Annotated in this window: 109 protein-coding genes and 2 tRNA genes (2 of these 111 cut by a window edge); 40 read left to right on the top strand and 71 right to left on the bottom strand. The window is 32.7% G+C overall.

Annotated elements, in window-relative coordinates; translation table 11 throughout:
- The 5 genes in view from Q0822_RS03600 to Q0822_RS03620 are tightly spaced (at most 59 nt apart) and all read left to right on the top strand, a layout consistent with a single transcriptional unit that may run on beyond the window.
- Positions 1–615, top strand: partial view of a TonB-dependent receptor gene (locus Q0822_RS03600; RefSeq protein ID WP_299120250.1) — the final stretch only. 2,289 nt of this gene lie to the left of the window's left edge; 615 of the gene's 2,904 nt are visible here — the last part of the coding sequence; its start codon lies off the left edge, out of view; the stop codon is at positions 613–615.
- Positions 616–620: 5 nt separating this feature from the next.
- Positions 621–2,222, top strand: a complete 1,602-nt coding sequence (locus tag Q0822_RS03605) for a RagB/SusD family nutrient uptake outer membrane protein (protein ID WP_299120252.1) — start codon at positions 621–623, stop codon at positions 2,220–2,222.
- 11 nt (positions 2,223–2,233) lie between these two features.
- Positions 2,234–3,370 carry a SusE domain-containing protein gene (locus Q0822_RS03610; RefSeq protein ID WP_299120255.1) on the top strand — a complete coding sequence of 379 codons (1,137 nt, stop codon included), beginning with the start codon at positions 2,234–2,236 and terminating at the stop codon, positions 3,368–3,370.
- An 11-nt stretch (positions 3,371–3,381) separates the two neighbouring features.
- Positions 3,382–5,178, top strand: a complete 1,797-nt coding sequence (locus Q0822_RS03615; RefSeq protein WP_299120258.1) for a SusE domain-containing protein — start codon at positions 3,382–3,384, stop codon at positions 5,176–5,178.
- 59 nt (positions 5,179–5,237) lie between these two features.
- Positions 5,238–8,120: an alpha-amylase family glycosyl hydrolase gene (locus Q0822_RS03620; protein ID WP_299120260.1), complete on the top strand. Its 2,883-nt coding sequence runs from the start codon at positions 5,238–5,240 to the stop codon at positions 8,118–8,120.
- Between the two features lie 53 nt (positions 8,121–8,173).
- Here Q0822_RS03620 and Q0822_RS03625 read toward each other — a convergent pair whose 3' ends face one another.
- From Q0822_RS03625 to Q0822_RS03650, 6 genes are read right to left on the bottom strand one after another with little or no spacing between them, the layout of a single operon-like run.
- The gene (locus Q0822_RS03625; protein ID WP_299120262.1) at positions 8,174–8,842 is read right to left on the bottom strand and encodes an acetyltransferase; all 669 of its coding nucleotides are present in this window, start codon (positions 8,840–8,842) and stop codon (positions 8,174–8,176) included.
- 60 nt (positions 8,843–8,902) lie between these two features.
- Positions 8,903–9,118 (bottom strand): phosphopantetheine-binding protein, encoded by a 216-nt coding sequence (locus Q0822_RS03630; protein WP_299120265.1) that lies wholly within the window; start codon positions 9,116–9,118, stop codon positions 8,903–8,905.
- A 4-nt stretch (positions 9,119–9,122) separates the two neighbouring features.
- Positions 9,123–10,190 (bottom strand): ketoacyl-ACP synthase III, encoded by a 1,068-nt coding sequence (locus Q0822_RS03635; protein WP_299120267.1) that lies wholly within the window; start codon positions 10,188–10,190, stop codon positions 9,123–9,125.
- The gene (locus Q0822_RS03640; RefSeq protein WP_299120269.1) at positions 10,187–10,420 is read right to left on the bottom strand and encodes a phosphopantetheine-binding protein; all 234 of its coding nucleotides are present in this window, start codon (positions 10,418–10,420) and stop codon (positions 10,187–10,189) included. Before Q0822_RS03640 ends, Q0822_RS03635 begins: the two co-directional genes overlap by 4 nt.
- Before the next feature lie 15 nt (positions 10,421–10,435).
- Positions 10,436–11,290, bottom strand: coding sequence for a methionyl-tRNA formyltransferase (locus Q0822_RS03645; protein ID WP_299120271.1), 855 nt, complete (start codon positions 11,288–11,290; stop codon positions 10,436–10,438).
- Entirely contained in the window at positions 11,287–12,801 is a 1,515-nt protein-coding gene (locus Q0822_RS03650) for an amino acid adenylation domain-containing protein (protein ID WP_299120273.1), read from the bottom strand. Before Q0822_RS03650 ends, Q0822_RS03645 begins: the two co-directional genes overlap by 4 nt.
- A gap of 310 nt (positions 12,802–13,111) precedes the next feature.
- On the opposite strand from Q0822_RS03650, the gene Q0822_RS03655 reads away from it, so the two are divergent.
- Positions 13,112–14,278 (top strand): glycosyl hydrolase 53 family protein, encoded by a 1,167-nt coding sequence (locus Q0822_RS03655; RefSeq protein WP_299120274.1) that lies wholly within the window; start codon positions 13,112–13,114, stop codon positions 14,276–14,278.
- Between the two features lie 86 nt (positions 14,279–14,364).
- Here the strand turns inward: Q0822_RS03655 and Q0822_RS03660 are convergent.
- Positions 14,365–14,446, bottom strand: a tRNA-Leu gene (locus Q0822_RS03660).
- A 103-nt stretch (positions 14,447–14,549) separates the two neighbouring features.
- Here Q0822_RS03660 and Q0822_RS03665 point away from each other — a divergent pair.
- From Q0822_RS03665 to Q0822_RS03685, 5 genes are all read left to right on the top strand, one after another.
- Positions 14,550–15,938, top strand: a complete 1,389-nt coding sequence (locus Q0822_RS03665; protein WP_299120276.1) for a dipeptidase — start codon at positions 14,550–14,552, stop codon at positions 15,936–15,938.
- A 114-nt stretch (positions 15,939–16,052) separates the two neighbouring features.
- Positions 16,053–16,418 (top strand): BlaI/MecI/CopY family transcriptional regulator, encoded by a 366-nt coding sequence (locus Q0822_RS03670; RefSeq protein ID WP_299120278.1) that lies wholly within the window; start codon positions 16,053–16,055, stop codon positions 16,416–16,418.
- Position 16,419: 1 nt separating this feature from the next.
- Positions 16,420–19,035, top strand: a complete 2,616-nt coding sequence (locus Q0822_RS03675; protein WP_299120281.1) for a M56 family metallopeptidase — start codon at positions 16,420–16,422, stop codon at positions 19,033–19,035.
- Between the two features lie 99 nt (positions 19,036–19,134).
- Positions 19,135–20,235 (top strand): DUF4407 domain-containing protein, encoded by a 1,101-nt coding sequence (locus tag Q0822_RS03680; RefSeq protein WP_299120284.1) that lies wholly within the window; start codon positions 19,135–19,137, stop codon positions 20,233–20,235.
- Between the two features lie 43 nt (positions 20,236–20,278).
- Positions 20,279–20,746: a nuclear transport factor 2 family protein gene (locus Q0822_RS03685; RefSeq protein ID WP_299120286.1), complete on the top strand. Its 468-nt coding sequence runs from the start codon at positions 20,279–20,281 to the stop codon at positions 20,744–20,746.
- Positions 20,747–20,937: 191 nt separating this feature from the next.
- On the opposite strand, the gene Q0822_RS03690 is transcribed toward Q0822_RS03685, so the two are convergent.
- The 6 genes from Q0822_RS03690 to Q0822_RS03715 form a co-directional block, all read right to left on the bottom strand.
- Positions 20,938–21,264 (bottom strand): STAS domain-containing protein, encoded by a 327-nt coding sequence (locus tag Q0822_RS03690; protein WP_299120288.1) that lies wholly within the window; start codon positions 21,262–21,264, stop codon positions 20,938–20,940.
- A 334-nt stretch (positions 21,265–21,598) separates the two neighbouring features.
- On the bottom strand, positions 21,599–21,751 hold the full coding sequence (locus Q0822_RS03695) for a DUF1272 domain-containing protein (protein ID WP_299120290.1): 153 nt from the start codon (positions 21,749–21,751) through the stop codon (positions 21,599–21,601).
- A gap of 185 nt (positions 21,752–21,936) precedes the next feature.
- Entirely contained in the window at positions 21,937–22,512 is a 576-nt protein-coding gene (locus tag Q0822_RS03700) for an alkylphosphonate utilization protein (protein ID WP_299120293.1), read from the bottom strand.
- Positions 22,513–22,571: 59 nt separating this feature from the next.
- Entirely contained in the window at positions 22,572–23,573 is a 1,002-nt protein-coding gene (locus Q0822_RS03705; RefSeq protein WP_299120294.1) for a type I phosphomannose isomerase catalytic subunit, read from the bottom strand.
- 17 nt (positions 23,574–23,590) lie between these two features.
- Positions 23,591–24,073, bottom strand: a complete 483-nt coding sequence (locus tag Q0822_RS03710) for a glycosyltransferase (protein ID WP_299120296.1) — start codon at positions 24,071–24,073, stop codon at positions 23,591–23,593.
- A 19-nt stretch (positions 24,074–24,092) separates the two neighbouring features.
- Positions 24,093–25,280, bottom strand: a complete 1,188-nt coding sequence (locus Q0822_RS03715; protein ID WP_299120297.1) for a response regulator — start codon at positions 25,278–25,280, stop codon at positions 24,093–24,095.
- A 183-nt stretch (positions 25,281–25,463) separates the two neighbouring features.
- Here Q0822_RS03715 and Q0822_RS03720 point away from each other — a divergent pair, with 183 nt between their 5' ends.
- The 3 genes from Q0822_RS03720 to Q0822_RS03730 are packed head-to-tail and all read left to right on the top strand — an operon-like array spanning position 25,464 to position 31,280.
- Complete coding sequence (locus Q0822_RS03720; RefSeq protein WP_299120299.1) at positions 25,464–28,553, top strand: hypothetical protein; 3,090 nt, start codon at positions 25,464–25,466, stop codon at positions 28,551–28,553.
- A complete protein-coding gene (locus tag Q0822_RS03725; RefSeq protein ID WP_299120301.1) occupies positions 28,553–29,770 on the top strand; it encodes a hypothetical protein in 1,218 nt (405 codons plus the stop codon). The genes Q0822_RS03720 and Q0822_RS03725 overlap by 1 nt, the downstream gene beginning before the upstream one ends.
- Positions 29,763–31,280: a cellulase family glycosylhydrolase gene (locus tag Q0822_RS03730; protein WP_299120303.1), complete on the top strand. Its 1,518-nt coding sequence runs from the start codon at positions 29,763–29,765 to the stop codon at positions 31,278–31,280. The genes Q0822_RS03725 and Q0822_RS03730 overlap by 8 nt, the downstream gene beginning before the upstream one ends.
- A 54-nt stretch (positions 31,281–31,334) precedes the next feature.
- Here the strand turns inward: Q0822_RS03730 and Q0822_RS03735 are convergent, their stop codons facing one another.
- The 3 genes from Q0822_RS03735 to Q0822_RS03745 all read right to left on the bottom strand — a co-directional run bounded on the left by Q0822_RS03735 (position 31,335) and on the right by Q0822_RS03745 (position 34,228).
- Positions 31,335–32,543, bottom strand: coding sequence for a glycosyltransferase (locus Q0822_RS03735; RefSeq protein ID WP_299120306.1), 1,209 nt, complete (start codon positions 32,541–32,543; stop codon positions 31,335–31,337).
- Between the two features lie 121 nt (positions 32,544–32,664).
- Complete coding sequence (locus tag Q0822_RS03740) at positions 32,665–33,915, bottom strand: oligosaccharide flippase family protein (protein ID WP_299120308.1); 1,251 nt, start codon at positions 33,913–33,915, stop codon at positions 32,665–32,667.
- Positions 33,916–33,946: 31 nt separating this feature from the next.
- Entirely contained in the window at positions 33,947–34,228 is a 282-nt protein-coding gene (locus Q0822_RS03745; RefSeq protein ID WP_299120311.1) for an STAS domain-containing protein, read from the bottom strand.
- Positions 34,229–34,382: 154 nt separating this feature from the next.
- Here Q0822_RS03745 and Q0822_RS03750 point away from each other — a divergent pair, with 154 nt between their 5' ends.
- Complete coding sequence (locus tag Q0822_RS03750) at positions 34,383–36,446, top strand: tetratricopeptide repeat protein (protein ID WP_299120314.1); 2,064 nt, start codon at positions 34,383–34,385, stop codon at positions 36,444–36,446.
- Positions 36,447–36,575: 129 nt separating this feature from the next.
- On the opposite strand, the gene Q0822_RS03755 is transcribed toward Q0822_RS03750, so the two are convergent.
- The 18 genes from Q0822_RS03755 to Q0822_RS03840 all read right to left on the bottom strand — a co-directional run bounded on the left by Q0822_RS03755 (position 36,576) and on the right by Q0822_RS03840 (position 52,314).
- The gene (locus Q0822_RS03755; protein ID WP_299120317.1) at positions 36,576–37,385 is read right to left on the bottom strand and encodes an SMI1/KNR4 family protein; all 810 of its coding nucleotides are present in this window, start codon (positions 37,383–37,385) and stop codon (positions 36,576–36,578) included.
- Between the two features lie 251 nt (positions 37,386–37,636).
- A complete protein-coding gene (locus Q0822_RS03760) occupies positions 37,637–40,237 on the bottom strand; it encodes a T9SS type A sorting domain-containing protein (protein WP_299120319.1) in 2,601 nt (866 codons plus the stop codon).
- A 326-nt stretch (positions 40,238–40,563) separates the two neighbouring features.
- Positions 40,564–41,274 carry a LytTR family DNA-binding domain-containing protein gene (locus Q0822_RS03765; RefSeq protein WP_299120323.1) on the bottom strand — a complete coding sequence of 237 codons (711 nt, stop codon included), beginning with the start codon at positions 41,272–41,274 and terminating at the stop codon, positions 40,564–40,566.
- A 9-nt stretch (positions 41,275–41,283) separates the two neighbouring features.
- On the bottom strand, positions 41,284–41,601 hold the full coding sequence (locus Q0822_RS03770) for an Hpt domain-containing protein (RefSeq protein WP_299120325.1): 318 nt from the start codon (positions 41,599–41,601) through the stop codon (positions 41,284–41,286).
- Entirely contained in the window at positions 41,588–42,754 is a 1,167-nt protein-coding gene (locus Q0822_RS03775; protein ID WP_299120328.1) for an ATP-binding protein, read from the bottom strand. Before Q0822_RS03775 ends, Q0822_RS03770 begins: the two co-directional genes overlap by 14 nt.
- Before the next feature lie 90 nt (positions 42,755–42,844).
- The gene (locus tag Q0822_RS03780) at positions 42,845–43,942 is read right to left on the bottom strand and encodes an FIST N-terminal domain-containing protein (RefSeq protein WP_299120330.1); all 1,098 of its coding nucleotides are present in this window, start codon (positions 43,940–43,942) and stop codon (positions 42,845–42,847) included.
- A 1-nt stretch (position 43,943) separates the two neighbouring features.
- Positions 43,944–45,899, bottom strand: a complete 1,956-nt coding sequence (locus tag Q0822_RS03785) for a PAS domain S-box protein (protein WP_299120333.1) — start codon at positions 45,897–45,899, stop codon at positions 43,944–43,946.
- Positions 45,899–46,438 (bottom strand): heme NO-binding domain-containing protein, encoded by a 540-nt coding sequence (locus tag Q0822_RS03790; protein ID WP_299120336.1) that lies wholly within the window; start codon positions 46,436–46,438, stop codon positions 45,899–45,901. Before Q0822_RS03790 ends, Q0822_RS03785 begins: the two co-directional genes overlap by 1 nt.
- The gene (locus Q0822_RS03795) at positions 46,438–46,848 is read right to left on the bottom strand and encodes a response regulator (protein ID WP_299120338.1); all 411 of its coding nucleotides are present in this window, start codon (positions 46,846–46,848) and stop codon (positions 46,438–46,440) included. The genes Q0822_RS03790 and Q0822_RS03795 overlap by 1 nt, the downstream gene beginning before the upstream one ends.
- Positions 46,849–46,980: 132 nt before the next feature.
- Positions 46,981–47,370: a hypothetical protein gene (locus Q0822_RS03800; protein ID WP_299120340.1), complete on the bottom strand. Its 390-nt coding sequence runs from the start codon at positions 47,368–47,370 to the stop codon at positions 46,981–46,983.
- A gap of 145 nt (positions 47,371–47,515) precedes the next feature.
- Positions 47,516–47,875, bottom strand: a complete 360-nt coding sequence (locus Q0822_RS03805; protein WP_299120341.1) for an MmcQ/YjbR family DNA-binding protein — start codon at positions 47,873–47,875, stop codon at positions 47,516–47,518.
- The gene (locus tag Q0822_RS03810) at positions 47,872–48,273 is read right to left on the bottom strand and encodes a GNAT family N-acetyltransferase (protein ID WP_299120343.1); all 402 of its coding nucleotides are present in this window, start codon (positions 48,271–48,273) and stop codon (positions 47,872–47,874) included. Before Q0822_RS03810 ends, Q0822_RS03805 begins: the two co-directional genes overlap by 4 nt.
- Positions 48,270–48,881, bottom strand: a complete 612-nt coding sequence (locus Q0822_RS03815; protein ID WP_299120345.1) for a DUF4230 domain-containing protein — start codon at positions 48,879–48,881, stop codon at positions 48,270–48,272. The genes Q0822_RS03810 and Q0822_RS03815 overlap by 4 nt, the downstream gene beginning before the upstream one ends.
- 1 nt (position 48,882) lies before the next feature.
- A complete protein-coding gene (locus tag Q0822_RS03820; RefSeq protein ID WP_299120347.1) occupies positions 48,883–49,233 on the bottom strand; it encodes a DUF4260 domain-containing protein in 351 nt (116 codons plus the stop codon).
- A 2-nt stretch (positions 49,234–49,235) separates the two neighbouring features.
- On the bottom strand, positions 49,236–49,985 hold the full coding sequence (locus Q0822_RS03825; protein ID WP_299120348.1) for a cyclase family protein: 750 nt from the start codon (positions 49,983–49,985) through the stop codon (positions 49,236–49,238).
- Positions 49,982–51,115, bottom strand: coding sequence for a radical SAM family heme chaperone HemW (hemW, locus tag Q0822_RS03830; protein ID WP_299120349.1), 1,134 nt, complete (start codon positions 51,113–51,115; stop codon positions 49,982–49,984). Before hemW ends, Q0822_RS03825 begins: the two co-directional genes overlap by 4 nt.
- Position 51,116: 1 nt before the next feature.
- Positions 51,117–51,671, bottom strand: coding sequence for a crossover junction endodeoxyribonuclease RuvC (gene ruvC, locus Q0822_RS03835; RefSeq protein ID WP_299120352.1), 555 nt, complete (start codon positions 51,669–51,671; stop codon positions 51,117–51,119).
- Positions 51,672–51,675: 4 nt separating this feature from the next.
- Positions 51,676–52,314 carry a cell envelope biogenesis protein OmpA gene (locus Q0822_RS03840; RefSeq protein WP_299120355.1) on the bottom strand — a complete coding sequence of 213 codons (639 nt, stop codon included), beginning with the start codon at positions 52,312–52,314 and terminating at the stop codon, positions 51,676–51,678.
- A gap of 27 nt (positions 52,315–52,341) precedes the next feature.
- On the opposite strand from Q0822_RS03840, the gene Q0822_RS03845 reads away from it, so the two are divergent.
- Genes Q0822_RS03845 through Q0822_RS03860 form a run of 4 tightly spaced genes read left to right on the top strand, consistent with a single transcriptional unit; the run spans position 52,342 to position 56,109 of the window.
- A complete protein-coding gene (locus tag Q0822_RS03845; protein ID WP_299120358.1) occupies positions 52,342–53,310 on the top strand; it encodes a lysylphosphatidylglycerol synthase domain-containing protein in 969 nt (322 codons plus the stop codon).
- Positions 53,310–54,458 carry a glycosyltransferase gene (locus Q0822_RS03850; protein WP_299120361.1) on the top strand — a complete coding sequence of 383 codons (1,149 nt, stop codon included), beginning with the start codon at positions 53,310–53,312 and terminating at the stop codon, positions 54,456–54,458. The genes Q0822_RS03845 and Q0822_RS03850 overlap by 1 nt, the downstream gene beginning before the upstream one ends.
- A gap of 52 nt (positions 54,459–54,510) precedes the next feature.
- Entirely contained in the window at positions 54,511–55,371 is an 861-nt protein-coding gene (locus tag Q0822_RS03855; protein ID WP_299120362.1) for a hypothetical protein, read from the top strand.
- Complete coding sequence (locus Q0822_RS03860; protein ID WP_299120365.1) at positions 55,372–56,109, top strand: Bax inhibitor-1/YccA family protein; 738 nt, start codon at positions 55,372–55,374, stop codon at positions 56,107–56,109. It abuts the gene before it with no gap.
- On the opposite strand, the gene Q0822_RS03865 is transcribed toward Q0822_RS03860, so the two are convergent.
- From Q0822_RS03865 to Q0822_RS03880, 4 genes are read right to left on the bottom strand one after another with little or no spacing between them, the layout of a single operon-like run.
- Complete coding sequence (locus Q0822_RS03865) at positions 56,106–56,582, bottom strand: hypothetical protein (protein WP_299120368.1); 477 nt, start codon at positions 56,580–56,582, stop codon at positions 56,106–56,108. The genes Q0822_RS03860 and Q0822_RS03865 overlap by 4 nt on opposite strands.
- A gap of 41 nt (positions 56,583–56,623) precedes the next feature.
- A complete protein-coding gene (locus Q0822_RS03870; RefSeq protein ID WP_299120371.1) occupies positions 56,624–57,754 on the bottom strand; it encodes a tetratricopeptide repeat protein in 1,131 nt (376 codons plus the stop codon).
- Between the two features lie 11 nt (positions 57,755–57,765).
- Complete coding sequence (locus Q0822_RS03875) at positions 57,766–60,180, bottom strand: M56 family metallopeptidase (RefSeq protein ID WP_299120373.1); 2,415 nt, start codon at positions 60,178–60,180, stop codon at positions 57,766–57,768.
- A gap of 1 nt (position 60,181) precedes the next feature.
- Positions 60,182–60,541, bottom strand: coding sequence for a BlaI/MecI/CopY family transcriptional regulator (locus Q0822_RS03880; protein ID WP_299120376.1), 360 nt, complete (start codon positions 60,539–60,541; stop codon positions 60,182–60,184).
- A 117-nt stretch (positions 60,542–60,658) separates the two neighbouring features.
- Between Q0822_RS03880 and Q0822_RS03885 the strand changes: the two genes are divergently transcribed.
- Positions 60,659–61,156, top strand: a complete 498-nt coding sequence (locus Q0822_RS03885; RefSeq protein ID WP_299120379.1) for a DUF456 domain-containing protein — start codon at positions 60,659–60,661, stop codon at positions 61,154–61,156.
- Between the two features lie 257 nt (positions 61,157–61,413).
- Here Q0822_RS03885 and Q0822_RS03890 read toward each other — a convergent pair whose 3' ends face one another.
- From Q0822_RS03890 to trxA, 6 genes are all read right to left on the bottom strand, one after another.
- Positions 61,414–62,082, bottom strand: coding sequence for a response regulator (locus Q0822_RS03890; RefSeq protein WP_299120382.1), 669 nt, complete (start codon positions 62,080–62,082; stop codon positions 61,414–61,416).
- Complete coding sequence (locus Q0822_RS03895; RefSeq protein ID WP_299120385.1) at positions 62,079–64,118, bottom strand: tetratricopeptide repeat-containing sensor histidine kinase; 2,040 nt, start codon at positions 64,116–64,118, stop codon at positions 62,079–62,081. Before Q0822_RS03895 ends, Q0822_RS03890 begins: the two co-directional genes overlap by 4 nt.
- A 107-nt stretch (positions 64,119–64,225) precedes the next feature.
- Positions 64,226–64,396, bottom strand: coding sequence for a hypothetical protein (locus Q0822_RS03900; protein WP_299120388.1), 171 nt, complete (start codon positions 64,394–64,396; stop codon positions 64,226–64,228).
- A 515-nt stretch (positions 64,397–64,911) separates the two neighbouring features.
- A tRNA-Asp gene (locus Q0822_RS03905) sits at positions 64,912–64,985 on the bottom strand.
- Between the two features lie 76 nt (positions 64,986–65,061).
- Positions 65,062–65,991, bottom strand: coding sequence for a DUF58 domain-containing protein (locus Q0822_RS03910; RefSeq protein ID WP_299120390.1), 930 nt, complete (start codon positions 65,989–65,991; stop codon positions 65,062–65,064).
- A 68-nt stretch (positions 65,992–66,059) separates the two neighbouring features.
- Positions 66,060–66,377 carry a thioredoxin gene (gene trxA / locus Q0822_RS03915; protein WP_299120392.1) on the bottom strand — a complete coding sequence of 106 codons (318 nt, stop codon included), beginning with the start codon at positions 66,375–66,377 and terminating at the stop codon, positions 66,060–66,062.
- Between the two features lie 305 nt (positions 66,378–66,682).
- On the opposite strand from trxA, the gene Q0822_RS03920 reads away from it, so the two are divergent.
- Together Q0822_RS03920 and Q0822_RS03925 are read left to right on the top strand one after the other, a co-directional pair.
- On the top strand, positions 66,683–67,114 hold the full coding sequence (locus Q0822_RS03920; protein ID WP_299120395.1) for an SRPBCC domain-containing protein: 432 nt from the start codon (positions 66,683–66,685) through the stop codon (positions 67,112–67,114).
- Positions 67,104–67,430 (top strand): metalloregulator ArsR/SmtB family transcription factor, encoded by a 327-nt coding sequence (locus Q0822_RS03925; RefSeq protein ID WP_299120398.1) that lies wholly within the window; start codon positions 67,104–67,106, stop codon positions 67,428–67,430. Before Q0822_RS03920 ends, Q0822_RS03925 begins: the two co-directional genes overlap by 11 nt.
- A gap of 1 nt (position 67,431) precedes the next feature.
- Here the strand turns inward: Q0822_RS03925 and Q0822_RS03930 are convergent, their stop codons facing one another.
- The 3 genes from Q0822_RS03930 to Q0822_RS03940 all read right to left on the bottom strand — a co-directional run bounded on the left by Q0822_RS03930 (position 67,432) and on the right by Q0822_RS03940 (position 74,413).
- Positions 67,432–68,571 carry a serine hydrolase domain-containing protein gene (locus Q0822_RS03930; protein WP_299120401.1) on the bottom strand — a complete coding sequence of 380 codons (1,140 nt, stop codon included), beginning with the start codon at positions 68,569–68,571 and terminating at the stop codon, positions 67,432–67,434.
- Between the two features lie 32 nt (positions 68,572–68,603).
- Complete coding sequence (dnaE, locus tag Q0822_RS03935) at positions 68,604–72,989, bottom strand: DNA polymerase III subunit alpha (RefSeq protein WP_299120404.1); 4,386 nt, start codon at positions 72,987–72,989, stop codon at positions 68,604–68,606.
- A gap of 134 nt (positions 72,990–73,123) precedes the next feature.
- Positions 73,124–74,413, bottom strand: a complete 1,290-nt coding sequence (locus Q0822_RS03940; protein ID WP_299120406.1) for a DUF6252 family protein — start codon at positions 74,411–74,413, stop codon at positions 73,124–73,126.
- Between the two features lie 213 nt (positions 74,414–74,626).
- Here Q0822_RS03940 and Q0822_RS03945 point away from each other — a divergent pair, with 213 nt between their 5' ends.
- From Q0822_RS03945 to Q0822_RS03970, 6 genes are all read left to right on the top strand, one after another.
- Positions 74,627–75,142: a 30S ribosomal protein S16 gene (locus tag Q0822_RS03945; protein WP_299120409.1), complete on the top strand. Its 516-nt coding sequence runs from the start codon at positions 74,627–74,629 to the stop codon at positions 75,140–75,142.
- Between the two features lie 65 nt (positions 75,143–75,207).
- A complete protein-coding gene (rimM, locus tag Q0822_RS03950; protein WP_299120411.1) occupies positions 75,208–75,735 on the top strand; it encodes a ribosome maturation factor RimM in 528 nt (175 codons plus the stop codon).
- Positions 75,736–76,449: a methyltransferase gene (locus Q0822_RS03955; RefSeq protein WP_299120413.1), complete on the top strand. Its 714-nt coding sequence runs from the start codon at positions 75,736–75,738 to the stop codon at positions 76,447–76,449.
- 62 nt (positions 76,450–76,511) lie between these two features.
- Positions 76,512–77,690, top strand: coding sequence for an acyl-CoA dehydrogenase family protein (locus Q0822_RS03960; RefSeq protein ID WP_299120416.1), 1,179 nt, complete (start codon positions 76,512–76,514; stop codon positions 77,688–77,690).
- Between the two features lie 120 nt (positions 77,691–77,810).
- Complete coding sequence (locus Q0822_RS03965) at positions 77,811–78,527, top strand: SGNH/GDSL hydrolase family protein (RefSeq protein WP_299120419.1); 717 nt, start codon at positions 77,811–77,813, stop codon at positions 78,525–78,527.
- A gap of 29 nt (positions 78,528–78,556) precedes the next feature.
- Positions 78,557–79,453 (top strand): metallophosphoesterase family protein, encoded by an 897-nt coding sequence (locus tag Q0822_RS03970; protein WP_299120421.1) that lies wholly within the window; start codon positions 78,557–78,559, stop codon positions 79,451–79,453.
- On the opposite strand, the gene Q0822_RS03975 is transcribed toward Q0822_RS03970, so the two are convergent.
- The 7 genes from Q0822_RS03975 to trmB form a co-directional block, all read right to left on the bottom strand.
- Positions 79,454–79,789: a 2Fe-2S iron-sulfur cluster-binding protein gene (locus Q0822_RS03975; RefSeq protein WP_299120424.1), complete on the bottom strand. Its 336-nt coding sequence runs from the start codon at positions 79,787–79,789 to the stop codon at positions 79,454–79,456.
- Entirely contained in the window at positions 79,789–80,850 is a 1,062-nt protein-coding gene (locus tag Q0822_RS03980) for an NAD(P)/FAD-dependent oxidoreductase (RefSeq protein ID WP_299120426.1), read from the bottom strand. Before Q0822_RS03980 ends, Q0822_RS03975 begins: the two co-directional genes overlap by 1 nt.
- 66 nt (positions 80,851–80,916) lie before the next feature.
- On the bottom strand, positions 80,917–81,156 hold the full coding sequence (locus Q0822_RS03985) for a NifU family protein (RefSeq protein WP_299120428.1): 240 nt from the start codon (positions 81,154–81,156) through the stop codon (positions 80,917–80,919).
- Complete coding sequence (locus Q0822_RS03990; protein WP_299120431.1) at positions 81,157–82,296, bottom strand: Mrp/NBP35 family ATP-binding protein; 1,140 nt, start codon at positions 82,294–82,296, stop codon at positions 81,157–81,159.
- Between the two features lie 172 nt (positions 82,297–82,468).
- Positions 82,469–82,798 carry an MGMT family protein gene (locus Q0822_RS03995; protein ID WP_299120434.1) on the bottom strand — a complete coding sequence of 110 codons (330 nt, stop codon included), beginning with the start codon at positions 82,796–82,798 and terminating at the stop codon, positions 82,469–82,471.
- Positions 82,798–83,427, bottom strand: coding sequence for a LysE family transporter (locus Q0822_RS04000; protein WP_299120436.1), 630 nt, complete (start codon positions 83,425–83,427; stop codon positions 82,798–82,800). The genes Q0822_RS03995 and Q0822_RS04000 overlap by 1 nt, the downstream gene beginning before the upstream one ends.
- Positions 83,428–83,430: 3 nt before the next feature.
- Complete coding sequence (trmB, locus tag Q0822_RS04005; RefSeq protein WP_299120439.1) at positions 83,431–84,105, bottom strand: tRNA (guanosine(46)-N7)-methyltransferase TrmB; 675 nt, start codon at positions 84,103–84,105, stop codon at positions 83,431–83,433.
- 195 nt (positions 84,106–84,300) lie between these two features.
- Here trmB and Q0822_RS04010 point away from each other — a divergent pair, with 195 nt between their 5' ends.
- Complete coding sequence (locus Q0822_RS04010; RefSeq protein WP_366125097.1) at positions 84,301–85,278, top strand: glycosyltransferase; 978 nt, start codon at positions 84,301–84,303, stop codon at positions 85,276–85,278.
- On the opposite strand, the gene Q0822_RS04015 is transcribed toward Q0822_RS04010, so the two are convergent.
- On the bottom strand, positions 85,252–86,295 hold the full coding sequence (locus Q0822_RS04015) for an ATP-binding protein (protein WP_299120441.1): 1,044 nt from the start codon (positions 86,293–86,295) through the stop codon (positions 85,252–85,254). The two genes, Q0822_RS04010 and Q0822_RS04015, sit on opposite strands and share 27 nt — an antisense overlap.
- Positions 86,295–86,981 carry a response regulator transcription factor gene (locus Q0822_RS04020; RefSeq protein ID WP_299120444.1) on the bottom strand — a complete coding sequence of 229 codons (687 nt, stop codon included), beginning with the start codon at positions 86,979–86,981 and terminating at the stop codon, positions 86,295–86,297. The genes Q0822_RS04015 and Q0822_RS04020 overlap by 1 nt, the downstream gene beginning before the upstream one ends.
- 230 nt (positions 86,982–87,211) lie before the next feature.
- Here Q0822_RS04020 and Q0822_RS04025 point away from each other — a divergent pair, with 230 nt between their 5' ends.
- Together Q0822_RS04025 and Q0822_RS04030 are read left to right on the top strand one after the other, a co-directional pair.
- Positions 87,212–89,341 (top strand): T9SS type A sorting domain-containing protein, encoded by a 2,130-nt coding sequence (locus Q0822_RS04025; protein WP_299120446.1) that lies wholly within the window; start codon positions 87,212–87,214, stop codon positions 89,339–89,341.
- A 73-nt stretch (positions 89,342–89,414) separates the two neighbouring features.
- A complete protein-coding gene (locus Q0822_RS04030) occupies positions 89,415–90,395 on the top strand; it encodes an acyl transferase (protein WP_299120449.1) in 981 nt (326 codons plus the stop codon).
- A 121-nt stretch (positions 90,396–90,516) separates the two neighbouring features.
- On the opposite strand, the gene tyrS is transcribed toward Q0822_RS04030, so the two are convergent.
- Positions 90,517–91,836, bottom strand: coding sequence for a tyrosine--tRNA ligase (gene tyrS, locus Q0822_RS04035; protein ID WP_299120451.1), 1,320 nt, complete (start codon positions 91,834–91,836; stop codon positions 90,517–90,519).
- A gap of 88 nt (positions 91,837–91,924) precedes the next feature.
- Between tyrS and Q0822_RS04040 the strand changes: the two genes are divergently transcribed.
- The gene (locus Q0822_RS04040; protein WP_299120454.1) at positions 91,925–92,950 is read left to right on the top strand and encodes an NAD-dependent epimerase/dehydratase family protein; all 1,026 of its coding nucleotides are present in this window, start codon (positions 91,925–91,927) and stop codon (positions 92,948–92,950) included.
- Here the strand turns inward: Q0822_RS04040 and Q0822_RS04045 are convergent.
- From Q0822_RS04045 to Q0822_RS04055, 3 genes are read right to left on the bottom strand one after another with little or no spacing between them, the layout of a single operon-like run.
- Positions 92,947–93,399: a DUF4296 domain-containing protein gene (locus tag Q0822_RS04045; RefSeq protein ID WP_299120457.1), complete on the bottom strand. Its 453-nt coding sequence runs from the start codon at positions 93,397–93,399 to the stop codon at positions 92,947–92,949. The two genes, Q0822_RS04040 and Q0822_RS04045, sit on opposite strands and share 4 nt — an antisense overlap.
- A 1-nt stretch (position 93,400) precedes the next feature.
- Positions 93,401–94,744: a dihydroorotase gene (locus tag Q0822_RS04050; RefSeq protein ID WP_299120459.1), complete on the bottom strand. Its 1,344-nt coding sequence runs from the start codon at positions 94,742–94,744 to the stop codon at positions 93,401–93,403.
- 7 nt (positions 94,745–94,751) lie between these two features.
- On the bottom strand, positions 94,752–95,474 hold the full coding sequence (locus Q0822_RS04055) for a polyprenol monophosphomannose synthase (protein ID WP_299120462.1): 723 nt from the start codon (positions 95,472–95,474) through the stop codon (positions 94,752–94,754).
- A 195-nt stretch (positions 95,475–95,669) separates the two neighbouring features.
- On the opposite strand from Q0822_RS04055, the gene Q0822_RS04060 reads away from it, so the two are divergent.
- Together Q0822_RS04060 and Q0822_RS04065 are read left to right on the top strand one after the other, a co-directional pair.
- Entirely contained in the window at positions 95,670–96,320 is a 651-nt protein-coding gene (locus tag Q0822_RS04060) for a DUF4271 domain-containing protein (RefSeq protein WP_299120465.1), read from the top strand.
- 16 nt (positions 96,321–96,336) lie between these two features.
- On the top strand, positions 96,337–97,086 hold the full coding sequence (locus Q0822_RS04065) for a uroporphyrinogen-III synthase (RefSeq protein ID WP_299120468.1): 750 nt from the start codon (positions 96,337–96,339) through the stop codon (positions 97,084–97,086).
- Positions 97,087–97,156: 70 nt separating this feature from the next.
- Here the strand turns inward: Q0822_RS04065 and pckA are convergent, their stop codons facing one another.
- The gene (gene pckA, locus Q0822_RS04070) at positions 97,157–98,776 is read right to left on the bottom strand and encodes a phosphoenolpyruvate carboxykinase (ATP) (RefSeq protein ID WP_299120472.1); all 1,620 of its coding nucleotides are present in this window, start codon (positions 98,774–98,776) and stop codon (positions 97,157–97,159) included.
- 65 nt (positions 98,777–98,841) lie between these two features.
- Positions 98,842–99,231, bottom strand: coding sequence for a DUF423 domain-containing protein (locus tag Q0822_RS04075; RefSeq protein ID WP_299120503.1), 390 nt, complete (start codon positions 99,229–99,231; stop codon positions 98,842–98,844).
- 71 nt (positions 99,232–99,302) lie between these two features.
- On the opposite strand from Q0822_RS04075, the gene Q0822_RS04080 reads away from it, so the two are divergent.
- Together Q0822_RS04080 and Q0822_RS04085 are read left to right on the top strand one after the other, a co-directional pair.
- Positions 99,303–100,667: a saccharopine dehydrogenase C-terminal domain-containing protein gene (locus tag Q0822_RS04080; protein ID WP_299120505.1), complete on the top strand. Its 1,365-nt coding sequence runs from the start codon at positions 99,303–99,305 to the stop codon at positions 100,665–100,667.
- 78 nt (positions 100,668–100,745) lie between these two features.
- Positions 100,746–101,216: an Lrp/AsnC ligand binding domain-containing protein gene (locus Q0822_RS04085; RefSeq protein ID WP_299120506.1), complete on the top strand. Its 471-nt coding sequence runs from the start codon at positions 100,746–100,748 to the stop codon at positions 101,214–101,216.
- Positions 101,217–101,270: 54 nt separating this feature from the next.
- Here the strand turns inward: Q0822_RS04085 and Q0822_RS04090 are convergent, their stop codons facing one another.
- The 3 genes from Q0822_RS04090 to Q0822_RS04100 all read right to left on the bottom strand — a co-directional run bounded on the left by Q0822_RS04090 (position 101,271) and on the right by Q0822_RS04100 (position 104,161).
- A complete protein-coding gene (locus Q0822_RS04090; RefSeq protein ID WP_299120508.1) occupies positions 101,271–102,308 on the bottom strand; it encodes an aldo/keto reductase in 1,038 nt (345 codons plus the stop codon).
- Positions 102,309–102,414: 106 nt separating this feature from the next.
- Complete coding sequence (locus Q0822_RS04095; RefSeq protein ID WP_299120509.1) at positions 102,415–103,374, bottom strand: OmpA family protein; 960 nt, start codon at positions 103,372–103,374, stop codon at positions 102,415–102,417.
- A gap of 25 nt (positions 103,375–103,399) precedes the next feature.
- Positions 103,400–104,161 carry an exodeoxyribonuclease III gene (locus Q0822_RS04100; protein ID WP_299120510.1) on the bottom strand — a complete coding sequence of 254 codons (762 nt, stop codon included), beginning with the start codon at positions 104,159–104,161 and terminating at the stop codon, positions 103,400–103,402.
- A gap of 135 nt (positions 104,162–104,296) precedes the next feature.
- Between Q0822_RS04100 and Q0822_RS04105 the strand changes: the two genes are divergently transcribed.
- Positions 104,297–107,722 (top strand): hypothetical protein, encoded by a 3,426-nt coding sequence (locus tag Q0822_RS04105; protein ID WP_299120512.1) that lies wholly within the window; start codon positions 104,297–104,299, stop codon positions 107,720–107,722.
- Positions 107,723–107,821: 99 nt separating this feature from the next.
- Positions 107,822–108,409, top strand: a complete 588-nt coding sequence (locus tag Q0822_RS04110) for a DUF3575 domain-containing protein (RefSeq protein WP_299120513.1) — start codon at positions 107,822–107,824, stop codon at positions 108,407–108,409.
- Positions 108,410–108,495: 86 nt separating this feature from the next.
- On the opposite strand, the gene Q0822_RS04115 is transcribed toward Q0822_RS04110, so the two are convergent.
- The gene (locus tag Q0822_RS04115) at positions 108,496–110,037 is read right to left on the bottom strand and encodes a glycine--tRNA ligase (protein ID WP_299120514.1); all 1,542 of its coding nucleotides are present in this window, start codon (positions 110,035–110,037) and stop codon (positions 108,496–108,498) included.
- A gap of 62 nt (positions 110,038–110,099) precedes the next feature.
- Positions 110,100–110,984 carry a hypothetical protein gene (locus Q0822_RS04120; protein ID WP_299120515.1) on the bottom strand — a complete coding sequence of 295 codons (885 nt, stop codon included), beginning with the start codon at positions 110,982–110,984 and terminating at the stop codon, positions 110,100–110,102.
- Positions 110,985–111,050: 66 nt separating this feature from the next.
- On the opposite strand from Q0822_RS04120, the gene Q0822_RS04125 reads away from it, so the two are divergent.
- Together Q0822_RS04125 and Q0822_RS04130 are read left to right on the top strand one after the other, a co-directional pair.
- The gene (locus Q0822_RS04125; protein WP_299120517.1) at positions 111,051–111,731 is read left to right on the top strand and encodes a phosphoribosyltransferase family protein; all 681 of its coding nucleotides are present in this window, start codon (positions 111,051–111,053) and stop codon (positions 111,729–111,731) included.
- A gap of 56 nt (positions 111,732–111,787) precedes the next feature.
- Positions 111,788–113,398 carry an Ig-like domain-containing protein gene (locus Q0822_RS04130; RefSeq protein WP_299120519.1) on the top strand — a complete coding sequence of 537 codons (1,611 nt, stop codon included), beginning with the start codon at positions 111,788–111,790 and terminating at the stop codon, positions 113,396–113,398.
- Here Q0822_RS04130 and Q0822_RS04135 read toward each other — a convergent pair.
- From Q0822_RS04135 to Q0822_RS04150, 4 genes are all read right to left on the bottom strand, one after another.
- Positions 113,382–114,164, bottom strand: a complete 783-nt coding sequence (locus Q0822_RS04135; protein WP_299120521.1) for an amidohydrolase — start codon at positions 114,162–114,164, stop codon at positions 113,382–113,384. The two genes, Q0822_RS04130 and Q0822_RS04135, sit on opposite strands and share 17 nt — an antisense overlap.
- A gap of 2 nt (positions 114,165–114,166) precedes the next feature.
- A complete protein-coding gene (locus tag Q0822_RS04140) occupies positions 114,167–114,655 on the bottom strand; it encodes a hypothetical protein (RefSeq protein WP_299120523.1) in 489 nt (162 codons plus the stop codon).
- Between the two features lie 61 nt (positions 114,656–114,716).
- The gene (locus Q0822_RS04145; protein ID WP_299120524.1) at positions 114,717–115,244 is read right to left on the bottom strand and encodes a hypothetical protein; all 528 of its coding nucleotides are present in this window, start codon (positions 115,242–115,244) and stop codon (positions 114,717–114,719) included.
- Between the two features lie 73 nt (positions 115,245–115,317).
- Positions 115,318–115,343, bottom strand: partial view of a methionine aminotransferase gene (locus tag Q0822_RS04150; protein WP_299120526.1) — the final stretch only. 1,117 nt of this gene lie beyond the right edge of the window; the window shows 26 of its 1,143 coding nt (coding positions 1,118–1,143); the start codon falls outside the window, past its right edge; the stop codon is at positions 115,318–115,320.

Consider the following 115,343-nt stretch of genomic DNA (forward strand, 5'->3'; position numbering starts at 1 on the left):
GGTACAGGAAACTTTATACAATTGCAAAGAGAAGGTGAAGCTCCTACATCCTTTTATGTGTTTAAACAGCTTCAAGATGCTCAGGGTAATTTCATCGAGGGAGCTTATGCCGATTTAAACGGTGATAATATTATTAACGATGATGATCGCTATATTAAACAAAACCCTGATCCAGATGCTGTTTTAGGTTTTCAAACTAATTTAGAGTATAAAAACTTTGACTTTGCCTTCAACCTGAGAGCTAACATTGGAAACTATGTTTATAATAACGTAAATTCATCAAGAGCACAATACGAACTATTGCAGGATAATTCGGTTTTAGGAAACATTCCATCTTCTGTACTGCAAACTAATTTCCAAAGAACATCAGATGTAATCATCTCTGATGCTTATCTTGAGAATGCTTCATTTTTAAGAATGGATAACATTACTCTTGGTTATACATTTACTGATATTTCTAAGTTTCTGAAATCTGTTAGAGTTTGGGGAGGTATGCAAAATGTATTTGTAATAACAGAATATAGCGGTTTAGATCCTGAAGTATTTAATGGTATCGATAATACCATCTATCCTAGACCTCGTAATATATTAATTGGTGCTAATATCAAATTTTAAAGACTATGAAAAAAAGAATTAAAAACATTGGTGTCCTTTCATTGCTATTTATATTTACGTTCATCTCTTCGTGTACAGATGATCTAAATATCATACCTAATGACGATGACACGCTTTTAGGCGAAGAACTTTTTGAAGACGAAGGAGCCTACAGACAAGTAATTGCTGGTGTATATGCAAATCTTGCCTTAACTGGTACAGAAGGGGCTGGGAATTCAAATATTGATGGAATCGATGCAGGTACTAGCCAGTTTGGTCGTGTATTATTATACATGCAAACACTTTCTGCGGACCAAATGATTTGGTCTTATGAAAATGATCCAGGAACTCGCGAAATTCAAAGAAATATCTGGACTGCGCAAAATCCTTTGATATTAGGAATGTTTAGTAGAACACATCTCACTGTTTCACTCGCTAATAATTTCTTAAGAGAAACTACAGATGAAAAATTAAATGAAAGAGGTGTTTCTGATGCTATTCGTGCAGACATTGTTGAATATCGTGCTGAAGCAAGATTACTAAGAGCTTTATCATATTATTATATGATGGATCTTTTTGGTAAAGCGAATTTTGGTACAGACGAAGATGTTGTAAATAAGGTTTTACCTGTATATAATAGAGCACAACTTTTCGAATTCATTGAAAGCGAACTATTAGCAATAGAATCTGATTTAGTACCTGCCGGACAAAATGAATATGGCAGAGCAGATGCAGGTGTTGCAAATATGATTCTTGCTAAAATGTATCTTAATGCAGAAGTTTATATTGGTGAAAACAGATATTCTGATTGTATAGATAACTGCCAAAAATTATTAACTTCTGGTTATAGTTTAGCTACTGATTACAAACACAATTTCTTAGCAGACAATAATACTAATTCAGCTGTAAATGAGCTCATTTTCCCAATTGTATCTGATGGCTTTACAACTCAAAACTTTGGACCAACAACAGTTATGATTAATGGTTCCGTTGGTAGTATAGAAGTTAATGGTGCAGAAGTAGGAGTCTCTGAAGGAGGCTGGGGAGGCGCTCTTAGAGTAAGAAGAGAATTTGCAGAATTATGGCAAGACGGAGATTTTATAGATGATGATAGGAATACAATTATTTCTGATGACAGACCTATTGGAATTATAGATATCTCAGATAGAGATACAGGTTTCATTATTCAGAAATATGCCAACGTCACATCTAACGGAACACCTGGTATTGATCAAACGTTTGTTGATACTGATTTTCCATTATTTAGATTAGCAGATGTATATTTAATGTATGCTGAAGCTCATCTTAGAGGTGGTGGAGGTTCGCTTGATGAAGCTGTTACCTTAATAAATGATTTAAGAATACGAGCTAACAACCCTAATATGATTTCTAATGGTGATCTTACACTTCCGTTTATCTTAGACGAAAGGTCTAGAGAATTACATTGGGAAGCACATAGAAGACAAGATTTAATCCGTTTTGGATTATACACAGGTGGAAACTATAACTGGGCATGGAAAGGTAACGGAAGTAATGGTATTGCTATACCTGCACACTTAGATTTATATCCTATTCCTAATTTCAGTTTATCATCGAATCCAAACCTTACTCAAAATCCTGGATACTAAAAAAAAGCAAAATGAAAAAAATATTAAAATTTAAAGTTTTATTGTTGGCAATTTTGTCACTTGGTTTTTTAATGAACTCTTGTGAAGATGATGCAGAAGAATTTGTAGCCACAGAAACGCAACCTATAAACCTTGCTGAGCTCCCTATCACAATGATAGAGTTAGATGCTTCTAACCCTGGGAATCCAGCTGTGACGTTTAATTGGAATGAGGCAGATTATGGACAGCCAGCGTCAGAGAATTACTCAGTAATTCTGTCTTCTGATAATGCCTTTACAAACCCAATTGTTGCTACAACAATTACAGGTACAACATCAGCTACGTTGTCTGTGAACGAATTGAATTCTTCAGCAGGATTAGCTGGAATACCACCTTTTACGTTTAGCACTTTATATGCTAAAGTAGAGAGTTCTATTGGAACTCAGAATGGTCTTCCTGTAAGTTCTAATACTATTAGCTTTCAAGTTCAACCTTATTTCAACTATGTTTTTGATGATTATTATTTGGTAGGAAATGGAACTTCGGCAGATTGGAACAATAATAATAACAATCCTCCATTGTTTAGAGATGCTGAAAATAGCAACTTATATCGCTTTACTGGCTTTTTCACAAAAGGTGGTGGAGGTTTTGATGATGGAAGATTTAAAATCTTAGAAGTAAGAGGACAATGGCAACCGCAATGGGGAGTTGCTGCTGATGAAGGAAGTGATGACATCGTAACATCTGGTGCCATTGCAGGTAACCCTGCAACCCAAGATAATGATCCTGGTCGTTTTGGTGTACCAACTGATGGATATTACACGTTTACCATTAATTTCTCATCAAATACATATACAACAGATCCTTTTGATGCAACTGGTGCAACTGATTTTACAAGTATGACGCTTCAAGGAAGTGCTTTAGGAGGAGATACTGCATTTACGCAATCTACATTTGATAGCCATTTATGGTACATCAATAGTGTAAATCTTCAACCTGGTGATGCACAATTTATGACTAATACAGGTTCAACTTGGGGAGGAAGCACAGCGTTTTCAGGTGTAGCTACAGAAGGTGGAGGACCAATTCCTGTAGTTGTTCAGGATGATTATGAAGTCTGGTTCAACGACTTAACTGGAGATTATATTTTGATCCCTCTTAACTTATAAAAAATAACACTATGAAAATAAATAAAATTAGCGCATTTATTCTAAGTCTATTCTTAGTTCTAGTTGCGTGTGAAACAGAAGAAACTATTGATATCACAACTCCAGAGCCTTCATTCAAGCTTTTGGAACCAGCGATATCTAATATCAACTTAAACTACAATCTTCCAAATAATGAAGCATTTACGATAGTATGGAATGATCAATTATCATCTGGAGGTAGTTATATGGTTGAACTATCACCTGACGCTCTGTTCGAAAGTCCAACAACTATTGGATCTTCAACTTCAGATAGATTTACAATGACTGTTGCAGACTTTAATAATATTTTATTAGGTGCAGGAGCTGACGCTTTTGAACCTTTTACTGTATTTATGAGAGTGAATTCAGGGACTAATATCACTAACAGTGTAAGCTTTAGTGTATCGTCGTATTCTGAAGCTCCACCAGTAGTTACTAGTCCGGATAACACATTTGAACTTATTTTACTTGAAACAACTCCAAATGATGAAGCGATTGCGATAGCTTGGGAAGATCCAGATTTTGGAGATAACACTACTGTTGCTGTGAACTATGAAGTTCAATTTGCTGAAGCGGGAACAGATTTTGCAGGTGCCGTTACTGAAAGTGTAGATGGTATGTCTTATTCAAACACTCACGAAGCATTTAATGAACTAGTACTAAATGCTGGTCTTACTGCAGAAGAAGCAGGAAGTCTTGATTTTAGAGTTAAGGCGACTATAGAAATGGAAGCAGGTAATTTAGAACGTTTCTCGGATGCCGTAACAATTACCGTTACTCCTTACAGTGTAGAATTAGCTCCAATATTATATGTTGTTGGTGCAGGTGCAGCTGACGCAGGTTGGTCTTGGGACACGCCAGTGGAATTAGTATTACAAGGCACTAAATATTCAGGAAATATCAATTTAATTAATGATGCTTTCAGATTCTTTACTGTGAATAATGATTGGGGAAGTGGATTGAATTATCCTTATTACGAAGCTGTCGGTTATACTATAGATTCTAACCTAGCAAATGCTTTAGATGGTGATAGTAACTTCCAGTTTGTTGGTACACCAGGTGAATATTTTATAGAAATTGATACTGCTGCTAAAACAATTACGTTAGGCCCTCCAGTTGTAGGTCCAAACTGTAATTTTGATCAATTATGGTTAGTTGGAGCTGGTATTGTTGATGCTGGTTGGTCTTGGGACACTCCTGTGGCGCTACCATGTACAGGAAACGGAACCTACTCAGGTAATGTAGCTTTAACAAATGATGCATTTAGATTCTTCTCGGTAAATAATGATTGGGGAACTGGGACTAACTACCCTACTTATGAAGGAAATGGTTATACTATAGATTCAAATTTCATCAATGCAATGGATGGTGATAGTAATTTCTTCTTTGATGGAACACCTGGTACTTATTTCCTAACGGTTGATGATATCAATAAGACTATTACTTTAGGACCTGAACAATTACTTTGTGATTATGAACAATTGTGGATGGTAGGAGCTGGTGTCGTAGATGCTGGTTGGTCTTGGGATACTCCTGTAGCTTTACCATGTACTGGAGCAGGTGTCTATTCTGGACAAGTTGCTTTAACAAACGATGCGTTCAGATTCTTTACTGTGAATAATGACTGGGGAACTGGAATCAACTATCCAACATATGAAGCTGATGGATATACTATCGATTCAGATTTAATTAATGCTATGGACGGAGATAGTAATTTCTTCTTTGATGGCACACCTGGAACCTACACAGTAACAGTAGATACAGGCAACTTAACGATTACTGTTGAGTAAATCATATAATCTTAAAAAAGCTATGCGTACTGCATAGCTTTTTTTTTAATAATATAGCTATGAAAAAAATATTATTCTTTTTAATAACTTTTGTTTCCCTAAGTACTTTTGCTCAAGTTACTTTGAGTGTTGGAGCTATTGAAGTTGATCAACCTGTTACAATTACAGTAGATACTAACAGTACAGACTCAGATTGTAATGGACTTAATAATGTAACTAATGTCTATATGCATTCTGGTATTGGAGATAACTCCAATGCGTTTGGATTTAGCGTTATAGGGAATTGGGGGCAAGACGATGGTGTTGGTCAAATGACTTCTAATGGAGACGGAACATTTAGTATTACCATAACACCACAATCTTATTATGGAATTACCCAAATGCAAGCAGATAATGCTACTCAAATAGGAATAGTTTTTAGAAATGCTGACGGAACACAAGAGTTAAAAGATAATGGATGTAATGACTTTATTTTTCCAATAGGAAGCGTCATTGTAGATATCACTCAGCCTTCTAGCGATACAGTTGTTATCAATTCTGGAAGTGATGTCCAAGTAAGTGCAACAATTACTTTTCAAGGTTCAACAACGGTTCAAGGTAGTTATGAGATTTTATACAACGATGTGTCTATAGCTACAGGAACATGTGGATTCCCTTTATGTAATTATACAATTACAAATATTACTGAAAGTGGAACTGTAAAAGTTATTGGTACGCCTCCAAGCTCTACTGAAACTGGTGAAGCTAGTTTTGAAGTTATTGTTGTACCAACAGTAATAGAAGAAGCTTTGCCTGCTGGTATGGAAGATGGTATAAATTATGTTGCCGATGCTACAAAAGCGACATTAGTATTAAATGCACCTGGAAAAGAATTTATTCAAATTGCTGGAAGTTGGAACAATTATTCACCAACTAATAGCGATGTTATGAAACGTGATCCTAGTACTGGAAAATACTGGTTGGAAGTTTCTGGATTAACATCTGGACAAATAGAAACTTATCAATATTGGGTATTTGATACCAATCCTATTGTAAACTCACCATCACTGGTTAAAACAGCAGACCCTTTTTCCACTTTAGTTTTATCACCTTTTGATGATCCTTTTATTCCTGCTTCAACGTATCCAAATTTACCAACATATCCTGCTGGTCAAGAACGTGAAGTTACAGTTTTACAAACAGGTCAGACACCTTACAACTGGCAAGTCCCTAATTTTGCTCCACCAAAAGAGGAGGATTTGATAGTATATGAGGTATTAATTAGAGATTTTGATGCCGACAGGAATTATCAAGATTTAATTGACAGAATCGATTACTTTAAAAATCTAAATATTAATGCCATTCAATTAATGCCAGTTATGGAATATGAAGGCAACGAAAGTTGGGGATATAATACCGCATTTCATATGGCGTTAGATAAATTTTATGGAACTGAAAATAAATTTAAAGAATTTATAGATTTATGCCATCAAAATGATATAGCGGTAATTCTTGATGTCGCTTTAAATCATGCCTTTGGCAGAAATCCAATGGTGCGTATGTGGATGGATGATTCTGATGGTGACGGTTGGGGAGGTCCAAGTAGTGACAATCCATATTTTAATCAAACACCTTTACATAGCTATAATGTAGGATCGGATTTCAATCATCAAAGCACCTTAACCCAAGAATATTCAAAACGAGTTGTTAAACATTGGGTTGAAGATTTTAAGATTGATGGTTTTCGATGGGATTTAACTAAAGGATTTACTCAAAATTGTACAGCAAGTGATGAAGGTTGCACCAATGCATATCAGCAAGATCGTGTAGATGTATTAAAAGCTTATGCCGATTATTCATGGTCTTTAGACGCAGATCACTATGTGATCTTTGAGCATTTAGGGACTCAAAACGAAGAAAAAGAATGGGCAAATTACCGTTTAGGGGAAGGAAAAGGTATAATGATGTGGGGAAAAATGACTGATCCATATAGCCAGCTATTAATGGGCTATGGCTCAAATAGTAATATTGATGGTATTGGGCATAATTCTCGTTCGCAGTTTAACGGTCCTAGAATTATGGGTTATCCTGAGAGTCACGATGAAGAGCGTCTTATGTATAGGGCAGTAACTTTTGGAAATGACTCAAATGGCTCGCATAACGTTAAAAATTTAAATATAGCCTTATCTAGAATGTCAGCAATTGGAGCTGTATCTTCAATGATTCCTGGTCCAAAAATGATTTGGCACTTTGCAGATCTTGGTATGGAAAACTCAATTTTCACATGTTCTGATGGATCGTTTAATGATGATGGATGTAAACTAGACACTAAACCTCAACCACAATGGGTTAACAATTGGTTAACTGATGCACTCAGAAGCCAGATATATGAAGATTGGTCTAAACTTCATAAACTTAAAATTGAAGAACCTGTTTTTGAAGGAGATTATTCTATTACTTCTGGAAGTTTAACTCCAAGAATTGATGTATTTGATACTTCAATACCAACTTCTTCTTTAAGGAATGTTATCATATTAGCAAATTTTGATGTTGTTACACAAAACGTGAATACAAATTTTCCAGGAGGCGTAACTTCTACGTGGTATGACCTAATGGATGCTACAGGAACAACCACAGTAGCAAATTCAGCATCTTCCATATCTATTCCTGCTGGGCAGTTTAGAATTCTAGGAAATCAACCTTCTAATGTTTTAAGTGTTGATGATAATGAATTATCTGGATTTAATCTTTATCCAAACCCAACTAATTCATCATTTAGCGTTAGTTTAAATGTTTCAACTGTAGAAGTCTACGATCTCACAGGTAAGCTTGTGAAGTCTTTTAATGGTGACTTTACTAGAACTGATACTTTTGATGTCTCTAGTTTAAATACTGGAATGTATCTTGTTAAAGTAGAAGGCAACGACAGCCAAATAAAAACAAGTAAATTATTCAAGCTCTAATTATTAAGCGTTATTTGAGCTAAAAAGAGCTTCTCAATTGAGAAGCTCTTTTTTTATTTGTTGTTTTTAGGTATGGCCAAAACCTTTTCCTTATATCTGTAAAAGACCGTCGTATTATCTTCTATATTTTTATCAATCACCATACCTGCTTGTATCACATTATTGTTGCCAATTTCCACACCAGGAATTACTGTCGCTCGGATTCCGAAGAAATTACTATCCCCAACTTTTACATTGCCTGCCAAGCCTGCGGTCGATAAAAAATTGTTATTGCCAACTACGCAATCATGGCTTATAAAACTGTAGGATGTCAGTAGATTATAATTCCCGATAATTGCATTCTGCTCAATTAGGCAGAAGGGGAAAATCACATTGCCGATACCCCAATTTGGAGAATTTGGTGCAATGACTGAATGATGCACAAAACTACCGATCTTACCACCTTTTTTCAATAGAAGATCCATCATTTTATTTCGATCTTTGGGATTGGCAATAGCTATTAAAACCTCTTCATCTTTTTTAGGTATATAGTTATCAATATCACACAATACAGGAGCATTGAAGTTGTATTTTTTGTAATGCTTTTTAACGGCATCGGCGTAATCTATATAGCCAAGAATATTAATCTTTTCATCAACTCCGACTTTAGAGTTATTGTCTTCAATATAAAATGTGATTTCGGCAGCTACTCCTCCGCTTCCTAAAATAATTATGCTTCTCATATCTTAAATATTGTTCAACCTCACAATTATTGATATACAATTCATCATAAAACTTATGATTTATTGTCTACTAACTATCAAGTCTTTTAATCCTTGTATTGTTTCAGAGTTCTCTATCTCTTCCCTAGTCAGTTCTACATTGTATACTTCTGAAACCAACGCAATGATTGACAGAATGGTTAGAGAGTCCCAACTATCAAACGCTAATAATTCATCTGTCATTTCTACAGTATCTACTTCTAAGGCTTCAGATATTAAAGGTTTAAAATTTTCCATAATCCTATTTATAGTTGATTAGTTCACAAAACTGTAGCTTTTCCAAGTTCATTACTAAAGATGCCCAGTTTAATCCGGTACCGAATCCAGCCATACAGATTAAAAATGAATCCTTAAGTAACTTATCACCTAAGTTGTAGGTTATCGTTGTAGGGATTGAAACTCCACTGGAATTACCAAAATTCTCTACAATATTATTAGGCATTTTTTCATAAGGAACACCAATTTTGTCAGCAAGTTTTCTGAGCATAAATCTATTGGGCTGGTGAAACATATAGTAGTCTATGTCCTCTTTATCTAAATCCGCTTTTAGCAATAGACCTTCAATCATTGGTGGCACTTCACGCTGTACAAAATTAAAAACGTCATCTCCTTTCATTTTAAGATGATCTAAGGCTCTAAAATTACCTGCATCATCTTCTCTTGGCTCTGCAGTTTCTGATGTAGAAGGTGTTCTGAAGCCACCAGCAGGAATTATTAATGCTTCAGAACCTTTTCCATCTACTTTTACAGCACTAAAGATAGCTTTGCCAGATGCATCGTTTTCTACAATAGTTATGGATGCTCCATCTCCAATTATTGGGTTACTATTTCTATCTCTTTTTGAAACTTTAGGACTAAGTACATCAGCATTTAATAGCACAACTTTATTGATTTCTTCATGCTCCAAAAGCATAAATGCCTGATTGAGCCCAACAACATAACCTGAGCAGCCTTGGTTTATATCCATGCAGATCATATCTTGTTTTAAATCTAGCTGACCATGAATAACATGACTCGTTGGTGGCATAAAATAATCTGGCGACTGCGTCACCAAAATTAGAACGTCTATTTCGTCTTTGTGGAGCAAATTTTGATCAAAAAGGTAGTTCATACCATAAACACATAAATCTGAAGCCGTTGTTCCACCAATAACGATTCTGCGCTTATCGTATCCCATTACTAATTTGAGTTTCATGGATTGACTTTTAGAAAAATTATAATTATCTATTTCGTCATCAAACTTTACTTCATTTTCTGGCAAGACTGTTAGGATGCCTGATATTTTCTTATTGCGGAATTTTAAGTTCATGTTGTGGCTCCGTTTTTAATTAGTGTCGCTTTTATGGCTTCAAGATTAGAAAAATTCTCTGGTAGAATATCCAAACCATCAATTGAAATATTATAGGCTTCATCCAGTGCCGTAACCAATTGAACAATATCGAAAGAGTCCAATAAGCCTTCAGCAATAAAATTAGAGGATTCGGAAAAATCAAATTCTGGTCGTATCTCTGACAATAAGTGAAGTATAATTTTCTCCATTAATTATATATTTTATCAGTTAGTTGCATTGTATTTTTCAACGATTAAGCTCCCATCATTAAACTTAATGAGTGCGCCTAATACCTCATCAAAATAAATATCATTACGCTTGTATTTTGATTGGATTTTTTCATCAACTGCCTTGGGTGCAACACTTGCCTTCCAAATCTGATATTGATTTAACCTTGCTCCAAAATAAGGTTTCGAAACCCCTCTAATTAAATTATAAGCACTTACATAACCATTATTGAGATTAATGTGGCATTGATCTTTTTTTAATTTACCATAATAGCTTCCCTTTGATTTATGTTGAGGACTAGGTTCAACTTTTTGTTCTGCTAATAATTTAATAGCATCTTTAACGATACATTTGTAGGTACCTAACATCTTAATCTGTAAATCTGACACATATATATTTGGTTCAATCTTCATTTTTTGCTGTACTATAATATCGCCAGTGTCAATACCTTCGTTTATAAAATGAACAGTTATCCCTGTTTCATCCTCGCCATTTATAATAGGCCAATGTTGTGGAGATAGACCTCTGTAATTTGGCAATAAAGAAGGGTGCAAATTAATACAGCCCATATGTGGTATTTCAATGATGTTCTTCTTTAGGATTTTTTCAAAATGGCAAACTACAATCAAATCTGGATTCAGTGCTTTTATGGTTGTTTCACTTGTCTTAGAATTTATATCCTTTATTCGATAAAAATCAATAAAATACTTTTCACAAATAAGCTTTAGTCGAGTATGAATGTGATTATCATATGAAGGACAAAACACAGCTAATATTTGATGCTCATCAAATATCAGAGACTCAAGAACTTGAGCGCTAAATCTATCCTCACCACAGAAAACTATTCTCATTTTGTAACTTCTTTTTCTAATGACACTCGATCTACTTTTCCATTGCTTGTTAAAGGCAAATGGTCTATTCTAAAATATTTTGTTGGTATCATATATTTTATCAAAGCTGAACCCAATCTTACGCGAAACTCTTTAATAGAAATTTCTTCTTCAGACTCATAAAACAATATGATTTCTTTATTCACATCATCATAGGCAACACAAGCCTTTATAGCATCAAAAACACTTAAAACGGTATGTTCTATTTCACCTAATTCAATTCTGTAGCCCAAATGCTTTATCTGACGGTCTTTTCTACCTACAAAAATGATCTCATCCCTTTCATTTTTAAAGGCTATATCGCCTGTACGGTAAATCTTTTCAGGATAAGATGTGTTTAATGGGTTTTGGACAAAGACCGAATTCGTTTTTTCTAAATTATTCCAATAGCCAAGGGCGAGGGATGTCCCTCTAACACAAAGCTCACCATATTCGTTCAATTGGCAACGTTGGTTATTTTCATTCAATATTAAAACATCACTATTTCGGCAGGGTTTACCGATTGGCAATACTTCATCATTACTCAACTCCCTGTTAACAATGTAATAAGTGCAGTCCACGGTAATTTCTGTAGGACCATAAAGATTGGCAAACAACACCTTATCATCTAAATGTTTAATCCAATAATTTAAGTGTTTAGTCGGCATCACTTCACCTGCAAATAACACCTTTTTTAAGGATGGTAATTCAATAGAATCCAATAGGTCTAAATTGGCAATATTGACCAAAACCGAAGGTACCCAGAATACAAAATTGACGTTGTTGGTTTCTAAATAGACTAATAGCTTTGCCGGAAACATAAAGAGTTGATCTGGTATAACATTTAATGTTGCACCAGCAAACATCATAAGATAGATATCCAAGGTAGAATTATCAAAAATAAATGGTGCTTGGTTACCAATAATTTCTTTTTCTGTGATATCAAATGTTTCTATTGCCCAATTGATATAATCAAAAATAGACCTGTGTGAAATAGCCACACCCTTTGGGACACCTGTTGACCCAGAGGTATGAATGACATAAGCGGGATCGGTATCGATACATTGTTTATAATTGCGAATACTATATGTTACATTGGATTTTTCAACGTTATCAATAATTATAATATCAATTCCTAAATTATATTTTGAAAGTTTTCTAAAATACAGGCTGTTGGTTATTATTACTATAGGCTTTAACACCTTTACAATAGATTTTATTCTAGATTCTGGATTTTTAATATCCAATGGCGCATAGCAATTACCACTGTACAGAATGGCTAAAAATGAAATTATGGCATCATTGCTTTTTGGTAAAAAAACAGCTACAGGTTTGTTAATGGAATTGTAGTTACTAATTAACTGATTTGAAATAGTTTGAGCCTTATTCTTTAGTTCTAAAAAACTGAATTGGGAAACAGCGTCGCAAATCGCAATTTTATTGGGAAATTGAAGTACGGTAGCCTCAAAATAATCTATTAGATTAGTGTTCATAGAATTGTAGTTTTAGTCTTTTTAGGGCGGACATCACAATAGCATCCTTAACAAAGCTATACTTACAAAAGGAGATATAAAATGATATTTATCATGCACTCAAAATACATGGTTTTGCGAAGGTTAATAAGTTTCAAATTCAAGAATTTAAATCTTAGAACCTAAAATGATAATGGAGAAATTATAAAGTTTACTTGTTAAACTTTGTCTGAGTAAAAAGATCTATGAAAAAAGGAATATTTATTAATACTTATACAGGTTTATTAATTAAATTTATATAAAGTAGTTACATATTTACAAAAACAGTATCATGAATATTTTAAATTCAGCTTTTAAAAAAACATATAGAATACTTTTCCTTATATCTGTTGTCCTTAATTTATCATGCAATAAAAGTAACTCTACTGGTGACTCTTCAGATGATTTAGATGAGACCACAATCTCATTTTATTATGGTGCCGATTTATCTTATGTAAATGAAATGGAAGATTGTGGAGCAACCTATAAGAATAGTAATGGTGCTATTCAAGATCCTTATGCTATTTTCAAAAATGAAGGAGCCAATCTTGTTCGCTTAAGGTTATGGCATAATCCTACTTGGACTAATTACTCTAATCTACAAGATGTAAAGCAATCTATACAGCGTGCCAAAAACGAAGGTATGAAAGTTCTATTAGATTTTCATTATTCAGATACATGGACAGATCCTTCAAAACAACAAATTCCTGCGGCTTGGATACATATTATAGATGATACTGAAACACTTGGAAATGCACTTTACAATTACACTTTCAATACATTATTAGAATTATCGAATGAAGGGTTACTGCCAAATATAGTGCAAGTTGGCAACGAAATTAACCCTATGATTTTACAAGATGGTGATTTAGATTCGCCTATTGATTGGGCTCGGAATTCACACTTAATAAATAAAGGTATTGAAGCAGTTAGAACTATTGCCGAAAATAAGAATGAAACTGTTGAAGTAATGCTTCATATTGCACAACCCGAAAATGGACTCTGGTGGTTTGAGCAAGCCACACAGAACGGGGTTACAGATTTTGATTGGATAGGCTTATCGTATTATCCTATTTGGTCTGATTATGATTTAAATGAAGTACAAACACCACTCACAACCCTCATAAATACGTACAAAAAAAAGTTAATGATTGTAGAAACAGCTTATCCTTTTACTATGGCTAATGCCGATAGTGCAAATAATATTTTAGGAAACGATGCTCTTGTTAGTGGTTATCCTGCATCTCAGCAAGGTCAATTAAATTATCTTAATCAATTAAAACTTATTGTTAGCAATGCTGGTGGGCAAGGTTTAGTCTATTGGGAACCAGCTTGGGTTTCTACAGATTGCTATACTTTATGGGCTCAAGGTTCGCATTGGGATAATGCCACACTTTTTGATAATACTAATAAGGCTACACTAGGTATACAATTTTATAATGCTGCATTAAACGACTAAGCATAGGACTATGTAACCTATATTTTAAAATATTAAAAGCCAAACAAAAAAAGCTAACTTTTTTAAAGTTAGCTTTTTATCTTAAGTACAGGCGGCGAGACTCGAACTCGCACACCTCGCGGCACTAGATCCTAAGTCTAGCGTGTCTACCAATTCCACCACGCCTGCAAAAGGACTGCAAATATAAACAATAGTTTGAATATTCAAACAGCAATTAATTAAGAAATAATTGATTCGGAATCCTTATTTTTGTTAGAAACCAAATTCACATATGCAATCTATTGAATCTTACATTACAGCTAATAAAGATCGTTTTCTAAATGAACTTATTGAATTATTAAGAATTCCATCAATAAGCGCAGACTCGGCATACAAAAAAGACGTTATAAAAACTGCTGATATCATTAAGATAAGTCTAGAAAAAGCTGGCTGTGACCATGTGGAAATATGCGAAACAGATGGTTATCCTATTGTTTATGGAGAAAAACTAATTGACAAAAATCTACCTACGGTCTTGGTCTATGGTCACTATGATGTGCAACCGCCCGATCCTTTAGATTTATGGAATTCGCCACCTTTTGAGCCTGTTATTCAAAAAACAGATTTACATCCTGAAGGTGCCATTTTTGCTCGTGGTGCTTGTGATGATAAAGGGCAAATGTATATGCATGTAAAAGCATTAGAATACATGACTTCTAATAATGAACTACCATGCAATGTAAAATTTATGATTGAAGGTGAAGAGGAAGTTGGTAGTGAAAATCTTGGAATCTTTGTGGCTAATAATAGAGAAAAACTTCAAAATGATGTTATTCTAATTTCTGACACAGGTATGATTGCTAAAGATGTACCATCAATTACTACTGGTTTAAGAGGTTTAAGCTATGTTGAAGTAGAAGTTACTGGTCCTAATAGAGATTTACATTCAGGTCTATATGGTGGAGCTGTTGCTAACCCAATAAATGTATTGACCAAAATGATTGCATCGCTTCACGATGAAAATAATCACATTACCATTCCTGGATTTTATAATAAAGTTGAAAATTTATCTGATGCTGAACGTGCAGAAATGGCAAAAGCACCTTTTTCGCTTGATGCCTACAAAAAGTCCTTAGATATTGATGCCGTTTATGGTGAAGAAGGCTACACTACTAATGAACGAAACTCGATCAGACCTACATTAGATGTCAACGGAATTTGGGGAGGATATATTGGTGAAGGCGCAAAAACAGTAATTGCAAGTCAGGCATTTGCAAAAATATCGATGCGTTTAGTACCACATCAAGATTGGGAAGAGATTACGGAATTGTTTAAAACTCATTTTGAAAGCATAGCTCCAAAAGGTGTACAAGTAAAGGTAACACCTCATCATGGTGGTCAAGGTTATGTCACTCCTATTGATAGCATTGGCTACAAAGCAGCATCAAAAGCTTATGAAAAAACATTTGGAAAAACACCAATTCCACAACGAAGTGGCGGAAGTATTCCTATTGTTGCGCTTTTTGAGCAAGAGCTAAAAAGTAAGACCATTTTGATGGGCTTTGGTTTAGATAGTGATGCTATTCACTCACCTAACGAGCATTTTGGGATTTGGAATTACCTAAAAGGTATAGAAACCATTCCATGGTTTTATAAATATTTTACTGAATCACATCAATAATTATAAAGTCCAATTTCGTTTAAAATGGACTTTTTTTAATCATTTTATACTCTACACTTGTAGAATTGATTATTTTATTCTACATTTGTAGAGTTAATTCTAAATACGTAGAGTATGCAACTTTCAAAAACTGAAGAACAACTAATGCAATACCTATGGAAGCTCGACAAAGCTTTTATGAAGGATTTGTTGGATATATATCCTGCACCAAAACCAGCTACAACAACAGTTGCCACATTACTTAAACGTATGATTGGCAAAGGGTTTGTAGATTATAAAACTTATGGAAAATCGAGAGAGTACTTTCCATTAGTTAAAAAAGAAGATTACTTCTCAAAGCATGTTAACGGTCTCATTAAAACATTTTTTAATGATAGTGCATCTCAATTTGCTTCCTTTTTTACGCGTAAAACTGATTTAACTAAAGAAGAGCTAGAAGACCTAAAGGCTATAATTGATAAAGAAATTAAAAACAAATAATATGGAGACGTATTTACTTAAATTCTCAGCATGTTTAGTCATATTTTGGTTAGTCTATATTCTGTTTTTAGAACGTCAAACCATGCATCGGTTTAAACGCTTTTATTTGATAGGAACAGTAGTATTAGCATTAGTAATTCCGGTATTCACTATTACACATTACATAGAACCTACTGTTACAGATTTTGAAATGTCTCCAGTATTCATTCCTATCGAAACTTCCTTTGTAAAACTTTCAAATGAACAACCGTCATTTATGGACATAGAAACTGCATTTCGGATACTTTATGGACTTGGTGTTTTATTATTCACTTTACGATTTGGGGTTAACCTCTTCAAAATGTATAAACGCATTTCAGACAATGAAACCCTATCTAAGCACTCATTTATCTATGTTTTATTAGAGGAATGTAGAATTCCACATTCATTTTTTAAATACATCTTCTTTAGCAAATTGAAGTATAAATCTGATACTATTCCTAAAGAAGTATTACTTCATGAAGAAACACATGCTAAACAATTGCATAGCTTAGATATCATCATTATTGAGTTACTACAAATAGTATTTTGGTTTCATCCTTTAGTTTACGTTTTGAAACATCATATTAAGTTGAATCACGAGTTTTTAGCAGATCAAGCTGTATTAGAACAAGGGTCTGATCCTAAAACCTATCAATATATTTTATTACAATTTTCATCAAGCACTCAAGATTATCAATTGTCTAGTGCCATTAATTATTCATCCATCAAAAAACGATTTACAATTATGAAAACACAAACATCAAAAACCAGAAATTGGGTAAGTAGTCTATTACTGCTTCCAATAATTGCTATTCTTTTTTACAGTTTTGCAGAACATGTTGAAGTTGTAAAAAAAGAATCAGACATTATTGATGAAACTAAAAAGGAATTAAAAGAAGTTTATGAGATTGAACAACCTCAAGAAAAACCAATCATGTGGATTCTAATTAACAGAAAAGATCAGTTATTGGTTGATGATGAATTAGGTTCTTTAGAAAGTATTGACGACAAACTAAAAAAACTAGCAAAGGATGGAAAAACAGGGCAATTAGTTTCGATAAAACATGATACACAAACATCTAAAGGAATTATTTTTAAAGTAGAAGAGTTGGTCAAACTAAATAAGTTTAAGGTAGCATCTTATAATATAACACCTATCATGTCTGTTCTAATCAATAAAAAAGACCAATTATTAGTCGATGATGAGCCAAGTACCTTAAAGAGTATTGAAAACAAACTGAAAAAATTAGCAAAGCAAGGCGAATCAGGGAGACAAGTTATCATAAAGCACGATAAAGAAACATCAAAAGATATAATCTCTAAAGTAGAAAACTTGGTCAGATCCAACAAATTTAAATTTGTGTCTTTTGATGTGTCAAAAATTCCACCTCCGCCACCTCCAACGCATAAAAGAACCAAAGGTGGACCAAATATAGAGGATACTCAAGTAGATTCTGAAAGTAATTATATGGTTAAACTTTCCTCTTCAGAAAAGAATAAGATTTATGCCAGAAGTATTGATTTAAAAATTTTAAATGATAATTCTTATTTAATAGACGGTATCACAGCAACAAAAAGAACATTTGTCGATACGTTTAATCAATTACATCAGGATATTACAGCTGAGACTCGAAACAAAATTATGAATGTTCATGTGAGTTCAACACGGGAGATTTCTAAAAAAGAAACTTGGTTCATTTATAATTCTCTCCAAGATTATGGATTTTATCGCATTGTGACTCCGAATCAAGAAATAAATAGAGCAAAAGGCAATACACCTTTTGCAACTGAGAGTAGTTTTTCAACACAACAAAAAGCCACGAAAAAACAAATCACAGAATATAATGCTTGGGCAAAAAAAATGAACATGGCTATTAGAAAAGCTGAGACAAGTGGAAATTATCCAATCATTAAGAAAAAAGACTACGACAAATATTATAACATATATCGAAACTTAATGTCTGAAACACAAAGGGAAAATGCAGAAGCTTGGCCAAATATTCCACCACCTCCGCCTCCACCTTCAGCACCTGAGCCTAAGGTTAATAAAAGAGAGGAGAAACTTCCACCTCCACCTCCTCCACCAACTACAATAAAGGAAGCTCAATATAAAAGAGACAAAAGGAAAACCTTAAATGAGATTATAAAAGAAACTCCTAAAGGTGTTGAGTCTGGATATGAGCTATTAGAAAATGGTGAATCTCACTATTTCACGGTTTACAAAGGCAAAAAAACATATTATAATAAAGATGGGTTTATTACAAATAAGAAAGGTAAAATCCTACCACCTCCACCTCCTTCTGCACCCAAGCCGAAGATTGATAATGATAATGAGGATCTTCCTCCACCACCTCCGCCTCCAGCACCTGAATCCACATTAGATTTTGTCATTAGAATGGCAAAAACCAATGCTAAATTTATCAATTCAGGCAAAGTTATCACCTCTGATGAAGCTATTGAGTTAGTAAAAAATAATCCAAAACTGAATGTTAAAGCTGAGAAAACAGACACAAAACAACCTATGATTTATTTCTTTGAAAAACCTATTCTTATTAATGATAAAGTAAAATCTAAAATTAAATTACTATTAATTTAATATCACTTAAGCCTCTTCATAGAGGCTTTTTTATTTAAAAATGTAACAAATTGCACACTTTAGCGTTCTAATAGACAATCAATCAAAATCAATTACCTTATGTTAAAGCAATTCTTCATCCTTTGCTCTGGAGCAGATACTGATATTTTAGACAAGTGTTCTATTGGTGAACAAAATAAATATGCTGGTATTGGAGCAACTGTTTTCTTTACTGCAGTTATGGCAACCATTGCAGCCAGCTATGCACTTTTTACTGTTTTCGATAATTTGTATGCTTCTATTTTCTTTGGATTAATTTGGGGTTTACTTATTTTTAATTTAGACCGTTATATTGTTTCTACAATTAAAAAACGAGATAATGTTTTAGACGAAATTTTACAAGCCACACCAAGAATTTTCTTAGCGGTGATCATTGCAGTAGTGATTTCAAAACCTTTAGAACTGAAAATTTTTGAAAAAGAAATCAATCAAGTGTTATTGGAGCAAAAAAATGAATTAACCTTGGCAAATCAAAATCAGATTGCTGAGCAGTTTAATCCTAAAATTGCTGAATTAGAAAATAACATTGTTGCATTACAATCTCAAATTGACACTAAAGAATCAGAAGTTAATGCATTATACGACACTTACATTTCTGAAGCAGAAGGTACAGCTGGCACCAAACTCTTAGGTAAAGGACCTGTTTACAAAGAAAAACGAGAAAAACACGATGCAGGTTTAGCAGAATTGCAACAGCTAAAAGCAGATAATAAAGCTAAAATTACTGCAATAGAATCCCAAATAACAACACTGCAAGGAGACTACACAGCTAATGTAGCCAAATCACAGCCAATCATTGATAATTTTGATGGTTTAATGGCTCGTGTTAACGCTTTAGGCGAGTTACCTTGGTTACCTTCATTCTTCATTTTCTTATTGTTTTTAGCCATTGAGACTTCACCTATTATCGCAAAGCTTTTATCACCTAAAGGTGAGTTTGATTTTCGATTACAAGACCAAGAAACAACTGTTAAAACTTGGACAACACAACAGGTTGCAGAACGCAAACTTTTAGTCAAAACTGACAACGACATCAACAATAAAGTGTATACAGAAATTGCAGATGAAGAAGAAGTGATGAATTACAAGCGAAAGATGGCAAGAGAATTAATGCAACACCAAGCGGATGCTTTTCTTAAAAAGCAGAAAGGTGTACTTTAAATAATAGTTATTACTTTTAGATTGAAATTAAATCTTCAATCTTATGAAATATTATATTCCCTTATTATTTGCTTTACTTAGTATTAGCTGTGTAAGCATTAAAACTGATGTAATAACCGATAGAATAGAAAAAAGTGATAATCAAGCTTCAGCAGAAGCTGGTATTCGTCTTGTCATGGAAGCACAAGAAATAGCATGGAACAAACATGACTTAGAAGGTTTTATGGAAGGTTACTGGAAAAGTGACTCGCTTAAATTCTATGGAAGTAATGGCCTAACTAAAGGTTGGCAAAATACATTAGACAACTATAAAAAAGGATATCCAACTAAAGCAGAAAGCGGTATATTAAATTTTGTGATTAATGATATTTCAAAAATCGAAGGGGATAACTATTGGGTTATGGGAGAATATCATTTAAAACGACAGGTTGGTGATGCCGATGGAGTTTTCATTATTATTTTTAAGAAGATAAATGGAGACTGGAAAATTGTAGCAGATATGTCTTGCTAATTCTAAATTAATCACAATTAAATTTAAAATTCCGATTTTCATCAGGATTAGTTCAACTAACTATAAAAGAACTCATAAAGTGATTTTAAATTAGTGCTTAACTAAAAAAATAAAGTGTATCCGAAACATCTATCTATCACCATAAATGAGTTGGAAACACTTTATTTAATGTAGGATATATTTAGTTTGGGTTATGCAGCGACAATAGTGTTAGACCCAACAATATTCTGTTCTGTTGTTTCTATTGGCTCTTCAGATTTAAAATGCTGATATAGTTCTTTGCATCCTAATCCTATTATAGACAGTTTTTTAGATTTGGTTATAGATTCATTATGTAATCTAGCTAATGCCATTACTCCTGCTCTATCAATACTCTCTACACGCTCAATATCTAAAAGAACGCTATCTAATTTATCGAAAATATTAGAAAAGTGAGCATTAAAGGTATTTAGGTTCAACTTGTTTAAAGTCCCTTTAATCTGAAAACGGTTGTTGTAATTGGTAATCTGTAAATCCATAATAAATAATGTTATTCGTTCATACTAATTTAGGGCTATTAATCAGTAAAAATGGTGCTATTAATTAGAGGGATGACCTAAATATCATACTTATCATTGGGTGGTACCTTATAAAATCGATAAATGGTAAATTTGAATAGATTATTCGAAATGGTATGTTCATTTTTTCGATAAACAACACGTTTTTAGACACATTAAATGTGAGAAAAATAAACTTATTGATTACTCAAATCTAAGATTCATAAGACGCTTATTAACATCAACCGGTTTATGGACAATAATTTTTGAAACCGGATATTTTTTTAGAAGATGTTTAGGTCTTATTGGTCGTTTTTCAAAACCACCACCACAATATAGAACAAATCCGTTTTAAAAGCTCTAAACAATCTTTGCAAAAGGTAAATTCAAATGTGCAAATCATTGCCTCTTTAGAATCATAAGGCAATAGCTTATTACAATGCTCATAAGTTGGTCTTATTTGTAACATTTAGAATGAAATTTGATAAAATAAAGTTAAGAGTTTTATTTTTACATCATGAAGTATAAATACAAAATAATATTGATGGTCATATTGGCAGCTATTACTATTTATGGCTTAGTGACTGAACAATATCTGTTTATGTTTTTTTTGATACCTCTTAGTTTTGACTTTTTCAATAAAAAGAAATCCGATTAAGTTTTCTTAACGTATTGAGTAATTATTACTATCTGCTGACCATCTACTCTACCTTCAATATAGGTTTCGTTCTCATGATCTAACCTTATATTCCTCACGGCAGTACCTTGCTTAGCAACCATACTAGAGCCTTTTACTTTAAGATCTTTTATTAAAACTACTGAGTCGCCATGTTCTAAAATAACACCATTGACATCTCTATGAATCAACTTATTTTCGTCGTCTTCACCATCTCCTGATGCTTTTGCTAATTCTAATACCTCGTCTTCCAGATACATCATGCCCAGTAAATCTTGTGTCCAATCAGCTTTGATTCGATTGAGCATTCTCCAAGCCATAATCTTTACAGCATCATGTTCACTCCACATACTATCGTTAAGACATCTCCAATGGTTAGCATCTATCTTATCTGAATCTTCTATTTGCTCAGTACAGATTGAGCAAGCGTATAAAACCGTTTTATCTCCATTCGCCTTTATATCTGAAACTGTGTAAACTGATAATTTCTCATCATTACCACAAAGCTCACATTTAGAGTTGCTCCGTTGTTGTAATTCTCTTTCTAAACTCATATAATTGATAATATGAGCAAATATAACAATAGGCTTTTGTTAATTAATTAAATAAAGGGTTATGATGCTAATTTTCTAAATTTAGAATCCTTGGAATCAATATAAACCTCAAGCATTTTTGAACCTTGAGAGTTGAAGATAACGTCTTTACTATTTGCAGGAATTAAAACAGTTTCTCCTTTAAAAATAAACTCTGTATTATTATTTACAGTAATCTCCGCAACACCTTCTACACACATAAAAATAACAAAAGAATCTATTTTATTATAGTCTCTTTTATGGAGACCTTTTAGTTTAAAAATATTAGTTGTAAAAAAATCACAGTCTACCAGATTGCTCGTTTTATCTTTCCTTATTTTGTAATTGCTCTTACCATTTGTACTAAAAGTTTTGGTTGCCTTTTTTGCCAAATCGGTATGTAATTCTCTTTGCTTTCCATTATCATCTTTCCTGTCCCAATCATATACACGATAAGTGATATCACTTGTTTGTTGAATCTCTGCGGCTAAAACACCAGCACCTATGGCATGTATTTTACCTGCAGGTATAAAATAACAGTCTCCTTGTCTTACTTTTTCTGTATTAAAAATAGAACTTACATTAGACTTATTTATATCTCCCAAAACCTTTTTATCTAATTGATTATTCTTTAATCCTAAAACAATTTCTGCGTCTTTATCACTATCCATAATATACCACATTTCGGTTTTTCCAAAAGAATTATGATAGGTTGAAGCCATCTTGTCATCTGGATGAACTTGTACTGATAAATTGGTTTTAGCATCTAAAAATTTTATTAGTAGTGGAAAATTTTTACCAAAAACCTCTATGTTTTTTTCACCTAAAAATTCACTTTTATAGTTAGAAATTAAATTGTTCAACGTTTGTCCTTTATACAAGCCATTAGAAACTACGGATATATCATCCTTTACTCCAGATATTTCCCAACTCTCCCCAATATTTTTTGAGTCTGATTTTTTATTTAAGAATTGAGAAAGTTTTTCACCTCCCCAAATTTTTTCTTTTAAGATTGGTTTGAATTTTATAGGATAAGATTCCATGATTTTTGTTTTATAGTTTAAATACTAAGATTTAAGTTATTATTAGTTTTTACTTTTTTTAAATAGTCTACCACTGAAAAGACATTCTTAAAAAGTGTTTGTTTTATCTCTTGATTTTCAATAATTCTTAGATTAACATCTATTATTGATTCATGGTTTTTACAGATACTTTCAATTAACATATTTAGAGTTTCACTTTTTTGGTGAGCTGCATTTACATTAATAAAGCCGATATGTTTTAAATCAAATTGATTAAACATATATCTCGCTCCTGCTTTTTTTGCCGCATCTTCAGAGCTGTATTTTTTTATTTCCACAACTGATACACGGGCTGGACAAGCTTCTTTTATATCTTGCAATAATTGCAATGTTTGGTCTTTACTATTATTATCTACCAAACAAAGCTCTATTGTATCACATGCATTAATTTGCTCCATAAAAAACCGTTTTTCAATTTGTTCTTCATTATTATTGAATATTATAATGATTCCTATTTTCATGCTGTCTTTTATTTAATGGTTAAGCAATTTCAAGTTCATTTTTCAAAACTGTTTTATATATTGATTTTTTTGATCTATATACCCAAGCAATTTGAGCTAACTGTCCAACAATTTTCACTGAATCTTTCATAGATAATTTAGAGCCGTCAGCATGAATCCAACGTTTCAATGGTTGTTCACAAAGCATTGCTTTTGCTTTTTTAAGTCCAAAATGAATGGTTATTCTTTTAAATATCTCTACATCAAAAATCCATTGTGTTACAAACTTTTCTTTAAAAGCTATATTGATAACATCTTTATGAAAGATCTTAGCACCACATTGTGTGTCTTTAAAGTCCATTGATAAAATCTTTCTGATAATAAAGTTGATGGTTAAACTGATGATTTTTCGTGCCGATTCTTTAGTAATATTTGCTCCCATTCTTGTAATACGAGATCCACTTACTATTTTAAAATCAGACGTTTCAATCGTCTTTACTAAATCATCAAAATCTGATAAGTCCGTAGATAAATCCGCATCTAAAAACCCGATATAATCTAAATCTTCCTTTTTACTCATATGAAGCATTCCTAAGCGTACAGCTTCTGCTTTCCCTCCATTTTTATGACAATCATAAACGGTTATAAAGTCTTCTCTTCCTTTTTGTAGCTTTTGAAGTACTTCGAGAGTATTGTCTTTACTGCCATCATTAACAAAACATAAATGATAACCCGAATTTTTATCTATATAGGTTAAGAACTCATCACTTAATAAACGTTCTTCTTCATTATAACATGGAATCACAACACCAACACAGCGTTGCTGAATCATGATATCCGAATCACTTTTGACTACGTTTTGGTTTTGTGGTAAGCCAATCAAGTTTTTTACTCTAGCACAAATTTCGTTAAGACTTAATGGCTTTTTCATGTAATCGTTAATACCTAATTCAAAAGCTTCAGTAATAGTGTCATCTTTAGTATTACCAGATAAAATCATTATTGGAGTTTCAGATGCTCTTACATTTCTTATATGATTTACAAAATCTAAACCCGAAACGCCTGGCATGTTTACATCTACAATAACTAAGTCTGGATTGAATTGATTATAGATTTCTAACCCCTTAGAAGCATCAGTTTCTATTCTTACCTCGTATCCAAGTTCTACTAATCGCTTCTGTAATGGAAGTAATACTAGTTGTTGGTCGTCTATTGCTAAAACCTTCATAATAATAGTTTTTTATTGTTATTTACAGGTCAAAAGTACTTGAGATGACGCCTCCAAAATTTTAATTTAGATAAACGAAACACTTAGTGTAGACGAATGGTAGATTGCTATAGATAATTAAAAATCATACCACTATCTAAAATATATATCTTTACAGCATTGATAGTTATATCAAGGTTTTACATGAAAAACACCTCAAATAAATATTTAATAGCTGCCTTATTAATTGGTATCGCATTTCATGGTACGTCTATATTCTTTACTTTAGAAACGACTTATGATGCACTTATTCATTTGTTTTTTGCAGACCATTATGCAACAAGTTGGTTTGAGCCTTGGAACTATAGATGGTATACTGGTTTTACTGTAATGAGCTATCCGCCTTTGGTACACCAATCTATAGCTGCATTATCGCTTATTGGTGGCTTAAAATTTGGCATGTTCACAGTTGCCTTAATAGGTGTGATTTTATTTATAACAGGTGTGTATCGGTTTGCCTTATTAATGACATCTAATAGAACTGTGGCTGGCTATGCTGCACTTTTGGCCGTGTTTTCTTCCGCGTTTGTTGAAACTTTGCATGTCTTTGGGCAACTCCCAAGTATTATAGGAATTTCAGTGCTGATGCATGCCTTACCAGAAATCTATTTATGGCTAAAAACAGGGAGACTTCGTTATTTAGCGACTTCATTATCCTTAATTGCTGTAACGGTAACGTCGCATCATGTAACACCTATTTTCGGAATGATCTTTTTCATATTCCCGTTAATTGGTATGGTGATTATGGATGCATCACGAGATACTGTAGCATCAATGAAGGCTGTGACTTTTAAAGTCTTTTTTAATACGTTCCTTAAACTTTTTAAACGCATTATTAGTTTTGGTATGCTGTCGCTAGTGATTATTATTGGCTGTATATTACCCTATTGGATTAACTCTAAAAACAACCCAATTACCCAAGTCCCTATTCCACATGGTTCTAGAGATAATTTCTTAGAAATGACCTCATCTGGGTTGGTGTTCTTTTTGATTCCTTGGGGACTTTTATTAATACTTCTACCTTACATGTTTTATAGATATTATAGTAAACGTTACTTATTTTTCGGTTTGTCCATCACTATTCTTTTTGTTTTAGGTACAGGTGGCACAACACCAATTCCAAGACTGGTATTAGGTGAAACCGCATTTAATATTTTAACCTTAGACCGCTTTACACTTTGGGCTTCAATTATGTCTTTGCCTTTATTTGGTGAATTTGTATTTCGCTTAGTCGAAGGCGATTTAAAAACATTGATTAAAGATAAATTTGGTACAGTTTATCATCGTATAACTGGTGGAATATTGGCAGGTTTGTTTTTATTCATGACCATTTTTACGATGAGCTTAAGCTATTTTAAACCATCGCAACCACAACAAATTAAAATGTTGCCTATTGTTAATTTCTTGAACCAGGATCAGCATGATCAATGGCGTTATATGACTTTAGGTTTTGGTGATCAAATGGCTTGGCTTTCTGCGCAAACAAATGCGATGTCCATAGATGGGAATTACCATTCGGCAAGACGTTTGCCAGAATTAACTACAAGACCTATTGAGCGTTTAGAGAATTCTAAATTTAAAGGAGTTGAGGGTATTGGATCATTACAGCAATTCTTAACCACACCCGAAAAGTATAACTTCAAGTATATTTTTTCTAACGATAAATTTTACGACCCAATTTTATATTACTGTGGATGGCAACGCTTACGACAGTTAGAAAATGGCATTATGGTTTGGGAAAAACTGAATGTACCTCCATTATCTTCCATCTTACCAAAAGAAGACGTTAGCACTTGGCAAAAAATACTTTGGGGAATCGTACCGTTTTTAACGGTTTTAATTGCTTTTATTTTAAACATACAAATGCTTCTTATTCGTTTATTAAAAACGAAATCTAAAGAAATACCTGCTTACCTCAATTTTAAAAACAATTACACTCAATTTTCGCGAAGTGTTTTAAAGTTAACCCATATCTGGTCTCTAATTTTAGTACTTGTTGTTTGTTATGGAACATATCTGTTTTATATTAAAAACGAATCACATCACTCGCCAGAAAATGCCATACTTGCCTACTATGATGCCTTAGATTTTAAGGAATTTAAAAAAGCACATAGCCTTATTAATCCAAAAAGTGATTTACCATTAGCTCAGTACATGTTAGAGATTTCTGTAACAGATGGCCTATTGAGTTCTTATGCAAAGTTAGATGCGATTACAACAGAAACTATAAGCCAAACTGATAGCTTAGCAAGTTTAAAAGTCTTTACCCATTGGATTACACCTTTAGAGAAAATTAAAAAAACGGATTATAAAACGGTAGTTAAGATTGCTGGTAAATGGTACATTCAACCAGAAGATATTGACTTAGATCTTCCACCAGATCAATTATACTCTAGTAACACAACCAATTACTTTAACCAAGGGCGAAGACGTATAACCACGGAACAAACTCATCATGAAGATGTTTTAAAACAACCTGTTTTAGAAATCCTTTCAGCTAAATTGGTGAAACTCGAAAACCATTATGCCATTGTTGGAGAAGTTCAGAATATTGATAATGTACCATCTGATGTGGTTTTAAAAGGCACACTTTATAACGACGACAATAAATTGTTAGCCTCTTATAATGCTAAATATCATATAAAACATAAGTTGATGCCTAAGGAAGTGAGTTCTTTTAGAATAAATTTTGAAGGTATTGCTTGGTCTAAAACCCAAGATTCTATTCCTAAGACTTTTAATCCAGATGAGTTTACGCCATTTGAATTTGAAGAACAGCCTACTAAATTTAATCTTCAGGCTGCAGGCAATGTTTCTGGTTCAGATTTATTTAAAAGTACAACTGCTAATATTACAACTATTGATGATACTTATATTTCAGGAACGCTCTTTAATGTTGGTACTGAAGAAGTCACAATCCCACAGTTATTAATTTCATATTATGATGAAAATAAAACTTTAGTATGGGTTGATCATCTCTTTGTGAAAGAAGGTATTCGTCAACAACGTTTGCAATCTTTTAAATATCCTTTACTAACCGATGAATCTATAAGTATCATAAATACTGATATGGCAAATTGTTTTGTTAATGGTTTACCGAATGAAAACATTTCAGACAAAATTGTTTCAGACCGAATTTTAAATCATAACAATGAAGAATTACAGGCTATAGATCACCCCATTTTTAAATATGTGAAACTAGAAATCAACACGTATATTGGTAATCCTAATTAATGAGACTTAAGTATTTATACATAACGATTCTTTCAGTGCTTCTGCTCTCAACAACAGTTGCGTTGCAGGCTAATAAAGTTGGTGGGACCTATGAGTTACTTTCTACACAAAACTCTTATACTGCTGGTGATGTTATTGAGTTACAATTTTCCTTTACTGGTAATACTGATGTTTATTTATATTGTTCTAATTCATATGGCTCAGTTGTTTTGAATCCTGATGTTAATAATTCGAAACTCCGTTTTTCAATTCCACAATCCATTTCCAAAAAGTCTGGTGTTTTAAATTGGCAGTTAATTTCTGACAAAACTGAACTAAAAGGTCAAGTAAATATTCTACCAAAAGCAAGTATTAAAACTATTGAAAGTTATTTAGGGCCACCAAGTATTGAAGCTGGTGGAACGGATTTTACCATGTTGGTTGTTATTCCAACAGACGATTTAGATAACCCACTAATTGATAGCACTATAGTTGCAATAAAGCATCAATTTTTATCTAATCAGGAGGCTTCAGATGTATATACTGAGCATGGTTTTGCATACAAAAACATCTATTCCGAAAACAAAAGTGGTCGCATACTCATCAGTTCAGAAAGTTTAAACTTGAATTCAAAAGAATACGATGTGAATGTAGTACCTGCAATACCAACTAATTTTGAAATCAATGCAGAACGTATTCATGATTATGCTGATGGGAATCAAATCACTACGTTTAAAACAAACATAATAAAAGATCGCTATGATAATATAGTGAGCGATGGTACTTACGTCACTTTCTTTATTACCAATAAAGACGGTTATAAATCTAAAACCTCTGGCGCAACAATTAATGGTATTGCTACTGCAATACTATTGCAGCCAGACCATGAAGACCAATGGAGTGTAAAAGCTTATGTGGAAGGCATGGCAAATAGTAATACAATAGTTTTAAACTATAAACAAGCCGTTGAAGATTTTGAAGTTGCATTTTCTGAAGACAAACGTACCATCATCATTGGACCTTTAAAAAGTTTTATGAATCAACGCGTGCCAGATGGACTACGTGTACAATTATCTATCTATAAAAATGGATTTTTAGAAAATGAATCTATTGAAAGTTCATTTAACGGCATTGCTAAATTTCATTTGAGTCCTGATCGTTTTCCAAAGGGTACTTATAAATTAGTGCTTAAAGCCGCTGGTATTACAAAAACATATACAGAGGTACGCTATGAGTAAAGCTAATAAAAACATATTGCGAAGTTTACTTCTATTATCCTATGTAGTAATTATTGCTTTGGTGATATATGGTTTTGGCGCTTTGTATAGTTATCTAAATACAGGTGCAGATCGTAGCAAAATGTTACATACTGAAGTTAAACAAGTTGATCAATATCTACCTGAATTAGAATGGGCACCTTTAACAAATGAAGGTCGAGTCATAGATGAACAAACACTAACTGCTATAGAAAATGATTATTTAGATGCTTGGTATGTTAAATATGTAGCTTTAAAAACAAACACAAAAAAAGGCCTTGATGATTATTATACAGACAATGCAGTAGAAAACATCTATTCTATTATTTCTATTAATTCAGAAAACAAAACAACACTAGAAGCGACAACTTTAGAGCATCATCCTAATTTAGAATTCTTTAGTGAAGATGGACAGCTTGCTGTTTTAACGGATCATGATGTTATAGAATTCAAACGCATATTTAATGGCGAAACACTTATTACAGAAGTTACTGAGAAATCGAGTTACAAAGTCACGCTTTTATTAGAAGATGGTTTTTGGCGTATTAGACATTTGGTAAAAATAAAAAGTGAACCTTATGTTGTAGAAAATCCAAAAGAACCTATTAAGATTTCAGACATAAAAGGTATTAATTATTATCCGCAAGCTAATCCTTGGGATATGTTTGGTGATGCTTTTGATGCTGACGTTATAGCTTCGGATTTTGAGCTTATTAAAAATTCAGGATTAAACAGTATTCGTGTTTTTGTACCGTATGAAAGTTTTGGAAAATCTAATGTAGATAAGGACAAACTCCAACAACTTACAACGCTATTAGAACTTGCTGAAACAGCAAATCTTAAAGTAATGGTAACACTTTTCGATTTCTATGGTGATTACTCTGTCTTAGATTGGACACTCACCCAACGACATGCAAAAACCATTGTCAATGCCTTAAAAAATCACAGCGCTTTATCCTCTTGGGACATAAAGAATGAACCAAATCTAGATTTTGAATCTAGAGGAGAAGCACTCGTTACAGCTTGGCTAGATAAAATGGTAGATTTTGTAAAATCGCAAGATCCTAATCATCCTATAACTGTTGGTTGGTCTAATTCAGAAAGCAGTACCATTTTAAAAGAGAAGTTAGATTTTGTTTCGTTTCATTATTATGAAGATTTAGACCAATTAGCTGAAACTTACAAAACTTTAAAAACTCAAATTACCGATAAACCAATTGTAATTTCAGAATTTGGTATGTCGTCCTATAGTGGTTTTTGGAATCCTTTTGGAAACTCTGAAGACAGTCAAACAGATTATCATAAAACCATTCAGTCAATCTTTTCTCAGAACGACATTTCTTTTATGTCTTGGACTTTATACGATTTTACAGAAATACCAAAAGAAGTCGTAGGTAGACTTCCTTGGAGACAAAATGCACAAAAGCATTTTGGGTTTATAAATAAAGATGGGGCAAAAAAGGGTGCTTTCGAGTATATTTCTAAACAGTAGTGTAGGTACAATCTGAGTAGGCAGATCACTACTGTTTACTAGAAATATTTGGGTTTAAGCAGAGACCAAAGTTCTGCGTTTTGCTTTTTTATTAATTATTCTATCAAAGTTTTCTAAGTATATTTCGGCTATTTGAGACATTGGGTGCGCTGTTGCTGCTTTATAATTAGCCTTTGCTAACTCTAATCTGTAAGCTTCATTGGTTACTATAGCTTTTATAGCGGCAGCTAAACTTTCTACACTAGTTGGCTCAAAGAATTCACCTTTGTAACCTTCATCTTTAACTAACAATGCTAAATCTCCTAAATCTGGCATCACAACTGCTTTTCCATAACTTCCAGCTTGGTGTAAAACACCAGAACTTCCAGTAGTAGATGTATAAGGAAATACTACAACGGCACTTTCATTAAATATAACAGGCACATCTTCCTCTTCAACATAACCTGTAAAACGTACTTGTGGAACATGTTTATAATCTTCTGCTACTTTAGCCAGATATCCTGGTACGTTAGGATTATCAGTTCCTGCAATGACAACTTCCAAATCTAAATCTGTCTGCGCTCTTACAATTTCCACAGCTTCTATCATAGCTTCGACTTTTTTGTAGGTTCCAAACTTTCCGAAGGTCATGATCTGAAATGGTCCTTCAGTTGACAAACTATAGTTTGGTTCAGCAGGAATTTCAAAGGTACCATGTGGAATAAGCCTAACGTTATCTGCCAAATATTTAAACTCTAAAATATCTACATATTTTTTCATGGTTACAGCTACTACATCAGCTTTTAATATAAGCTTAGTTAATGTTGTACCTATAAATCCGTAAATCTTTTGCATTAATTTATTAGAGGTAAAACCTGCACTTCCTAGATCTACTTCCTCAAGAATATTGTGTAATAAAACGATATTAGGAATCTTTTTTATTTTACATACTAATGGTAACATTAGACCTAATGCTGCAGCTATTTTTTTATCACCAAACTTCATAAACTGTAAATTGAATAATACAGCATCTGGTTGTGTTTTGTTAATCGCTTTAGTTACTGAAAAGATATTTTTATAGCTATTAAAAGACCAACATTCTTTTACGGTAATCTTACAACCAGCTTCTGTAAACTCAAGGTCTTTATCACCTTCAGTTTTGTCTGTTAATAAGATTAACTCTGTGACGTTTTGGTTTTGTCTAAACTGTTTTACTAAATGGTATGCATACTCGTTTAAAGTGACTTTACTTGGTGGATATGCTGTTACAATTGCTAGTTTCATAATTTTTATATTTTAAATGTTTTAATTAATTACAGTACAAATTTGCGTTATATAACTGACTAAAATTGAGGACTGTAGACCGAATACTTTTTACTGTAGACGAATGGTAATTTCCTTTAGATTAAGCTTTTTTAGTAGTTTGAGAATCGAGGGTAAAAAAGCCTAATTGAATAGCTAATAATAAGAGCATAGCTACTATTTGCATATGTACTACTTGTACTAAAGAATCGTGATAAAAAATTACTAATACCATTTGAAGCATTCCAAAAACTCCAGAAATAATTACTGGTATATATTTATCTAATGACAAATAGTAATAAGCGAAAATATTTGAGATTGCAAACATAGAGGTTGCTATGGCATATTTCCATAATAATGGTGCCATAGTGATGTACTCTTCTCCGAATAATAATTGTATAATTAATTCTGGGAAGCCAATACAAACCACTACAATAAGTATTGAAATTATGGCTATGTAGCCTACGTATTTAAATAATACTGATGCCGTTTCTTTGCCTTCTTTTTTCAATTCTACAACCGCTGGTAACAGTAGCATTACAAACATCCAAGCAATGAAATATACAATACGACCTATTAAAGCCAATGATGCATATAAACCTGCTTCATGCGCCTCAAAATAATGCTTTACCAATAAAATATCACTATTGTTAATTATGATTTGCGTTAACTCATAAAAGGCGGTAAGCAAAAAGAAGTTTTTAATTTGCTTACTGTACTTATTATCTAATGGTATTGACTTTTTAAAGCTAATGTGCTTTACTTTGAAAGGAAATAATCCAAAAATAAAAGACAATAAAATACCTAAAGCAATCACCCAAGATGACTTAATTCCAAATACTAAGATGATACCTAGTGTAATGAGTAATCTACTCAACATTTCACCTTGGTAAGTAATTGATAAAGACTTATAAGACTTTTTGCCTTGAAATGTACCTCGATTAACACTCATTAAAAAGTAAAGTGGTACTCCACAACCAAAAATGATAAACATGGTTGAAGATGATGTATTAAAAAGTGTTTGTAATTGCTCAGCAAAAACGATGATTAATAATCCAAGTATAAATCCGACTGCGAATGCTTGTTTATAAACTTTAGCTATAAAATTGGTAAAAATGTTATTCTCAAATAAGACTGAAAACTTTGCTGTAACCAATTGAAACGTCATTGCAATAAAAGAGAGCACCAATAAAAATGTAATAAGTACTGCTGCATCAGCAAACTGAGCTGGTCCTAAAACACGACCTAGAATAAGGTTGTATAAATAATTTCCACCATTAACAGCCAAAACGCTTATCATAAATAATTGTTCTGATGTTATTTTTTTTGTCTTGATTGCTGATACTAGTTGCATGATGTTTTCTTTTAGATTTTATAATTTGGTTTTATGCGGCAGCCTTAAAATTGGTTAACTTATCATAGATGTTTTTGCTAATGTTTCCAATAACCATAAAACCTTTATTTAGCTTTAAAGCATTTTTATATAATACCTGTATTGCATTAATTCCGCTTGCATCAATTTCAGTTACATTTTCAATATGAATGGTTAATTCACCAAAAGCATTTAATAAGGTTTCGCAATGGTTTTTAAAGTGTTTTACTGTGGATGCATTAATTGCTCCTTCTACTAAAAATACTCCGTTGTTTTCTTTAATTGTAAGTGACATAATTTTGTTGTTTTTTATTAATTATTCGTTTAAATCTGATGTAAATATCTTGCGTATTTCCATGTATGAGCGTTCTATTTCGACGGATGGTAGATTGCTGTAGATGAATGAAGCACCTCCTGTCCGTAACTTGCAATTAGTTAAACAAACAGAGATGAAGACTTTAAAATCACTTAGTATTAGTATCCTTTTCTTAATCGTTTTTAGTGCATCTGCACAAAACATGCAAGTAGGATTTACCTATTTAGAAACAGGTAAGTATGCACAAGCAGAATCATTCTTTAGCACAATACTAAAAGACTATCCAGATAATAAAACAGCAAGACTATGTTATGGTCGCGCTATTGGACTTAATGGCAAAGCACAAGATGCTAATGATTTATTTACTGACTTATTAAAAGATTACCCAAATGATTTTGAAGTAAAGCTTAATTATGGTGAGTCGCTATTATGGAATAACAACTTTGCAGCTGCTAAAACCTATTATAAAGAATTAGTGACAGAAGATTCTAAAAACTTTGCCGCTTTATTAGGTTTTGCAAATACCTTATCTAATCTAAAAGAATATGAAGATGCTATTATCTATGTGGATAAAGCTTTAGAGGTTTTATCAGGAAACCCAAATGCAATGACGTCTAAAAAGTACATCTACTTAGGTTATGCGTACCAAAACCAACAAGCACAAAACTATGATAAAGCAGAAATGCTTTTAACCAAGAATCTCGAGTTATTTGGTGATGATAAAGACACATTATTAAACCTTGCCAATTTGTATTTAATATGGAACAAGCTAGAAAGTGCTGAAGCCATGTATAAGAGACTAGCTGAACAACCAGAACATAAAATAGTTGCTTTAAACGGTTTGGCTTTAGTCGCACATTTAAATAGCAAAGAAAAGGAAGCCTTGAACATAAGTACACAGGCTTACGAAAGTTTAAGTGATAATACAGACAAAACCATAACACAACAAACGACTGAACGTTACGCACAGGCATTGATCTGGAATAAAAAATACAAAGCCGCAACAGACCTTATCCAAAGTTTAGTAGAAAGCTATCCAAACAAAAACTGGGTATTAGCATTGCGTGCCACTTTAAACATCTATAAAAGTAATTTTAAAAAGAGTTTAGCTGACTATAACAGAATACTAGCTAACGACAGTACCTCTTTTGATGGTAACTTAGGCAAAGCTAATGTACTAAAAGCTTTAGGTCGTTTTGATGAGGCTTATACCTCAGCAGAAAACACATTAACGTTTTACAATAACCAAAAGGATGCTTTGAATTTTATCAATAAAATGAATATTAGCTTTAGCCCAATGTTAGAATCTAAAGCATCGCATACCTTTGATAATGGAGATAATAAAGCCTTTGCATTTAATACTAACGTTGTTTACCCATTATCTACTAAGCTAAGTTTATTGGGTAACTACAATTACAGAACCACAAATAATACGGTAACCGACAATAGTGCTAACTCAAACAATCTGTCTTTAGGTTTATCGTATCAATTAATACCAAGTGTAATTTTTAAAGGCACTGCAGGTATGACCTCAGCAAAAGCAGAAACTACAGATTACACACAACTCTTAACAGATATCTCTTTTAATATTAAATCCTTTAAACTACAAACCTTAGATATAGGTTATAAGAGACAAGTAGAAAGCTTTAATGCTGATTTATTAGATAGAGAATTGGTACAAAACAACTATTACGCTAACTATAATTTAGGCACTAACTTTAACTTAGGTTGGTACACGCAACTGATGCACACAGCACAGAATGATGGCAACAGCAGAAACCTATTATTTACTTCGTTGTATTATAATTTATTGCCAAAACCAAATCTTAAGGTTGGTGTGAATTACCAGTATATTACTTTTAAAGAGCAAGTACCAACCATCTACTTTAGCCCAGAAAAATTTAATAACTACGAAGTCTTTGTAAATCTTATTAAAGATGAAGCTACTGCCAAACCTAAGGAATGGTTTTATAACCTTACTGGTGCTTTTGGTTACCAGTTTATAGAAGATGACCCAAAACAAACAGCTTACAGGTTACAAGGTGCTTTTGGTTATAAATTCTCTGAGCGCAGTTTATTAAATGTTTATGGCACGCATAGTAATATTGCCTCTGCAACTGCTGCTGGATTTACGTTTACTGAGATTGGATTGCGTTTTAAGTGGGTGTTTTTGAATAAAGCCTATTTTAGGAAGTAACGGTCTCGGCTATGAGTAGTTGCGTGGGTTAGCCATTAACTTGGCAAGTAAACACCAAGTTGGAAATTCCTGCGGAATTTCCAAAGTAGGCGAGAACACGCAATTACTTATAGCCATTGTTGTGTGCAGTTATTTTTTTATTAATTCAGTTAATGGTTGGATATCTATTGAATTTGATTCTAATTTTTTCACAGCTTCTTTTTCTACTTGAAAATTAGAGAAGCTAATAATTAAATCCGAGCCTGTAAGTTCGGGAAATCTCAAAGCCGTTCCTTTTGTCAATTCGATAAGCTCCTCATATCTATCCTCATCTTTTCTGATAAAACCGTTTGGGACAAGATTAGGACTTAACCAAATCCAACTTCCGTCCAATTGACTTCTGTATTGGTCATAACCGTGAGCATAATTGTCAGGTTCCTCAAACTTAATGTTCAATATTATTTCTAATTTTTTTGTAATCTCTTCTGCGGCTTTGTCCGTTCTAATTACTAACTCATCTTCGATATCATAGTCAAGTTGAGAAAGGTATTCCGAAAAAGTATCTGCTATCAATCTTTGACTGTCACTTTCTGTACTGATATAAGTGACTTGTGGATTTGTGTTGTTTTTTCGATAATCTAAACATATGTGCCAATGTCCATCACCATCAAATGGGATTAATCCATTAAGTTCAAAACTTACCCAACCTTCATAATCTGTCCAATCAACATCTGTAAGGGATGGAAAATGAGGTCCAATTCCATAGATTTGTTCATTTAGAGACTCCTCAAGCGTTTTTCTTATATAACCTCCATTTTGTACTTTTAATAATTCAATTAGTTCTTTTGGTAATTTATAGCCTAATCTCAACTCCGCTTTTTCCAAAATCTCATCGGTCAATTCTGGTTGCAAATACGGAAGATAAATAGGCTTTTGCCATATAGATTTTAATTCTGTCATTTCCTTTTCTCTAATTGCACACAACAATTGAATATAATCAATTGTCTATATTCTTCTTATGTAAATCGTTTTGATTGCTCTTTTTAATTTTACATTTCACTATTATATTACAAGAATATTGATTCATAAATATAGGTATAAAACCAAACCACAACAAACAACAAAAGGCAAAAGCTTTCGCTTTTGCCTCACTTAAAAACACCTCAACTACGAATCTCCATTCACGTTAAGATGCATAAGTACCAAAAAGGTTATTTGAGAATTAGTGTTAGGGTTTTATAATAACGATGTTGGCTTGTTACTTTACAGAAATATAAACCTGAGCTTAATTTCTCTCTGTTTAGAGTGATGCTGTTTTTACCTGGTACAGCTTCATAGTTGGTGTTATATACTTGCTTACCTAATTGATCGTACAATACAACTTGCACGGTTTCGCTTTGGTTAGAAGTAAATTGTAATGTCGTATGCGTTGTCATTGGATTAGGAAACGCTTTTATCGCAGTTGTATCCGTTTCAAAATCGTCTATTGATAAAGCACTGTTCTGTGAGAAACGTAAATTATTCAATGTCATAACCTTAGAAATCGGAGTTCCATTTTCTGAAACCATAGTAAATACTAGAGTTACTACATCATTTAAATTAGCTTCCTCACCTAAACTATTTTCTAAATCTTCAATGTTTATTGTAAAATCTTGTGGTGTCTCTGTAAGTGCTATCGTTGTTTTAAACTGAGTTTCCCAATTTACAACACTCGCTTTCACAAAAGTAATTTCTAAGTTTCCTGTACCTTTTGCACTCAACTTAAAGCTATTGTATTCTGTTAAATTTACAGCTGCAAAACGAGGTGTTAATGCTCTATAAGCTGCCACATAAGTGTTTGTTGTTGCACTTAAATCTACATTTCGCTCTACTGGAAAATCTGTAGTATCAAACTCAAAATCGTTTGTTGTTACTGTGTAAGCATTGACTGTTGTTCCGTCTTGAGAATCATCAATTCCCCAAGGACCATCTGACATAAATAAATCGTCTGGTGTAGCCACTCCATCTCCAATTCTAAAACCAATATCGAATAAACTCCCAGTATCAACCGTGACGTTAGTAATGTAATTACCATTTAATGCAATTGTAGTGTTTAGATTTCCGAAGTCTTCTGTTTCTGTGGTTCTATAGCCAGCATCAAACGTCACACTTTCTGTAAGATTGGTATTTATAATTTGTAAGTCTAGTCCTCCATTTGTATAACTTCCTTTTCTAACAAAAACAGTTGGTGGTGCAGAATTATTATAACCAGAAATTGGTTTTTCTACTTCTAATAAACTTAATACCTCCTCACCCAATTGATATAAATCATCTACAGAATTAGACCAAATCTGAAAATTATAAAACGTAACATTTTCTTGGTACTGATCTAAATTCCAGTGGCTTTCTATAGCGAAATTGTTATCATTATTTACCACTTTAGCAGATAAACTTAGTACAAACTCATACGTACCATCTACATTTCTTATAATAGACTTTATAAAAGACTGTCCATTAATATCTATTGTATTTACTGAGATTAGCTCTGCACCCAACAAACGGTCACAGATATACTTAGTATGCTCATAGACTCCGTTTTCTGTTTTTAAGGCTAAAACTGAAGCTACTGCACTATTGTTTTTTAAATAATCTACAGCATATATTTCTGTAGCATTAGTGATACTCAATAAATCTGAAGGTGTTGCTTCTATAATTTCATCTTCGTTAATGCTATTAAGTGGTATGAAATCTTGTAGTGTAAAATCTGAATTAGGATTGTTCTTAGCGTAGCTTAATGTTTTTGTAATACGTTTTGCAGTGGCTGTATTAAACGTATAACCAGTTTTTGCTCTATTGAAATTACGTGCATTAATTTGCTCAGATAATCTATTATTACTTTCTAATCCACCAGAATTAGAACTCGAAGTTGGTGGTGCAATAACCTCGCACATACCAAAACCAGAACATGAAGGGTCTTCGCAATCTATAAGTCCATCACCATCATCATCAATACCGTTATCACAAATTTCTTGTAATACAGGTGCTGTAGGACAACGTGCTCCGTCATTACTTGAGCTAGATGGTCCAAAAGCAAATAAGTTAGACTCTATATCTGCAGAAGAATTTACATGCTGTACTGCCTGGATGACATATACAGTGCCTGTTTGGTTAGCCGAGACGTAAAAACGACCTTCATTATCAAAGTAAACTGCTCCATAAGTGTAGTTGTTTCCTGCTAAGATTGGGACTTCACCTAAAGCAGATACAACTCCGTTGGTAGGGTTAATTCGGTATAAAATATTCGAACCCTTTGCTACTGCGTATAATTGATTATCCAAAGCATTAAAAGCCCAATCGTGAATACTAATATTCTCAGATAAGTTTTCAGTCGATTGGTGCTGAGCGTAATTAGCAGATTCTGGATTTAAATCTATTTTATAGTATGTTGTTCCTCCACCCTTAAGATAATAGATACCTTGAGAATTTATATCTCCAACGTATCTGTTATTTGTTGGTAACTCATCTATATAATATGTTGTTGTTGCAAAATCTTTATCCATCCTCACTATGGTTTTTGCAGGAGACGTTAAAGATCCCCAAATAAATCCATCAGCCGGATTGTATGCAGCCGCATTTATATTTCCTGATGTAACATCTGTTGCAACTTGGTAAGAATTACCAGAAGCCAAATCAATTGCATATACATCGTTATATTGAAATAGATATGCATTATAGTCGCAATTAAAGGGAATATCTTGAGCTTGAGTACTGAAACTTAATAATAGTACTAAGCTTAAAATTAATTGAATTTTTATAGTATAAAGTTTGTTCATTATCGACTTAATTCTCTGATTCTGAAACAAAATTACACAGGTATTACACCTTATTTTCTAATTTTCGTTTGATGTAAGATTAATAGCGATGGGCTACAATTTACTTTCGATGAATGGTTTTATGTTTCTTGTAATACAAATAACTAGTACATAAAAAAAGGCAAAAGATTTCTCTTTTGCCTTAACCATATAACTATCAATCAACTTATAACCATTAATCAGATGATTACAATTCAAAAGTATAAGTAATTGAGATCTGTATTATTTTATTTCGTTAGAATAAGACCTTGGCAAGTCAGACGGCAATTAAGTGTCGACCAATGGTATTAGAGTAAATTAAGACGTTTCATTAATTCTGGTCGGTTAGAACGACTTACAGGAATAACATCTTTCTTTATAAGTACACTATTGTCTTCTATATCAATAATCTTATCAACGTTAATAATATAAGAACGATGAATCTTTAAAAACAAACTGTCTGGTAGTTTGTCTTCTATCTTTTTTAAAGTAGAATGTACCGTATAATTTTTATCCTCTGTTTTTACCTGGATATAATCTCCTTTAGCTTCTACCAAATAAATACTTGGTATGTCTATTTTAATTAAGCGTCTGTCAATATTAACATAGAGGTCATTACCAGAGCTTGTTTCTACTTTATCTACAGCTTTAGCTGATGCGATTTTAGGTTTAATTGCTTCCGCTTTTTGAATGGCTTTCTGAAAACGTTCTGGTGTGATTGGTTTTACTAAATAATCGACAATACAATCGTACTCAAAAGCTTGAATGGCAAAATTAGGATCTGATGTTGTTAATATAATTTTGGGTGGATTTTTTAAAGTCTCAATAAAATCAAAACCAGTAAAATCTGGCATATGAATATCTAAAAATATTAAATCAATTTCATTCTGATTTAAATATTTAATGGCCTGCATTGCATTAGGGAATTCTTCTAAAACATTTAGACTATCTACATTAGAACACAATTGGCTAATAATTGCTCTTGCAGTAGCCTCATCATCGATAATAATACAATTCATAAAATAAGCTTATAAGGTCTCTAAAAAATCTGTCATGATTTGAAGAATAGACTCAAAATCCGTTTTTCCTTCTGTATTGCCATCTATGAGATTATTCTCATAATTTACGGCAACATCATAACTTTTTACAAGGCCTAAAATACTAATTTTATGTTTAAGTTTATGTACGTTCTCAGCGGTAAGTTTATAGTTTTCAGCAGCTAAATTATCAAAATAGACTTTCTTTTCTTCCGGAAATTCTTTCTTAATAATTCCTATGAGCTTTTCTTCAAAAGCTTTATCACCACCAGACATACTATCTATATAAGACAAATTAGGCTGTTCCATCATAATCTTTTTTTAATGTAAAATAAAATGTTGTGCCTTCATTTAATTTTGAAGTTAACCAAATTTTTCCGCCATACAGGTCTACAATCTTTTTAACTATAGATAGCCCTATACCTGTAGATTCTAAGTTATTTTCTAATTTCTCGAAGGTTTTAAATATTTTATCAAAATATTTATTATCAATACCCTTGCCATTATCTATAATATAAAATTCCCAAAATTTGTTTTTATCAGAAAAGCCTATTTCAACACTACCATGGTCTTTATCATTATATGAAATAGCATTACCTATAAGGTTTTGAAATAATTGCTGTAGTCTATATTTATCACCTTTAATAATTGGTAAATCATTTTTGATAACGGTAATGTTTTCTGGAATTTGTATGATATCTAAGATATCATCAATGAGTTTATTTGTATCTACATCATAAACTTCGGTTCTATTTTTTCCGATGGTAGAATATTCTAAAATACCATTGATTAATGTGTCCATCTTTTCCACATTATTTCGGATTAGCTTAATATTACTATTACCATTTTCATCAAATTTATCACCATAGTCATCTTTTAACCAAGTGGTTAAAGTATCTATACTTCGTAATGGCGATTTTAAATCGTGAGAGACCATATGCGCATAGTCACTTAATTCTTGATTACGTAATTCTAAATTATTCAATAATACTTGTTGCCTCTTAAATGCTTTGCACGCTTTAAGACTAATTGAAAATTTATTAATTACAGGTTGTAACTGCAATACATCTTTAGCCTTAAGTTTTTCTACTTTAGAATATAGAAACAAATAGCCCTGTTCTTTTAGATTGAATATTACTAAGTGACCTGTATCAATATCTATTGGCACTAATTTTAAAATTGTTCTGTCGACCTCAGTGATTTTATTATCTCTTATACTTTCTATAAAATCATTTATCTGTTTATCTAAAGGTATTGTAACTTTTTGTCCTAAAGGAATAGAATACGTTGAGACCAATTGCTCTCCTTTTTTTTCAAGAATCCAAGCAGCATTTAAATTTTTACGTCTTAAGATTAATTTTAAAAATAGGTCGCAGCTTTCTTTATAATCTAAAGATTGACCAATAGCCATGGCATACTCATAAAGGGGGAGAATATCTAATATGTTATTTTCTATTTTCATCTGTTTATGATTATTGCCTTTTTAAGGTCAGATGCTGTTCGCTATTCATCATTCCGTGATGATACACAATTTTTAACATGCCCGTTTCATTTATTCAAATAAACCAATAACAACCGTTTTATTGTAAAATTCTAAGAATCCTTCTCCATAAGACGAAATTTCCCCTAGTGTTAGTGCACCACCAATGGATACATTAGGAAATTTATTACTTATTGTAGTTGTAATAGCATTGAGCTCTAAATCGAAGTTATCCTCTAAAAATAATATTCTCGAAATACAATCTATAATAATAGCTTTTCTCGGATTTTCAGCAAACTTTAAACTCTCTTTTGCAGCATTTTCAGCGGCTTTTATTAATGTATCCTGATTTCCGTTAAGAATATCTACCAAAGTATTATTCTCTAATTCACCTACACAAACCAGCTCTCCTTTTTCATTAACCATTAGGGGATCTCTCACAATACATTCTGCATGATCTTTTACGATACCAAAAGGATATCCCTTTGCTATTTCAAAAAAATTATCATCATTAAATTGTTTATTAGAATGTGCTTCTACAACTTCTTTGTAGACTTCAAATGGGTTTTTCCAGTTTATCTCTTTAATAATATTTCCCTCGGCCTTAGTGATAATAAAAGGACCATCTACTTTATTCCATCCATGACGTACGCCAATTCTAGATTGCATGCGTACTAAAGACACTACAGCCGCATCTTGAAAAAGACCTTCATTACAGAATACACAAGGTTTTTGCTCTAATGATAAACTTCCTGCACCACCTCCAAAATAATTGGTTTTCATTCCGTAGTTTTCGTACAAACCGCTTAGGTAGTGAGAAATATTAGATGTTAGTCCATCTACATAGGTTATGATGCTATAAGGAGTACTTTCATCAAAATTAATTTGAGGAATTGTATAATTTTTTTTGCTAATATCTTTTACTAAAAATAATTCTTCAACATTGTTAAGCGTATTAAGAACGATGCCCTTATCTAAAATTGAATTTCCATGAATCACTTTTGGGAAAATTCCTCCCATAAATTTTAACTTAGCATCATTTAATGCCTCAATCAATTCTTCTACATCAATTTCCATATGCTCTCCAATAGAAATTAAAGCTGCTTCTTTATTGACATGATTTGAAATTGTAGACACAATTTCCGTAATGTTATTTGTAGTAATTAGCATATTATTTTTTTAATGTAAAATAGAAAGTTGACCCTTTGCCTGGCTCACTATCTAACCAAATCTCTCCTTTATGTAAATTAATTATCTTCTTAACAATAGATAATCCTATACCAGTAGAATCTTTATTTTTATTTAAAGAATGAAAGATTTTGAAAATCTTATCATGGAAATGTTTTTCAATACCAATACCATTATCTTTTACAGAAAACTCGTATGCATTTTCCCTCTCTTTAACGTCGATTTCTATTAAACCTTTATCTACATGAATAAACTTTGCAGCATTACTAATAAGGTTTTGAAAAACTTGTAGCAATTTGGTTTTGTCCCCAACTACTATTGGTAATCTACTCAATACTTTAACTTCTATATGATCTGGAATAAATAATATATTTACTAAATCATTAACTAAAGTATGTGTATCTACCTCAGTTGTTTCATTATTAGAACCAACACTAGAATAGTTCAGAACATCTGTAATAAGTTGTTCCATTTTCTCAAGTGTCGTCTCTATATGATTGAAATTCTGTAAACTTACCTCATCTAACTTATCCTTATTATCTTCTTTTAACCAATTGACTAGAGCATCAATACTACGAAGAGGTGATTTTAAATCGTGAGATACAATATGTGCATATTCTTGTAGTTCGTCATTACTTTTTTCTAGCTTGGCTAGTAGTTTTTCTTTTTGAATTTCTAAACTTTTTAAATCTGTAATGTCTAAATGTATTCCTATTGAACCAACGACCTTTCCGTTTAAATCATAGTTAGGTGCTCCACTGATTAACCAATGTCTAATGTCACCATTTTTTGTTTTTACTTTTAATTCATAGGAGTTAGACTCCCCATTTTGTCGCTTTTCATTTTCTTTCTGAATAACATCAGAATCTTCGCTAATAGGGAATACTTTACCACCTCTTTTACCAATGAGTTCGGACTCAGCGTAGCCAGACATCTCAGAAAAACTTTGGTTAATCATTAAAATTTCGTCATCATTATTAACTTCAACTAAACCTAAATTCATATTGGCAATTATATTGCTATACTTTTGCTTTTGAGTCTCTAAGCTTTTGCGATAAGTTCTATTTAATGTTACATCTCTATAAGTCCAAAGATGTCCTCTGTATATCTCATTTTTAATAATTGGAACAAAATCTCGCTCTAAAACAGTTCCGTTTTTCATGATCAATTCATCACCTAAAACCGTTGTTTTATTTTTTAAAATTTCATCAATTCGATTTACAAATTCATTCTCATTCTCAAAAAGAATCTTGCTTTGGGCTGCTGCATCTGAGCAATCTTGGCCTTTAAGTAAGTCTGGTTCTATTGGAATACTAAACAGATCGCAAAATCTTTTATTGGTGAGGACAATTTCACGATTTTCGTCTTCAAGTAAAACTGCACTGTCTAGGTTAAGAATTAATGATGACAACCTGCTTTCTGATTTAATAAGATCTTCAGCTGAAGCTTTTAAATCAGTAATATCTCTAACAATACCCTGAGCAGCAATTGGTGTTTTGTATTTATCGTAAACTACACTGGCATTAATATGAACCCATTTTACTTCTTTAGATTTTGTATAAATTCTAGCTTCATAATCTTTAAAAAAGCCTTTCGTCTGTAGTTCTGAAAAAGATGACATTGCATAAGCAAAATCATCTTTGTGTATTAAGTTTTCTACATTTAATGATTCTACATCAATATCATAACCAAAAAGTTTTGTGGCTGCTTCATTAAATTTTAAGACATTACCATTAATGTCCATCACTACATAAGCATCTACAATATTTTCAAATATACCTTGGAGCTGTGTAGATTTTTCATCTAGTAGTTTTTCTAACTTTTGAGATGTCTGGTATAATTCTCTTGATTTTTCTTCGAGAATTTTTTCTGCAGCTTTTCTCGCTTTTTTCTCACGATCTAAAGCACGCTTTAATATATCAAGTTGGTCTTGACTCATTAATTTTTTTGAATAACAAATCTTACTTCAGTACCGTCTTCTTTTATTTTTTCTAATTCTATTGTAGCTGTAGAATTAAAATGTTCAAAAGTTTTGTTCATTAAGCCTAAACCGAAATGATGCATGGCTCTACTAGAGGTATATATCATAACTAGAGAATCTTTTGTTTTATCTATAACTTCAAATGTTGGCAATTCAGCATCTGGGTATATTTTTCTAACCTCAACATGAATATGATTTTCAATAGACGATATCATTTCAATTGGATCTTTGTAAGTTGCCAATAATCCTGGATAACTTTCTTCAATAACTCCAAAGAAATGTTCTGCATACACTAACAACAAATTATCAATAGATATATCAGTTTTAGCACTAAGGTGCTCAAGTAATTGCAGCATTTCAGAAAAACTATAGGTCCCAACAGATGTATAAATACCCTCCGACTCTAATTCAGAACTCGAAATAATATGATCCACCATCTCTAAGCCAAACTTCTCTTCCACTAATTCTAAAAATTCTGTAAAAACGATTCCTTTCATTATGCTGTGATTAGTTCATTTATACTCCAATATGCCAATAATTTTTCGATTTTGGAAACATATTCCTCATATTTCAATGGCTTTAATACATAACCCGCAACCCCAATTTTATAGCACTCTAATAAATCACGTTGATTATTAGAGGTTGTTAAAATTATAGTTGGAATGTACTTTAACCTAGCATCAGCTTTTAGAATTTTCAAAAACTCAACACCGTTTATTTTAGGCATATTTAAATCTAGCAATATTATATCCGGAAGATTATCCTTTTGCTCCAATAACTTTAAAGCCTCTTCACCGTTGTTTGCTTCAGTGACTTTATGATTAAGTTGAAGCGCGCTCTTTGCTCTGTTTAGCTTCATTACTTCAATCATATCATCTTCTATCAATAAAATATTGAGGGTATTCATTTATAATTTTATTTGTTCTTAAAGAAGCAAATTAGATGAATTGTTTAGTTCCTATATTTTAATTCGTTTGAATGATATTAAGTGTCGATGGATGGCAGATAAGTGTCGACGAATGGTAAATACAAAAAAAGGCTAAGCGGCCATTTTTGCTATAGTATTTAGTTGATTTGTAGTTTTGAGTGCTGTTAGTTGAGCCTCAATTTTTATTTGCTCAAATTCCTGAAGAAATTCAGCAGAAAAATTCTTGGATGTTTTTCGTTCCAAATACATTTCAAACTCCGCAATAAACTCTAAATGTCTAAGACTCTTATTTAACAAAATATGTTTATTGTCTTCCATTTTTTTTGTTAGACTTACTGTCTCTAGGTCTTGTTTTTGTTTTAGAGGAAGTTTTTCAATATATATATCTTTTACAGTATAAGAATCGTTACTAACACTTAAAAATCTTAGATTATTTTTGAAATAAAAATAAACACATAAATGACCTAGTAAAAGTATTACGTACATAAATAAAGCATTCATAGTATTGAGGTTATATTGAATTAATTATAACACAAAACTAGCTGCAACTATTTGTTAAAAAACTATTTTTCGATGAGTCAACTTTTTGAAGCGACGAATGGAGGAGAACATTCTTTGAATAGAATTTGTAGAATCTAATTTTCCCTTACAGACTATCTCTCAGCTTTTTAGACAAGCCCTTTACAACCATGTCATAAGAGTGGTCTATTAATTCTGTTATTAGTTTTGGTGAGAGCTCACCTGTATGAATGTAAACGCTATTCCATTGCTGTTTATGCATATGATATCCAGGTTTAATGCTGTCATATTCTGCTCTGAGTTCTTGAGCATATTCGGGATCGCATTTTAAGTTTATAAATGCTTCCCCATTTTCCCATCGTTTTAAAGAAGCTAAGGCAAACATTTTATTACAGACTTTAAAGACAAGCGTGTCATTATCAAAAGGAAAATGTTCTGTCACTTCCTTTTTACTCATGCAATAATCTCTATAGTCTTCAATATTCATTTTAGAAGTTTTTCCATTATTTTTTCGGGTTCTTTGAGTTCAGTAAAACCAAATTGCTTGTATAAATTATGGGCATCTGCTGTTTTTAACATCCATATTTTACAATTTTGAAGTTGTGATGATTCACTTACGGCCTTCATTAGTTTTTTTGAATAACCATTGCCTCTATATTCTGGAAGAATGAAAACATCCATTAAGTAAGCAAAAACAACATAATCTGAAGCCACTCTAGCAAAGCCAATTTGCTTTTCTTCGATATAAACACCAAAACAAAGACAATTCTTAATTGATGTCTTAACCTCTTCTAAGGTTCTTCCTTTTGCCCAGTAAGTATGAGTTAAAAACTGATGAATTACTTCTATCTGAAGTTTATTTTTATCAGTTGATATCTTTATCATTTTTCTAACTTTTTGACCTCAGAATCTTCGATTTTCAAGGCAGAATAATCTAATGTCCAACCAATTGTTTCTACTAAATTTTCAATAAGCTGAATCGCCTCTAATGCCTCGAGTTTAGCAACATTATATAAACCACTTTCTGGTATTTTCTCTCTAATATGCTCTTTTGCCTTTGAATGTAATTCAGTTAAATCTGAAGCATCAAACTTATTGAACATACCATCACTCTTGTCGTAATAATTGATATCACTCTCTATGGATAAAACTTCGGGTTGGGGAAAGTGAGATAAAATTACAGATTTTGTCTTGGGGTTAGATGACATCTGTACTTTACTTAAATCGAACCCAATATGCGCTTTTGCATTTATTACAACCAAAGCTTTTTTCTTGCTGGAAATTAGTTTTAAGAATTTTTCTTTAACATCCTCATAGTGGTAAATTTCTGCAAAGTCACCTTCAACAGTTATAAACTTACAGACACGCTTTACTTTGTCTAAAAGCATAATAGACTGTGCATTTGTGGTCTGTTTTGTTTTCCATTGTCTATAAATTGTAACCAAACCTAAGGTTACCAAAATACTTATAATGATTATAAAAAATGTTTCCATATTATTTACCTATTTCTCCTAGATGTGTGTTTTTAAAATTATCAAAATATTTTAATCCATATCCAAAAATTCTATCCATTGCTGAATGTGCAAACAAAACAATACCTGATAATTTTAATAGCTCTATTTCAAAATATATGCCAAGAAAATAGATAAGTATGGCTAAACCTTTATGATGAAAAAAATTATAGGTAATTGCTCCGATTTTAGTATTAATAATGTAACCTAACATGCCAATATCTGGTAAAAGCAATAATGCTAAAAACCACCACCATTGATAACTGAGTTGACTGAACAAGAAAACCCCTAAAGCAAACATTCCTAATTCTTCGAACTTTATTATTGTCTTCATAACTATTCTATAACTTTATACAAAATTGGTTTGCTTGGCGAGGCATCATTTTCAAAAGGTGCAATTTGCAGATTGAGCACATAGCAACCATCGTCAATTTTATTAGATACGTAAATAAACTCAGTAATTGTAGCATCTAATCTTAGCTTTCCTTTAGTATTCCAAAAAGCATTGTGTCCTTTTAGTTCACCTCCATCTTCTTCTCTATCTACGCTTGGTAGATCAATTAAAAGATGTTTAATACCTTTTCTCACTAAAAGTTTAATGGCATCTTCTTGAAAATACGTCCAGTTTGTATTCGAATACTGTTTTGATTTTTTGTCGCTTGTATTAGGCATAGTGCGCACTACAAGAGCTTCTCTTTTTTTATTTCCTATTGCAAACTGAAGTTGTTTTGCTGATATCACATAATCTTCACCTTGCTTTTCTGGAGCTACTGTAATTACTTCAGACAAAAAGAAAAACTGTTTCAAGCATTTATTAATTGAATATACCTTCTTTGTTATATGTCCAACGGTCTCTGTATGTGTACCATGAGAGTGTGGATTAAATGTTATGGTATTAAAATTAACAGAAGCACCTTTTTCTACACTTATGGTATCTCCATCAAAAACTTCTGGTTGAATTTTAGGTGCTCCAATATACCATGCATTTACATTAGAATCACCTCCTTTAATCGGAATAGAAATATCTAACGGTTGAGATAAATCTATCTTTAATTTTCTAGAATTGTATTGTATTGTTGTGATCACACTAAGTTAATTTTAAATAATTCGGAAGCAATGCCATCACTTAAAAATTGTCCTTTTTTAGTGACTCGCAAATGCCCTTCTTCAATATACAATAAATGTTGATTTATAAAAATTTCTGATTGTTCAATTAGGTAGTGCTTAAAAACTTTACCAAAATCATTTTCAACTTTAGTAAAAGAAACTCCCCAAATGGTTCGTAAACCTGTCATTATATATTCATTGTATCGATCTGTAAGCGTTAAAGTTTCTATTTCTATAGGCAATTTATTCTGTTCTATTGACTTTATATATTTTGAATTGTTACTCACATTCCATGCGCGTTCTATACCATTAAACGAATGTGCAGATGGTCCAATACCTATATACGATTTACCTTGCCAATATGCAGAATTGTTTTTACTAAAAAATCCGTCTTTCCCAAAGTTGGAAAGCTCATAATGTATAAATCCTGAGGCTTCTAATTTTTCTTTGAGTATATGGAATTGCTCATGTGCTTGCTCATCATCTACATTATCTATTATTCCTTTTTTTATAAACGACGCTAAAGCGGTTTTTGGCTCAACTGTTAAAGCGTAGCTAGAAATATGTGGCACATTATAGCTTAAAGCGGTCTCGATAATTTCTATCCACTGCTCATTTGAGGCTCCTGGAATACCATAAATTAAATCTAGAGAAATATTATCAAAGTGTTTTGTGGCCTCATCTAAACAAGCTTTGGCCTCTTCTACATTATGTGCCCGATTCATGAGTTTTAAATCCGTTTCGAAAAAAGATTGAATACCTATTGACAATCGATTAATTGGACTATTTGATAATTCGATTATTCGATCTTTGAACAAATCATCTGGGTTAGCCTCTAAAGTTATCTCAGGGTTTTTGGTAACCTCATAGTTTTTATAAACAGAGTTAATAATAATTTGCAACTCTTCATTAGTCAATAGACTTGGTGTTCCGCCACCGAAATAGATAGTTTCTATTATGGTGTTTTTAAATTCGTCTTTACGAAGTGCTAACTCTTTGGTTAGTGCATTGATGAGTTCATCCTTCTTTTTTAACGACGTTGAAAAATGAAAATCGCAATAATGACAAGCTTGCTTGCAGAATGGTATGTGAATGTAGATGCCAGACATTTTATTTCTTTACGCGTCCTTCATTCTGCTTCACAAAAGCAGACCAACCGCTATAACTTTTACCAATCTCAACTCTACCTTCATTATAGAAATGGCAAACAGCTGCTGCTAAACCATCCATAGAATCCAGGTTTTTTGGTAATTCTTTGAGACCTAACATACTTTGTAACATTTTTGCAACCTGTTCTTTACTGGCATTTCCATTGCCGGTAATTGCCATTTTAATTTTTTTAGGCGCATACTCAGTAATTGGTACTTGGCGAGACAAACCTGCTGCCATTGCAACACCTTGAGCTCTGCCTAATTTTAGCATACTTTGTACATTTTTACCAAAGAAAGGTGCTTCAATTGCTATCTCATCTGGATGATAGGTGTCGATGAGCTCAACAGTGCGTTCAAAAATGAATTTTAATTTAAGATAATGGTCATCATACTTTTTTAGCATGAGTTCGTTGAGTTGCATAAACTCCATTTTTTTACTCACCACTTTTATAAGTCCAAAACCCATAATCGTAGTTCCTGGGTCTATACCTAAAATAATTTTTTCTCTACTCATTTATCTAATCGCAAAATTGGCAGCCACTTAATGAAACTGCCACACCAAAGGTAAGATTAAATACGCTACCATTAAAAGCTCCTAAACCTCTTAACGCTGGATCATAATTATCTAAAGAAGTTAAGCCATATATATAAGAAACATCAGTATAAACTGACACTTTTTCGTTAATAGCATAATGAACTTCTAAACCACCTAAAAGATTCATGTAGGTTTGTTTATTTTCCTTTAAAGTGCTCAAAGGTTTTACAAATGATATTCCAGGACCAGCATGTAAAATTGTTCTTAAACGACTAGGTAAAAAACCTATATATTGTGAAGGATCAAACACAAACTGAGCATCAATCCGCGAGTAATTTATTTTAAAATCTGGTGTATCTGCATTATTTTTAAAACGGTTAAAGCCATAATCTAATTTTACACCATAATGACTCTTTAACATATGCTGAACACCTAAATTCACTGTTGGGAAATTTACAGATTGTGCATAAGAACCATTAACAAACCCATCCGTTGTTGGGTAATTAACACCAACTGCAAATAAAGCTTTCCACTTGCTGGTATCTTTAAATTGAGCATTACTATTTAGGGCTATAAAAACGACACTAAAAAAGAAAAGGTATTGTTTTAAATATTGCTGCATCTGTTACTTTTTGGTTTAATTTGTGCTATGCATTACGATGTGCCATACAAAACTAAACAATTCTTCTTTGTACTAATAAAGTTGAGTATAGTTGTTGGCGCATTTTATTTCATTTATTCAAAATTAGCTGAAAACGAAAATTTACAATTCAATGAATTTATCGATTTTTTGAAGGAAAATGATACATTTTCGCCCAAAAACATTGCTTTTTTACTCATTTTGAGTATTTTTAATTGGTTTTTTGAAATTTTAAAATGGCAAAAATTAGTTGCCACAATTAAGAAAATTTCGTTCAGAAATGCTTTGGAACAAAGTCTAGGAGGTCTAATAGCATCGCTAATCACACCAAACCGCGTTGGTGATTATGGTGCAAAAGCAGCGTATTTTGCCAAGCAGTTTAGAACAAAAATTGTACTTGTTAATCTATTGGGTAATATGGCACAGATGACCATAACGACTATTTTTGGCATTGTTGGATTTATCATATTTGTAAATCGCTATCAAATAGATGTTAACTACTATAAAGTGGCAAAATTTGCATCGCTTTTACTGTTATTTGGTTTATTTGCTGTGTTTGGAGTAAAACATAGACGTTTTAACATTAAAGGGTTTTCTTTTGAGCGCATTATTAGCTTTATAAAAAAAATAGCTTTTACCACACATGTTACTACGCTTACTTTATCATTGATTCGTTATTTAATATTTTCATTTCAATTTTATTATCTTCTTACAATATTTGGTATTGATGTAGACTATTCTAAAGCTATGGTAGTTATAACGAGTATGTATTTTTTAGCATCTATTGTGCCGAGCATTTCAATTTTCGATATCGTTATAAAAGGAAGTGTTGCCGTATTTTTATTTGGCTATGTTGAAGTTAATGAGCTTACTATTTTATCAATAATTACACTAATGTGGTTGCTCAACTTTATGATTCCTAGCGTATTTGGAAGTTATTTTGTCTTAAATTTTAAACTCCCTAGACCCAAAGAATAATGCTCACATCCTTAGCAATTATAATCATTATCATTTACTTATTTTTAATAGGTTGGTTTGCTTTTGGTTTTGATAAGGTTGACGATTTTAAACTACGAGATTTACCTCCTAAAACTAAATTTTCGATTGTTATTCCTTTTAGAAATGAAGCCAAAAATCTTCCTAAGTTATTGGCTTCAATTTCTGAGTTGAATTACCCTAAGTCTATGTTTGAAATCATATTTATAGATGATGAATCTGAGGATGAGTCTGTTAGAATTATTAATGATTTTTTGAAAAATACCGACTTCGACAAGCCCCGTCAGGCAAAATATATTAGGATTATAAAAAATGAAAGAACATCAGATTCACCTAAAAAAGATGCCATAACTTCTGCTATTCAAACTTCAAAAAATGACTGGATAATTACCACTGATGCCGATTGTATTTTGCCAAAATACTGGTTAGATACTTTTGACGAATTTATACAAACTAAAGACTCAAATTGTATTGTTGCTCCAGTAACTTATCATGGTAATAATTCGTTTTTTAATCGCTTTCAAACTTTAGATTTTTTAAGCTTACAAGGTGCTACTATTGGTGGTTTTGGAATTAAAAACCCTTTTATGAGCAATGGTGCTAACTTTGGGTATCGTAAACTCTCATTCGTCGACGTAAATGGATTTGATGGCAACACCAATATTTCTAGTGGTGATGATATATTTTTACTAGAAAAACTGGCTAAGCAAGATGCTAAACAAGTACATTATCTAAAGTCTCAAAATGCTATTGTAACAACCAATCCTACGAATACAATTTCAGGTTTAATTCAGCAACGTTTACGATGGGCATCAAAGACAAGTAGCTACGATAATAGGTTTGCAAAACTAGTAGGCATGGTGGTTTTATTAGGAAACTTAACATGTATAGCTTTTATTCCTTTGGTACTTTTAAATTTATTAAATACCAGAATAGTTGTTGCCTTAATTATCATCAAGTTTAGCATTGATTTCTTACTTCTTTTTAAAACCTCTCGCTTTTTTAAACAAGAGACCTTACTTCTTTCTTATATCTTTTCGAGTATCATATATCCTTTCTTTAATGTAAGCATTGCTTTTCTATCATTCTTTAAATCATACCGTTGGAAAGGTAGAACATCGAAGAAATAGTGTTGCATTGAATATTTTTGATAGTTTTACTCAAACCAAATCCTAACTACACATGAAAAAGACATTATTAATTGTTCTTTTGTGTTTTGCCTTTCAAGCTAACTATAGTCAAGAAAGCTATACCATTGATGGCGAAACTCTTGAGCTAAAAACGGAAATAGAAGGTAAACTAGATCTACTATGGAATATCATTGATGGTGAATATCGTTATTTTGTAAGAACTGAAAATGGCACCATTACTGAATTAAAAAACACAAAAGATTCAAATAAAAATTACCTCGAAGAATATAAAACGACATTAAGTAGTTTAACTAACGGAATGTCCACAGATCAATTAAAATTGACGACTTACAGTCTAAAAAAGTTCATAGACAAATACAATGCCTCTGTTGATTCGTCATATGCTACGATGGCAACAGAAGGTAAAGTACAGTTTAGATTAGGCTTCTCCGCTGGTATTACTAATCATCCATTTGTTAGAAACCCTGATAATGTAAAAGTACCACAGATTGCTGCAGAACTTGAGATCTATGAAGCTGAATTACCAAGACATTCAGGTTTTTTACAAGCTAAACATACCTTTGATGCGGAGGACTTTAACTATAGTACTAATGAATTCTCACTTGGCTATCGCTATAGAATAATAAACAAACCTTGTTTTTCTATTTACGGCCAAGTTAAACTGGCCACAGTCAATTTTATTAGTTCTACTTTTGAAGACGAAAATAATATACAGGTTAGCTCAAATGAGGCAGCCTTTGATGTTCCGTTAATATTTGGAATTGGTTCGGATATTAAAATTGGAAAAAACAGTTTTATTACTTTAATTTATGGTGAGTTATTTGCAATTATTTTTGATAATCAAGGCAACTTTTCTACAGATATTGCCATAGGTTATAAATTTAATTTATAAATGAGTTTAAGAAATTTTAAAACTTCTAATCCTGTATTCAATGGCTATTTTTGGGATGATCATAAATCATCAGCAAAAAAAATGTCGGTTGCAGGTATCTTTTTCAAATCTATGCTCGGCATTTTAATTATTGCCGCTATTACAGCTTATCTATGGAAACTTAATGAGGCTGGCACACCAATGAAATGGTTTACTTTAGGTGGAATGTTAGGTGCTATAGTTATCAGTGTTTTAATTTCTGTAAGACAAAATTGGGCACATATTTTAGTACCGCTTTATATCATTGCTAAAGGCTTTTTTTTAGGTGGTTTTTCGGCTTATGCACACCGTAATTTTCCTGAATTGCCCTATCAAGCCATTGGTGTAACTATCGTTACTTTTTTTGTGATGCTTTTGTTATATCAACTCAGAATTATTGTAGTTACAAAAAAATTACGAAGTGTAATTATTACAGCAACTGTAAGTATTATGGTTGTATATATAATTTCTTGGATTTTGAGTTTCTTTGGCATTAAAACCTACATTTGGGGAACTTCTTGGTTCGCCATTGCTTTTAATGTTGTAGCTGCTATTGTGGCTTCTTTTGCACTACTTTTGGATTTCGATTATATAGAGCGTTATAAAAACAGAGCTCCAAAATATAAAGAATGGATGGCTACTTGGGGACTTTTGGCAACGCTAATTTGGCTCTATGTCGAAGTGTTGCGATTAATGCAGAAGCTAGCAATTAGGTTTTAATTAATTTTAACAATCACAGGTAATTCAAAAGCTGTGGTCACTTGCTGCCCTCTTTTTATTGCTGGAAAAATTTTCGGAATACCATTTAGACTTTGTCTTAGTAGGCTATCTATTTCAGGAATTTCTTCTATTGTTTCTGGTTGTATTTTAATAGATTCTACTTCTAAAATACCATTGCTATCAATTATGATTTTAAGCCTTATCGTATCATTGACATCTTTAGAAACCGCTAAATTTTGATTTTCTAAAAAAAGATTTACATTATTAACTAAAGTATTCTGAAAACAAATTTTGTTATCTTCTTTTGCAGTTATAGAGTCACAATTGCTAAACGTTGGGTAGGTGTCTACTTCATTCCAGTTGAAAGTTTGTAGTTCTTCCTCAAGTAAATCTTCAGGATAAACTTTCTTCTTTTCAAAATAGTTGCAAGATGTTGCAAAAACCAAGATTAAAAGACAAACTATTCGATTCATTAGTAAAATTCTGATACCGAAAAGTACAATATTTTTAGATTTTAGTCTTCTTCTAAGAATTTTTCTTTCTTAAGTTCTTTGAGTCGTCTTTGAGCAAATACAAGAAAAGGGCTTTTCTCATGTTTTACGATATAGTTTTCGTATAGTTTTATCTTAGCATCTATATTGCCATAAAATTCGTCTTTAGTTCTAATTAAAAAGAATTCAGACATGATATTAGATGAATCTTCTTTTAATGATTTTTGAAACGCCTTTATGGCTTCTTCATATTTCTTTTGACGATTATAAATAGTTCCTAGTCGTTGATATTCATTAGTAAGCGATTGGTCTTGCAATTTTAAAGCCTTAGCGATATATTCTTCTGCTTTTTCAAAATTACTTAAACGCTCATAATACGTTCCAATTACAAACATAGCATTAGCATCACTTGGATTATATTTTAAAGCTTGTTTACGATGATAAATAGCATCTTCATAATCTGAATTTTCAGCATAACTTAAACTTAACTTCTCGTGTATAAACTCTGATTTTTCTCCTAAATCCAGTAATTTTTTAAACCAAACTACGGCATGTGTATAATAGTCTTGGTAGTAGTATGCTTGTGCTTTTAAACTTATAAGTTCTAAATTATCAGCATAGCTTTCTAAACCCTTGTCAATAAACTGATGCGCTTCGTTAAATCTTCTTTTATAAATATGGCGCTTAGCAACTTTGAAAATTGCTTTTTGGTGAGTTGAATCTAATCTAAAAGTTTTACTAAATGCATTTACCGAAGCTGTATCTTTTTGCTTTTCTAAAACAATACCCAATTCGTAATGGTAATTTGGATTGAGACTATCTAGTGCAATCAAATTTTTAAATAATTCATTAGCCTCTTTATACTTTTTGGTTTTAGATAGAAGCTTAGCAAACTCATATTGCAATAAGAGATTGTCTTTGTTAGCATTTATAGCTTTTTGGTAATTAGTCAACGCTTCTCCATAATTCCCTATCGCCAAGTAAGACTTAGCAATTTTACCATAAGCATCATCTAAGTTTTTAAGCGATTTATAAGTTTCAATGGCTTTGGTATAATTACCATTATAGTAAAAATTATCAGCTTTATCTTTTAGAGTTTGAGCGTTTAGGCTAACTACAAATACCAAATACAAGAAGCATAAATTTAATTTCATAGGCACGTTTACTAGTCTTTTTTGGTATCTGCAACTTGAAAAACTATTGGTAATGAGTAAGCAACATTTACAGTCTCACCTTTGTGTTGCCCAGGAATAAATTGTGGTAACATTTTAATGACTCTGATAGCCTCAGTCTCTAAACCTGGATGTGATGCTCTCGCCTTTAACGTTGCCACACTACCTTCTTTATTAATAGTAAAAGACACAAATATTTTTTGTCTACCTGTAATACCAAGCTCCTTTGCTAAATTGGTTTTAAAATTTTTACCAACGAATTTATTAATAGCAGCTGATGTACAGTCTTTTCGTTGCAAGGCACTATTTAATGATTCACACTCTGTTAGATAAGGAGCAACTTCAACTACACTATATGGTATGAGATCTAATTTTGTTGAATCTTTTTGAGCACTAGCTTCTAACTGCTCAATATACTTATCGTAATTCTTTGTTCTTAAACTATCCGATCTATTTTTTAATTTCTCTTTTAAAGCATCAATCTGTTCGCTTAGTTTCACTACCACAGGATTTTTATCACTAGAATTCTTTAAAACACGATCTCTTTCAGCAACTAGTTCTTTATAGGATTTAGCCACTTCGTCTTTATCGCCTTTTACCTCAAAAACAATAGGTAATGAATAAGGAACCGTCACCTTTTTTCCTTTTTGTTTTCCTGGTACAAATTTTGGTAACATTTTAAGTACACGTTTTGTCTCTTCCTCTAAAGCTTTACTTGGACCTCTCGCTTTAATATCCTTAACATTACCTTCTTTGTCAATTTTAAACTGAGCAAAAATTCGTTTTCTACCTGGACTTAAACTATCCGCAATTTTTGTATTAAAGTTTTTACCAACGTATTTGTTTACAAATTGAGTCATACAGTTTTTGCGATCTTGATTTGATGTTAAATCGTCGCATTCCTTTAAAGTAGGTACTATTTCCACTACTGAAAATGGAACTTCTACAGACTCGTCGATTTCTTGGATTTCAACAATTTCATTTGCAGACTTGTTTGGAGAATCAATAACCAATGTGGATGTTCCGTCTGTAACCATTAACTTTTTAAAATAGCTATCTGTTTCGAGTTGTTTCATTAAGCCATTAAAACGTTTGTGTTCTTCTTCCGTTTTATTAGCTGCATCCTTTACAAATAACTTTAATATTCCATCTTGAGTATTAGACTCCCATCTTTCTTTTTCTTCTTTTTTGTTTTTAAAAACTTTAAAATCTTCATAAGTTTTAAACTTATCCATTCTCATAAGATTAGTAGAATCAATAACATCTTGTGTCAATGTCCCTTCCTCAGACTTTCTTTCTATTATTCCATCTGCAATATATTGACCATATGCTTTCAATTTTAAGAACTCTTTTCTAGAGGGTAAATATTTAATAATTTTGTCTTTTGAAAATCCTGCGTATTCTGAAATCTCAAAAAAAGTAGATCCATTCTTTTCCATCATAACAAACTCATTATAGTACTTTTCTATCAACTCCTCATCTGTCAATTCTTGACTGACAACATTTTCTTGTTTTTCTTTCTGCTGTGCCCTAACCTCAGTTGAAGTATAAATTAACATCCCAAAAACCATAGGAATAAGTAAGGCATATTTTAAGAGATTAAGTTCCTTAGATTTTGATTTTTGTAACATAGCGATTCGTTTTTTGATTAATGATTTTTTGAAAAATGTATTGGTGAAAGAGACATGGTTAACATCGAATACCTGATTGAGTAAACTTTGATAATAATCTGCCTTTCCATTTTGTTTTACAGCCTTAGCATCGGCAATATATTCGTGCAATTCTTTAATTCTGTTTTGATAGATATAGACTAATGGATTAAACCAGAATAGAACTCTTAGTAGTTCAAAAAAGAGTAGATCTAGAGTATGTAAGTCTTTAATATGAACTAGCTCGTGTTTGTATATTGTTGGCTTTTCGGTTTCAGGTATGCGTTCACCAAGAAAAATAGTATTGAAAAATGAAAATGCAGCACTACTTTTAATAAGATTAACAATGAGCACATTTCCCTTCCAACGTTTTGGATTATTAAATTTTAACCAATAGAGTTTTGTTATTTTAATTATGAAAATGAGTGTTGTAATAGCTATTCCTGCCAATAAAACAGATTGCCAAATAGGTGTTTGCGGTTGCTCAATGATAATACCTGCTTGCTCTGCAATTTGAACATCCAACGTAGTTGGAGTTTTAGTTCCTATAAAAACTTCTGGTAGTTGTATGACGAAATCCTTTGTCGTTATCTCTTTTAGTTCAGGAAACTTAATAAAGGGCAATACAAGGGACAAAACAGAACTGATTAATAAATAAGCTCTATTGTAGTTAAAGAACGTTTCGCGTTTTAAGAACAAATCATAAACCAATAAAAACAAGGCTTGAAATGCGATGATTTGAAGAATAGTGTACAGCATATTACTTATTTTTATCAATTTCGTTTAATAAAGTCTCAATGTCTTTGACATCGACATCATTCTTCTGAACAAAAAATGACACCATACTTTTAAATGAACCTTGAAAATAGTTGTCTACCAACTTATTTATAGATTGGTTACTATAAGATTCTTTAGCTACAATAGGAAAATAAACGTGTCCTTTCCCCTTTTTTTCATAATCAACAAAACCTTTAGACTCTAATATTCTCACAATTGTAGAAACTGTATTATAAGCTGGTTTCGGCTCTGGTAAGGTTTCAATTACAGCTTTAACATTTGCTTTTTTAAGTTGCCATAAAGCTTGCATTATTTCTTCTTCTGCTTTTGTTAGTTGTTTCATAATCATGTTTTCAATATTCAAATATAACTAATTATTTAGTTTAAACTAAATAATTAGTTGAAAAAATGTAACTTTGGTCTGTTTATTGCGTCATATAAATGAATTTAAATTATTTATATGGAAATTTTCTTGGTGCTTGTAGCACTGCTTTTAATGATTTTGGGTATTATTGGTAGCTTTTTACCTGTATTACCTGGGCCACTCACAAGTTGGGCTGGTCTATTGGTTCTTCATTTTACTGAAGGAGTACAATTAAGTCAGACGTTTTTAATTGTTACGCTTTTGGTAGCAATATTTATATATGTTTTAGACTATATCATACCTGCTCTGGGAACCAAACGCTTCGGTGGCAGTAGAGCCGGAATGATTGGTACTACACTTGGTTTAATTATTGGATTGCTCTCCCCTATTCCTTTCGGAATAATAATTGGTCCATTTATAGGTGCTTTAATCGGAGAGATGGTTCATAGAAACGATATGGAAAAAGCTTTGAAAGCAGCCTTTGGCTCATTCTTAGGTTTTATAGCCTCTACGTTTTTAAAATTTATTGTAGCTATAGTTTTTCTAGGGTTTTTTATCGTAAAATTATCAGAACACAATGCCAATTGGTTTTAATAACCATTTCATTTAATACAAAGAAAAAACCTAGTACCATAAATGCTACTAGGTTTAATATTCTTGCTATTAACTCAACAATTACTTAAAAAAGGGATTAATTAACTCTTGTTGACTTGTGTAAATATATAGAAGTGACTTTACTTTTTGCTGTGGAAAAACCGCAGACTTACTGTGGAAAAACCGTAGTTTTCTTATTTGATAGTATCTACGATAATTTTTTTTACCTAAAAAAAGTGCACTTTTTTAGCTTTTTTTTATAAATAACCTTTTTCACGAGCCTCTTTTAACAAGGTTTCATCTTTTCCGTCATCAACCGAAAACAATACTTTAAGCTGTTTTTTTCGTTTTTCGATAGCACTTGTGGAAATATTGATATACTCATTTAGGCTTTTAGTTTTTATACCTTGAGATAATAAGTGTAAAATTTTACGATTGATATCATCTACATAAATTTCGCTAGAAATTGTTTTCTTCATGTAGTTGCTTACTGTGCTACTGTAATATGGTGGTGATTTTAGAATTTGCTGAAAACCATCAGCAAGTTCCATCGATGTTAAATCACTTTTTATAAGAAAACCATCTGGACTAATTTCCTTGATTATATTATGAATTCTGAAGGATTCATTAAACATGGTGAGTATTACTATCTTAGATCTAGGCATTAATTTTTTTGCCAATAGGGCTAAATCTTCTCCAGAAGCATATTTACCATCTTCTGATCCAGGTAAACTGATATCAAAAAAACAGACGTCATAAGGGTATTTTTTCGATGCTTGTTCTATCATAGTTACTGCCTCATCGCAGTTATTTGCAGTATCTATGTGTAAGGTTTGATCTTCTTGTTTTGTAGCAATTAACACATTTTGGTAGCCCTCAATAATTATCGGGTGGTCATCTACCATTAAAATGTTGATATGGTTCATATTGATTGATTTGTGTAGGGAATTTTAACATTAACTTGTGTACCATTTTCTGGCTGGGACGTAAAAGTGATGCTTCCGTTAATATCTTCAACACGAGAATGCATGTTTTTTAGACCAATGCCTTTCTTACCTTTAGAAGTATCAAAACCTTCTCCATCATCAATGACACCTAAGCAAATTACGTCTTTTTCAAGTGAAATACTAATTTTTATCTTTTTTGCCTTGGCATGTTTATAGATGTTTTGCATAGACTCTTGAATGATTCTATAAAAATTGATTTTGGTTTTATTAGACACTAAATCCCAACTGATATCATCAGTATAGTTAAACTCATGTTGCAAGCCATAGGCTTGACATTGATTTTCAATAAGTTCAGTAACAATATCCATAAACCCAGAACCTGAAACAAAATCGGTATTTAGCTCATGAGATATTTTTCTAATATCTTCTTCAATAGTTTTAAGTTGACCAATGTAATTGGCTCTGGTCATCATAGCTTCTTTACCATCTTTAAAATTGATGCTATCTAAACTTAATCGCGTACCAAACAGACGGCCCAAAACACCATCATGTAATTCTTTAGATACTCTTGTTTTTTCTTTAGCTCTAGCTTCATCTACTTTATCTTGTTGACCTAACATAAGGTTATAGATGTCCTCGTTAGCTTTTTGTTGCACTTGTTGAAGCTTAAGCTCTTTGTTTTTTGCACGCTGCGATATCAATACATAAATAAGAATTGCGGTTAACAGTAAACCGATGGACAATATAGCTAAGTATAAATTCTCTTTGGATATTTGTTTGTTTTCGGCTTCTAGCTCGTCGGTTTCTAGCTCTATTCTAGCGTATTTATTTCTTACATTTCTCTCGACAAACAACAAACTATCACTAAGCTTAATGTGCTCTTTTAAATATACTTCTGCATCTTCATTATTATTTAATTCAGCAAGCAGTAATAACGATTCTAATTTCAATTCATTATTGGAAATTTCATTTGAAATTTTATAGCTCCGTTTTGCATAGTATAGTGCAGAATCTAATTCTTTTATATCTAAATAAAATCTTGAAAAATCTATAGCAATACCTAGTTTAGCAAGAGGATCTGTGATTGTATCACTTACTCTTTTTCCTAATAAAAATATATTCTTGATTTCGTCAATATCTCTATCAGGTTTAAATGATTTAGTATATGCAAGATTGCCTAATGTAATAGCATAAAAAGAAGAATCATAATATGCCAAACTATCTTCCGAAATAACTTGTTCATATAATTCTATAGATTTATCTATCTCATTCTTGTATCTGTAAGCAATTGCTTTATTGTTGATAGAATATAAATTATTATAATAACCATATTCCATCTTCTCAGCTATTTCTTGAGCTTTGTTATGATATTCTATAGCTTTATCATAATTTTTAAGTTTGAGTGAAATTATTCCAATTAAATTATTTAATATCCAAAGACGATCTCTTACATTTTCATTAATCTTTATTGAATTTAAAAGTTTAATAGATTCCACTGCATTTTCCTCAGCTCCTATATAATCCTTCTCAGTTTCTTGTATATCAGCAATATTTAATAACATTCTAGCTTTGCCTTCAATATCTCTAGACTTATTATATAACTTAAGAGCTTTAGAATAATAGTAAAAAGCACTATCATTAAGTTCTTTAGTATGAAAAAAGGATCCTAAATTAGAATTTACCACTTCTAAAGAGGAAGAATCTTTTATCTTGCTAGCCAGCCTTAAATTTTCATGATTTATTTTCAAGTACAAGCTATCTTTTCCTGCATTATAATATGCAAGAGATAATATTCTACCACTTTTTAATATTACTGAATCCTGATTTAGCTCTCGAGAAATCCCAAGTGCCTGCTCAGCAAGTTTAATGCGGTCATTATTTGTACGAGAATTATCTTGAGATAGGAGTCTTAATTCAACTATACTATCAAGATATGTTTCTATGAATTCCTTCTGTGAAAAAACTAAATTAACTTGGAATAATACAAGAAGAAAAAAACAATATCTAAAATTCAAAATTTGAGAATATTAAGGTATTCTCAAATTTAGAATAAATTTATGGAATATAAACAAATTTAGCCCTCATGTAAATAAGGGCTAAATATATTTTTATTTAGGTAAGTTTAACCTTGTTGTTTTATGTCTTTTTTCTTCTTGTTTACAGCTAGTAAATCAAAATTGCTCTTTGTTTCATAAGTAGGCTTATCGGTAACTTGCGTTTCGTTAGATTGCACGCCAGATACAGTTAAAACAAGTACAGCAACTAAGGCTAAAGTAATTTTCAGGGTTTTCATATGTATAAATTTAATTAGGGTTTAATAGTTAAATTTTTGCAATAAACATATTGCTCCGAGGGAATGGATTATTAACTATTTTAGGATGAACCTAAAATTTATACTAAAATAAAAACGAGGGATGTTTTCTAGACAACACGTGTCTAATAGTAAAATGGACTAAAATTTTCCTTATTAAGCGATTTGAGGACTTAAGAAGGACAACAAATATAAATTTAATTTTGAAATAAACAAGAAAATCATCGATTAAGCGCTATTTAATTTCGATTAAGCGTATTTTTACTGTTCATAACCTGTTGAAAACTAACGATACAATGATTTTAGTTTTATTTCAGAAAATGCCACAAAACAAAAAAGCATCCCGATTTTCTTATTCAGAAAAAAGGAAAGCCTTTCATCGGCAAGTATCCAAATCAATTGGATATCTTACTACTACTCCAAGATTTCTCCTGGAACAACACAACATCTTTATACTAAAAAAGCTCTAATTTCTCAGAGCTTTTAAGCAATTTTAGCGGTCTGGACGGGACTCGAACCCGCGACCTTCGCCGTGACAGGGCGACATTCTAACCAGCTGAACTACCAGACCGTTGCTTAATTGCGAGGGCAAATATACATTGCATTTTTAATATCGCAAACAAAAATCTAAAAAAATAGAGGATTCCTTAAACAAATTTTTGACGTTCAATCATGTACGTCGTCAGAATACTATTAAAACCTGCATTGATATCGGCTTCTACGTACTTAATTTTATATTGTCCGCACCTTAATCTTAAACTATTAAAGTACGCTTTAACAGCCTTTTCGTAGTTGACCTTAACATTATCAGGATATAAATTAATGTATTCGCCTGTTTCTATATCTATAAAACGCTTTGGCCTATTATCAAAATCAAAAGTGAGTTCTTTAGCCTTATCAAATACATGAAATAATACCACTTCATGTTTATTATGCTTTAAATGTCTAAGGGCTTCAAATAACTTTTCATCATTTTCTGAGGTTTGAAACATGTCTGTAAATACAAAAATTAATGATCTACGATGAATCTTTTCTGCTATTTGATGCAGATATCGATAAGTTTCCGTTGTTTTAGTATCGGATTTAGAAACTACCGCTTCACTTAGTTTATTAAGTAACATTTGGTGATGGCGTTCACTTCCTTTTTCAGGTGAATAAAAATCATACGTATCACTATAAATACTCAATCCAACGGCATCGCGTTGCTTTTTGAGAATATGCATTAAAGAGGCGCTTGCCAAAGCTGAGAAAGCGATTTTATTAAGATTCTCTATTGAAGTCCCAGCAGTTTCAGGATAATGCATAGAACTACTATTATCTATAATGATGTGGCACCTTAGATTCGTTTCTTCATCATAACGCTTCGTATATAAGCGATCTGTTTTAGCATAAAGTTTCCAATCAATGTGCTTAGTACTTTCACCTTGATTATAAATCTTATGTTCAGCAAATTCAGCTGAAAATCCATGAAATGGACTTTTATGCATACCAGCTATAAAACCTTCAACTACTTGTTTTGCTAGTAATTCAAGGTTTTTAAAACCGCCTGCTTTATTAAGTTCTAATTGTAAATCCATGAGTTACCGAAACTAAAAAAGGTTTGCCGTATAGACAAACCTTTTATCATTTCTTTTAGAGTTATCGACTATAAAAGTGCGTCGATTGCTTCAGAATAAGCGTTTTTAGGTGCTACACCTACTTGACGACCTACTACTTCACCGTTTTGAAAAACTAATACTGTAGGTATGTTTCGTACTCCGTATTTAGCAGCAAATTCCTGATTTGCATCAACATCTACCTTACCAACTACAGCTTTACCATCGTACTCAGCACTAATTTCATCAATGATTGGTCCAACCATACGACATGGTCCGCACCAAGCTGCCCAAAAATCTACCATAACTGGCTTATCACTCTTTAATACTGTTTCTTCAAAAGTTGCATCTGTTATTTCTAATGCCATAATATTTAATTTTAATTGTATTCTACTTTAATTACACAAAATTAGTCAAAAATTTTGCCAAACCTTACATTGGCAGTATTTGATTTGGTTATGCCATTATTGACTGACAGTATAATTGTTATTTGGGCACAACCCAAGGGTCGGGCTGTCCGTCATATCTTTTTTGTTTTAATGACAAAAAAGGATGCCACTTCCATCCTTTGTGCAAGTTCTGAATTAATTATGCAGCTTTTTAGTTGCTTATTAAAACTATTTGTTTAATTTAGCAACCATAAAGTTGCGTATTAATCTAAAAAACGAATATTATGAGCAAAACAATCACAAAGGAAAAAGTATTTAATCATTCTATAGATCAAATCTGGAATGCCATTACAAAAGCAGAAGAAATTTCAACATGGTTTATCCAAGCAGATTTTAAAGCAGAGGTTGGATATAACTACACTTTCACTTCAGAGCCTAACGAAAAAGGATGTACTACAATAAGTGGGACTGTAAAAGAAGCTAATCCCTATAGATTAGTTTATACATGGATTGTCGCCGATACTAAGGTAGAAACAACTGTCACTTGGACATTAGAAGATCTAGGAAACTCAACCAAACTGCATTTAGAACATTCTGGTATAGAAAATTATGCAGGTGAAACTGCGCTTGCTATGTTTGATAGTTTTGATGGTGGTTGGAATAATTGTATTAATGGTCTAACTGATTATTTAAAAGAAGAGGTCAATGCAAGATAATATCACCAAATTATTTAAAGCGATTGCAGATCCTACAAGGCGTGATATTTTTCACGCCTTAGTGATAGCAACCTCAGCATTGTCTATTACTCAAATCTCAAATCAGTTCGACATGACCAGACAAGGTGTCACCAAACACATTAAGATCTTAAATGATGCTGGTCTAGTACAAATGGAAGAGCAAGGTCGCAATCGCTTCTGCTATGCAGATCCTAAGCCTCTAAAAGAAGTTAATAAATGGATGCAATTCTATTCACAATTTTGGGATGATTCTTTGGATAATTTAGGGGATTTTTTAAATGATAAAAACCTTTAACTTAGAATGTTTTAAGAACATTTATAAACGCGTAATTTAAATTTACGCGTAATTTTCTTTGGTCTCGATCTAATACAAATACTGCAATTGAAGTATTAAGTTCTGGGAAATAGTTTACAGCAGTTCCCCAAAATCCTCCATGACCATAGCCTTTTACTCCATCAAAATCAACACTAGACAAACCTAAGTAGTAATCACCTTCCATCTCTTGTTTTGGATTGGCTTTTGTATAAATTAAATCGAGGGTTTCTGGCTGAGTAAAAATTCTGTTGCTAAATAAACTTTGAGAAAACACAGCCAAATCTCTACTCGTAGAAGCAATACCTCCTCCACCAAATAAATCAAAAGAATGATTAATATTATAACTATCGAACCCTTCTGATGTCCAGTATTGATGTGCTAATGGTTTTAAATCTTCAGGATAGTCTTCTAAAGTTGAAAACCAAGTCGCGGTCATTCCAAGTTTATCATAGTTAATCAATTCACGCATTGATGTATAAAAAGGTTTTTTTGTTATACCCTCTATAATTTCTGTTAGTAATAAATAGTTGGTATCCGCATAAGCAAAAACATTCCCAGCTTCTCCTAGAGGCTCACCCATTTTTGTTGCCATTTCAATTTGCTCATTCCTAGTATATCTATGCTTTGGATCATCCTTAATCATTTGCATATAATCTTCTGTACCAGCATAATCATAAATACCACTTGTGTGATTTAGTAATTGCGCCAAAGTAATATCTGAAGTATCATAACCATCAGATTTAAGCAACGCGTTGGTTTCTTCAAAAATCAAAGTGTCAATAGCTTGGTTCAGATCTAGTTGGGATTGTTCCGCCAATTTTAAAATTGCAACACTCACATACGTTTTTGTGTTGCTCGCAATCAAAACTGGTTGGTCTTTTAATAAGGGGGCTTTTGAGTCTTTATCTGAAATACCCACTGCTCCACTCCAAGAAATAGCTTTATCTGGTGCTTCAACATGAACCATAATTCCAATAGCATCTTTATTTTGAGCATAAATTGAATCTAAAATAGATTGGAAAACTTCGGTTTTACCCTTTTCGATAGTTGTTGTTTTCTTCTCTTTTTTACAACTAAAGAAAAGTAGAATAATTAGAATACTTAATAGCGTTTTTTTCATAGTCGTGAGATTCTTGCCTTCACAGGAAGGTGTTAATTCAATTTATACATCACATCATGCGCTTTCAATTCATGCAAAAGTTCTTGAGAAATTTTCACTTTCTGTTTGCGACTTGGCATTTGCACTTTTATTTTTTCTTTGTTGTCGTACACCACAAAATTGAGGGTATTACTACCTTCATGAATTCTCAACAAGTCGTGCAACTTCGTTATCTTACCTTCACGCAAATCATCTATATTTAATTGTATCGACAATTTTTTAGCGTAGGTGTCCATTACGTCATGTAACAACTGAAAACTATTAAACTGTATTCTAGGATCCCCTTTTTTACCTGTATCTCTATTTACCCATCCTTCTTTGATAAAGGCTCGCACATAAACGAATGAATTAATAACAAAGAAATGTCTAAATTTTAAATAGTCTTCTCCAAAGATTCTAAACTCGTGGCTGTCTGTATAATCTTCAATGGTAAATAATGCCCAACCCTTGCCTTGTTTACTCACACGATGCTGCACATCAGTAACGACTCCACCAAAAGTCACTTCTCTATTAAGAATAGCTTCTAAATTATTAAAATTTGAAATAGTACCATTACAAAAGGTTTTCATTTCAATTTTAAAATCATCAAGTGGATGACCAGAAATATAGATACCTACGACTTCTTTTTCTCGCGATAATTTTTCCATAGTGCCCCAATCTTCGCAAGGCGGCACTAAAGGTTCTGCAATCTGCACATCACTAGATTCACCAAATAAACTGACTTGAGCCGAATTCTCATTCTCTTGATGTTTGGCTCCATACTTTACCGCTTTTTCTAAAAAGGTAATACCATCACCATCATGCGCAAAATACTGTGCTCTGTGTGTATCTGTAAAACAATCAAATCCGCCAGCATTAGCAAGACCTTCAAAGGCTTTTTTATTAGCTGCACGTAAATCGATACGTTTAGCTAAATCAAAAATAGACTTATAATGTCCACCGTCTTTTCTTCCTTCAACTATGGTTTTAACGGCTCCATGACCAACTCCTTTTATGGCTCCCATTCCGAAACGAACTGCATTATCTTTATTTACAGAAAACTTATAATAACTCTCATTGACATCTGGTCCTAATACGGGTAAACGCATACGTTTACATTCTTCCATAAAGAAGGTCACAGACTTAATATCGTTCATGTTATTAGATAATACAGCTGCCATATATTCTGCAGGATAATGGGCTTTTAAATAAGCAGTTTGATAGGCAATCCATGCATAACAGGTAGAGTGCGACTTGTTAAAGGCATAACTTGCAAAGGCTTCCCAATCTTTCCAGATTTTTTCTAATTTATCTTTATCTAGTCCTTTAGCACCAGCCTGCTCAATAAACTTCGGTTTCATTTTATCAAGAACAGCAATCTGCTTTTTACCCATGGCCTTTCTTAAAACATCAGCTTCACCTTTTGTAAAATCTGCTAACTTTTGAGACAGCAACATTACTTGCTCTTGGTAAACCGTAATACCATAAGTTTCTTTGAGGTATTCTTCCATTTCTGGCAAGTCGTATTCAATCTCTTCGTCACCATGCTTTCGTGCAATAAAGCTTGGGATATACTCCATAGGACCAGGACGATAAAGCGCATTCATGGCAATTAAATCATCAAAAACCGTCGGTTTAAGATTCTTCATGTGCTTTTGCATACCAGGAGATTCATACTGAAATATCCCAACGGTTTCACCACGTTGAAACAATGCATATGTCTCTTCATCGTCTAATGGGAAGGTATCTGGATCTAGAAGAATATCATGCTTCGCCTTTACAATTTTTACCGTATCCTTAATTAAGGTTAAGGTTTTTAGACCTAAGAAATCCATCTTTAATAAACCTGCATCTTCAACTACAGAGTTATCAAACTGTGTGACATATAGATCGGAATCCTTGGCCAAAGCCACAGGAACATAATTGGTAATATCACCAGGTGTAATAATGACACCACAGGCATGAATACCAGTATTTCTAACAGACCCTTCTAAAACTCTCGCTTGGTTTACGGTCTCAGCTTGTAAATCTTCACCATCAGAAATATTGAGGAGCTCATTGACTTTCTCTAAATCTTCAGCACGGAATTTTTTAGCCAATTCCTTTTCAGAAAGTCCAAATATCTTTCCGAGTTTAGACATGGTCGGAATCAACTTAGATATTCGGTCCGCATCTCCTAAAGGTAAATCTAGAACTCTGGCTGTATCTCTAATTGAAGATTTTGCAGCCATGGTGCCATAAGTAATAATCTGAGCAACTTGATTTGAGCCATATTTATCAATCACGTAATCCATTACACGACCACGTCCTTCATCATCAAAATCGATATCAATATCTGGCATGCTCACACGATCTGGATTTAAGAAACGCTCAAAAAGTAAATCGTACTTAATCGGATCAATATTAGTAATCCAAAGACAATATGCAACCACAGATCCTGCTGCAGATCCACGACCTGGACCAACAGATACATCCATTTTACGCGCTTCACGAATAAAATCTTCAACAATTAAGAAGTAACCTGGATAGCCCGTATTTTCAATAACACTTAATTCAAAATCGAGTCGTTCTTTAATTTCTGGTGTAATGTCTCCATAACGTTTTTTAGCACCTTCATAAGTTAAATGCTTTAAATAGGCATTCTCACCACGTTTGCCTCCATCATCCTCATCAGCTTCGTCTTTAAATTCGTTTGGTATATCGAAAGCAGGTAATAAAACATCGCGAGCCAATTCATAAGACTCAATTTTATCAACGACGTCTTGAATATTTACAATCGCTTCAGGTACATCTCTAAACAAAGCCTTCATTTCTTCCGAAGTCTTAAAATAGTATTCTTGATTTGGTAAACCATAGCGATAACCACGTCCACGACCTATTGGTGTTGCTTGTTTTTCTCCATCTTTTACACAGAGTAAAATATCGTGCGCGTTTGCATTTTCTTGATCAACATAATACGTGTTATTGGTCGCAACAAGTTTTACATTATGCTTTTTTGCAAACTGAATTAATACAGGATTCACCCGATTTTCATCTTCCTGATTATGACGCATTAATTCTATATACAAATCATCTTGGAAGGTGTCTTTCCACCATAACAAGGCTTCTTCTGCTTGATTCTCACCAACATTTAAAACCTTACTTGGTACCTCACCATAAAGATTTCCTGTTAAGCAGATTAAGTCTTCTTTATAGTGCTCAATCAGTTTTTTATCAATTCTTGGCACATAATAAAAACCATCCGTAAATGCAGCAGATGATAATTTTGCCAAATTATGATAACCATTTTTATTCTTAGCTATTAACACAATTTGATACCCATTATCTTTTCTGGTTTTGTCAGTATGATTCTCACAAACAAAAAACTCACAACCAATAATTGGCTTTATGAGCTTACCTTTCTTGTCTTCTCCGTTTTCTTCAGCTTCAGCATGCAGAGCTTTAATCTTTTTGTTATGATTACCAACAGCGCTCACAAAATGAAAAGCTCCCATCATATTACCATGGTCAGTCAAAGCCACAGCTGGCATATCTTCTTTAGCTGCAGCTGCTACTAAATCTTTAACACTAATTGTAGATTGAAGGATTGAAAATTGCGAGTGGTTATGAAGATGTACAAAATCAACATCAGCTAATTTTGATACTACTTCTTTATCAGTTTCAGTAGGAAGAGCATCTATTTGTTCTTTTTGAAGTCTTTGATTAATCTTAGCACTTTCACGCTTTAGATTAATATGTTTTAATCCTATAAGTTGAATTGTATCAGGATTTTCTTCTGAAAATTTCTGAAAATAATCGGGTTGAACATCGAGCTGTTCTTTGGTGTATTGCTCTTTTCTAATTAGTTCGAAAAAGCAACGTGTAGTTGCTTCAACATCTGCTGTTGCATTATGGGCTTCGTCAAAAGGTGTATCAAATAAGTACTGATGTAATTCAGTTAAGGTTGGTAATTTAAACTTACCATAACGCCCTCCTGGAATCTGACATAAACTTGCTGTATGTTCTGTACAGGTATCTAAAACTGGAAGTTCTTGAAGTGGATTTGCAACGTCTTCTCTCACAAACTCTGCTCCCATAATGTTTAGATCAAACTTTACATTCTGACCAACAACAAATTTAGTCTTTGATAAAGCAATATTAAATTTCTCTAATACTTCAGAAAGCGGCACACCTTGCTCTTGAGCTAATTCGGTAGAAATACCATGTATTTTTTCAGCATCATAAGGAATATTAAAGCCATCTGGTTTCACTAAATAATCTTGATGCTCAATACAATTTCCCATAGCATCATGCAACTGCCATGCAATTTGGATGCATCTTGGCCAATTATCAGTATCAGTTATTGGTGCATCCCAACGCTTTGGCAAACCTGTTGTTTCGGTATCAAATATTAAGTACATACAGTCGTTTTGGTGTAAAAAATCGGAACATTAAAATTAAGAAATTTTATACCTTTTTGAATCGAAAGTTATAAACAGTTGTAAACAAAAAAGCGTTACTAAATGAGTAACGCTTTATCTGTATATTACAATATTTATGCCTGCAAATAATCAGGTGTACCATCAGAATCTGTATCAATGGCATCTACAGGATTTCCATCTGCATTAGGATCTGCATTTTCATTAATGGTCAAAATAGTATCACCATCATCATCATTATCTAAATAATCTGCCACACCATTTCCATCTGTGTCACCAGTTTCAAAATTTGAGAATAAGCCATCACCATCATCATCATTATCTAAATAATTTACATCACCATCACCATCTGTGTCTATTGGATTTCCATCTGCATCTACTGCTTCATCTACGGTTAGTACTCCATCACCGTCGTCATCAGTATCTAAATAATTTGCTATACCATCACCATCAGTATCATCATTAGTAATATCACCATCACCGTTAAAATCTTCGAATGCATTTGGCACTCCATCATCGTCATCATCATCGCAGTTTAAACTATCTATATCAGCCTGAATACTTCCATCTACATCACCACAAAATTCAATTTGTTCTTGTAAGTAAAGTAAATATTGAGCACATTTCTCATCAAAATTACCAATTGTTGCTGTGACATATTGCGATTCTGCCTCCACTCTATTTGCAGTTGCTTGTTCGCAGGTTATTTGACAAACACCTAAACCATCTATAATGCTTTGAAGTGCATCATCAGGATCCCCACAAAATGTACGTTGATCACTTAAGGCATCAATATAGGCTGTACATGAAGCCTCATAGGCATCACTGTCTATAAAGTCCAACTCAGAAGCAAAAGTGGCCTCATAAGCCAAAAGCGCTACATCTGCCGCCATCTCTGAGTCTTCACAAGTTGTTATAGTTGTAGGAAATTCACCAAAAACCAGTGGTACTCTGTAGAAAATGCCATTGGTAAAGCCAACCGAATTCAATCCAGAGGCGTCAAAAGCTAAAAACCTGTAAGTGCCAGTAAATGTCCTAAGTGTGTAATCTATTTCTTCGATAACTATTTCGCCAAGTTCAGGATAAATTGATACACTTTCATCAGGTTTATTATTTGTTGAAAAGGTAGTTCCAAAACCATCAATATATTGAGCCTCTATGGCTTCAACATCTCCTAGTATAAAGGTAGACTCTGACACAGATGGTATACTAAGAATTACTTTTTCAGAAGTATTTGATCCTGTAATAGTTAAAAATCCTTCTGCTGAAATACTAGCAGAAAAAGCTTTAGCTCTCCATAGCACATTTTCGCGATCACCTTGAAAAGCAGGTGTATTAAATTGTACTTCGTCACCACAGCCATATAGCGTTAAAAAAACAAGAGATAGGAGAATTAGTTTTTTCATGTTTACAAAGGGTAATTTTTCTTTATTTCAAATATAATGAAACAAGGTTACCAAAAGTATAATAATTTTTATAACTGGAACTATATCAAATTCTCTTTTAGTTAAAGCGGTATTCTTTTAGATAAAGTGAATAATGTGTTGAGAATTAAAAAAATGTACTATCTTTGCGCCCTCATTAATAACAGAGGTCGAGAACCTCACTAATTAATTATTATGCCTGTAAAAATTAGATTACAAAGACACGGTAAAAAAGGAAAACCTTACTACTGGATCGTAGCTGCGGATTCTCGCGCTAAAAGAGATGGTAAATACTTAGAAAAACTAGGTGCTTACAATCCAAACACAAATCCTGCAACTATTGAACTAGACGTTAATGGAGCTGTGCAATGGTTACAAAACGGTGCACAACCAACTGACACTGCAAAAGCAATTTTATCTTATAAAGGTGCTATGCTAAAACATCATTTAGCTGGTGGTGTAAGAAAAGGAGCTTTAACCGAAGAACAAGCTGAAACAAAATTCAATGCTTGGTTAGAAGAAAAAGCTGCTAAAGTACAAGCTAAAGCGGACGGCTTATCTAAAGCTGATGCTGACGCAAGAGCTAAAGCACTAGAAGCTGAAAAAGCAGTAAATGAAGCACGTATTGCTGCAGCTGCTCCTGTTGTTGAAGAAGAAGTAGCTGAAGATGTTGCAACAGAAGAAACAACAGCATCTAACGAAGAAGAATAGAAAATTTATTTTTATACTTTTAAACCCAGACTATTAAGGTCTGGGTTTTTTATTTAGAAGTTTTTATGAAAAAAGAAGATTGCTTTTATTTAGGAAAAATTGTAAAGAAGTATAGCTTTAAAGGAGAACTCCTAGCGAAACTCGATACTGATGAACCTGACCTATATGATAATTTAGATGCCATTTTTATAGATTTAAGAGGTAACTTGGTACCTTTCTTTATAGAATCTTCTCAATTACACAAATCAGATTTATTACGTCTAAAGTTTGAAGATGTAGATACTGAAGCTGATGCTGATGCTTTAATGAAGTCTGAATTGTATTTACCTCTTGATTTATTACCAAAATTAGATGGTGACAAGTTTTACTTCCATGAGGTAATAGGTTTTTCAATTTCAGACAAAAACTTCGGACATGTTGGTATACTAAAAGGTATTAATGATTCTACTGCACAAGCGTTATTTGAAATAGACAGAGATGGTATAGAAATATTAATTCCCATGAATGATGAGTTTATAGTTAAAGTAGACAGAGAGAATAAAGCAATTGAATTAAATACTCCTGAAGGATTGATTGATTTATATCTGGAATAAATGAATAAGCCTTTCAAATTCAAACAATTTACGATAGATCAAGATAAATGTGCTATGAAAATTGGTACTGATGGTATTTTACTTGGCGCATGGACACCAGTTAGCGACAATACTATTTCAATTTTAGATATTGGTGCCGGTACAGGTATTTTGTCATTAATGCTAGCACAGCGAAGTAATGCACAAAATATTGAAGCTATAGAAATTGATGCTGATGCTTATGAGCAATGCTCAGAAAATTTTGAAAACTCACCTTGGGCAGATCGCTTGTTTTGTTATCATGCCTCTCTCATAGAATTTGTTGAAGAAGTTGAAGATAAATTTGACCTCATCATTTGTAACCCTCCATTCTATTCAGAGGATTATAAAACAAAAGATAATTCAAGAGACTTAGCTAGATTTCAAGATGCTATGCCATTTGAGCATTTAATTTTTGCAGTAGCAAATTTACTGTCAGAAAATGGGAGACTCTCAGTTATTATTCCTCATAAAGAAGAAATAAAATTTGTTGAGTTATCTTCCAAAGTTGGTTTGTCCCTTTGCAGAAAACTTCATGTAAAAGGTAATCCAGATTCAGACGTAAAACGCAGTTTATTAGAATTTTCATTCAAAAAAACTAAATTACAGACTTCAGTATTAGTTATTGAAACATCACGGCATAAATACACTGAAGACTACATTAATCTCACCAAAGATTTTTATTTGAAAATGTAGTATAGTTTTGCTCCATGAAAACGTTTTCGTTACTTTTGTTATTCAAATTTTAAATGACGAAAATGAAGCCAGATTTATTTGAAGCACCAGATTACTACAATCTTGACGAATTACTTTCTGAAGAACACAAATTAGTGCGTGATGCCGCAAGAGAATGGGTGAAACGCGATGTATCTCCTATCATTGAAGAAGCTGCTCAAAAAGCAGAATTTCCAAATTCAATTATTGGAGGTTTAGCCGAAATTGGGGCGTTTGGACCATATATACCCGAAGAATACGGTGGAGCTGGTTTAGATCAAATTTCATATGGTTTAATAATGCAAGAAATTGAGCGCGGAGATTCTGGTGTACGAAGCACAGCATCTGTTCAATCGTCTTTAGTAATGTATCCTATCTGGAAATATGGTAACGAAGAACAACGCCAAAAATACTTACCAAAATTAGCTTCTGGTGAATGGATTGGTTCATTTGGACTTACAGAACCAGATCATGGTTCTAATCCTGGTGGCATGACCACTAATTTTAAAGATATGGGAGATCACTATCTTTTAAATGGTGCTAAAATGTGGATTAGCAATTCACCATTCTGTCAAATCGCTGTAGTTTGGGCGAAGAATGAAGAAGGACGAATTCACGGTCTAGTGGTAGAACGTGGTATGGAAGGTTTTTCAACTCCTGAAACACATAATAAATGGTCCTTACGCGCCTCTGCAACTGGTGAGCTTATTTTTGATAATGTAAAAGTGCCTAAAGAAAATTTATTGCCAAATAAATCCGGATTAGGAGCACCGCTTGGTTGTTTAGATTCAGCACGTTTTGGTATTGCTTGGGGAGCGATTGGCGCAGCAATGGATTGTTACGATACAGCTCTTAGATATAGTAAAGAACGAATTCAATTTGGTAAACCAATAGGTCAATTTCAACTACAACAAAAGAAATTAGCAGAAATGATTACAGAGATTACTAAAGCCCAACTATTAGCATGGAGACTTGGTGTAATGAGAGAAGCAGGCACCGCAACATCAGCACAAATATCTATGGCAAAGCGTAATAATGTGGATATGGCATTAACCATTGCTCGTGATGCCAGACAAATGCTTGGTGGAATGGGAATTAGTGGCGAATATAGCATTATGAGACACATGATGAATTTAGAGAGTGTTGTTACCTATGAAGGTACTCACGATATTCATTTATTAATAACAGGTTTGGATGTTACTGGTTTAAACGCTTTTAAATAAAGGCTTGTTTAATTATCTCACTCAGACGGAATCGTTACAGATAATTATAAAAAAAATTGAAAATGCTTCTCTTAATAGAGAGGCATTTTTTTGTTCCCATCAAGTTGTATCTTTACAGCTATGAAAAAGGTAAGTTTTATTTTATTGTCGTTTATCAGTCTATTTGCCTGTAAATCTGATGAAATAATAGAGGCCTCTAATGACGATATGGAAATTGAGCAGCCTCAAAATTACAACTTATTATCGCTAGGAGATAGTTATACTATTGGCCAGAGTGTATGCGACACTTGTCGTTTTCCTGAGCAACTAAAACATAGATTATCAACAAGTTTTGACAATGAAGACACATACAACCTTAACGTTATTGCTCAAACAGGATGGACAACTACTGATTTAATAGCTGCCATAGTAAACGAGAATCTAGGTAATAATTATGACCTTGTCACTTTATTAATAGGTGTTAACAATCAGTATCAAAATGATTCTTTTTCTTTGTATGAAGATGAATTTCCAGAATTGGTTAATACAGCTATTACTCTTGCTAAAAATGATAAAAACAACCTCATTGTAATATCTATACCAGATTATGCCTATACTCCTTTTGGGCAAGGCAATGGAAATCCTGAAATAACTTCTCAAGAAATAGATATGTACAATACTTTTGCCGAAAATTATTGTATGCAACAAAATATTACTTTTGTAAATATAACCGACATCACTCGCAACGGATTAGATAACACAGCGCTTGTGGCTTCCGATGGTTTACATCCCTCAGAATTAGCATATTCATTATTTGTAGAACGTTTACTACCTATAGCTATCTCAAAAATTCAATAACTTTTAGTACATTAGTTGAAACCCTTTCAATGTCTTCAAAAACAAGATTAGACCGTGCCTATAAAGCAGCAAAACGAATAACGTTTAATGACGACTCTAAATTCATCTTATTTAGTGATTGTCACAGAGGCGACAATAGTTTTGCTGATGATTTTGCCAATAATCGGAATATCTATTTTCATGCATTAAAGCATTATTATTCTGAAGGTTTTAGTTATTGCGAGCTTGGTGATGGTGACGAATTATGGGAAAACCTTTCTTTTGAATCTATATTCTTTGCACATAAGAATGTATATATGCTTATGAAGCAATTTCATGATGAAGAACGTTTGCATATGATTTGGGGAAACCATGATATGGTATACCGCAATCCTGATTATGTGGACAAGCATCTGAACACTTATTTTGACCCTAAGACAGGTGAAGATGTTGAACTATTTTGTGATATTAAATATCATGAAGGGATTGTTTTACAGAATTCTGAAACCAAGCAGGAACTATTTTTATGTCATGGACATCAAGCCGACTGGTGGAACTATTTGTTTTGGAAATGGAGCCGTTTTATGGTTCGTATTCTTTGGAAACCATTGAATGTTATGGGAATTGCAGATCCTACTAGTCCAGCCAAAAACTACAAAGAGCTCATAAAAGTAGAACGCAGAACTAAAAAATGGATTGTAGAAAACAATAATTTGGTTACTATTGCTGGTCATACACACCGACCACGTTTTCCAGAACCTGGTGACATAGCCTTTTTTAATGATGGAAGCTGTGTACATCCCAGAAGTATTACAGGTCTAGAAATTGAAAATGGTGAAATTTCTTTAATAAAGTGGCAAATTGTTACTACTGACGATGGAAATTTAAAAATTGATCGATTTTTATTAGAAGGGCCTACGAGGTTAATTGATTATAAGACTGGGTAATCAACTCTCTGGCGCCAACTCAACCTCCAAGCCTTCCATTTCTGGAGTCATTTGTATTTGACAGCCTAAACGTGAATTATCTTTTACATAAAACGCTTCTGAAAGCATGGCTTCTTCGTCATCTTGCATTTCTGGCAATTCAGAGTTGCTCAAAACATAACATTGACAAGAAGCGCACATGGCCATACCACCACAAACACCAATCGTACCTTCTGGAGCTAGCTCATAAGAGCGTACAACTTCCATAAGATTCATTGCCATATCAGTTGGTGCTTCAATTTTATGGGCAACTCCATCTCTGTCTATAATGGTTATGTTAATGTCTTGTACTTCCATTAATTAATGGCTTTAACTACGGCTTTTGGTGCTTCTTTACGTGTACCATCAAAACCATCAATACCAGATACTGTAGTATATTTTAATACATAACGCTTACCGGGATTAATGATTTGATATGCCGATTGGCACATTAAAGTGGCTTCATGAAAACCACAAAGAATAAGTTTTAATTTTCCTGGGTACGTATTTACATCTCCAATTGCAAAAATCCCTGGTATATTGGTTTGGTAATCTAAAGAATTATCGACCTTAATAGCATTTTTTTCTATTTCAAGTCCCCAATTTGCAATTGGTCCAAGTTTAGGAGATAAACCAAATAAAGGAATAAAATGATCACATTTTACTTCAAACTCTTTTTCTATATGTTGTGCTTGCTTTACTACAACAGCCTCTACTCTTTGGTCTCCAACAATACCAACTACTTCTGCTGGTGTTATTAGATTAATCTTTCCTTTATTTTTTAATTCTTGCACTTTCTCTACCGAGTCTAAATGCCCTCTAAATTCATTTCGTCTGTGAATCAATGTCACCTCAGAAGCAACATCACTCAAAAAGATACTCCAGTCCAAAGCGGAATCACCACCACCTGCAATCACCACTTTTTTGTTTCTATATATTTCTGGATTTTTAATGATGTATTCTACTCCTTTTTCCTCAAAATCAGTAATGTTATGAATTAATGGTTTTCGAGGTTCAAAACTTCCTAAACCACCAGCGATTGCAACTACAGGAGCTTGGTGTTTCGTACCTTTATTTGTAGTTACAATAAATGTACCATCCTCTTGTTTTTCTATCGTCTCAGCACGTTCACCAAGAGTAAAACCAGGTTCAAATTGTTTACATTGTTCAAGCAATTTATCGGTTAAATCCCCTGCTAAGATTTCTGGATAAGCCGGAATATCATAAATTGGTTTTTTAGGATAAATCTCCGAACACTGACCACCTGGCTGCGGCAAAGCATCTATTAAATGGCATTTTAGTTTAAGAAGTCCTGCTTCAAAAACTGTAAAAAGTCCTGTCGGACCTGCACCAATTATAAGAATATCTGTTGTAATCATTAATGTGAATTTGAAAGCAAAACTACTAATGCAGTATAGAATATAATGTGACAAATGTCACAATATTTATTCAATATTAATAACTTTTTCGATTTGTGGAGCATATTTTTTAATGGTCATTTCTACACCAGACTTCAATGTCATCTGATTAACGTTACAAGAGGTACAAGCACCTACAAGTTGCACCTTAACAAACTTGCCATCATCAATAGACAATAAATTGATATCACCTCCATCACTTTGTAGAAACGGACGAATTTCATCCAATGCTTTTTCTACATTTATTTTAAGTTCCTCTGAGCTCATCTACTTTTTATTTACAGCAGAACAACCTGCCATTGTTGTAATTTTTATTGCTTCGGTAGCTGGTAAGGCTTCATTTCTATTTACCACTTGTTTAACAACTTCGCGAGTTATTTCTTCGAAAGCTTCTTCAATCGGAGTTGCTGTTTGTAATGCTGCTGGTCTCCCTACATCACCTGCTTCTCTAATACTTTGCACAATTGGTACTTCACCTAAAAATGGTACTTTTAAATCTTCAGCCAAATTTTTAGCGCCTTCTTTACCAAAAATATAATATTTGTTTTCTGGTAATTCATCAGGAGAGAAGTAAGCCATATTTTCAACAATTCCTAAAACAGGAACATTAATACTATCTTGCTGAAACATTGCAACCCCTTTTTTAGCATCTGCCAAAGCCACATTCTGAGGAGTACTAACCACAACAGCTCCTGTAATCGGTAAAGCTTGCATAATACTTAAGTGAATATCGCCTGTTCCTGGAGGTAAATCAAGTAACAAAAAATCCAATTCTCCCCAAGCTGCATCAAAAATCATTTGGTTTAAGGCTTTAGAAGCCATTGGTCCACGCCAAATAACCGCTTGGTCTGGTTTTGTAAAAAAACCAATGGATAATATTTTAACTCCGTAGTTTTCTACAGGTCTCATTTTAGATTTTCCATCTACATTAACAGACAATGGACGCTCTGATGCTACATCGAACATAATTGGAATTGATGGTCCGTAGATATCTGCATCTAAAACTCCGACTTTAAAGCCCATTTTAGCTAAGGTTACTGCTAAATTTGCAGTAACAGTAGATTTTCCTACTCCCCCTTTACCAGAAGCCACAGCTATTATATTTTGAATACTAGGAATTGGTTTTCCCTTAATCTCATTTACAGCAGGTTTTGTAGGAACATCAACTTTTACATTGACTTTTATTTTCGCTTTTTCATAAACTTCTCTATGAATGGTTTGCAAAATTTCAACTTCTGTTTTCTTCTTAGCTTGAAGACTAGGATTTTTAATTGTAATATCTACTATGACCTCATCTGCAAACGTTACCACATTAGTTACAGCACCACTATCTACCATATTTTCACCTTCGCCAGGCGCGGTAATGCTTTTTAGAGCGTTAAGTATATCTTGTTTGTTAAGCTTCACGTCTTATATAGATTAATTCTAAATGCAAAGATACTGCTAAAAGTTTAGATTTTGAAGTGAATAAATTGAATTGAATAATGACTAGATTTAGTTTGCAAATGGTTGTTTGATTTACTATTATTTGTGAATTTTATTATCCTTAGGCAACTATACCTAGTGCAACCACAAGATGTTATAATTCCTTAGCCGGGTCCCAATAAACCGATTCTAAATTTTGGATCTGATTATCTACAACTTCTATGCCTTCACTTTCTAAAAGTTGCTGCATTAAGTTGGTGCCTTCAAAATGATGTTTTCCTGTGAGCAAGCCTTTTCTATTTACTACACGATGTGCTGGCACGTCCTTACCACCAGATCCATTCATCGCATAGCCAACAATACGAGCACTTTTTGCTGCTCCCAAATACTTGGCAATCGCTCCGTAACTTGTTACTCTTCCATAAGGAACTAATCTGGCAACTTCATATACTTTTTCAAAAAATCCAAGAGTTTCGGGTTGCATTATAATTCTCTTAAAATATTAATAAACGTAATTAATGCCACAATACCTGTGATGATACCTATACTATAATTCATGCTTTTTTGAGAGGTGAATTTTTTGTCTTTTATTTTATCGAAAAAGAATATGTAGAAGTAAAGTGCTACGAAAGTTCCCATTGAAGCACCTGTAACGTAAGTAATGATACTTGTACGTTCAAAATTCATCCAACCAAAAGTAGCTAAGGTAATTGTCATGTAGGCCTGGTATGGAATAGGAAATACGTTCAAAGCAGATAAAAACATACCATGTAATAATCGTCCATGTTTACTTTTTATTTCAGTTTTGGCCTTAGTTTCTTTTTGTTTAGAAGCTAATATTAGAAAGTATATTGCGATAAGCACAAAAAGTACAAAAGCAACACGCTGAAGTATTTCGACTATATCTGGTCTATTCGATAAATATCTTGCAAAAATTGCCGCTATGTAAGTCTGAACAAAAACAACTATTGAAACGCCCGAAGAAAACATTATACCTCTTGCTGCACCTTCTTTTAGACTTATTCTCGCTGCTGTCATATTAAGTAATCCTGGTGGGATTACACCAATAAGCGCAACAATAAGTCCGAGGAAGAAAATAACAGTAATACTCAAATTTTAGTTGATTTTGAACCTAATATACGTAATTGCTTTGTCTTTCTCTAAATACTGGTTTTCATAAAAGGTCTGAATCTCGGTAACTTCCTCTGGACTGCCTTCTAATTTGTATACATTATGATTAGAATATAATACTTCCTTTTTTAACCCATGCAACAAACCAAGTGTGTATCCATGCATAAACTCACTGTCAGTTTTTAGGTGCATTAAGCCATCTGGTTTTAATACTTTTTTGTAGCGTTCTAAAAATTGTAGATTAGTCATACGATGCTTCGTGCGTTTATATTTAATCTGTGGATCTGGGAAGGTAATCCATATTTCATCAACTTCATTTTCCTCAAAAATATATTCAACAAGTTCTATCTGCGTTCTTATAAAAGCTGCATTAGGTATATTTTCTTCAATTGCTGTTTTTGCTCCTCTCCAAAAACGTGCTCCTTTAATATCTATGCCTATAAAGTTTTTATCTGGATAGCGTTTAGCCAGACCAACTGTATACTCACCTTTACCACAGCCTAATTCTAAAACCAAAGGATGGTCATTTTTAAAAACATCCTTCCGCCATTTACCTTTTAAATGATAGCTTTCCTTGACCAACTCATCTCTTGTCGGCTGAAACACATTTTCAAAAGTTTCGTTTTCCTTAAATCGTTTTAGTTTGTTTTTACTTCCCACTTGTAATAATGTTTGTCTACAAATATTAATAATTCGGTAAAATTAAGGAAACATTTTAGGTTTATCTTTGTTTCATTCACTCATATATAAAATAAAAAGAGCCTGAGTCTTCTTTTACAAAATAAACGCATTTTAGTTGCTCCATTAAATTGGGGTTTAGGACACGCAACGAGGTGTATTCCTATTATCAATGCATTGATTGAGCAAAATTTTGAACCCATTATTGCTAGTGATGGAATAGCCCTAGAATTATTGAGAAAAGAATTCCCTAAGCTCAGAGCCTTTGAATTACCTTCTTATAATATTACTTATGCAAAAAAAGCAAACAGTTTTAAAATCAAATTATTAAAAGATTTCCCTCATCTTTTAAAAACTATAAAAAGAGAAAAAAAAGTAATTGAAAATTTAATTGAAACTCAAGCTATTTCTGCTATTATTTCAGACAATAGATTTGGTGTAAGGAACAGAGCTATTCCTTCAGTATTTATAACACATCAATTACGTGTTTTAAGTGGAAGTACAACTTGGCTTAGCTCTAAATTACATCAAAAAATAATTTCAAAATTTGATGAATGTTGGATTCCAGATTATGCAGGCGCAAAAAATTTAAGTGGAAATTTAGGTCATGTTGAAATTTTCACCTCTTCAATTAAATATTTAGGACCTATAACAAGATTTAGAAAACTGAAAATTGACACAAAATATAATCTTCTTATTTTACTTTCTGGACCAGAGCCTCAACGTACTTATATAGAGGAAAAAATGTTAGGAGAATTAAAACACTACAAAGGAAATGTGCTCTTCGTAAAAGGAAAGATAGAGAATGAACAGCATAAAGAGCATATTGATAATGTGGTTATCTATAATTTTATGACAAGTAATCAACTTGAAACTGCCATTAATGAAAGTGATATCATTCTTAGTCGATCGGGTTATACTACCATTATGGATTTGGCAAAACTTGAGAAGAAAGCTTTTTTCATACCTACTCCAGGACAATATGAACAAGAATATCTAGCTAAAAAGTTACATACTGAAGGTATTGCTCCCTATAGTAGACAAGATGACTTTAACATTAAAATGTTATCTGAAATTCAAAATTATAGTGGTTTTAAATCGGAAGAACAACAATTAAACTACACCAAACTATTTAGACTTTTCGAGAGTAAATGAAAACTCACTACCAACACCTAGTTGACTCTCTACATATATTTTTTCTTCGTGAGCTTCTATAATATGTTTTACGATAGATAGTCCTAAACCAGAACCACCTTCTTTTCGAGAGCCACTTTTGTCTATGCGATAAAAACGCTCAAATAAACGTGGAATATTTTCACTTAAAATACCTTCTCCATTGTCTGTTATTCTAATAATGGCTTTATTTTTAATAAGGTTTTCTATACTTACTTCTGTTGTACCTTTATCTCTTCCATATTTAATAGAATTTACAATGAGATTAGTTAAAACTTGTTGAATACGTTCTTTATCAGCATACACCATAATAGGATCTGGATAATCAATATCAAAAGTTAAGGTGATATTTTTTTTTGCTGCCTTCATCTCAAAAAGGTCAAACACATTTTGCACCAATTTTACTATATCAAAATTTTCTTTATCTAAACTGAGGTCACCTACTTCTAATTTGGTAATCATATCTAAATCTTTTATGATATAGATTAACCGCTCAACCCCTTTACTCGCTCTTTGTAAGTATTTCTTTTTTATTTTTTCATCCTTTATACCGCCATCTAATATGGTGAGTAAATAACCTTGAACGGTAAATAGAGGTGTCTTAAGCTCATGAGAAACGTTACCAATAAACTCTTTACGGTACTCTTCCCTTATTTTTAAGGTCTCAATTTCAATTTTTTTGTTTTTAGCATACTTATCTATTTCTTTTGTAAGCGTTCCCATATCAGTAGTTATAGGTTGCTGCCTTAAATTTGTAGATTCTAAAAGCGTAAGGTCATCGTATATTTTCTTAACACGTCTGTATATAAAGCGTTCTACTCTATATTGTACAATCGCAAAACATAAAGGAAAACAAATTAAGGGAAAGAAGACAACCTGCCAGTTAAATGAATGAAAGTAGTATAAAAAAACACTCACAAGGAGCGTAGTGAACAACGTTACGTAAAGTGCTGTTCGTAATGCGAATTTATATGTTTTTTTAAAGTTAGCTTTTTGCATTAGTCTACAAACTTGTAACCAACGCCTTTAACGGTTTCAAAGGATTTATTCCCAATTTTTTCACGAAGTTTTCTAATATGTACATCAATTGTTCTTCCACCGACAATAACTTCATTTCCCCAGACTTTATCCAAAATCTCTTCGCGCTTAAAAACCTTACCTGGTTTGGTTGTTAACAAAGATAATAATTCAAACTCTTTTCGTGGTAACGTAATTTCTTTACCTTTATTTGTAATCTTATACTCTTCTTTATAAATAACCAAATCACCAATTTTAACTATTGTATCGGTGGTACTATCTTCATCTTTAAGACGCCTCAGCAAAGCTTTGACTTTACTTACTAAAACTTTAGGCTTAATTGGTTTTGCTATATAATCATCAGCACCAGCGTCAAAACCTGCAACTTGCGAATAATCTTCTCCTCTTGCTGTTAAAAATGTAATGATGGTTTCGCTTAAGCCAGATTGTTCTCTAATACGTTCACAAGCTTCAATACCATCCATTTCTGGCATCATAACATCTAAGATTATTAGATGAGGCTTATATTTTTTGGCCTTTTCAACAGCTTCAACTCCATTTTCGCCAGTAATAATTTGATAACCCTCCGCAGATAAATTAAATCCAACAATCTCTAAAATATCTGGCTCATCATCAACCAGTAAAATCTTAATATCCTTTTTTTTCAATGTAAACTCAACTTTAAGGTTTTGTAAATATAGAATATATCTCCTTCAAGTTTATACTAATATGTAATTGATAACAATTCGCTAACATTGAATTATAACTCATTGAAAACTAAAACACATTGAAAATTACTATGTTAACTTAATGTAAAAAATGTTATTATTCAGAAACTCAATTATAAATTTCCACTATTTGTTAGTATATTTATAGTCTAACTTTTTAAAAATCGATTATGAAAAAACTTTACTTTCTATTATTTAGTTTGATGGGACTTCTTTCTTTCGGACAAGACTTAATAATTACTGGAATTATTGATGGCCCTTTACCAGGTGGAACGCCTAAAGGTCTTGAATTGTACGTTGCCAATAATATCGCTGATCTCAGCGTTTATGGGCTCGAAAGCACTACTAACGGAGCTGCAGCTGCAGGCCAAGAATACACATTTCCAGCTGATGCGGCCACTGCAGGTTCTTTTATATATGTTGCAACAGAATCGACCAATTTTGCTCAATATTTAGGTGTTAACCCAACATATACAGATGGTGTAATAGCTGTCAATGGAGACGACACAGTAATTCTTTACAAAAATGGAGCTGTTGAAGACTCAATTGGAGAGATTGGAGTTGATGGAACTGGCACAGCTTGGGATCATTTGGATGGATGGGCTTACAGAGTTGATGGATTTGGACCTAATGCAACATTCTCAGAAGCAGAGTGGACATTTAGTGGCGCTAATGCGTTAGATGGTTGTGACCTTGCTGATGACACTGGTACTAACGCTGGTTGTGCATCTGTTTTCCCGATCGGAACTTATTCACCTAATACGAATACAAATCCTACTATTACTATAACTTCTCCTGGTGATGCCCAAGCATTTGACTCAGGAACTACCACGGTTGATGTTGAGTTTTCCACAGCTAATGCACCTGGTGCTACAGTTAATATTACTGTTACAACTAACGGAGGAACTCCAGTTACAACCAATGGTGTAACAAGCCCTTTTACAATAAGTCCCACTGCAGATGGAGATACATTTTCTGTTAGTGTGGATTTAGTTGATGGTGGTGTTTTAGATTCAGATATGGTTGATTTTAGCATTGCCTTTCCATGTGATATTCAGGTAGGAACAATAACCGCTACTTGCGATAATATTACACCGGCATCTACTGATACTTATAATGTAACTATCGATTATACAGGTGGAGCTACAACTACTTATACTATAGATACAGGAGGGGTAGGCACAGTAGGTGGTGATAATCCAACAAGTGTTGCCGATGGTACAATAACCATAACTGGTATTACTGAAGGAACAGACTTTACAGTTACTTTCACTGGCGATTCTGCAAATAGTAGTTGCGATTTTACTAGAAGTATTAATAGCCCTGATTGTGACCCATCTCTTCCTCTTCCTCTTTATGAAGGTTTTGATTATACAGTTGCTCAAAATTTAGGAGACCAAACTAATTGGACAGATTTTAATAGTGGAGATAACATTGTTATTGGTGGTCCTGGAGGACTTACTTATCCTGGTTTAGCTGATGGAAACCAAACTGGTAATCATTTGAGTTTTGATGGTTCTGGTGCAGAATCTAAAATTGAATTCACACCTGTAACTACAGGAAAAATTTATACATCTTTTATAGTAAATATTACAGATATATCTACAATAACTGATTTAACTGATGGAGGATATATTGCTGCATTAGCCGCTTCAGATTCTGGTTATGATGCTAGAGTTTGGGTACGACCAGAACCAGTACCATCTAGTACTTCTGATAACCAAGGTGGCGGACCACCATATGAGATTTCAATTACAACTTTAACTTCTGGAGCTAATGGAGCTCCGTTTATTGGAAGTTATTTTGTTGGAGATGCTGTTCTAATTGTTTTAAGTTACGAACCTACTACAGGAGCATTAAATGGTTGGGTAAACCCTGGCTCTTTAGGTGGAGCTGAACCTGCTGCAGACTTTACAGAAACAGATTCTGCACCTGCTGCTTTTATAGACCGTTTTGTATTAAGACAAGATTCTGCAAATGAAACACCTTCTGTTCTATTTGACGAGTTAAGAATTGGAACTTCTTGGGCCGAAGTAACACCACAAACTTTGTCGAACGATGAATTTAGTTTAGACAAAGTTGCAATATATCCTAACCCCAGCGATACTGGGTTTGTGACAATTACTTCAACAAGTAACGACTTAATGAATATACAGATTTTTGATATTTTAGGAAAACAAGTTAAAAACGAGATATTAACTAATAACACGTTAAATGTTTCTAACTTAAAGTCTGGAGTTTACATTGTGAAGATGACTCAAAATAATGCTTCAACTACTAAAAAGTTAGTGATTAAGTAAGTATTTATCTTAAGATTTATGAAGCGTCCAGATAATTATCTGGACGCTTTTTTATTTTACATACTTTTGCAGGATGATATCTAATACAGAAATTTTCAATATAAAAACAACTTCAGAGTTTGAAGACTTAGCGTTAAAAGTCTTTAGTTTTCAGTTTGAAAATAACGCTGTATATCGTTCCTTTTGTGATTTACTTTATAAGCATCCAGCAGATGTTAAAGTTATTTCAGATATTCCATTTTTACCGATTCAGTTTTTTAAATCTCATGAAGTTTTAAGTTCTGATAAGACAGTTAAAAAAATCTTTACGAGTTCTGGCACAACAGGAAGTGCAACAAGTAAGCATTTAGTTACTGACATAAAACTATATGAAGATAGCTATACTAAAGCTTTCAGTTGTTTTTATGGTAATATTGAAGACTATGTGGTTTTGGCTTTACTCCCATCCTATTTAGAACGAGATGGATCATCTCTTATCTATATGGTCAATGACCTTATCACTAAATCTAAACAGTCTGAAAGTGGGTTTTACTTAAATAATCTTGAAGATTTGGCGAAGACACTAAACCAACTTGAAGCCAGAAAACAAAAAACATTACTAATTGGAGTTTCTTTTGCTCTATTGGATTTGGTTGAACAATTTAAGTTTAATTTAAATCATACTATTATAATGGAAACAGGAGGAATGAAGGGTAGACGAAAAGAAATTATAAGACAAGAGATGCACCAGATACTTCAGTCGGGTTTTGGAGTTGGTAAAATTCATAGTGAGTATGGTATGACAGAACTTTTGAGTCAGGCATACTCAAAAGGTGATGGTGTTTTTGGATGTCCGCCTTGGATGAGAATTTTAACACGCGATACTGAAGACGCATTAACAATTCAGCAACCGAACAAAACAGGAGGTGTTAATGTTATTGATCTTGCAAACCTTAATTCATGCTCATTTATAGCTACTCAAGATTTGGGTAAAGTTTATGGTAATGGGCAATTTGAAATAATAGGAAGATTTGATAATTCTGATATTAGAGGTTGTAATTTAATGGCTTTGTAAGGAAATTGAATCTCTTACGACTTAATAAGAGCTATGAAAAAGAAAGATTTTTTCATTAGTTGATTGATTGGTTAGTAGTGCCCAAAAGAAATTTTGGGCACTTTTTTATTTGCTAAACATCCTAATCTATTTCATATGGCTGTTCAACTATTTTTAAAATAAAGTTGGTTTTTTTACCTCTACTAATTACAATATACATATCGTGAATTAAATCCTTTAAAGTTAATATATAATCTTCTTTAACTTTTTCTTTGTTAACTGCTATTGCGTTTTCTTTTAAGGCTCTACGGGCTTCGCCATTTGAACTTAAAAAATTAGTTTTACCAGCCAAAGCACCAATCATATCAACACCTTTATTGAATTCTGATGTAGTGATTTCGGCTTGCTTTACTCCTTCAAAAACATCTAAAAATAGATTTTCATCTAACTCTTTTATTTCATTCTTAAAATCTTTGCTGAATAAGATTTTAGATGCTTTTACTGCATTTTCATAATCTTCTTTAGAGTGTACCATTGTGGTAATTTCTTCAGCCAATTGTTTTTGCAATAACCTTAAGTGTGGTGTTTCAGAATGTTCAGAGATCAACTTATCAATCTCATCTTGTTTCAAAAATGTGAAAATTTTTATATACTTTTCTGCATCCTCATCACTTGAATTTAACCAATATTGGTAAAACTTGTAAGGTGATGTCCTACTAGCATCTAACCAAACATTTCCACCTTCAGATTTTCCAAATTTAGAACCATCACTTTTTGTAATTAGTGGACAAGTAATAGCAAATCCTTTACCTTTAGCTATACGTCTAATTAATTCTGTTCCTGTTGTAATATTTCCCCACTGATCACTTCCGCCCATTTGAATACTACAATCATTTTCTCTGAATAAATGCAAGAAATCATAACCTTGAACTAATTGATATGTGAATTCCGTAAAGCTCATGCCATCATTAGTAGATTCACTAGATATTCTGTTCTTTACAGAATCTTTTGCCATCATGTAGTTTACAGTGATGTGCTTACCAACATCTCTAATAAAATCTAGGAATGAAAACTCTTTCATCCAATCGTAATTATTCACTAAGACTGCTGCATTAGCTTCATTACTTTCAAAATCTAGGAAATGTGATAATTGCTTTTTGATGGCTTGTTGGTTATGACGTAACGTCGCTTCATCTAAAAGATTTCGTTCACTAGACTTTCCTGAAGGGTCACCAATCATACCAGTTGCTCCACCAACTAGTGCAACGGGTTTATGTCCACAACGTTGATAATGAGCCAATAACATAATTGGTACTAAGTTGCCTATGTGTAAAGAATCTGCAGTTGGATCAAAACCAACATAAGCACTGCGCATGGCTTCTGAAAGGTGCTCTTCTACTCCTGGCATACTATCGTGCAACATACCTCTCCACTTCAATTCTTCAACAAAATGCTTTCCCATTATATTTTGATTCTAATTAGATTTCCGCAAAGATATGTTTCCACATTAAAAGACAAAAGACAATTCGAAAAAAGCGTAATTTAGCCTTATGATTTTAGTTACAGGTGGTACAGGATTGGTAGGATCTCATTTACTCTTTAAGTTAGTGAGTAATGATGAAAATGTGAGGGCAATATATAGAAGAGAAAAAACTTTAAAACGTGTAAAGCATGTCTTTTCCTATTTTTCTGATGATCCAGTGGCGCTTTTCAATAAAATTGAATGGATAGAGGCTGACATCAATGATATACCTAAACTAAAAATCGCTTTTAAAGATGTTGTTTCAGTTTATCACTGTGCTGCATTTGTGTCTTTTGAGCCAGACAAGTACAAAACCTTACGTAAAGTAAATACAGAAGGTACAGCTAATATTGTTAACCTTTGTATAAGTAATCGTATCGAAAAACTGTGTTATGTCAGTTCTGTCGCAGCCATAGGAAATCATAATAATCCTGATAAATTAATAGATGAAAAAACAGCTTGGAATCCTGAAGATGATAATAGTGTCTATGCGATTACAAAATATGGCGCTGAACTAGAAGTTTGGAGAAGTACACAAGAAGGTTTGGATGCTGTGATTGTAAATCCAGGAATAATCTTAGGTGCTGGTTATTGGAATGGTGGCAGTAGTGGAAATATATTTAAAAAAATACACAAAGGCATGTCCTATTATACAAAAGGTGTTACTGGCTATGTCGATGTTTGGGACGTTATAAGTGCAATGCACCAACTTATGAAAAGTGATATTAAAAATGAAAACTTTATCCTAGTATCAGAAAACTTGAGTTTTAAAACATTTCAAACTAAAACTGCTGAAGTTTTAAGAGTTAAACCTCCAACAAAAGAAGCAAAACCTTGGTTGTTAGGTGTAGCTTGGAGATTAGATTGGTTACAATTTAAGCTTTCTGGTAAAAGACGAAGCTTCTCTAAACAGAATGCTAAATCTGTCGTAACAGTCACAAAATATGATAATTCAAAATTGAAAACTACTTTAAATTTTGAATTTAAATCTATAGATGATTCGGTGAGTGAAGTGAGTGAATTATATCTAAAAGACCTTAAAAAGAATTCTTAATTAAAGCCAAGACTGTCAATTGCTTTTTTGGTGGAATCTTTCTTCTTTTTTCCAATTTCCATTATGGAATCGCGTTGGGCTTTAACAGAGTCTGTTTCTTTTTTACGAATTTCCTCGTAGGTTTCTTTTTCCTTTTCTAATCTAGCTTTCACTTCTTCAACTATATCTTGGTAAACCTCAGTGTTAAAAGCATAGTACGAATTACTAGATGCAAATTGAATACTATCAATATCATATTTTGTGAGTAAGTAAGTTTCTGGAACAAAACCATTTTTTTCAAGTAACTTTCTATTGACTCCCTTAGCCGCATTTATGATATATAAGTCATATAAAATATTAGACATTTTCTTCTTCGAGATAAGATTGTCTGGTTTTTTTATTTGTTCTGAGCCATCACAAGCTATCACCAAACCGAATAATATTAATATGACAACTACATTCTTTAACATTTTATCTATTAAAAGTTAATCGTTTACCAGCTTTAACGTCTAAAACTTTAAAATTGTTATAGGCCAACTGTCCATTAATAAACGTGTGCGTAATTCTGCTTTTAAATGTATTACCTTCAAACGGAGACCAGCCACATTTATACAAAATATTACTTTTATTTACAGTCCAAGGACTATTTAAATCTGCAATCACCAAATCTGCGTAATAACCTTCTTTAATATAACCACGTTTTTCAACATTAAATAATATTGCCGGATTATGACATGCTTTTTCTACTATCTTTTCAATAGGGATTTTACCTTGATGATGTGCTTCTAACAAGGCCACCAAAGCATGCTGCACTAAAGGCCCACCAGAAGGAGCGCTTGTATAGGGATTACTTTTCTCTTCAATTGTATGTGGTGCATGATCTGTGGCAATCACATCAATTCTATCATTTAACAAAGCTTTCCAAAGTTGATCTCTATCTTTAGCTGTTTTAACTGCTGGATTCCATTTTATATGACTTCCTTTTTTAGCATAGTCCTCGTCCGAAAACCATAAATGGTGTATGCATACCTCAGCTGTTATGTTTTTATCCTTGAGTGGAATTTTATTTGAAAATAAATTCGTTTCTTTTCCTGTTGAAAGATGAAACACATGTAATCTTGCACCTGTTTTCTTAGCAAGTTCAATAGCTTTAGAAGAGGATAAATAACAAGCCTCTTCACTTCTAATAATTGGATGTTTTTCCATCGGAATATTATCACCATATTCTGCCTTATACTTTGCTAAGTTCTTTTTTATAGTAGCTTCATCTTCACAGTGGACCGAGATGACCATATCTGTGCTAGAAAATATTTTCTCTATCACTTTCGGGTCGTCAACCAGCATGTTTCCTGTGGAAGAGCCCAAGAATAGTTTTAATCCAGCAACGGTTTTTGTATCAACCTTTAAGATTTCATCCAAGTTGTCATTAGTACCTCCAAACATAAAGGAATAATTTGCATGAGATGAATTTGCAGCAATAGCAAATTTCTCTTCTAATTTTTCAACTGTTGTCGTTTGCGGATTTGTATTGGGCATTTCGATAAAAGAGGTAATTCCACCAGCTAAAGCCGCTTTAGATTCAGTTTCTATATTAGCTTTATGCGTTAATCCTGGTTCTCTAAAATGTACCTGATCATCAATCATTCCTGGTAATACGTAATTACCTTCTGCGTCAATAACTGTCATATTTGCAGATTTTACACTTATAGAAATGTCTATCTGTTTAATAATATCATCTTCAATCAGTATATCTCCATCAACAATTTTTCCTTCGCTGACTATTTTTGCATTTTTTATGAGGGTATTTTGCTTCATACTATATCTATTTAGCAAATAGGCTTTTTAATTTTAAACTAATAACTCCAAAAATAGCTTCAGAAATAATACTTCCACTCATTTTCGATTTTCCTTTGGTTCTATCTTTAAATATAACAGGAATTTCTACAATTTTAAATCCTTTTTTGTAAGCTTTAAATTTCATTTCAATCTGAAATGCATAACCCACAAACTCTATTTTATCTAAATTAATCGCTTCTAGTACTGCTCTTTTATAACAAATAAATCCGGCTGTAGAATCTTTAACCTTCATGCGTGTTATTAGTCTTACATATCTTGATGCTCCATAAGATAAAATGATACGCATCATTGGCCAATTTACAACCGTAATTCCTTTAACATATCTAGAGCCTACTGACATGTCCGCACCATCATCAGCACAAGCCTTGTATAATCTTATAAGATCATCTGGATTATGAGAAAAATCTGCATCCATTTCAAAGATATAGTTGTATGTTTTTTCTAAACACCATTTAAAACCTGCAATGTATGCCGTACCTAATCCGCTTTTCTCTTTACGCTCTAATAAAAATAGCTGGTTATTAAATTCGCTTTGTAAATCCTTGACCTTTTTTGCTGTTTTATCTGGTGAATTGTCATCTACTACTAATACATGAAAGCTTTTCTGTTGCGAAAACACAGCTCTTATGATTGATTCTATGTTTTCAATCTCGTTATAGGTAGGGATTATAACAATGGCATCAGACATTAACTTACTCTTTTAAATACGCTTTTGGGCAGTTTTTAGAATTTCAAACAAAAGTAAAGTTTTTAATGGATTATAAGATAGAATTAACTTTTTTGATAGATAAGTATAACACTTATTATGAAATGCACAATAAACTTCGAAATATTCGATTAAATTCATTTGGTACTAGCTTGTTTTTCTTTTTAAATTAGCACGATGCGAAATTTTATAACATATGAATGGTTCACCATCTTTACAATCGTTGGATTGTTTGCAATTGTTGCTGCTAAGTTTTTATTCACCCTTCGGTTTAATGATTTTTTGTATGTAATCGGTAATTCTAAATACTTAAAAATCTACTCAAAAGACCAAAAATTCATCGACCAGTTCGATAGTTTTCTCTTTGTTAACCTAGCCTTATCGTTTAGTATATTTATTTACTTTGCTTATTCTACTTTTATTACATCCATACCGTTTGAGTTAACTTCATTTTTAAAATTACTTTTTGCGGTTTCTACTATTATTATTATAAAAACACTTCTAGAACGCTTAATCGGTAGCCTTTTTGACATTGATAGCTTAATTGATGATTACTTATTTCAGAAAACAACGTTTAAAAATTACTCTGGCTTTGTATTATTAGTTGCTAATTTGTTTTTAATATATACTAATATACTAGCAGAAGTTGTCATAATCTCAGCATTTTCTATTGTTTGCATTATTAATCTCATAGGTTTTTTAACTTCATTCAAAAACTATCAAAAATTAATAAATCCCAACTTTTTCTATTTTTTATTGTATCTTTGCGCTCTCGAAATCGCACCTTATATCCTTTTATATAAGGTAATTAGAGAGTATAACGCTTAAAACCCACGGTTTACGTATGAAAGTGAAAACCATTTTAGTATCGCAACCAGAGCCCAAAATAGAAAACTCTCCTTACTTTGATTTGCAAGAAAAGCAAAAAGTAAAAGTAGACTTTAGACCTTTTATACATGTAGAAGGTGTGTCGTCTAAAGATATTAGACAGCAAAAAGTTGATCTCAGCAAGTTTACCGCAATTATTCTTACAAGTAGAAATTCGGTAGATCATTTCTTTAGAGTTGCCGACGAACTACGTTTTAAGGTGCCAGATTCTATGAAATATTTTTGCCAATCTGAAGCTGTTGCCTATTACCTCCAAAAATACGTTGTATATAGAAAACGTAAAATTTATGTTGGTAAACGTACGTTTGCTGAATTGTCTCCTCTCATTAAAAAATATAAGGACGAAACGTTTTTACTACCAACAACGGATAAAGTAAAACCAATTATTCCGGAAATGTTAGATGATTTAGGAATAAACTGGAAACAAGCGACATTCTACAAAACAGTTATAAGCGACTTATCTGATTTATCGAACGTCACTTATGATATCTTAGTATTCTTTAGCCCATCTGGTATAGAATCATTATTTCATAACTTCCCAGATTTTAAGCAAAACGAAACACGTATTGCTGTATTTGGAAATACCACTGTAAAAGCTGTTAAGGAAAAAGGATTGCGTGTAGATATTGCTGCACCAACACCTGAAACGCCATCTATGACAATGGCTTTACAGAAGTATATTGATGCTGTTAATAAAGGAAAATAGTTAAAAACTAAAAGACATAAAAAAAGCGATTCTAAATTTAGAATCGCTTTTTTGTTTTTATATGTTATACTTAAAACGCATACCGTTGCGGTCCACCACGTCTTATTTCTTCAGATGCGTAAGACTCAAATTGTTTGAAATTCTGTCTAAATGAATTTGTAAGTTTAAATGCCATTTTATAATAGGCCTCATCGTCGTTCCAAGTTGCTCTTGGACTCAATACTTCAGTTGGTACTCCAGGACAAGTTCTCGGTTGTGCTACACCAAATACTGAATGGATGTGATAATCTTCGTATGTATAATTACCCAAATCACCATTTAAGGCTGCAGTAATCATTGCTCTGGTATATTTAAGTTTCATTCGTGTTCCTACACCATAAGGACCACCTGTCCAACCTGTATTCACTAACCAGACATTTACACCAGATTCTTTCATTTTCTTACTTAACATATCTGCGTATTCAGCAGGATGTAACGGCATAAATGGTGCACCGAAACATGCAGAGAATGAAGGTTGTGGTTCAACAACACCAGCTTCAGTACCAGCTACCTTTGCAGTATAACCCGAGATAAAATGATAAGCTGCTTGCGCTGGAGTTAATTTTGAAATTGGAGGCAACACGCCAAACGCATCAGCAGTTAAGAAAAATATATTCTTAGGATTAGCAGCATAAGATGGTGTCTTAATATTATCGATATGATAAATTGGGTAACTCACACGCGTATTTTGGGTGATTGAGCTATCAAAATAATCAACTTCTCCACTATCTTTAAAAACAATATTCTCTAAAATAGCACCAGGCTTAATAGCTCTGTAGATATCTGGTTCTTTTTCCTCACTTAAATCAATAACTTTTGCATAGCATCCACCTTCAAAATTAAAAATTGTGTTTTCCGCAGTCCATCCATGCTCATCATCTCCAATTAATTTGCGATTAGGGTCAGTAGATAATGTCGTCTTCCCTGTACCAGAAAGACCAAAAAAGATAGCTGTTTCTCCATTATCACCAACATTTGCCGAACAGTGCATTGGCAATACATTTTTCTCTACAGGAAGTATAAAATTCAACGCTGTAAAAATACCTTTCTTCATTTCACCTGTATATGCAGAGCCACCAACAAGGGCAATTTTTTTGGTGAAATTTAATATTGAAAAGTTACCTTGTCTTAAACCATGTTCTTCTGGATTAGGACATTCATATCCTGGTGCACATAGTACTAACCATTCTTCTTCAAAATTTTCTAGTTCTGATTCATCAGGTCTTAAGAACATATTGTAAATAAACATATTAGACCAAGGATATTCTGTTACAGTTCTAACATTCATTTTATAATTAGGATCTGCACAGACATAACCGTCTCTTACAAATAATTCCTTACCACTTAGATAGTTTTCAATTTCACCTTGCAAATAATCGAAATGCTCTGGCGAAATTCCTTTGTTAGATTTTCCCCACCAAATTCTATCTTTGGTGTATTCATCTTTTACTAGGAAACGGTCTTCTGGAGAACGACCAGTAAACTTTCCAGTATTAATTGCTAAAGTTCCGTTTAAAGTTTCTTTGCCCATTCCTTTTTCTAAAGTAATGGCCTGAAGTTTCTTTGGCTCTAACTGATAATGAATCTGTGCATCTTTAATTCCATATTGGTCTAACGAAATCGTTTTCGTTGATTGGGTATGGTTTGCCATAATTTTCTTGTTGTTTAGTGCTGCAAAAGTAAAATTTTATTTGGAAACAACGCCTTTGATTAATATTAATCGACCTTATTTCTTATAATACCGATTAACATCATTACCCAAGCCAAAATCAGTAGTAATCCACCAATAGGAGTAATCATAGCAATTGTCTTAAAATTAAAGCTTGTAAGTGAATTTGTAGCCAAACCATATATTGAACCCGAAAAGAAAACCAATCCAAAAATTATCAAATAGAATATTATATTTTTCGATTTTAAATTCAGAAAAGACGTGCTACCAAGAATTAAAAGTAAAAAAGCATGATATATTTGATAACGCACCCCTGTTTCAAAAGACTTAATGGCATCACTATCAACTAATTTCTCTAACCCATGAGCTGCAAATGCACCTAAAATAATACCTAAAATCCCTAAAATAGACCCTGTAATTAATAATTTTTTGTTCATAATTAAACTGTTATTTTGGTTTATAATCCCTTTAGGATTTATTACATTCGTGCATTGCAAAACTAATTATAATGCGAAAGATTTTAATCATTGGTGCAGGAAAATCGTCATCATACCTCATAAAATATTTATTAGATAAATCTCAATCTGAAAACCTTCACATTACTATTGGTGATCTTAATGTTGAGAATGCAAAAAAGTTAGTTGGTTCTCATCCCAACACTGACGTCATTCGTTTAGATGTGTTTAACTCTGAGTCTAGGATTTCTGCTGTAAAGAATTCAGATATTGTGGTTTCAATGCTTCCTGCACGTTTTCATATTGAAGTTGCTAAAGATTGTATCACTTATAAAAAGCATATGGTTACAGCTTCATATGTTAGCAAAGAAATGCAAGACTTGGATGAAGATGCTAAAGCTAATGGTCTCATTTTTATGAATGAAATTGGTGTGGATCCAGGTATTGACCATATGAGTGCTATGCAAGTTATTGATCGTATTAGAGATAATGGTGGTAAAATGATTTTGTTTGAATCCTTTACAGGCGGCTTAGTAGCGCCTGAAAGTGATAATAACCTCTGGAATTATAAATTCACTTGGAACCCAAGAAACGTAGTTATAGCAGGACAAGGTGGAGCTGCAAAATTTTTACAAGAAGGTCAATTTAAATATATTCCATACGATCGCTTATTTAGGCGTACAGAATTTTTAGATGTAGAAGGTTATGGTCGTTTTGAAGCCTATGCAAATAGAGACTCATTAAAATATCAGCATGTTTATGGATTAGATAATATTAAAACCTTGTATCGAGGTACCATGCGACGTGTCGGTTTTAGTAGAGCTTGGCATGTGTTTGTTCAGTTAGGTATGACAGATGACAGCTATACCATTGATGATAGTATAAACATGAGCTATCGCGATTTTGTCAATGCCTTTTTACCATATAGCCCAACGGATTCAGTAGAATTAAAATTCAGACATGCCTTAAAAATTGATCAGGATGATATCGTTTGGGATAAGTTTTTAGAATTAGATATTTTCAATGCTAGTAAAATGGTAGAATTGGACAAAGCAACACCAGCTCAAATTCTTCAGAAAATATTAATGGATAGCTGGACACTAAATGAAGACGATAAAGATATGATCGTAATGTACCATAAGTTTGGCTATGAACTAAATGGTGAAAAACATCAAATTGATGCTTCTATGGTTGTTGTTGGTGAAGACCAAACTTATACAGCGATGGCTAAAACTGTTGGCTTACCTGTAGCTATGGCGACTTTAGACATTTTGAATAAAAAGATTAAAACATCTGGTGTTCAAATTCCAATCTCTAAAGAAGTTTATACTCTTATTTTAGAAGAATTAAAAGACTATGGAGTAGTTTTTAATGAGAAGGAAGTCTCTTACTTGGGCTACAATCCTTTGAATATTTAAATATTCATTTTAGTTTATTAAACTATCAGATTGAAATCGTTTTGTTATTTTTACTTTCAAATTTAAATCAAATTAAACATGAAGGTTAACGATAAAGGTATCTATATCGATGGTATTGACAAAAAGATACTTAGAGCATTAATGGAAGACGCCAGAACGCCTATTCTTGAAATTGCACGTAATGTTGGTATTTCTGGTGCTGCAATTCATCAACGCCTTAAAAAGTTAGAAAAGTCAGGTTTATTAGCAGGTTCTAAATTTATTATTAACCCAAAAGTTTTAGGATATACAACTATGGCTTTTGTTGGTGTTTATTTGGATAAAGCGGTAAGTAATCCAGAAGCTGTAAAGCAATTACAAAAAATTCCTGAAGTTATAGAATGTCATTATACTACAGGTCATTGGAGTATTTTTATTAAAATACTATCTAAAGACAATGAGCACTTAATGCATGTTCTTAATTCCGAAATACAGAGTATAAAAGGGGTTTCGAGGACTGAAACGTTCATTTCTTTGCAACAGCAAATTAATCGACAGATTAAGATCTAGTAAATTTAAAAATTATAGTCTGTTTCTATTTTTTAACTCTGATTGTTCCAAGATTTATGTCGCAGGATTAGGTATCTCAGCATGTACAGCATTAATAGCTTTCATAACATCTTCTGATAAAGAAATATTAATACTGTCAATATTTTCCTCTAACTGTTCCATACTGGTTGCACCAATAATATTGCTGGTTACAAATGGTCTTTCATTTACAAAAGCTAAGGACATTTGTGCTATCGTCATATTATTGTCTTCAGCTATTTTCATATAACGTTTGGTCGCTTCGGTACATTCCTCACTACTAAAACGTGCAAATCTTGGAAATAACTTTAATCTGGCGTTATCTGCTGCTGTACCCTTTATATATTTTCCAGATAGTACTCCATTTCCCATTGGTGAATAGGCTAATAACCCAATGCTTTCTCTGTGTGCCACTTCTGCTGTATCTCCTTCAAATTGTCTGCATAAAAGAGAATATGCGTTTTGAATGGTAATCATTCTTGGTAAATTGTGCATTTTAGACTCCTCTAAATAGCGCATAGTTCCCCACGCTCCTTCATTAGAAATGCCTACTTGTCTTATTTTACCTGATTTAATAATTTCATCTAAGTTGTGTAGAATTTCATTAAAATTATCGTCCCATTGGTCGTTTGAGTTGTGTTTATAATCACGCACACCGAAATAATTGGTTTCGCGCTCTGGCCAATGCAATTGATACAAGTCTATATAATCAGTTTGAAGTCTTTCTAAGCTATTATTCACAGCTTCATTTAGTGCTTCTTTACTAAAACCATTAGTTCTAATATGTGCTGTGTAATCTCCAGGTCCAGCAATTTTGGATGCGAGTACAACTTTATCTCTATTTCCGGTTTTTGTAAACCAGTTTCCAATTATTCGTTCAGTTTCGCCATAAGTTTCTGCATTTGCTGGTACAGGATAAAGTTCCGCAACATCAAAGAAATTAACTCCCTTATCTAAAGCTAAATCCATTTGAGCAAAGCCTTCGTCTTGAGTATTTTGATTTCCCCAAGTCATAGTGCCAAGGCATATTTTACTAACTTTTATATCTGTGGTTGGTAGTGTGGTGTATTTCATAAAATATTAAAATGTAAAAATAAGAAGACCTTTCAGGTTTATAAAACTCAAAAGGTCTAAATATATGTTAAGTCTTTAATTAAATTTCTGCTTTCTCAAGAATTTATTATATCTCATTCAGCAACTTAGAAATCTCATCTAATTTTGGTGTTAAAATCACTTCGATTCGTCTGTTTTTTGCTTTTCCTTCTGTGGTAGCATTAGATGCAATTGGTGCAAATTCACCACGACCTGCAGCTGTTAAATTTTCTGGATTAATAGCTTTATTTTCTCTTAGAATATTTACAATTGCTGTTGCGCGCTTTGCAGATAAATCCCAATTACCACTCAGTTGCTCATTCCCCTTGTAAGGCACATTATCCGTATGACCTTCTATTAAAACTGATATCTCAGGGTTTTCAGCCAAAACATCGCCTAATTGTTTTACAGCTTGCTTTCCTTGTGCTCCAACATACCAGCTTCCAGATTCGAACAATAACTTGTTTTCCATAGAAATGTAAACCTTACCATTACGTTGCTCAACTGTTAGCCCTTTTCCTTCAAAATTAGTTAATGCTTTAGAGATTGCATCTTTTAGTTGGCGCATTGCAGCATCTTTACTTGCTATTACATTTTCTAATTCAGCAACACGTTGAGAACGACTTTCCAATTCTTTCTTCAAAGTATTTAAACGTTCATTTTCTGTGGCTAATGCTTGCTCTTTTGCTTCCAATTTTGCTAAAAGCTCTCTGTTTTTCTTAGAGTTCGCAACAATTGATGCAGAACTATTTTCTTCTAAAGCTTTATATGATGCTTTTAAATTATCTAGATTTGTTTTAGCAGCCGCATAATCACTTTTTAATTTATCGAGTTCAGCAATTGCGTCATCATAAGCTTTTGCCATTTGGTTTAAATCATTAAAGAGTGATGTCTTTTGCTGAGATAATTTCTCAACCTCATCATTTAAGCCGCGATTTTCTTTTTTTAAATTGGCATATTTATCTTCAAGATCGGTATAGATTTTTTTAGATACACAAGATGTGCATAGCGTAATTGTAAGTGCTATTAATGAAAGTTTTTTAATCATATTTTATGAATTGATTTGAGTTAATTTATAAATCGAGTTCTAATAATATAGGGCAATGGTCACTATGAACTGCTTCAGTGAGTATAACGCTTCGTTTTATTTTTTCTTGCAAAGGTTTGCTTACCATCGCATAATCTAAACGCCATCCTTTATTATTTGCTCTGGAATTAGCTCTATAACTCCACCAAGAATATTCTTGTCGTTCAGGATGTAAATGTCTAAAACTATCAATAAAACCACTGTCAATAAATTCACCCAACCACTCTCTTTCTTCTGGTAAAAAACCAGAAACCCCCTTCATTTTAGGGTTATGAATATCAATTTCTTCGTGACATATGTTATAATCACCACAAACGACTAAATTTGGTTTTTCTTTTTGTAGGTCATTCAAATAATTATGGATCAAGTCCATATATTCAAATTTATGTGCCAATCTTGCATCATTGGTTCCAGAAGGTAAATACATACTCATTACCGACACACCATCGTAATCTGCTCTAATATTTCGGCCTTCAAAATCCATGGATTCTATTCCTGTACCAAATTCTATATGATTTGGTTCCTGTTTACACAATAATGCCACTCCACTGTATCCTTTTTTCTGTGCACTAAACCAATAATTAAAATTATAACCAGCATTTGCAAACAAATCTAGATTGAGCTGTTCTTCCATAGCCTTAATTTCTTGTAAACAAATAACGTCTGGACCTGTAGCTTTTAACCAATCAATAAATCCCTTGTTTATTGCTGCCCTTATGCCGTTGACGTTGTATGATACTATTTTCATTTTGTTATTTTATTATGTTATTTATACCAAATACCCTTTATGGGTCTAAATTAAATAATACCCTACTTTTACACTATTATTTTAAGCTTCATTTAACGATAAAATATTTCTAGCTCAAAACAGTTATTATTCTACATGAAGAATACGCTACTTTTTCTTTTAATTCTGAGTTCTTTTTTGGGTTCTTCCCAAGACAATTCTACGACTTATAGAAAAAAACGTATTGCTGTAAAAGATTCTATTCTCATTGATTCCGTAAGTATAAATCCTTTCAAATTTGTAATTAAAACGAAAGACAACAAAGTCTTAGATTCTACACTATACACTATGGATTTTGCTAAGGCTTTATTAAGATTTAAACAACCCATTGATTTAGATACGATTCAAATTGAATATTTGCGTTACCCTCAGTTTATTACTAAAGTTTATAAGCAACTAGACGATAAGATTATAGTAGATAGACCTTCTGATTTTCAGCAACTATATAGACTTGAAAACACCAATAAACAAAATACGTTTACACCTTTTGACGGTTTAACCACTTCTGGAAGTATATCGAGAGGTGTTACGATTGGTAATAACCAAAATTCAGTATTGAATAGTGAATTAGATCTACAGATTTCTGGAAAATTGAGTGATAAAGTTTCACTTAGAGCATCCATACAAGATGCTAATATTCCACTCCAAGAAAGTGGATATTCACAACGATTAGATGAGTTTGATCAGGTCTTTATAGAACTATTTAGTGATGATTGGAATATACGCGCAGGAGATATAGACCTGATAAATACAAACAGTTATTTTTCCAATTTTTCAAAGCGCGTACAAGGGTTATTGGTTAGTGCGAATCTAAACGATAAAACTTCTGTTTTTGCCTCTGGTGCTTTAGTAAGAGGTCAATGGACGACAACTCAATTTACGGCTCAAGAAGGAAACCAAGGTCCTTACAAACTTCGCGGACCGAATAACGAATTGTTTGTACTCATTGTTTCTGGTAGTGAAACGGTTTATGTCAATGGAGTACCATTAGAACGTGGTGAAAATAATGATTATATCATTGACTATAATGCTGGTGAACTCATTTTTAATTCTACATTTCCTATCACTTCCGAAATGCGAATTACAGTAGATTACCAATTTAGCGAACGTAACTACTCGCGATTCACTGTTTTTGGAGGTGGAAGTTACACTACTGAAAAACTAAGTTTAAATGTCTCTGTATATTCTGAAAGTGATGCTAAGAACCAACCATTACAACAAAATTTATCTACAGAACAAACTCAGATTTTAGCTGATGCTGGTGATGACATAACTTTGATGGTTGCACCATCTGCAACTGCAGAGTCGTATTCTGAAAATCGAATTCTTTACAGAAAAGAGTTAGTTGGTACAGAAGAAATCTTTGCGTTTTCTACTAATCCTGAGGACGAATTATTTAGTGTGCGCTTTACTTTAGTAGGTGCTAATCAAGGTAACTATGTATTGAGTAATGATAATGCTATAAGTAATATTTTTGAATATGTTGCTCCAATTGCAGGAGTGCCTCAGGGCAATTATGAGCCCATCACACAATTAATTGCACCAGAACGATTGCAAATTGCTGTTTTAAATGGTCGATATCAACCTACTGAAAAAACAGATGTCTTTTTTGAATTCGCTGGAAGCAAGAATGATGAAAATCTATTTTCTAGTTTAGATGACAATAACAATAATGGTTTTGCAGGGAAATTAACGATAAAACAAAAGGTGATTAAATCGGATAGTCTCTGGAATTTATCTGCTTTAGTAGATGCCGACCTTATTCAAAAGGATTTTAGAACAATTCAACGTTTATATAGAGCAGAATTTAATCGCGATTGGAACTTAGATACTTCAGAAAGCAATCAAGGAAATTTCAACTTCGGAAACCAGTTATTGTTGACTTCAGGCTTACAATTATCACATTCTAAAAAGGGAACTGCTTCTTACAATTTTGAACATCTCAATTATTCTGAAAATTTTAATGGTAATAGACATAATGTAACTGCTAATTTGCATTTAGGTGATTTCAGAATTTTTTCAAACTCTAGTTTTTTAAATAATGAAAGCACTATAAACCGTTCTACGTTTTTGAGATCTTTTAATCGAGTAATTTATAGTAAAAACAATAAATGGGCTGGAGTAAAGCTTGCAACCGAAGACAATGAACAACGGGTAATAGCTACAGATTCTTTAACGCCTTTAAGTCAAGAATTTAAAGCATACGAGGCTTTTATTGGCATTGGTGATAGCACTAAAGTATTTACAGAAGTTGGTTACATTAAACGCTTTAATGATAGTTTGAGAAACAATACCATTAAACGTGTTAATAGTTCGAACACGTATTATTTGAAGTCAAGATTAATCCAAAATGCAAACACCAATCTTCAATTATTCGTCAACTATAGAGATTTGAAGGCTGAAGATGAGACTACTAAAGATGAACAAAGCTTAAATAGTAGACTAAGTTTTAATCAGAAACTCTTTAATAATTTAATTATTTGGAACACCAACTTTGAAACCAATTCAGGAACCTTACCTCAACAAGATTTTACATACATTGAAGTTGAAGCTGGACAAGGTGCTTACACTTGGATAGATTATAATGAAAACAATATACAAGAGCTTAACGAATTTGAAATAGCCCAATTTGCTGATCAAGGGAGTTTTATAAGAGTGTTATTACCCAATCAGGTTTTTGTGCGCACACATCAAAATCGATTGAGCCAAACATTGACTATCAATCCGCAACAATGGAGTACATCAGAGAATAAAACCAAAAAGTTTTTCTCTCATTTTTATAATCAAACCTCATATTTAATAGATAGAAAAATAAAGCGCGAAGGCAATAATTTTAATCTTAATCCATTTAAAGATGATGATGAAAATCAGTTGGCATTAAACAATAGTGTAAGGAATGTACTGTTTTATAATAGAGGAAAACAACGCTATACGACATCTTACACCTTTTTAACCAATACAAGCCGTAATCTTTTATCTATAGGATTTCAAGAGAACAAACTCACTAATCATCAAGTGAATTTTAATCATAAATTTATAACTAATTGGCTTGCAAACGTATTAGCGAGTTTAGGAAGTGATGAAAGTACCAGTGAAAATTTCGCAAATAGAAATTACAATATTGACGAAAGTAGATTTCAACCAAAACTATCTTATTTATTTAGCGAAAACGCACAGTTTGATATCTTTTATCAATACACATCAAAAGAAAACACCATAGGAAGTTTAGAATCATTAGCACAGAATAATTATGGTTTATCATTTACTTATAACAACGCTCAAAAAATTGCTTTGACAGGCGAATTCAATTTTTTTCAAAATAAATTTGAAGGTAATGCAAATACTCCTGTAGCTTACCAGATGCTCGAAGGTTTACAACCAGGAAAAAACTTTACATGGAGTTTATTAGCGCAGAAAAAATTGACCAAATTTCTAGATTTAAACCTCAATTACTTTGGTAGAAAAACCGAAACTTCTAAAACAATTCATACAGGTACAGTTCAGCTGAAAGCCTATTTTTAATTTATGTTTTCTTTAACGCAACCTTTTTGATAGTTTCTCATCTTAGTGGTACAATTGTTGTAGTTAAGCAACAATCAATTAATCAAATTTACAATCAATATGAAAAAATCTTTATTAGCAGCATTGATGCTGTTTTCAGTATTTACTATGAATGCTCAAGAATCGTCAGATGAATTACCTAAACAAAACGAAATTTCTACAAACCTACTAGATTTAGTAATAGCAGGAACTTTAAATGTTAATTACGAACGCCTATTCGACAAAAATCAATCTCTTTTTATAGGCGCCAATTTCTTTGATACTTATGGATATTACGATGCTGGTTATATAGATGAAAGTACTGCATTTAGTGTAAAAGCAGCATATCTCATCTATTTTTCAAAAGAGAAAGACCATGCAGGCTTTTTCTTTTATCCACAAATAAAGTTAAGAACAGGAGAAGTGACAGTAGATGATTACTATTACTATAGCTATGACAGTGTAATAGATAGTGCGGTTCAAGAAGAGTTTAAATATGACGTTAGTGGCTTTTCTGCTGGATTTGGTATTGGGCACAAATGGATGTTTAATAATAAATTTACTTTAACACTAAACGGAGATATTGCAAGAAATTTAGGGAGTTTTGATACGGACTATTTAGATAATATCGAGCTTAGGTTTGGTGTTAATTTTGGATATCGTTTCTAGACTTTAATGACCCAATAAAACAAAACCCAAGTTTCTAAACTTGGGTTTTGTTTTATTATAATATTTCTGCCTACACAGTAATTTGATTATTTCATCTTCATTAGCCAATGCTTCACATCAACTTCTGCTTTGATCAAATCTTTTAAATCTTCAATCTTCACCCGCTTTTGTTCCATCGTATCTCTATGGCGAATCGTAACTGTATTATCCTCTAAAGTATCATGATCTACTGTGATACAAAATGGAGTTCCGTTGGCATCTTGCCTTCTGTAACGTTTTCCTACGGCATCTTTTTCATCATAAAACACATTAAAATCCCATTTTAGGTCTTCTACAATTTGTTTAGCGACTTCAGGTAAACCATCCTTTTTTACCAATGGAAAAATGGCTGCTTTTGTTGGAGCCAAAACTGCTGGTAGTCTCAAAACAGTGCGTGTCGTATTATTCTCTAACTCTTCCTCTATAAGTGAATTTGAGAATACAGCTAAGAACATACGATCTAGACCAATTGATGTTTCTAAAACATAAGGAGTATAACTCGCATTCTCTTCATGATCGAAATATTGTAACTTTTTGCCTGAGTATTCTTCGTGTTGTTTTAGATCAAAATCTGTACGCGAATGAATTCCTTCTAATTCTTTGAAACCAAACGGAAAATTAAACTCAATATCAGTAGCAGCATCAGCATAATGTGCTAATTTTTCATGATCGTGAAAACGGTAATTCTCTTCACCTAATCCTAAGGATTTATGCCACTTTAATCGTGTGTCTTTCCAATAGTCAAACCATTCTTTTTGTGTTCCTGGTTTTATGAAAAATTGCATTTCCATTTGTTCAAATTCACGCATTCTAAAAATAAATTGTCTTGCCACAATTTCATTTCTAAAGGCTTTTCCTGTTTGTGCAATTCCAAACGGAATTTTCATACGCCCCGTTTTCTGAACATTCAAAAAGTTGACAAAAATACCTTGAGCCGTTTCTGGTCGTAAGTACAAATCCATTGCTGTATCAGCAGAAGCACCTAGTTTAGTTCCAAACATAAGGTTAAATTGCTTTACATCAGTCCAGTTTTTACTTCCAGATAGAGGATCTGCAATTTCCAGTTCTTCAATCAATGCTTTTACATCTGCTAAATCTTCCTTTTCTAAAGATTGTCCTAAACGCTTAAGAGTAGTGTCAATTTTTTCTTGGTAACCAAGAACTCTACCATTTGTAGAAACAAATTCTTCCTTATTAAAGGCTTCACCAAATCGTTTTTCGGCCTTTGTAACTTCCTTGTTTATTTTGGCTTCAATTTTAGCACAATAATCTTCAACTAAGACATCAGCTCTGTATCGCTTTTTAGAATCCTTATTATCAATTAAAGGGTCGTTAAAGGCATCAACGTGACCTGAAGCTTTCCAAGTTGTTGGATGCATAAATATTGCAGCGTCAATACCTACTATATTATCATGCATTTGTACCATGGCCTTCCACCAATAGTCGCGAATATTTTTCTTTAATTCCGCTCCGTTTTGAGCGTAATCGTACACTGCACTAAGTCCATCGTAGATTTCACTACTTTGAAATACGTAACCATACTCCTTAGCGTGAGAGATTACTTTTTTGAATTTGTCTTCGTTTGCCATGCTGCAAAAATAGAAAACCGCTCTGATTAACAGACCGGTTTTTAAAAAATTATATAGTTACTTTATTTTAATTTTATACTAGTGCTGCCAAGTTTTATATTTTCATGGAAGACATTGACAAAATAATAACCTTTTACAAAGGGTTGATCTTCTTTCTCTGCCTTAATTGTAGTACAGATTTCTAAATTTTTATTGTTGTAATTAACTACTTCCTTTTTACTGTAAATTAAAGACGAATTTCCAAAAACAACTTCACCCTTATCTGATACTACATTGCCTTCTGGACTCACAATCTGGATATAAACATCTTTTCTTCCTTTTTCAGTTAAAGGGTTTTCAGTTAATGTAATGCAAACATCAATGGTATTAGCACGTTTAGCTCTTTCTGTATATCTTTTTTTACCTGATCTTAATTTATAAGCTTGTGCATTGACATTAACAGCTTTTAATATTGCTGCATTGTCAATAGTTTTATTTAAAGAGTCATTAGTCTCTTCTAAATTGTTAATTGCAACGGTTTTCTTTTTTATAGTATTTAATGCATAGCGTTTCTCATTCTCTAATTTAATATTAACCGTATTTAGAGAATCTATGGTACTAAGTAATACTTTGCTCTTTGATTTTAAAACTACGAGGTGGTTTTTAAACTTGGTAATAATGGATAAATCGCCTTTTAACAACTTCAATGAATCTAATGCATTCTTAGTTTCTAGCTTTGCTTCAAGGAGCTGTAGATCCATAAAACTATAATCTTCGCTCAGTTCATCATAACTTGTTAACATCTCGGATAATTCATTTTCTATCAAAGACTTTTCTTGTTTTAAGAATTCCTCGTAAGATTGAATGGATTTATAGTTTGTGAAACTATATACTCCTAAAACAGTTAAAACGACCAATAAAGAACCTATAATTAATCTGTAGTTAAATATATGAGGACTAACTATCATTATTAATTTCTTAATTTAATGCGAAATTAGAGTTAATTGAAGTGTAATTTTATTTTAATCGATTAAGTGATAAAAAATTTGTTAAACTTGTTTTTTCCTGAAGTCTGCGAAGCGTGTAACAATGTTTTAAACGATAATGAAGACGTCATCTGTATATTTTGCAGACATCAATTACCTATTACTAATTTTCACTTTGATAGTTCTGATGCCGTTCAAAAAATAGTTTTTGGACGAGTGAAATTAGAAAACGCGACTGCATTATTACATTTTTCTAAAAAAGGAATTGTGCAACAATTGCTTCATAATTTAAAATACCGAGGTCATGAACAAATTAGTGGATTTTTAGGCGAATGGCTAGGATCTGAACTTAGCACTATTGATGCATATAATGCTATTGATGTTGTTATTCCAGTACCATTATATAAAACAAAATTGAGAAAACGAGGCTATAATCAAGTTGCAAAATTTGGGAAAGAAATTGCTAATGCTCTAAACGCAGATTATAATGATACTATTTTAGTAAAAACAAAATCCACACAAACACAGGTATTTAAGGGACGATTAACACGTTGGAATGATGATGGGGCTATATTCAGCATTACTGAAAGAGAATCTCTAAAAGGAAAGCATATTTTGTTGATAGATGACATCATTACTACTGGAGCAACTGTTGAGGCATGTGCATCTGTTTTGTTAAAAATTGATAATATTAAGTTAAGTCTTGCTACGATGGCAATTGCAGATTAATTTTTTCGTTTCTAACTAAATTATATTGTTTCTTTGTGCTAAATTATTTTATGTAGATGCGCTTACCTCTAATGCGAATTTTAAATTTTGTTTTTATTACCATTACTTTAGTGAGTTGTGCTAATCGTGGTACACCTACTGGAGGTGAAAAGGATGAAGAACCACCAGAAATAACGCAGTCTATACCTGAGAATTTTTCCACCAATTTTAAAGGAGATGAAATTAGAATTTATTTTAATGAATATGTAAAAGTAAAAGATCTTCGTAAACAACTTATTGTTTCCCCACCTATGGACATAGATCCGATTGTAACTCCAATGTCTGTGGCAAGTAATTACATATCAATTAAAATAAAAGATACTTTAGAGGATAATACAACTTATGCCTTTAATTTCGGGGAGAGTATTGTAGATAATAATGAAGGTAATCCTTATCCTTATTATAGATATGTATTTTCTACGGGAGACACTATTGATTCTCTCTCCGTCAAGGGATTTGTAGAAGACGCACTTTTAGAAGAACCAGATACATTTATTTCTGTAATGTTATACGATGTAGATTCAACCTACAAAGATTCTATAGTTTACAAAGAAAAACCGAGATACATCACTAATACCTTAGACAGTCTTACAAGTTTTAGTATTGATAATATTAAAGCAGGAACGTATAAACTAGTAGCATTAAAGGACAAAAACAGCAATTACAAGTTTGATCAAAAAGCAGACAAAATAGGATTTAAAAAGGAATTTATTACTGTACCTACAGACTCAACTTACAAATTAACCTTATTTAATGAAGACATAAATTTTAAAGCTGTAAAACCAAAACAAGATGGTGAAACTAAAATTATCTTTCCATACGAAGGTGATTATAAATCTATGAGAATTAATGTCTTGGGAGAAACACCAGAGGGTTACGAAACTCGCATTCTGAAAGACTCAGAGACAGATACTCTATATTACTGGTATAAGCCAAAATTTGAGGTGGACACTACTTTTTTTATAGTTACTAATGAAAAGTACATTGATACTTTTAAACATCGTTTTAGAGCATTAAAGGCAGATTCACTAGAAATATCTGCAATAACAAAAGGTACATTAGGTTTTGAACAAGATTTTACCCTTCAAGGTAATATTCCATTTACCAAAATTGACACCTCTAAAGTTAAACTGATTGACAAAGATTCTTTATTTGTTCCATATAAAGTAGAATATGATTCTATTTTCAATAGGTATAAATTTCCTATTGACATGCAAGAAGGCGAAAAATATCTCTTCACCATGTTACCAGGCACATTCACCGATTTTTATGAAGGCAGCAATAAAGACACTCTCAATTATTCTTTTAGAACAAAACTAAAATCTCAATATGGTAATATTAGGGTGAACCTTCGAAATGCTAAATTTCCTTTGATTGTTCAGCTAGTGAATGATCGTGGGGTTGTCTTATACGAGCGTTACGCCACAGAATCTCCTGTAGTAGATTTTAATGATTTATCACCAAGACAATATGCCTTAAGAGTTATTTTCGATTCCAATGGTAATGGAAAATACGATACAGGAAACTATCTTTTAGGTATTCAACCTGAACGTGTCAGTTATTCTAAACCGATTGAAGAAGTAAGAGCAAACTTTGATTGGATTATAGAGTTTATACTACTAGATTAAATTCATCTCTGTCATTCAAAAAATTCAGTTTTTCTCGAAACTTTTTAATATGATCTTTTTCTAAAACTACAATTTCTGTGGCTTCCTTGTTTTCTGGAATTGAATCTATTCTATGCCCTAAAACATCATAAGCGGCTGAATGTCCGGAATATTCGTAGTTATTTCCATCGAGCCCTACTCTATTTACTCCTACACAGTAACTCATGTTTTCAATGGCTCTCGCTTTTAATAGTGCATCCCAAGCGTTAACTCTAACCTTAGGCCAATTGGCAACATAAAGTAGGAGATCATAATCTTCAATATTTCTTGCCCATACAGGGAAGCGCAAATCGTAGCATACCAGAGGGCAAATTTTCCAGCCTTTATAATTAAAGGTTACTTTTTCTGTACCAGCAGTATAGACTTTGTGCTCACCTGCCAAAGTAAAAGTGTGCCTTTTGTCGTATAGCGTAATATGACTAGAGGGCTCTATACAAACCAAACGATTATAATAATTGTTGTTCTCAGAAATTACTAAACTCCCAACGATAGCAGTTTGTTTTTCTCTAGATATTTCCTTTAACCATTTTATGGTTTCACCACTCATAGTTTCGCCAACTTCAACAGCATTCATGGTAAAACCAGACGTGAACATTTCTGGCAAAACAATGAGATCAACACTAGTCGTAACAGCATTGATCTTATCGTTTAGTAAGCGTCTATTTTCTGTTGGGTTTTCCCAGACTAAAGATGTTTGAATTAAAGCAACAGTTAAAGAGTTACTCATATTTATAATTTACGTTTTGCTTTTTCCAACTTTTCAGTTAATTTTTCAAGCTTTTCAAGCGTTTTTCTTTCATCTTCAGGAGATAATTTACCCTTTCTCTTCAGCTTTTCATATTTCTTCTGGGCTTTCTCAAGGTTACTTTGAGCTTTCTCAAAATTCTTTTGAAGTTTCTCCTTTTTCTTTAATTCTTTTTCGGCTTTATTCTGAGCCTTTTCAGCCTTTTTTTGAGCTTTTTCTGCTTTTTTCGCTTCTTTTTCTAGTTTTTCGGCTTCTTTTTTCGCTTTTTCAGTAATTCTTAATTTTTTGGAAACTTTAGCCGCTTGCTTTAAAATAGCTTCTTTTTCTTCAAGATTTAAGGTTTCTGTAACGTCTTCTCCATTAAGGAAGATTTTTTCTTTTTTTACTTCATAAGTTTTTCCGTCATTTTCTACTTGTTGAGCAAATGAGGTAAGTGATAATGTGAAGATTAAAACTAGGATAAAATATTTCATATTCTTTTGATTAAGCGTTTTTCATTTTGACACTGAAAATTACTAAAAGTTACACACTATTTTAAAATTTATTGAGTTTCTGTTGTGCTTTTTCTGCTTCTACTTCCAACTTTTTTAGTTTTGCTTCCCATTCTTTAAGTTCTATGGAAGAGAGTTGACCATTGCTCTTTAGCTTTTCAAGTTCTTTTTGTTGCTCAACAAATCGCTTCTTGATTTTAGCATAATCATCTCTAGCGTTTTGTCGATTTCTAATTTTATCTTGCAAAGCATCTAATTGAGATTTAAGCTCTCTTTGTCTTTCTTTAGCATCATTTTCTATTTTTTCTTGTGTTTCAATAGCTTTCTCAAGCTCTTTCTGTCTTTTTGCTTCAGCTTTTTCTTGCTCTTCTTTTTGATTTAAGAGATCATCAATTTTCTCTTTTTGAGAAGCATCTAATTCACTCGACACATTAACACCATTTTTCTTAATTGCCTTTCCATCTACATTATAAATTTTTCCTTCATCTGTAATGACACGCTCACTGCTTCCACATGAAATAAAAATGAGAAAAATCAATGATAATTTAACTAGTTGTCTCAAAGTATTCATAGTATTTAATTTTTTGTTTAACTCTTCCAGAAATATAACCTATAATATCTGTGCAGGTTGACTGATATCATATTTAAATGTGCTTTAAAACATCCGTTG

The sequence above is a fragment of the uncultured Winogradskyella sp. genome (assembly GCF_947496485.1).
Classification (GTDB): Bacteria; Bacteroidota; Bacteroidia; order Flavobacteriales; family Flavobacteriaceae; genus Winogradskyella.

Coding starts and splice junctions, on each gene's coding strand:
- Q0822_RS03605 (WP_299120252.1), top strand. CDS start 621: ATGAAAAAAAGAATTAAAAACATTGGTGTCCTTTCATTGCTATTTATA.
- Q0822_RS03610 (WP_299120255.1), top strand. CDS start 2,234: ATGAAAAAAATATTAAAATTTAAAGTTTTATTGTTGGCAATTTTGTCA.
- Q0822_RS03615 (WP_299120258.1), top strand. CDS start 3,382: ATGAAAATAAATAAAATTAGCGCATTTATTCTAAGTCTATTCTTAGTT.
- Q0822_RS03620 (WP_299120260.1), top strand. CDS start 5,238: ATGAAAAAAATATTATTCTTTTTAATAACTTTTGTTTCCCTAAGTACT.
- Q0822_RS03625 (WP_299120262.1), bottom strand. CDS start 8,842: ATGAGAAGCATAATTATTTTAGGAAGCGGAGGAGTAGCTGCCGAAATC.
- Q0822_RS03630 (WP_299120265.1), bottom strand. CDS start 9,118: ATGGAAAATTTTAAACCTTTAATATCTGAAGCCTTAGAAGTAGATACT.
- Q0822_RS03635 (WP_299120267.1), bottom strand. CDS start 10,190: ATGAACTTAAAATTCCGCAATAAGAAAATATCAGGCATCCTAACAGTC.
- Q0822_RS03640 (WP_299120269.1), bottom strand. CDS start 10,420: ATGGAGAAAATTATACTTCACTTATTGTCAGAGATACGACCAGAATTT.
- Q0822_RS03645 (WP_299120271.1), bottom strand. CDS start 11,290: ATGAGAATAGTTTTCTGTGGTGAGGATAGATTTAGCGCTCAAGTTCTT.
- Q0822_RS03650 (WP_299120273.1), bottom strand. CDS start 12,801: ATGAACACTAATCTAATAGATTATTTTGAGGCTACCGTACTTCAATTT.
- Q0822_RS03655 (WP_299120274.1), top strand. CDS start 13,112: ATGAATATTTTAAATTCAGCTTTTAAAAAAACATATAGAATACTTTTC.
- Q0822_RS03665 (WP_299120276.1), top strand. CDS start 14,550: ATGCAATCTATTGAATCTTACATTACAGCTAATAAAGATCGTTTTCTA.
- Q0822_RS03670 (WP_299120278.1), top strand. CDS start 16,053: ATGCAACTTTCAAAAACTGAAGAACAACTAATGCAATACCTATGGAAG.
- Q0822_RS03675 (WP_299120281.1), top strand. CDS start 16,420: ATGGAGACGTATTTACTTAAATTCTCAGCATGTTTAGTCATATTTTGG.
- Q0822_RS03680 (WP_299120284.1), top strand. CDS start 19,135: ATGTTAAAGCAATTCTTCATCCTTTGCTCTGGAGCAGATACTGATATT.
- Q0822_RS03685 (WP_299120286.1), top strand. CDS start 20,279: ATGAAATATTATATTCCCTTATTATTTGCTTTACTTAGTATTAGCTGT.
- Q0822_RS03690 (WP_299120288.1), bottom strand. CDS start 21,264: ATGGATTTACAGATTACCAATTACAACAACCGTTTTCAGATTAAAGGG.
- Q0822_RS03695 (WP_299120290.1), bottom strand. CDS start 21,751: ATGTTACAAATAAGACCAACTTATGAGCATTGTAATAAGCTATTGCCT.
- Q0822_RS03700 (WP_299120293.1), bottom strand. CDS start 22,512: ATGAGTTTAGAAAGAGAATTACAACAACGGAGCAACTCTAAATGTGAG.
- Q0822_RS03705 (WP_299120294.1), bottom strand. CDS start 23,573: ATGGAATCTTATCCTATAAAATTCAAACCAATCTTAAAAGAAAAAATT.
- Q0822_RS03710 (WP_299120296.1), bottom strand. CDS start 24,073: ATGAAAATAGGAATCATTATAATATTCAATAATAATGAAGAACAAATT.
- Q0822_RS03715 (WP_299120297.1), bottom strand. CDS start 25,280: ATGAAGGTTTTAGCAATAGACGACCAACAACTAGTATTACTTCCATTA.
- Q0822_RS03720 (WP_299120299.1), top strand. CDS start 25,464: ATGAAAAACACCTCAAATAAATATTTAATAGCTGCCTTATTAATTGGT.
- Q0822_RS03725 (WP_299120301.1), top strand. CDS start 28,553: ATGAGACTTAAGTATTTATACATAACGATTCTTTCAGTGCTTCTGCTC.
- Q0822_RS03730 (WP_299120303.1), top strand. CDS start 29,763: ATGAGTAAAGCTAATAAAAACATATTGCGAAGTTTACTTCTATTATCC.
- Q0822_RS03735 (WP_299120306.1), bottom strand. CDS start 32,543: ATGAAACTAGCAATTGTAACAGCATATCCACCAAGTAAAGTCACTTTA.
- Q0822_RS03740 (WP_299120308.1), bottom strand. CDS start 33,915: ATGCAACTAGTATCAGCAATCAAGACAAAAAAAATAACATCAGAACAA.
- Q0822_RS03745 (WP_299120311.1), bottom strand. CDS start 34,228: ATGTCACTTACAATTAAAGAAAACAACGGAGTATTTTTAGTAGAAGGA.
- Q0822_RS03750 (WP_299120314.1), top strand. CDS start 34,383: ATGAAGACTTTAAAATCACTTAGTATTAGTATCCTTTTCTTAATCGTT.
- Q0822_RS03755 (WP_299120317.1), bottom strand. CDS start 37,385: ATGACAGAATTAAAATCTATATGGCAAAAGCCTATTTATCTTCCGTAT.
- Q0822_RS03760 (WP_299120319.1), bottom strand. CDS start 40,237: ATGAACAAACTTTATACTATAAAAATTCAATTAATTTTAAGCTTAGTA.
- Q0822_RS03765 (WP_299120323.1), bottom strand. CDS start 41,274: ATGAATTGTATTATTATCGATGATGAGGCTACTGCAAGAGCAATTATT.
- Q0822_RS03770 (WP_299120325.1), bottom strand. CDS start 41,601: ATGGAACAGCCTAATTTGTCTTATATAGATAGTATGTCTGGTGGTGAT.
- Q0822_RS03775 (WP_299120328.1), bottom strand. CDS start 42,754: ATGAAAATAGAAAATAACATATTAGATATTCTCCCCCTTTATGAGTAT.
- Q0822_RS03780 (WP_299120330.1), bottom strand. CDS start 43,942: ATGCTAATTACTACAAATAACATTACGGAAATTGTGTCTACAATTTCA.
- Q0822_RS03785 (WP_299120333.1), bottom strand. CDS start 45,899: ATGAGTCAAGACCAACTTGATATATTAAAGCGTGCTTTAGATCGTGAG.
- Q0822_RS03790 (WP_299120336.1), bottom strand. CDS start 46,438: ATGAAAGGAATCGTTTTTACAGAATTTTTAGAATTAGTGGAAGAGAAG.
- Q0822_RS03795 (WP_299120338.1), bottom strand. CDS start 46,848: ATGAATACCCTCAATATTTTATTGATAGAAGATGATATGATTGAAGTA.
- Q0822_RS03800 (WP_299120340.1), bottom strand. CDS start 47,370: ATGAATGCTTTATTTATGTACGTAATACTTTTACTAGGTCATTTATGT.
- Q0822_RS03805 (WP_299120341.1), bottom strand. CDS start 47,875: ATGAATATTGAAGACTATAGAGATTATTGCATGAGTAAAAAGGAAGTG.
- Q0822_RS03810 (WP_299120343.1), bottom strand. CDS start 48,273: ATGATAAAGATATCAACTGATAAAAATAAACTTCAGATAGAAGTAATT.
- Q0822_RS03815 (WP_299120345.1), bottom strand. CDS start 48,881: ATGGAAACATTTTTTATAATCATTATAAGTATTTTGGTAACCTTAGGT.
- Q0822_RS03820 (WP_299120347.1), bottom strand. CDS start 49,233: ATGAAGACAATAATAAAGTTCGAAGAATTAGGAATGTTTGCTTTAGGG.
- hemW (WP_299120349.1), bottom strand. CDS start 51,115: ATGTCTGGCATCTACATTCACATACCATTCTGCAAGCAAGCTTGTCAT.
- ruvC (WP_299120352.1), bottom strand. CDS start 51,671: ATGAGTAGAGAAAAAATTATTTTAGGTATAGACCCAGGAACTACGATT.
- Q0822_RS03840 (WP_299120355.1), bottom strand. CDS start 52,314: ATGCAGCAATATTTAAAACAATACCTTTTCTTTTTTAGTGTCGTTTTT.
- Q0822_RS03845 (WP_299120358.1), top strand. CDS start 52,342: ATGCATTACGATGTGCCATACAAAACTAAACAATTCTTCTTTGTACTA.
- Q0822_RS03850 (WP_299120361.1), top strand. CDS start 53,310: ATGCTCACATCCTTAGCAATTATAATCATTATCATTTACTTATTTTTA.
- Q0822_RS03855 (WP_299120362.1), top strand. CDS start 54,511: ATGAAAAAGACATTATTAATTGTTCTTTTGTGTTTTGCCTTTCAAGCT.
- Q0822_RS03860 (WP_299120365.1), top strand. CDS start 55,372: ATGAGTTTAAGAAATTTTAAAACTTCTAATCCTGTATTCAATGGCTAT.
- Q0822_RS03865 (WP_299120368.1), bottom strand. CDS start 56,582: ATGAATCGAATAGTTTGTCTTTTAATCTTGGTTTTTGCAACATCTTGC.
- Q0822_RS03870 (WP_299120371.1), bottom strand. CDS start 57,754: ATGAAATTAAATTTATGCTTCTTGTATTTGGTATTTGTAGTTAGCCTA.
- Q0822_RS03875 (WP_299120373.1), bottom strand. CDS start 60,180: ATGCTGTACACTATTCTTCAAATCATCGCATTTCAAGCCTTGTTTTTA.
- Q0822_RS03880 (WP_299120376.1), bottom strand. CDS start 60,541: ATGAAACAACTAACAAAAGCAGAAGAAGAAATAATGCAAGCTTTATGG.
- Q0822_RS03885 (WP_299120379.1), top strand. CDS start 60,659: ATGGAAATTTTCTTGGTGCTTGTAGCACTGCTTTTAATGATTTTGGGT.
- Q0822_RS03890 (WP_299120382.1), bottom strand. CDS start 62,082: ATGAACCATATCAACATTTTAATGGTAGATGACCACCCGATAATTATT.
- Q0822_RS03900 (WP_299120388.1), bottom strand. CDS start 64,396: ATGAAAACCCTGAAAATTACTTTAGCCTTAGTTGCTGTACTTGTTTTA.
- Q0822_RS03910 (WP_299120390.1), bottom strand. CDS start 65,991: ATGGATTTACAATTAGAACTTAATAAAGCAGGCGGTTTTAAAAACCTT.
- trxA (WP_299120392.1), bottom strand. CDS start 66,377: ATGGCATTAGAAATAACAGATGCAACTTTTGAAGAAACAGTATTAAAG.
- Q0822_RS03920 (WP_299120395.1), top strand. CDS start 66,683: ATGAGCAAAACAATCACAAAGGAAAAAGTATTTAATCATTCTATAGAT.
- Q0822_RS03925 (WP_299120398.1), top strand. CDS start 67,104: ATGCAAGATAATATCACCAAATTATTTAAAGCGATTGCAGATCCTACA.
- Q0822_RS03930 (WP_299120401.1), bottom strand. CDS start 68,571: ATGAAAAAAACGCTATTAAGTATTCTAATTATTCTACTTTTCTTTAGT.
- dnaE (WP_299120404.1), bottom strand. CDS start 72,989: ATGTACTTAATATTTGATACCGAAACAACAGGTTTGCCAAAGCGTTGG.
- Q0822_RS03940 (WP_299120406.1), bottom strand. CDS start 74,413: ATGAAAAAACTAATTCTCCTATCTCTTGTTTTTTTAACGCTATATGGC.
- Q0822_RS03945 (WP_299120409.1), top strand. CDS start 74,627: ATGCCTGTAAAAATTAGATTACAAAGACACGGTAAAAAAGGAAAACCT.
- rimM (WP_299120411.1), top strand. CDS start 75,208: ATGAAAAAAGAAGATTGCTTTTATTTAGGAAAAATTGTAAAGAAGTAT.
- Q0822_RS03955 (WP_299120413.1), top strand. CDS start 75,736: ATGAATAAGCCTTTCAAATTCAAACAATTTACGATAGATCAAGATAAA.
- Q0822_RS03960 (WP_299120416.1), top strand. CDS start 76,512: ATGAAGCCAGATTTATTTGAAGCACCAGATTACTACAATCTTGACGAA.
- Q0822_RS03965 (WP_299120419.1), top strand. CDS start 77,811: ATGAAAAAGGTAAGTTTTATTTTATTGTCGTTTATCAGTCTATTTGCC.
- Q0822_RS03970 (WP_299120421.1), top strand. CDS start 78,557: ATGTCTTCAAAAACAAGATTAGACCGTGCCTATAAAGCAGCAAAACGA.
- Q0822_RS03975 (WP_299120424.1), bottom strand. CDS start 79,789: ATGGAAGTACAAGACATTAACATAACCATTATAGACAGAGATGGAGTT.
- Q0822_RS03980 (WP_299120426.1), bottom strand. CDS start 80,850: ATGATTACAACAGATATTCTTATAATTGGTGCAGGTCCGACAGGACTT.
- Q0822_RS03985 (WP_299120428.1), bottom strand. CDS start 81,156: ATGAGCTCAGAGGAACTTAAAATAAATGTAGAAAAAGCATTGGATGAA.
- Q0822_RS03995 (WP_299120434.1), bottom strand. CDS start 82,798: ATGCAACCCGAAACTCTTGGATTTTTTGAAAAAGTATATGAAGTTGCC.
- Q0822_RS04015 (WP_299120441.1), bottom strand. CDS start 86,295: ATGCAAAAAGCTAACTTTAAAAAAACATATAAATTCGCATTACGAACA.
- Q0822_RS04025 (WP_299120446.1), top strand. CDS start 87,212: ATGAAAAAACTTTACTTTCTATTATTTAGTTTGATGGGACTTCTTTCT.
- Q0822_RS04030 (WP_299120449.1), top strand. CDS start 89,415: ATGATATCTAATACAGAAATTTTCAATATAAAAACAACTTCAGAGTTT.
- tyrS (WP_299120451.1), bottom strand. CDS start 91,836: ATGGGAAAGCATTTTGTTGAAGAATTGAAGTGGAGAGGTATGTTGCAC.
- Q0822_RS04040 (WP_299120454.1), top strand. CDS start 91,925: ATGATTTTAGTTACAGGTGGTACAGGATTGGTAGGATCTCATTTACTC.
- Q0822_RS04045 (WP_299120457.1), bottom strand. CDS start 93,399: ATGTTAAAGAATGTAGTTGTCATATTAATATTATTCGGTTTGGTGATA.
- Q0822_RS04050 (WP_299120459.1), bottom strand. CDS start 94,744: ATGAAGCAAAATACCCTCATAAAAAATGCAAAAATAGTCAGCGAAGGA.
- Q0822_RS04055 (WP_299120462.1), bottom strand. CDS start 95,474: ATGTCTGATGCCATTGTTATAATCCCTACCTATAACGAGATTGAAAAC.
- Q0822_RS04060 (WP_299120465.1), top strand. CDS start 95,670: ATGCGAAATTTTATAACATATGAATGGTTCACCATCTTTACAATCGTT.
- Q0822_RS04065 (WP_299120468.1), top strand. CDS start 96,337: ATGAAAGTGAAAACCATTTTAGTATCGCAACCAGAGCCCAAAATAGAA.
- pckA (WP_299120472.1), bottom strand. CDS start 98,776: ATGGCAAACCATACCCAATCAACGAAAACGATTTCGTTAGACCAATAT.
- Q0822_RS04075 (WP_299120503.1), bottom strand. CDS start 99,231: ATGAACAAAAAATTATTAATTACAGGGTCTATTTTAGGGATTTTAGGT.
- Q0822_RS04080 (WP_299120505.1), top strand. CDS start 99,303: ATGCGAAAGATTTTAATCATTGGTGCAGGAAAATCGTCATCATACCTC.
- Q0822_RS04085 (WP_299120506.1), top strand. CDS start 100,746: ATGAAGGTTAACGATAAAGGTATCTATATCGATGGTATTGACAAAAAG.
- Q0822_RS04090 (WP_299120508.1), bottom strand. CDS start 102,308: ATGAAATACACCACACTACCAACCACAGATATAAAAGTTAGTAAAATA.
- Q0822_RS04095 (WP_299120509.1), bottom strand. CDS start 103,374: ATGATTAAAAAACTTTCATTAATAGCACTTACAATTACGCTATGCACA.
- Q0822_RS04100 (WP_299120510.1), bottom strand. CDS start 104,161: ATGAAAATAGTATCATACAACGTCAACGGCATAAGGGCAGCAATAAAC.
- Q0822_RS04105 (WP_299120512.1), top strand. CDS start 104,297: ATGAAGAATACGCTACTTTTTCTTTTAATTCTGAGTTCTTTTTTGGGT.
- Q0822_RS04110 (WP_299120513.1), top strand. CDS start 107,822: ATGAAAAAATCTTTATTAGCAGCATTGATGCTGTTTTCAGTATTTACT.
- Q0822_RS04115 (WP_299120514.1), bottom strand. CDS start 110,037: ATGGCAAACGAAGACAAATTCAAAAAAGTAATCTCTCACGCTAAGGAG.
- Q0822_RS04120 (WP_299120515.1), bottom strand. CDS start 110,984: ATGATAGTTAGTCCTCATATATTTAACTACAGATTAATTATAGGTTCT.
- Q0822_RS04130 (WP_299120519.1), top strand. CDS start 111,788: ATGCGCTTACCTCTAATGCGAATTTTAAATTTTGTTTTTATTACCATT.
- Q0822_RS04135 (WP_299120521.1), bottom strand. CDS start 114,164: ATGAGTAACTCTTTAACTGTTGCTTTAATTCAAACATCTTTAGTCTGG.
- Q0822_RS04140 (WP_299120523.1), bottom strand. CDS start 114,655: ATGAAATATTTTATCCTAGTTTTAATCTTCACATTATCACTTACCTCA.
- Q0822_RS04145 (WP_299120524.1), bottom strand. CDS start 115,244: ATGAATACTTTGAGACAACTAGTTAAATTATCATTGATTTTTCTCATT.